The 88,128-nt window shown below is 66.6% G+C and carries 79 protein-coding genes and 1 tRNA gene; 65 read left to right on the top strand and 15 right to left on the bottom strand.

The annotated features are described in order from the left end of the window. The 15 genes from ACE3TQ_RS10785 to ACE3TQ_RS10855 form a co-directional block, all read left to right on the top strand. On the top strand, positions 1–953 hold a 953-nt coding region (locus ACE3TQ_RS10785), incomplete at its 5' end, for a sodium/proton-translocating pyrophosphatase (protein ID WP_374582148.1). Between the two features lie 56 nt (positions 954–1,009). After that, on the top strand, positions 1,010–1,510 hold the full coding sequence (locus ACE3TQ_RS10790; RefSeq protein ID WP_374582149.1) for a hypothetical protein: 501 nt from the start codon (positions 1,010–1,012) through the stop codon (positions 1,508–1,510). A 60-nt stretch (positions 1,511–1,570) separates the two neighbouring features. Further along, positions 1,571–2,332 (top strand): 3-hydroxyacyl-CoA dehydrogenase, encoded by a 762-nt coding sequence (locus tag ACE3TQ_RS10795; protein ID WP_374582150.1) that lies wholly within the window; start codon positions 1,571–1,573, stop codon positions 2,330–2,332. 82 nt (positions 2,333–2,414) lie between these two features. Continuing rightward, positions 2,415–4,157, top strand: a complete 1,743-nt coding sequence (ggt, locus tag ACE3TQ_RS10800) for a gamma-glutamyltransferase (protein ID WP_374582151.1) — start codon at positions 2,415–2,417, stop codon at positions 4,155–4,157. 89 nt (positions 4,158–4,246) lie between these two features. Further along, positions 4,247–5,416 (top strand): patatin-like phospholipase family protein, encoded by a 1,170-nt coding sequence (locus ACE3TQ_RS10805; protein ID WP_374582152.1) that lies wholly within the window; start codon positions 4,247–4,249, stop codon positions 5,414–5,416. A gap of 56 nt (positions 5,417–5,472) precedes the next feature. Next, complete coding sequence (locus tag ACE3TQ_RS10810) at positions 5,473–9,657, top strand: two-component regulator propeller domain-containing protein (protein ID WP_374582153.1); 4,185 nt, start codon at positions 5,473–5,475, stop codon at positions 9,655–9,657. A gap of 19 nt (positions 9,658–9,676) precedes the next feature. Next, positions 9,677–10,384 carry a response regulator gene (locus ACE3TQ_RS10815; protein ID WP_374582154.1) on the top strand — a complete coding sequence of 236 codons (708 nt, stop codon included), beginning with the start codon at positions 9,677–9,679 and terminating at the stop codon, positions 10,382–10,384. A 117-nt stretch (positions 10,385–10,501) separates the two neighbouring features. Then, complete coding sequence (locus tag ACE3TQ_RS10820) at positions 10,502–12,136, top strand: benzoate-CoA ligase family protein (RefSeq protein WP_374582155.1); 1,635 nt, start codon at positions 10,502–10,504, stop codon at positions 12,134–12,136. Between the two features lie 8 nt (positions 12,137–12,144). Further along, a complete protein-coding gene (locus ACE3TQ_RS10825) occupies positions 12,145–14,529 on the top strand; it encodes a bifunctional salicylyl-CoA 5-hydroxylase/oxidoreductase (protein ID WP_374582156.1) in 2,385 nt (794 codons plus the stop codon). A 2-nt stretch (positions 14,530–14,531) separates the two neighbouring features. Then, the gene (locus ACE3TQ_RS10830) at positions 14,532–15,299 is read left to right on the top strand and encodes an SDR family NAD(P)-dependent oxidoreductase (RefSeq protein ID WP_374582157.1); all 768 of its coding nucleotides are present in this window, start codon (positions 14,532–14,534) and stop codon (positions 15,297–15,299) included. A 12-nt stretch (positions 15,300–15,311) separates the two neighbouring features. Then, complete coding sequence (locus tag ACE3TQ_RS10835) at positions 15,312–15,797, top strand: MarR family winged helix-turn-helix transcriptional regulator (protein WP_374582158.1); 486 nt, start codon at positions 15,312–15,314, stop codon at positions 15,795–15,797. Continuing rightward, positions 15,794–16,648, top strand: a complete 855-nt coding sequence (locus tag ACE3TQ_RS10840; RefSeq protein ID WP_374582159.1) for an enoyl-CoA hydratase family protein — start codon at positions 15,794–15,796, stop codon at positions 16,646–16,648. The genes ACE3TQ_RS10835 and ACE3TQ_RS10840 overlap by 4 nt, the downstream gene beginning before the upstream one ends. Before the next feature lies 1 nt (position 16,649). Continuing rightward, positions 16,650–17,831 (top strand): acyl-CoA dehydrogenase family protein, encoded by a 1,182-nt coding sequence (locus ACE3TQ_RS10845; RefSeq protein ID WP_374582160.1) that lies wholly within the window; start codon positions 16,650–16,652, stop codon positions 17,829–17,831. A 2-nt stretch (positions 17,832–17,833) separates the two neighbouring features. After that, positions 17,834–18,226, top strand: coding sequence for a RidA family protein (locus tag ACE3TQ_RS10850; RefSeq protein ID WP_374582161.1), 393 nt, complete (start codon positions 17,834–17,836; stop codon positions 18,224–18,226). Positions 18,227–18,267: 41 nt separating this feature from the next. Continuing rightward, positions 18,268–19,008: a PEP_CTERM-anchored TLD domain-containing protein gene (locus tag ACE3TQ_RS10855; protein WP_374582162.1), complete on the top strand. Its 741-nt coding sequence runs from the start codon at positions 18,268–18,270 to the stop codon at positions 19,006–19,008. Here the strand turns inward: ACE3TQ_RS10855 and ACE3TQ_RS10860 are convergent. Further along, complete coding sequence (locus ACE3TQ_RS10860) at positions 18,947–19,843, bottom strand: LysR family transcriptional regulator (protein ID WP_374582163.1); 897 nt, start codon at positions 19,841–19,843, stop codon at positions 18,947–18,949. The two genes, ACE3TQ_RS10855 and ACE3TQ_RS10860, sit on opposite strands and share 62 nt — an antisense overlap. 105 nt (positions 19,844–19,948) lie before the next feature. On the opposite strand from ACE3TQ_RS10860, the gene ACE3TQ_RS10865 reads away from it, so the two are divergent. Together ACE3TQ_RS10865 and ACE3TQ_RS10870 are read left to right on the top strand one after the other, a co-directional pair. After that, positions 19,949–20,962: an aldo/keto reductase gene (locus ACE3TQ_RS10865; protein ID WP_374582165.1), complete on the top strand. Its 1,014-nt coding sequence runs from the start codon at positions 19,949–19,951 to the stop codon at positions 20,960–20,962. Between the two features lie 8 nt (positions 20,963–20,970). Beyond that, positions 20,971–21,402 carry an SRPBCC family protein gene (locus ACE3TQ_RS10870; RefSeq protein ID WP_374582166.1) on the top strand — a complete coding sequence of 144 codons (432 nt, stop codon included), beginning with the start codon at positions 20,971–20,973 and terminating at the stop codon, positions 21,400–21,402. On the opposite strand, the gene ACE3TQ_RS10875 is transcribed toward ACE3TQ_RS10870, so the two are convergent. Further along, on the bottom strand, positions 21,386–21,883 hold the full coding sequence (locus tag ACE3TQ_RS10875) for a histidine phosphatase family protein (RefSeq protein ID WP_374582168.1): 498 nt from the start codon (positions 21,881–21,883) through the stop codon (positions 21,386–21,388). The two genes, ACE3TQ_RS10870 and ACE3TQ_RS10875, sit on opposite strands and share 17 nt — an antisense overlap. A 158-nt stretch (positions 21,884–22,041) precedes the next feature. Between ACE3TQ_RS10875 and ACE3TQ_RS10880 the strand changes: the two genes are divergently transcribed. Then, on the top strand, positions 22,042–23,715 hold the full coding sequence (locus tag ACE3TQ_RS10880; RefSeq protein ID WP_374582169.1) for a sodium/solute symporter: 1,674 nt from the start codon (positions 22,042–22,044) through the stop codon (positions 23,713–23,715). On the opposite strand, the gene ACE3TQ_RS10885 is transcribed toward ACE3TQ_RS10880, so the two are convergent. The 4 genes from ACE3TQ_RS10885 to dgoD form a co-directional block, all read right to left on the bottom strand. Continuing rightward, entirely contained in the window at positions 23,691–24,302 is a 612-nt protein-coding gene (locus tag ACE3TQ_RS10885) for a 2-dehydro-3-deoxy-6-phosphogalactonate aldolase (RefSeq protein WP_374582170.1), read from the bottom strand. The genes ACE3TQ_RS10880 and ACE3TQ_RS10885 overlap by 25 nt on opposite strands. Before the next feature lie 9 nt (positions 24,303–24,311). Then, positions 24,312–25,187, bottom strand: a complete 876-nt coding sequence (locus ACE3TQ_RS10890; RefSeq protein WP_374582172.1) for a 2-dehydro-3-deoxygalactonokinase — start codon at positions 25,185–25,187, stop codon at positions 24,312–24,314. Between the two features lie 57 nt (positions 25,188–25,244). Further along, positions 25,245–26,189, bottom strand: coding sequence for a LysR substrate-binding domain-containing protein (locus ACE3TQ_RS10895; RefSeq protein ID WP_374582173.1), 945 nt, complete (start codon positions 26,187–26,189; stop codon positions 25,245–25,247). Between the two features lie 75 nt (positions 26,190–26,264). Next, positions 26,265–27,413 (bottom strand): galactonate dehydratase, encoded by a 1,149-nt coding sequence (gene dgoD / locus ACE3TQ_RS10900; RefSeq protein WP_374582174.1) that lies wholly within the window; start codon positions 27,411–27,413, stop codon positions 26,265–26,267. Positions 27,414–27,545: 132 nt separating this feature from the next. Between dgoD and ACE3TQ_RS10905 the strand changes: the two genes are divergently transcribed. Next, complete coding sequence (locus ACE3TQ_RS10905; protein WP_374582176.1) at positions 27,546–29,345, top strand: SMP-30/gluconolactonase/LRE family protein; 1,800 nt, start codon at positions 27,546–27,548, stop codon at positions 29,343–29,345. Here ACE3TQ_RS10905 and ACE3TQ_RS10910 read toward each other — a convergent pair whose 3' ends face one another. Further along, on the bottom strand, positions 29,346–29,606 hold the full coding sequence (locus ACE3TQ_RS10910) for a hypothetical protein (RefSeq protein WP_374582178.1): 261 nt from the start codon (positions 29,604–29,606) through the stop codon (positions 29,346–29,348). It lies immediately after the preceding gene. A 103-nt stretch (positions 29,607–29,709) separates the two neighbouring features. After that, a tRNA-Arg gene (locus ACE3TQ_RS10915) sits at positions 29,710–29,784 on the bottom strand. 79 nt (positions 29,785–29,863) lie between these two features. On the opposite strand from ACE3TQ_RS10915, the gene ACE3TQ_RS10920 reads away from it, so the two are divergent. The 29 genes from ACE3TQ_RS10920 to ACE3TQ_RS11060 all read left to right on the top strand — a co-directional run bounded on the left by ACE3TQ_RS10920 (position 29,864) and on the right by ACE3TQ_RS11060 (position 65,936). Beyond that, positions 29,864–31,777 (top strand): ATP-binding cassette domain-containing protein, encoded by a 1,914-nt coding sequence (locus ACE3TQ_RS10920; RefSeq protein ID WP_374582179.1) that lies wholly within the window; start codon positions 29,864–29,866, stop codon positions 31,775–31,777. A gap of 237 nt (positions 31,778–32,014) precedes the next feature. Further along, entirely contained in the window at positions 32,015–32,650 is a 636-nt protein-coding gene (locus ACE3TQ_RS10925; RefSeq protein ID WP_374582240.1) for a CAAX prenyl protease-related protein, read from the top strand. A 10-nt stretch (positions 32,651–32,660) separates the two neighbouring features. After that, positions 32,661–33,848, top strand: a complete 1,188-nt coding sequence (epsL, locus tag ACE3TQ_RS10930; RefSeq protein ID WP_374582180.1) for an XrtB/PEP-CTERM-associated polysaccharide biosynthesis outer membrane protein EpsL — start codon at positions 32,661–32,663, stop codon at positions 33,846–33,848. Between the two features lie 15 nt (positions 33,849–33,863). Then, on the top strand, positions 33,864–35,246 hold the full coding sequence (locus ACE3TQ_RS10935; protein ID WP_374582181.1) for an undecaprenyl-phosphate glucose phosphotransferase: 1,383 nt from the start codon (positions 33,864–33,866) through the stop codon (positions 35,244–35,246). 60 nt (positions 35,247–35,306) lie between these two features. Next, positions 35,307–36,188, top strand: coding sequence for an EpsD family peptidyl-prolyl cis-trans isomerase (locus tag ACE3TQ_RS10940; RefSeq protein ID WP_374582183.1), 882 nt, complete (start codon positions 35,307–35,309; stop codon positions 36,186–36,188). A gap of 18 nt (positions 36,189–36,206) precedes the next feature. Further along, on the top strand, positions 36,207–36,998 hold the full coding sequence (gene epsE, locus ACE3TQ_RS10945; RefSeq protein ID WP_374582184.1) for a polysaccharide export protein EpsE: 792 nt from the start codon (positions 36,207–36,209) through the stop codon (positions 36,996–36,998). A 9-nt stretch (positions 36,999–37,007) separates the two neighbouring features. Continuing rightward, positions 37,008–38,411 carry a chain length determinant protein EpsF gene (epsF, locus tag ACE3TQ_RS10950; protein WP_374582185.1) on the top strand — a complete coding sequence of 468 codons (1,404 nt, stop codon included), beginning with the start codon at positions 37,008–37,010 and terminating at the stop codon, positions 38,409–38,411. Between the two features lie 15 nt (positions 38,412–38,426). Then, positions 38,427–39,299: a chain length determinant protein tyrosine kinase EpsG gene (epsG, locus tag ACE3TQ_RS10955; protein WP_374582186.1), complete on the top strand. Its 873-nt coding sequence runs from the start codon at positions 38,427–38,429 to the stop codon at positions 39,297–39,299. 1 nt (position 39,300) lies between these two features. After that, positions 39,301–40,203, top strand: a complete 903-nt coding sequence (gene xrtB, locus ACE3TQ_RS10960; protein ID WP_374582187.1) for an exosortase B — start codon at positions 39,301–39,303, stop codon at positions 40,201–40,203. Next, the gene (epsI, locus tag ACE3TQ_RS10965) at positions 40,200–40,886 is read left to right on the top strand and encodes an exosortase-associated protein EpsI, B-type (protein WP_374582188.1); all 687 of its coding nucleotides are present in this window, start codon (positions 40,200–40,202) and stop codon (positions 40,884–40,886) included. The genes xrtB and epsI overlap by 4 nt, the downstream gene beginning before the upstream one ends. 11 nt (positions 40,887–40,897) lie before the next feature. Next, positions 40,898–42,451 carry a hypothetical protein gene (locus ACE3TQ_RS10970; RefSeq protein ID WP_374582189.1) on the top strand — a complete coding sequence of 518 codons (1,554 nt, stop codon included), beginning with the start codon at positions 40,898–40,900 and terminating at the stop codon, positions 42,449–42,451. Between the two features lie 149 nt (positions 42,452–42,600). Further along, the gene (locus tag ACE3TQ_RS10975) at positions 42,601–44,976 is read left to right on the top strand and encodes a heparinase II/III family protein (RefSeq protein WP_374582190.1); all 2,376 of its coding nucleotides are present in this window, start codon (positions 42,601–42,603) and stop codon (positions 44,974–44,976) included. A gap of 25 nt (positions 44,977–45,001) precedes the next feature. After that, entirely contained in the window at positions 45,002–46,513 is a 1,512-nt protein-coding gene (locus ACE3TQ_RS10980) for a hypothetical protein (protein WP_374582191.1), read from the top strand. After that, positions 46,510–47,484 (top strand): hypothetical protein, encoded by a 975-nt coding sequence (locus ACE3TQ_RS10985; protein ID WP_374582192.1) that lies wholly within the window; start codon positions 46,510–46,512, stop codon positions 47,482–47,484. The genes ACE3TQ_RS10980 and ACE3TQ_RS10985 overlap by 4 nt, the downstream gene beginning before the upstream one ends. Before the next feature lie 3 nt (positions 47,485–47,487). Continuing rightward, positions 47,488–48,696 carry a glycosyltransferase gene (locus tag ACE3TQ_RS10990; RefSeq protein WP_374582194.1) on the top strand — a complete coding sequence of 403 codons (1,209 nt, stop codon included), beginning with the start codon at positions 47,488–47,490 and terminating at the stop codon, positions 48,694–48,696. A 10-nt stretch (positions 48,697–48,706) separates the two neighbouring features. After that, the gene (locus tag ACE3TQ_RS10995; protein ID WP_374582196.1) at positions 48,707–50,053 is read left to right on the top strand and encodes a phenylacetate--CoA ligase family protein; all 1,347 of its coding nucleotides are present in this window, start codon (positions 48,707–48,709) and stop codon (positions 50,051–50,053) included. Next, positions 50,050–51,117 carry a glycosyltransferase family 4 protein gene (locus ACE3TQ_RS11000; protein ID WP_374582198.1) on the top strand — a complete coding sequence of 356 codons (1,068 nt, stop codon included), beginning with the start codon at positions 50,050–50,052 and terminating at the stop codon, positions 51,115–51,117. The genes ACE3TQ_RS10995 and ACE3TQ_RS11000 overlap by 4 nt, the downstream gene beginning before the upstream one ends. Then, positions 51,114–53,093, top strand: a complete 1,980-nt coding sequence (locus tag ACE3TQ_RS11005; RefSeq protein ID WP_374582199.1) for a heparinase II/III family protein — start codon at positions 51,114–51,116, stop codon at positions 53,091–53,093. The genes ACE3TQ_RS11000 and ACE3TQ_RS11005 overlap by 4 nt, the downstream gene beginning before the upstream one ends. Further along, complete coding sequence (locus ACE3TQ_RS11010) at positions 53,090–54,400, top strand: nucleotide sugar dehydrogenase (RefSeq protein WP_374582200.1); 1,311 nt, start codon at positions 53,090–53,092, stop codon at positions 54,398–54,400. The genes ACE3TQ_RS11005 and ACE3TQ_RS11010 overlap by 4 nt, the downstream gene beginning before the upstream one ends. Continuing rightward, complete coding sequence (locus ACE3TQ_RS11015) at positions 54,384–55,610, top strand: glycosyltransferase family 4 protein (RefSeq protein ID WP_374582202.1); 1,227 nt, start codon at positions 54,384–54,386, stop codon at positions 55,608–55,610. The genes ACE3TQ_RS11010 and ACE3TQ_RS11015 overlap by 17 nt, the downstream gene beginning before the upstream one ends. Next, on the top strand, positions 55,607–56,614 hold the full coding sequence (gene galE, locus ACE3TQ_RS11020; protein WP_374582203.1) for a UDP-glucose 4-epimerase GalE: 1,008 nt from the start codon (positions 55,607–55,609) through the stop codon (positions 56,612–56,614). The genes ACE3TQ_RS11015 and galE overlap by 4 nt, the downstream gene beginning before the upstream one ends. A 14-nt stretch (positions 56,615–56,628) precedes the next feature. Then, positions 56,629–57,768: a sugar phosphate nucleotidyltransferase gene (locus tag ACE3TQ_RS11025; protein WP_374582204.1), complete on the top strand. Its 1,140-nt coding sequence runs from the start codon at positions 56,629–56,631 to the stop codon at positions 57,766–57,768. 37 nt (positions 57,769–57,805) lie between these two features. Further along, positions 57,806–59,221, top strand: a complete 1,416-nt coding sequence (locus ACE3TQ_RS11030; protein ID WP_374582205.1) for a mannose-1-phosphate guanylyltransferase/mannose-6-phosphate isomerase — start codon at positions 57,806–57,808, stop codon at positions 59,219–59,221. A gap of 22 nt (positions 59,222–59,243) precedes the next feature. Beyond that, the gene (locus tag ACE3TQ_RS11035) at positions 59,244–60,230 is read left to right on the top strand and encodes a TIGR03790 family protein (protein ID WP_374582206.1); all 987 of its coding nucleotides are present in this window, start codon (positions 59,244–59,246) and stop codon (positions 60,228–60,230) included. A gap of 114 nt (positions 60,231–60,344) precedes the next feature. Further along, on the top strand, positions 60,345–63,323 hold the full coding sequence (locus ACE3TQ_RS11040) for an ExeM/NucH family extracellular endonuclease (RefSeq protein ID WP_374582207.1): 2,979 nt from the start codon (positions 60,345–60,347) through the stop codon (positions 63,321–63,323). Between the two features lie 18 nt (positions 63,324–63,341). Further along, on the top strand, positions 63,342–63,938 hold the full coding sequence (locus tag ACE3TQ_RS11045; protein ID WP_374582208.1) for an NF038129 family PEP-CTERM protein: 597 nt from the start codon (positions 63,342–63,344) through the stop codon (positions 63,936–63,938). 188 nt (positions 63,939–64,126) lie between these two features. Next, complete coding sequence (locus ACE3TQ_RS11050; protein ID WP_374582210.1) at positions 64,127–64,822, top strand: winged helix-turn-helix domain-containing protein; 696 nt, start codon at positions 64,127–64,129, stop codon at positions 64,820–64,822. After that, positions 64,816–65,499, top strand: coding sequence for a LuxR C-terminal-related transcriptional regulator (locus tag ACE3TQ_RS11055; protein WP_374582211.1), 684 nt, complete (start codon positions 64,816–64,818; stop codon positions 65,497–65,499). Before ACE3TQ_RS11050 ends, ACE3TQ_RS11055 begins: the two co-directional genes overlap by 7 nt. Positions 65,500–65,564: 65 nt before the next feature. Then, positions 65,565–65,936, top strand: a complete 372-nt coding sequence (locus tag ACE3TQ_RS11060; RefSeq protein ID WP_374582212.1) for a hypothetical protein — start codon at positions 65,565–65,567, stop codon at positions 65,934–65,936. A 48-nt stretch (positions 65,937–65,984) separates the two neighbouring features. Here ACE3TQ_RS11060 and ACE3TQ_RS11065 read toward each other — a convergent pair whose 3' ends face one another. Together ACE3TQ_RS11065 and ACE3TQ_RS11070 are read right to left on the bottom strand one after the other, a co-directional pair. Beyond that, a complete protein-coding gene (locus ACE3TQ_RS11065; RefSeq protein WP_374582214.1) occupies positions 65,985–69,170 on the bottom strand; it encodes a S8 family serine peptidase in 3,186 nt (1,061 codons plus the stop codon). A 21-nt stretch (positions 69,171–69,191) separates the two neighbouring features. Further along, on the bottom strand, positions 69,192–69,932 hold the full coding sequence (locus ACE3TQ_RS11070) for an NF038120 family PEP-CTERM protein (protein WP_374582215.1): 741 nt from the start codon (positions 69,930–69,932) through the stop codon (positions 69,192–69,194). A 334-nt stretch (positions 69,933–70,266) separates the two neighbouring features. On the opposite strand from ACE3TQ_RS11070, the gene gspG reads away from it, so the two are divergent. Genes gspG through ACE3TQ_RS11125 form a run of 11 tightly spaced genes read left to right on the top strand, consistent with a single transcriptional unit; the run spans position 70,267 to position 79,550 of the window. Then, positions 70,267–70,698, top strand: a complete 432-nt coding sequence (gene gspG, locus ACE3TQ_RS11075; RefSeq protein WP_374582216.1) for a type II secretion system major pseudopilin GspG — start codon at positions 70,267–70,269, stop codon at positions 70,696–70,698. A 15-nt stretch (positions 70,699–70,713) separates the two neighbouring features. Further along, the gene (locus ACE3TQ_RS11080) at positions 70,714–71,898 is read left to right on the top strand and encodes a type II secretion system F family protein (RefSeq protein ID WP_374582217.1); all 1,185 of its coding nucleotides are present in this window, start codon (positions 70,714–70,716) and stop codon (positions 71,896–71,898) included. Further along, positions 71,895–73,580: a GspE/PulE family protein gene (locus ACE3TQ_RS11085; RefSeq protein WP_374582218.1), complete on the top strand. Its 1,686-nt coding sequence runs from the start codon at positions 71,895–71,897 to the stop codon at positions 73,578–73,580. Before ACE3TQ_RS11080 ends, ACE3TQ_RS11085 begins: the two co-directional genes overlap by 4 nt. After that, positions 73,573–74,343, top strand: a complete 771-nt coding sequence (locus tag ACE3TQ_RS11090) for a hypothetical protein (RefSeq protein ID WP_374582220.1) — start codon at positions 73,573–73,575, stop codon at positions 74,341–74,343. Before ACE3TQ_RS11085 ends, ACE3TQ_RS11090 begins: the two co-directional genes overlap by 8 nt. Next, positions 74,340–74,885, top strand: coding sequence for a hypothetical protein (locus tag ACE3TQ_RS11095; RefSeq protein ID WP_374582222.1), 546 nt, complete (start codon positions 74,340–74,342; stop codon positions 74,883–74,885). Before ACE3TQ_RS11090 ends, ACE3TQ_RS11095 begins: the two co-directional genes overlap by 4 nt. Further along, positions 74,882–75,412 (top strand): hypothetical protein, encoded by a 531-nt coding sequence (locus ACE3TQ_RS11100; RefSeq protein ID WP_374582223.1) that lies wholly within the window; start codon positions 74,882–74,884, stop codon positions 75,410–75,412. The genes ACE3TQ_RS11095 and ACE3TQ_RS11100 overlap by 4 nt, the downstream gene beginning before the upstream one ends. Continuing rightward, complete coding sequence (locus tag ACE3TQ_RS11105; protein ID WP_374582224.1) at positions 75,409–75,954, top strand: hypothetical protein; 546 nt, start codon at positions 75,409–75,411, stop codon at positions 75,952–75,954. Before ACE3TQ_RS11100 ends, ACE3TQ_RS11105 begins: the two co-directional genes overlap by 4 nt. Then, positions 75,951–77,981, top strand: coding sequence for a secretin N-terminal domain-containing protein (locus ACE3TQ_RS11110; RefSeq protein WP_374582225.1), 2,031 nt, complete (start codon positions 75,951–75,953; stop codon positions 77,979–77,981). Before ACE3TQ_RS11105 ends, ACE3TQ_RS11110 begins: the two co-directional genes overlap by 4 nt. A gap of 3 nt (positions 77,982–77,984) precedes the next feature. Next, on the top strand, positions 77,985–78,455 hold the full coding sequence (locus tag ACE3TQ_RS11115; RefSeq protein WP_374582226.1) for a type II secretion system protein: 471 nt from the start codon (positions 77,985–77,987) through the stop codon (positions 78,453–78,455). After that, complete coding sequence (locus tag ACE3TQ_RS11120; protein WP_374582227.1) at positions 78,449–78,823, top strand: type II secretion system protein; 375 nt, start codon at positions 78,449–78,451, stop codon at positions 78,821–78,823. The genes ACE3TQ_RS11115 and ACE3TQ_RS11120 overlap by 7 nt, the downstream gene beginning before the upstream one ends. Next, positions 78,789–79,550 (top strand): type II secretion system protein, encoded by a 762-nt coding sequence (locus tag ACE3TQ_RS11125; protein ID WP_374582228.1) that lies wholly within the window; start codon positions 78,789–78,791, stop codon positions 79,548–79,550. The genes ACE3TQ_RS11120 and ACE3TQ_RS11125 overlap by 35 nt, the downstream gene beginning before the upstream one ends. Positions 79,551–79,556: 6 nt before the next feature. On the opposite strand, the gene murJ is transcribed toward ACE3TQ_RS11125, so the two are convergent. Beyond that, on the bottom strand, positions 79,557–81,107 hold the full coding sequence (gene murJ, locus ACE3TQ_RS11130) for a murein biosynthesis integral membrane protein MurJ (protein ID WP_374582230.1): 1,551 nt from the start codon (positions 81,105–81,107) through the stop codon (positions 79,557–79,559). A 172-nt stretch (positions 81,108–81,279) separates the two neighbouring features. On the opposite strand from murJ, the gene rpsT reads away from it, so the two are divergent. Then, the gene (gene rpsT / locus ACE3TQ_RS11135) at positions 81,280–81,546 is read left to right on the top strand and encodes a 30S ribosomal protein S20 (protein ID WP_374582231.1); all 267 of its coding nucleotides are present in this window, start codon (positions 81,280–81,282) and stop codon (positions 81,544–81,546) included. 148 nt (positions 81,547–81,694) lie between these two features. Here the strand turns inward: rpsT and ACE3TQ_RS11140 are convergent, their stop codons facing one another. Together ACE3TQ_RS11140 and ACE3TQ_RS11145 are read right to left on the bottom strand one after the other, a co-directional pair. Next, on the bottom strand, positions 81,695–81,952 hold the full coding sequence (locus ACE3TQ_RS11140; RefSeq protein ID WP_374582232.1) for a hypothetical protein: 258 nt from the start codon (positions 81,950–81,952) through the stop codon (positions 81,695–81,697). A gap of 77 nt (positions 81,953–82,029) precedes the next feature. Then, a complete protein-coding gene (locus tag ACE3TQ_RS11145; RefSeq protein ID WP_374582233.1) occupies positions 82,030–82,593 on the bottom strand; it encodes a pseudouridine synthase in 564 nt (187 codons plus the stop codon). Between the two features lie 103 nt (positions 82,594–82,696). On the opposite strand from ACE3TQ_RS11145, the gene icd reads away from it, so the two are divergent. The 3 genes from icd to ACE3TQ_RS11160 all read left to right on the top strand — a co-directional run bounded on the left by icd (position 82,697) and on the right by ACE3TQ_RS11160 (position 86,044). Continuing rightward, positions 82,697–83,950, top strand: coding sequence for an NADP-dependent isocitrate dehydrogenase (icd, locus tag ACE3TQ_RS11150; protein WP_374582235.1), 1,254 nt, complete (start codon positions 82,697–82,699; stop codon positions 83,948–83,950). Positions 83,951–84,276: 326 nt separating this feature from the next. Then, on the top strand, positions 84,277–85,557 hold the full coding sequence (locus tag ACE3TQ_RS11155) for an RNA-guided endonuclease InsQ/TnpB family protein (RefSeq protein ID WP_374582236.1): 1,281 nt from the start codon (positions 84,277–84,279) through the stop codon (positions 85,555–85,557). A 19-nt stretch (positions 85,558–85,576) separates the two neighbouring features. Continuing rightward, entirely contained in the window at positions 85,577–86,044 is a 468-nt protein-coding gene (locus tag ACE3TQ_RS11160) for a hypothetical protein (protein ID WP_374582237.1), read from the top strand. Here the strand turns inward: ACE3TQ_RS11160 and ACE3TQ_RS11165 are convergent. Both ACE3TQ_RS11165 and ACE3TQ_RS11170 read right to left on the bottom strand, forming a co-directional pair. Next, a complete protein-coding gene (locus ACE3TQ_RS11165) occupies positions 86,041–86,547 on the bottom strand; it encodes a GNAT family N-acetyltransferase (protein WP_374582238.1) in 507 nt (168 codons plus the stop codon). The genes ACE3TQ_RS11160 and ACE3TQ_RS11165 overlap by 4 nt on opposite strands. An 82-nt stretch (positions 86,548–86,629) precedes the next feature. Then, positions 86,630–86,833 (bottom strand): cold-shock protein, encoded by a 204-nt coding sequence (locus ACE3TQ_RS11170; RefSeq protein WP_130314874.1) that lies wholly within the window; start codon positions 86,831–86,833, stop codon positions 86,630–86,632. Between the two features lie 326 nt (positions 86,834–87,159). On the opposite strand from ACE3TQ_RS11170, the gene clpS reads away from it, so the two are divergent. Both clpS and ACE3TQ_RS11180 read left to right on the top strand, forming a co-directional pair. Further along, positions 87,160–87,462 (top strand): ATP-dependent Clp protease adapter ClpS, encoded by a 303-nt coding sequence (clpS, locus tag ACE3TQ_RS11175; RefSeq protein ID WP_055937573.1) that lies wholly within the window; start codon positions 87,160–87,162, stop codon positions 87,460–87,462. Beyond that, a partial coding sequence (locus ACE3TQ_RS11180) for a Clp protease N-terminal domain-containing protein (RefSeq protein WP_374582239.1) occupies positions 87,459–88,128 on the top strand: 670 nt, incomplete at its 3' end. The genes clpS and ACE3TQ_RS11180, both read left to right, overlap by 4 nt.

An 88,128-nucleotide genomic window follows, 5' to 3' on the forward strand; every position in this document is an offset into this window, starting at 1 on the left:
GCATCGTGGTGGCGCTGGACGCCTACGGCCCGATCACCGACAACGCCGGCGGCATCGCCGAAATGTCGGGCATGCCGGACTCCGTGCGCGCCATCACCGACCCGCTGGACGCTGTGGGCAACACCACCAAGGCCGTGACCAAGGGCTATGCGATCGGTTCCGCCGGCCTGGCGGCGCTGGTGCTGTTCGCCGACTACACCCACGCGCTGGAGTCGCGCAGCATGCAGATGGCCTTCGATCTGTCCGACCCGATGGTGATCGTCGGCCTGTTCATCGGCGGCCTGATTCCCTACCTGTTCGGCGCCATGGCGATGGAGGCGGTGGGCCGTGCAGCCGGCGCGGTGGTGGTGGAAGTGCGCCGCCAGTTCCGCGACATCAAGGGCATCATGGACGGCAGCGGCAAGCCGCAGTACGACAAGGCGGTCGATATGCTGACCGCGTCCGCCATCAAGGAGATGATTGCGCCGTCGCTGCTGCCGGTGCTGGTGCCGATCCTGGTCGGCATGCTGCTCGGCCCGCGCGCCCTGGGCGGCCTGCTGATGGGCACCATCATCACCGGCCTGTTCGTGGCGATCTCCATGACCACCGGCGGCGGCGCCTGGGACAACGCCAAGAAATACATCGAGGAAGGCCACCACGGCGGCAAGGGCAGCGATGCCCACAAAGCCGCGGTGACCGGTGACACCGTCGGCGACCCCTACAAGGACACCGCCGGCCCGGCCGTCAACCCGCTGATCAAGATCATCAACATCGTGGCGCTGCTGCTGGTGCCGCTGCTGCCGGCCACCGGCATCCTGTCGGTGACGCTGGCGCCAATGCAGGCGCAGCAGCAGGTGGTGGCGCCCGTCAACGCTACCGCGCCGCAGGTGGCGGCCCCGGCGACGCCTGCCGCTGCCCCGGCGCCGGTTGAGGTACCGGCGCAGGCGGCTTCCGGCGCGCCGGCCGCGAAGTAAGCCGCGCTGCCTTGACCCTCGGCGGCGTATGATGGCTGTACGCTGCGGAGGGCGCCATGAAACTACCCATCCTGCTGGCGCTGGCGGCCGGGCTGCATGGCCCGGCGGCCGGCGCCGAATCGCTTGAAGAGTACCGCCGCCTGCCCGAGTGCCGGCTGAGCCCGGACGGCAAGCGCCTGCTGGTCGAACCGTGCCGCACTGCGCCGGCGCGCAAGGACATGCCGCGCCGCCCGGTGCCGCAGGTCGTCACGCCGACGCCGCGCATCGCCCCCGCGCCCGACCCGGCGCTGACCTGGGCGCCGGTCCTGACGCGGCGCGAGCCGGGCGCCGCGCCGTCGGCCGTGGCGCAGCTGCCGCGCGCAGGCGGCCCGGCGCTGCGGCCCGGCACGCCGGCCGCCACGCCGCTGCCGGGGCCCAGCGCGCCGATTCCCGTTACCTGCGATGCGGGCGGCTGCCGCGACCCCAGCGGCATCTATTACCATGGCGCGCCGGGCCAGGTCACCAGCCCGACGGGCAGGGTGTGTTCGCACAACGGTGTATGGATGACTTGCTACTGATTCTTGTACAATACGCCTCGATTGACGTTTACGTAACGTAAAGTGAATAGGGGAGACACAATGCAAATCAAGGATCAGGTATTCATCATCACCGGCGGCGCTTCGGGCCTGGGCGCAGCCACCGCGCGCATGATCGTGGAGAACGGCGGCAAAGTCGTGCTGGCCGATGTGCAGGTGGAGGCCGGCGAGAAGCTGGCGGCCGAACTGGGCGCCGCCAAGTTCGTGAAGTGCGATGTCACTTCCGAAGCGGACGGCCTGGCCGTAGTGGCGGCTGCCACCGCCATGGGCACCCTGCGCGGCCTGGTGAACTGCGCCGGCGTGGCGCCGGCCATCAAGACCGTCGGCAAGGACGGCCCGCATCCGCTGGACGCGTTTGCGCGCACCATCAACATCAACCTGGTGGGCACCTTCAATATGTGCCGCCTGGCGGCCGATGCCATGGGCAAGACCGAGGCGGCCGAGTGGGGCGAGCGCGGGGTGATCATCAATACCGCATCGGTGGCGGCGTTTGACGGCCAGATCGGCCAGGCGGCTTATGGCGCGTCCAAGGCCGGCGTGGCGGGCATGACGCTGCCGATGGCGCGCGACCTGTCGCGCTCCGGCATCCGCGTGATGACCATTGCGCCGGGAATCTTTGAAACCCCGATGCTGCTGGGCATGCCGCAGGAGGTGCAGGATGCGCTGGGCAAGATGGTGCCGTTCCCGCCGCGCCTGGGCAAGCCGTTCGAGTATGCGGCGCTGGCCAAGTCGATTATCGAAAACACCATGCTGAATGGCGAGACCATTCGTTTGGATGGCGCGATCCGCATGCAGCCTAAATGAAACCCGGTAAAGCAGGGTCAGACCCAAGGGTCTGACCCTTGGGTCTGACCCAGCCTTTCCGGGTTTGGTGTAGCATGCAGTGATGAAAGCCATTGCACTCGCCCTTGCAGCGCTCTGCTGCACCAGCCTTTACGCCCAAGACAACCGCGCCCCCGAAATCGCCACCGGCTGGCAGGACAAGCCCGGTTGGTCGGCGCAAAAACACATGGTCGCCGCCGCCAATCCGCTCGCTACGGAGGCCGGCTACCAGATGCTGAAACAAGGCGGCTCCGCCGTCGACGCCGCCATTGCCACGCAGCTGGTCCTGACCCTGGTCGAACCGCAATCGTCCGGCATCGGCGGCGGCGCCTTCCTGATGCACTGGGACGGCAAGAAGGTGCGCGCCTTCGACGGCCGCGAAACCGCCCCCGCCAGCGCCACCGAAACCCTGTTCCAGGACGCCAATGGCAAGCCTTTGCCGCGCGCCGAAGGCGTGGTGGGCGGGCGCTCGGTCGGCGCCCCCGGCGTGCTGCGCATGCTGGAGCTGGCGCACAAGGAATACGGCAAGCTGGCCTGGCCCAAGCTGTTCGCCCCCGCCATCAAACTGGCGGAGGAGGGCTTTGCCGTCAGCCCGCGCCTGAACGCCTTGCTGTCGAACGAACGCCACCTGCAGCGCGATCCGGTGGCCGCCGCCTACTTCTATAACAAGGACAGGCAAGCCTGGCCGGTCGGCCATATCCTGAAGAACCCCGAGCTGGCGAAGACGCTGCGCGAAATCGCCGCCGGCGGCGCGGACGCCTTCTACAAGGGCCGCATCGCGCGCGACATCGCGGCCAAGGTGCAGGGTCATCCCACCAATCCGGGCGGGCTGACGGCGGCCGATATCGCCGGCTACCAGGCCCGGGAGCGCGCGCCGCTGTGCGCCGACTACCGCGCCTACAGCGTATGCGGCATGCCGCCGCCATCGTCCGGCGGCGTGGCGATCGCGCAGATCCTCGGCATCCTGGAAAACAGCAGGATCGGCGACTATGCGCCGGTCAACGGCGTGGTCGGCGCCGACGCCATCCACCTGATGTCGGAAGCCGAGCGCCTGGCCTACGCCGACCGCAACCGCTATGTGGCCGACACCGATTTCGTGCCGCTGCCGGGCAAGGGCGCCAGCGGCCTGCTCGACAAGTCCTACCTGCGCCAGCGCGCCAGCCTGATTGGCGAGAAATCGATGGGCCGCGCCCGCGCCGGCGTGCCGGCCGAGGTGAAAGTGGCGTGGGGCGACGATACCGCGCTGGACAAGCCATCCACCTCGCACCTGGTGGTGGTGGACGGTTACGGCAACGGCATTTCCATGACCACCTCGGTGGAAGACGCTTTCGGCTCGCGCCAGATGGTGGGCGGCTTCCTGCTGAACAACCAGCTGACCGACTTTTCCTGGGATTCGGCGGACGAGAACGGCCCGGTCGCCAACCGCGTGCAGCCGGGCAAGCGCCCGCGCAGTTCGATGGCGCCGACCCTGGTGTTCGACAGGCAGACCGGCAAGCTGCTGCTGGCGGCCGGTTCGCCGGGCGGTTCGACCATCATCAACTACGTGGCCAAGGTGCTGGTCGGTACCCTGGACTGGAAACTCAATGTGCAGCAAGCCATCAGCCTGCCCAATTTCGGCAGCCGCAATGGCCCGACCGAGGTGGAGGCGGGCAAGGTCAGTGCCGAGGTGGTGGCCCAGCTGAAGGCGCGCGGCCACGAGGTGCGCCAGGTGGAAATGAACTCCGGCCTGCAAGGCTTGCAGCGCACGCCGCAAGGCTGGTTCGGCGGTGCCGACCCGCGCCGCGAAGGCATCGTGCGCGGCGACTGAGCCAGGCGAGTGACCGCGGCGCGACAGGCTGCGGCGGGGCGGCCGCCCGGGCATTCCCCGCCTTGCAGCCTTCATGTTACCCTCGGTAAATGGGCATGAAAAAGAAAACGGGCTTGATCCTGACGGGCGGCGGCGCCCGCGCGGCGTACCAGATTGGTGTTTTGCAGGCGATCTCCGAAATCCTGTGGGAAGAAGGCTGGCCGCCTGCGCGCAATCCCTTCCAGATCATCTGCGGTACCTCGGCCGGCGCCATCAACGCCACGGCCCTGGCCTGCCGCGCCGACAACTTCGGCGAGGGCGTGCAAAAGCTGCTCGATGTGTGGAGCAATTTCGAAGTGGGGCAGGTCTACCGCGCCGACTCGCTGGGCGTGATCCGCTCCGGCGCGCGCTGGCTGTCGCTGCTGTCGTTCGGCTGGCTGCTGCGCAAATGGCGCGCCGCGCCGCCGCAGTCGCTGCTCGACAACACGCCGCTGGTCAACCTGCTGCACCGCATGCTGGACCTGCCGCGCCTGGACAACTGCCTGCAGGAAGGCCTGCTGCACGCGATCGCCGTCACCGCCTCGTCCTACACCGGCGGCCAGCACATCACCTTCTACCAGACCGCCGCCGAAATCGCGCCCTGGATCCGCATGCAGCGCGTCGCCATGCAGGACCAGATCGGGGTCGAGCACCTGCTGGCGTCGTCGGCCATCCCCTTCATCTTCCCGGCCACGCCGCTGTACATGGGCGGGCGCCTGGAATACTGCGGCGACGGTTCGATGCGCCAGCTGGCGCCGATTTCGCCGGCCATCCACCTCGGCGCGCAGAAGGTGCTGGTGGTGGGCGCCGGCCGCCTGACCGAGCCGCCGCGCCAGATGACGGAAACGCCGCGCTATCCGAGCCTGGCGCAGATCGCCGGCCATGCCATGTCGTCCATCTTCCTGGACGGGCTGGCGGTCGATATCGAACGCCTGAACCGGGTCAACCAGACCCTGTCGGTGCTGCCGGAGGAGTTGCTGGCCAAGACCCCGCTGCGGCCGGTGGAGCTGCTGGTGATCGCGCCGTCCGAGCGGCTGGACGACCTGGCGGCGCGCCATATCGGCAGCCTGCCGGCGCCGATCCGCACCATGCTGTCCGGTATCGGCGCCACCGAGGCGCGCGGCTCCGCGCTCGCCTCCTACCTGCTGTTCGAGGCCAGCTACACCCAGGAGCTGATCCGCCTCGGCCAGCGCGACACGCAGGCGCGGCGCGCCGACGTGCTGGCATTTTTCGGGTCCTGATGCTTACCAATAGTACAATGGCCGCTTTTGTTGCGCGCTTTCCCGCTTATTGACCCGTGGCTGGACCATCCCGTCGCCTGACCCATCGCCTGGCTGCACTGGCACTGGCTTGCACGCTCGCCCTCCCGGCGCTGGCGGCGCCGCCGCGCACCCTGCGTTTCGAGCAGCTGGACGTGCAGGACGGCCTGGCCCAGGAATCGGTGCTGTCGATCGTGCAGGACCGCCAGGGCTTCATGTGGTTCGGCAGCCAGGCGGGCCTGAGCCGCTTCGACGGCTACAAGGTCACCGTCTACCGCAACGTGGTGGGCGACCCGCGCAGCCTGGTGGAGAACTGGGTCGGCGCGCTGCACCTCGATCCGCGCGGCCGCATGTGGGTGGGCACCGACGGCGGCCTTGACCTGTTCGACCCGAAGACGCAAGCCTTCACCCACTTCCTGCCGCAGGAGCCGGAAAAGCGCGGCAGCGGCAACCGCCACATCCGCGCCATCATCGACGACGGCTACGACGGCCTTTGGATCGGCACCTCGGACGGCCTGCAGCATTTCGACCCGGCCAGCGGCAAATTCGTCATCTACCACCACGAGCGCGGCAACCCGGGCAGCCTGGGGCACGACCAGATCAACGCCCTGGCGCGCGACCAGCAGGGGCGCCTGTGGGTGGCGACGGCGGCCGGCGTCGACATGCTCGATCCCGGCTCGCGCAACTTCGTCCATTTCCCGATGCAGGGCAGCGGCGCGCGCGGCGCGCAGGCCTTGCTGCTGGACCGCGACCAGGTGCTGTGGGTCGGCACGCAGAACGGCATCGAGCGCTGGACGCTGGAAGGCCGCTACCCGAAACGGCGCGTGCTCGGCCCGGCGCAGGGGCTGCCGCCCGGCACCATCAAGCGCATCTACCAGGACCAGGACGGCACGGTGTGGGTGGGCGGCCAGACCGGCGGCCTGCTGCGCTGGCGCCCGGCCGACGACCGCTTCGTGCAGTACCGCCACCAGCAGGGCGACCAGCACAGCCTCGCCGACAACTACGTCTCGGCGCTGTACCGCGACAACGTCGGCACCTTGTGGGTCGGCACCTGGTACCGCGGCGTGAGCCGGGTCGACCTGGGCAGCGGCGGTTTCGCGCGCCTGGTGAAGGACCCGGGCCGCCCGGCCGGCCTGACCGACAACAAGGTGCGCGCCATTCTCGATGCGGGCGACGGCAAGATCTGGGTCGGCAACAACGACGGCCTGAATTACTACGACCCGCTGGCCGGCAAGACCCAGCTGTTCCGCCCCGGCGGCGTCAGCAGCGACAGCCTGGATGCGCAGGTCACGGCGCTGGTGCAGGACCCGCGCGACCGCAACTACCTGTGGGTGGGCGGGCGCAACGGCGTGCGCCGCTTCGACGTTAAGGCGCGCCGTTTCGGCCCGCTGATGCTGTCGCACGGCGATCCGGAGAACGACACCATCCGCTTCCTGTATGGCGACCGTGACGGCATGATCTGGGCCTCGGCGCGCAACGGCCTGCACCGCATCGACCCCGCCAGCGGCGGCGTGCTGACCTTCCGCCACGACCCGGCCGACATCCACAGCCTGGCCGACGACGTGGTGCGCCCGGTGCTGGAAGACCGGCGCGGCAACCTGTGGGTCGGCACCTTCAACGGCCTCGACCTGCTGGACCGCAAGACCGGCCGCTTCACCCACTACCGCAACAACCCGAACGACCAGGGCAGCTTGAGCCACAACGAGGTGCACTACCTGTTCGAGGACGAAGCCGGCAGCCTGTGGGTGGGCACGGCGGCGGGCCTGAACCGCATGGAGCGGCGCGCCGACGGCAGCATCCAGTTCCGCCGCTTCCTGCGCAAGGACGGCCTGGCCGACGACGCCATCGCCGGCATCCTGCCGGACCGCGGCAAATACCTCTGGCTCTCCACCAACACCGGCATTTCGCGCCTGGACATGAGCAACGGCCAGGTGCGCAACTACTCCGGCGTGGACGGCACCATCGAGGGTGCCTATTTCGACGGCTCGGCCCTGCGCGCGGGCGACGGCACGCTGTACTTCGGCGGCTTCAACGGCATCACTGCGTTCGAGCCGCATGAGGTGCGCGAGAACAGCCTGGCGCCGACCGCCGTCATCACCGACTTCCAGATCTTCAACAAGCCGGTGCGGCCGGGGCAGGGCGGCGCCAACAAGGGCGTGCTGAAACAGGCCATCGAGTACACCAATGCGATTTCGCTGCGCGAGGGCGACTCGGTGTTCTCGCTGGAGTTCGCGGCGCTGCACTTCGCCGCGCCGCAGCGCAACCGCTTCGCCTACCAGCTGGTGGGCTTCGACAAGGACTGGGTGGTGACGGACGCCGGCAAGCGCTTCGCCACCTATACCAACCTCGACCCCGGCACCTACCAGTTCCGCGTCAAGGCCGCCAACAAGGACGGCATCTGGAACGAACAGGCGGCCACGCTGACGATCAACATCGCGCCTCCGTACTGGAAAACCTGGTGGTTCCGCCTGTGCATGCTGGCCGGCGCGCTGGGCGCGGCCTGGGCCGCCTACCATACGCGCGTGCGGGTGCTGCGCAAGCAGCAGCTGCGCCTGGAGCAGCAGGTCAGCCTGCGCACCGCCGAGGTGGAGCTGAAAAACCAGATGCTGCAGCAGCAGAAGCGCGAGCTGGAGCAGCGCGACAAGCACCTGTCGCAGGCCAAGCAGCGCGCCGAGGAGGCGACGCGCCAGAAGTCCGAATTCCTGGCCAATATGAGCCACGAAATGCGCACGCCGCTGGCCGGCGTGATCGGCATGCTGGGCTTTGCGCTGCGCGACAGCTCGCTGGCCGAACGCACGCGCGAGCAGATCGAGCGCGGCCAGGGCAATGCGCAGTCGCTGCTGGCCATCATCAACGACCTGCTGGACTTCTCAAAGATCGAGGCCGGCAAGCTGCATATCGAGGCGATCGACTTCGCCCTGGCCAGCATGGTGGAGAATGTGGTCAGCCTGTTCGCGGAGCAGACCATGTCGAATATGGTCGGTTTCGAAGTCGATTTCGGCGAGGACCTGCCGGAGTTCGTGGTGGGCGACCCGACCCGCCTGCGCCAGGTGCTGGTGAACCTGGTCGGCAACGCCTTCAAGTTCACCGAGCGCGGCAAGGTGTCGCTGCGGGTCGAGCGCGAAAGCAGCGGGCCGGATGGCCACCGCATCCGTTTCACGGTGGAAGACACCGGCATCGGCATCCCGCCGGACGCCTTGCCGCGCCTGTTCCAGAAGTTCGAGCAGGGCGACACCACCACCACGCGCCGCTATGGCGGCACCGGCCTGGGCCTGGCGATCAGCAGCCAGCTGGTGGAACTGATGGGCGGCGCGATCGACGTGGTGAGCGCGCCCGGCGCCGGCTCCACCTTCGCCTTCACCGTGCCGCTGCGCGACGGCGTGGCGCCGCCGCTGGTGCCGCACGTGGCGCGCGAGCCGCACAGCCACCAGCTGCGCGTGCTGTGCGCGGAGGACTTCCCGACCAACCAGATCATCATCCGCATGATGCTGGAGGAGCTGGGCCACAAGGTCGACATCGTCGGCAACGGCGTGCTGGCGGTGGCCGCCTGTGCCCAGCAGCGCTACGACCTGGTGCTGATGGACGGCCGCATGCCGGAAATGGACGGCGCCACGGCCACCCGCCTGATCCGCTCCGGCGGCCCGCGCGAGGCGCCGGTGCAGGACCCGCACGTGATGATCGTGGCGCTGACCGCCAACGCCAGCGACGAGGACCGCAGCCGCTACCTGGCGGCGGGCATGGACAACTTCCTGACCAAGCCGATCGACGAGGGCGCGCTGCACATGCAGCTGGAGCGCGCCATCGAACGCCAGCTGGCGCGCGGCTTCACGCTGCCGCCGATGGGCGGCAAGGCGCCGGCGGCGCCGTCGCTGGCGGAGCTGGATGCCTTGTTCGGCGTCGGCGAGGCGCCGCCGCCGCCGCCGCCCACCCACGGCCTGGCCGGGCAGGCGCTCAAGCTGCGCCTGCGCGACGCCTTCATCGCCGACCTGCCGGCGCGCCTGCGCGAGATGGACCAGGCGCTGGCGGCGGCCGACGCCGATGCGGCGGGACGCCTGTTCCACGGCATGAAGGGCAGCGCCGCCTACCTGGACGAGGCGGAGCTGCACGCCTTGTGCGGCGAGCTGGAAAGGGCGGCCGACCGCGCCCTGTGGCCGGCCATCCGCGCCAAGCTGCCGCGCCTGCGGCTGCTGCTGGAACACGTTGTTTCACCATCGCGGCATTAAAAATAAGAATGAGGAACACATGAAAGTTTTGGTTGTAGACGACGACGTGGTGTCGCGCATGGTGCTGATGCACCTGATCGACGGTTGCGGCAAATTCGACATCGCCGAGGCGGAGGACGGCGCGGACGGCTGGCAGCAGCTGGAGGACGGACTGCGGCCCGGCATCATCTTCTGCGACCTGCGCATGCCGCGTCTGTCCGGCATCGAGCTGCTGCAGCGCGTGCGCACGCACGGCGAGCTGGCGCAGGTGCCGTTCGTGCTGGTCTCCTCGGCCACCGATAAGGACACCGTGCAGCAGGCCACGCTGGCCGGCGCCACCGGCTATATCGTCAAGCCGTTCCAGTCGGACCAGGTGCGCGCCCACCTGGGCGCCTTCCTCGACCAGGCCGCCAACGGCTATGAGCACAGCGCCGAGGCGCCGGCCGAAACGCTGGCCCGCCTTGGCATCGGCGCCGACCGCCTGCTGGTGTACCTGACCGGGTTCCAGAACCAGCTGACGGCGGCCGGCACGGAAATCGACGCGCTGCTGGCGCGTGGCGAGCAGGGCGAGGCGCGCCTGCGCCTGGAGCGCCTGCACACCGGCTGCACCACGCTCGGCCTGCACGGCGCCGCCGCCGCCCTCAAGCCGCTGCTCAGCGGCCAGCCCGGCAACGAAGCGGTGCAGGCGGCGCTGACCGACGTGGTGCGCGCGGTGCTGCAGCAATCCTCGCTGGTGCGCCAGGGCTAAGTCCACGCCGGGGCACAAGCGGCGCTGCCCCAGCCTTGCGGTAAATATATTTTAGGTTTAAAGTAGTCTGCACACGACAAGCAGGCTGCCTTCAACCGAACCTTACCCAGGGCGATCATGAACAGACCCACTGCAGCAGAACCGAGCGCGCATCTCGACCAGTTCGCGCGCCAGCAGCTCCCGCCGGCGGACCAATGGCCGGACCTGGTATTCGACCTTCCCGAACTGCAGTACCCGGCGCGCCTGAATTGCGTGGCCGAGCTTCTCGACCAGGCCGTGGCCGCCGGCCGCGGCGCGCGCCTCGCCCTGCGCGGCGACGGCATCAGCTGGACCTACGCCGAGCTGCAGCAGCAGGTGGACCGCATCGTCAACGTGCTGCGCGGCCCCATGGGGCTGGTGCCCGGCAACCGCGTGCTGCTGCGCGGCGCCAACCATCCGATGATGGCGGCCGCCGTGCTGGCGGTGCTGAAGGCGGGCCTGATCGCCGTGCCCACCATGCCGCTGCTGCGCGCGCGCGAACTGGGCGTCATCATGGACAAGGCGCAGGTGCAGGCCGTGCTGTGCGCCCACGCCCTGCGCGAGGAGATCGAGGCCGTTCCGCAGCGCCCCGAACGCACCCTGTGGTTCAACGTGCCGGCTGGCGCCTGTGCGCCCGAGCGCTCGCTGGATGCGCTGATGGCAGGGCAGCCGGACCACGCGCCGGCCTGCGACACGGCGGCCGACGACATCTGCCTGATCAGCTTTACCTCCGGCACCACCGGCGTACCGAAAGGCACCATGCACTTCCACCGCGACGTGCTGGCGATCTGCGACTGCTTCCCGCGCCACACCTTGCGCTCGGCGCAGGACGACCTGTTCATCGGCACGCCGCCACTGGCCTTCACCTTCGGCCTGGGCGGCCTGCTGCTGTTCCCCCTGCGCGTCGGCGCCGCCGCCGTGCTGCTGGAAAAACTGACGCCGGAAACGCTGCTGCAAGCCATCGAGAAATACCGCGCCACCATCTGCTTCACCGCGCCCACCTTCTACCGTCAGATGGCCGGCCTGGCAGGCAAGTACGACCTGGCCAGCCTGAAGAAATCCGTCTCCGCCGGCGAAGCCCTGCCGGTCGCCACGCGCGAAGCGTGGCAGCAAGCCACCGGCCTGCGCATGATCGACGGCATCGGCGCCACCGAGATGCTGCACATCTTCATCTCCGCAGCCGGCGACGAGATCCGCCCGGGCGCCACCGGCAAGCCGGTGCCCGGCTACCGCGCCTGCGTGCTGGATAGCCAGGGCCAGCCCGTCGGCCCCGGCGTGGTCGGCCGCCTGGCGGTGAAAGGCCCGACCGGCTGCCGCTACATGGCCGACCCGCGCCAGCGCGACTACGTGCTGAACGGCTGGAACCTGACCGGCGACGCCTACGAGATGGATGCCGACGGCTACTTCATCTACCGCTCGCGCACCGACGACATGATCATCTCCGCCGGCTACAACATCGCCGGGCCGGAGGTGGAGGACGTGCTGCTACGCCATCCCGCCGTGGCCGAATGCGGCGTGGTCGGCAAGCCGGACGAGGAGCGCGGCCAGGTGGTGGAAGCCCATGTCGTGCTGAAGCCTGGCTTCGAACCGTCGCCCGAGCTGACCAGCCAGCTGCAGGACTTCGTCAAGGAGCAGATCGCGCCCTACAAATACCCGCGCGCGATCCGCTTCCTGTCGTCCTTGCCGCGCACAGAAACCGGCAAGCTGCAACGCTTCAAACTCCGTAGCACCTGAGGAAACGCATGAATATCGTTTGTATTGGCGGCGGACCGGCCGGCCTGTATTTCGCGCTGCTGATGAAAAAGCAGGACCCGGCGCACCGCATCGTCGTGGTCGAGCGCAACCGGCCTTATGACACCTTCGGCTGGGGCGTGGTGTTCTCCGACCAGACGCTGGGCAACCTGGTGGCCGCCGACGAGAAGACGGCACGCGAGATCCTGCAGGCCTTCAACCACTGGGACGATATCGACGTCTTCTTCAAAGGCGGGAAAATCACCTCCGGCGGCCACGGCTTCTGCGGCATCGGCCGCAAGCGCCTGTTGAACATCCTGCAGCAGCGCTGCGAGGAGCTGGGCGTGGAGCTGGTGTTCGAGACCGACGTGCAGGACGACCAGGAGCTGGCAGCGCGCTACAACGCCGACCTGGTGATCGCCTCGGACGGACTCAATTCGCGCGTGCGCACGCGCTACGAGGCCACCTTCCAGCCGATGATCGAAGCGCGCCAGTGCCGCTTCGTGTGGCTGGGCACCAGGAAGAAGTTCGACGCATTCACCTTCGACTTCAAGCAAACGGAGCACGGCTGGTTCCAGGCCCACATTTACCAGTATGACGGCGACACCTCCACCTTCATCATCGAAACGCCGGAAACAGTGTGGCGCGCCGCCGGGCTGGAAGACATGTCGCAGGAGGAGGCGCTGGCCTGGTGCGAGCGCCTGTTCGCCGACCGGCTGGACGGCCACAAGCTGATGTCCAACGCCGCCCACCTGCGCGGCTCCAATGTGTGGATCAAATTCCCGCGCATCGTGTGCCAGAAGTGGGTGCACTGGAACGGCGCCACGCCGGTGGTGCTGATGGGCGACGCCGCGCATACGGCGCATTTCTCGATCGGCTCCGGCACCAAGCTGGCGCTGGAGGATGCGATCGAGCTGGCGCGCTGCTTCGCCGCGCACGGCGCCGACCCGCGCGCCGCACTGGCCGCCTATGAGGAAGTGCGCGCCGTGGAGGTGCTGAAAATCCAGAGCGCCGCGCGCAATTCGATGGAGTGGTTCGAGAACGTGCAGCGCTATACCGCCATGGAGGCGCCGCAGTTCGCCTATTCGATGCTGACCCGCAGCCAGCGCCTGTCGCACGAGAACCTGCGCCTGCGCGACAAGGACTACGTGGCCGGCTTCGAGCGCTGGCTGGCCGAACGCGCCTTCGCCCAGGCCGGCCTGCCGCTGCCCGCCGCCGCGCAGGGCCGCACCATCCCGCCCATGTTCACGCCCTACAAGGTGCGCGGCCTGGTCCTGAAGAACCGCATCGTGGTCTCGCCGATGGCGCAGTACAGCGCCGTCGACGGCTGCGTCGGCGACTGGCACCTGGCCCACCTGGGCGCGCGCGCCATGGGCGGTGCCGCGCTGGTGATGGCCGAGATGACCTGCGTCTCGGCCGACGCCCGCATCACGCCATACTGCCCCGGACTGTACGCCCCGGCCCACACCATGGCGTGGAAACGCATCGTCGACTTCATCCACGCCAGCACCGACGCCAGGATCGGCGTGCAGCTTGGCCATGCCGGCGCCAAGGGTTCCACCCGCGCCATGTGGGACGGCATCGACCAGCCGCTCGACAAAGGCAACTGGCCGCTGGTCTCGGCCTCGCAGCAGCAATACCTGGCCGGCGTCTCGCAGGTCGCGCGCACCGCTACCGCTGAAGACATGCGCCGCATCGAAGCGGACTTCGTGCGCGCCACGCTGGCGGCGGAGGAGGCGGGCTTCGACTGGCTGGAACTGCACTGCGCGCACGGCTACCTGCTGTCCTCCTTCATCTCGCCGCTGACCAACGAACGCGGCGATGAATACGGCGGCTCGCTGGAGAATCGCTGCCGTTTCCCGCTGCGCGTGTTCGCCGCAATGCGCGCCGTGTGGCCGGCGCACAAGCCGATGAGCGTGCGCATCTCGGCGCACGACTGGGTCGAGGGCGGCATCACGCCGGACGACGCGGTGCCGATCGCGCGCCTGTTCAAGCAGGCCGGCGCCGATATGATCGATTGCTCCTCGGGCCAGGTCAGCAAACTGGAAAAACCGGTCTTCGGCCGCATGTACCAGGCTCCGTTCGCCGACCGCGTGCGCAACGAAGCGGGCATCCCGGCCATCGCCGTCGGTTCGATCTTCGAAGCCGACCATGCCAACGGCATCATCGCCGCCGGCCGCGCCGACTTGTGCGCGGTGGGCCGGCCGCACCTGGCCAATCCGGCCTGGACGCTGGCCGAGGCGGCGAAGCTGGGCTATACGCCGGTGGCCTGGCCGAAGCAGTACCTGGCGGGCAAGCAGCAGCTCGAGCGCAACCTGGAGCGCGAGCGCCAGCTGGCTGCCGCCAGCGCCGGTTTGTCGCCGCAGCAGGTGGCGGCCAGGTTGTTGGAGGGTTGAGCATGCAGCACGCATTCATTACCGGCGGCGGGCGCGGCATCGGGCTGGCCTGCGCACAGGCGCTGATGGCGCAAGGGATCAACATCACCATCGCGGGGCGGGATCTGGCGACACTGGAACGGGCGGCGGAGGCGCTTGCCGCGCAAGCCGGGCGCGCGGGCGTAGCAATCTGCGTGCTTGACGTGACCGACGAGGCAGCGGTGCATGCGGCGATCGGCGCGGCCGCGCAGCAGTTTGGCCCCATCACTATCCTGCTGAACAACGCGGGCCAGGCGCATTCGGCACCGTTCGCAAAAACGACTGTGGCGCACTGGCGGCAGATGCTGGACGTGAACCTGAGCGGCGCCTTCCACTGCACGCAGGCGGTCCTGCCGCAGATGCTGGACGCGGGCTGGGGCCGCATCATCAACATCGCCTCCACCGCCGGCCTGAAAGGCTACAAGTACGTCAGCGCCTACGTCGCCGCCAAGCACGGCCTGGTCGGGTTGACCAAAGCCCTGGCGCTGGAGCTGGCGACGAAGAACATCACGGTCAATGCGGTCTGCCCCGGCTACACCGAAACCGACATCGTGCAGGACGCCATCGCCAACATCATGCAGAAAACTGGCCGTAGCGAAGAGCAGGCGCGCGCCGAGCTGGCCGCCGCCAACCCGCAGCAAAGGCTGGTGCAGGTGGAGGAGGTGGCCAACGCCGTCGCCTGGCTGTGCCAGCCCGCATCGGGCGCCATCACCGGCCAATCCATCGCCGTCGCCGGCGGTGAAGTCATGTAAGGAGCGGGAGCCATGCAACTCGACCTGGAAAGCCGCCTCACCAACGACCACCACCAGTCGCTGAAACTGTGGCTGCGCATGCTCTCCTGCACCACCAAGATCGAAACCGAAATCCGCAGCCGCCTGCGCACCGAATTCGGCATCACCCTGCCGCGCTTCGACCTGATGGCGCAGCTGGAACGCCACCCGGAAGGCCTGCGCATGGGGGAACTCTCCAAGCGCATGATGGTCACCGGCGGCAACGTCACCGGCATCACCGACCAGCTGGAGCAGGAGAAGCTGGTGGTGCGCGTGCCCGACCCGAAAGACGGCCGCGCCTTCAGCGTCAAGCTCACGCCCGCCGGCCGCAAGGCGTTCGGTGAAATGGCGGAGGTGCACGAACGCTGGGTCGCCGAGCTGCTGCAGGACATCACGCAAGAAGACAAAGGACAGCTGATCGAACTGCTGTCGCAAATGAAGGGCCACCTGTACGCCCGCGAAGAAAAGGAAAAACCATGAAATACCTGCAAGGGGAACCGCACAAGCTGCCGGGCAACCGCGCGCAACTGGCCGGCTACGAAGCCGAGCACTTCAAGTTCAGCGTTGCCAACGGCGTCGCCACGCTCACGCTGAACCGCCCCGAGCGCAAGAATCCGCTCACTTTCGACTCCTACGCCGAGCTGCGCGAACTGTTCCGCGCCATGGCGTATGCCGACGACATCAAGGCCATCGTCATCACCGGTGCCGGCGACAACTTCTGCTCCGGCGGCGACGTGCACGAAATCATTGGCCCGCTGACCAAGCTCGATATGCCCGGCCTGCTGGCCTTTACCCGCATGACGGGCGACGTGGTGAAGGCCATGCGCGCCTGCCCGCAGCCGGTGATCGCCGCCATCGACGGCGTGTGCGCCGGCGCCGGCTCCATGCTGGCGCTGGGCTCCGATATCCGCCTCGGCACGGAGCGCAGCAAGACCGCCTTCCTGTTCACCCGCGTCGGCCTGGCCGGCTGCGACATGGGCGCCTGCGCCTTGCTGCCGCGCGTGATCGGCCAGGGCAGGGCCGCCGAACTGCTGTACACCGGCCGCTCCATGTCCGGCGCCGAAGGCGAGCGCTGGGGCTTCTTCAACAGCCTGCACGCGCCGGAACAGCTGCTGGCCGCCGCGCAAGCCTTCGCGCAAGGCCTGGCCGACGGCCCGACTTTCGCCCACGGCATGACCAAGAAGATGCTGCAGCAGGAGTGGAATATGGGCGTGGACGAAGCCATCGAGGCGGAAGCGCAGGCGCAGGCCATCTGCATGGCGACCAACGACTTCCACCGCGCCTACCACGCCTTCGTGGCGAAACAGAAACCGGTGTTCGAGGGCGACTGATATGGCGGACAAATCCTACCTGGACTGGCCCTTTTTCGAGCAGCGCCACGCCGCGCTGGAGCGCGAGCTGGACGCCTGGGCCGCCGCCAACGTGCGCGACGACCACGGCGAAGGCCACGATACTGCCGCCGTGGACGCGCAATGCCGCAAACTGGTGCGCGCGCTGGGCGATGCCGGCTGGCTGCGCCACGCCATCGGCGGCACCGCTTACGGCGGCGCGCTGGACGTCATAGACACCCGCGCCATCTGCCTGGTGCGCGAAACGCTGGCGCGCCACAACGGCCTGGCGGATTTCGCCTTCGCCATGCAGGGCCTGGGCTCGGGCGCCATCAGCCTGTTCGGCAGCGCCGCCAACAAACAAGCCTACCTGCCGCGCGTCGCCAAAGGCGAAGCCATTGCCGCCTTCGCGCTGTCCGAGCCGCAGGCCGGTTCCGACGTCGCTGCCATGCAGTGCGCCGCCGTGCAGGATGGCGAGCATTACGTTCTCGATGGCGAGAAGACTTGGATCAGCAACGGCGGCATCGCCGACTTCTACGTGGTTTTTGCCCGCACCGGCGAGGCTCCGGGTGCGCGCGGCATCAGCGCCTTCATCGTCGACAGGGACACGCCAGGCTTTGAAATCGCCGAGCGTATCAACGTGATCGCCCCGCACCCGCTGGCGCGCCTGAAATTCAGCGGCTGCCGCATCCCGGCCAGCCAGCGCCTGGGCGAAGCCGGGCAGGGCTTCAAGGTCGCCATGGCCACGCTGGACGTCTTCCGCACTTCGGTGGCCGGCGCTTCGCTCGGCTTTGCAAGGCGCGCCCTGGATGAAGCGCTGGCGCACGCGCAAAGCCGCAAGATGTTCGGCCAGACCCTGGCCGACTTCCAGCTGACGCAGGCCAAGCTGGCGCAGATGGCGACCGGCGTTGATGCCAGCGCCTTGCTGACCTACCGCGCCGCCTGGCAGCGCGACCAGGGCCGCAAGGTGACCAGGGAAGCCGCCATGGCCAAGATGACCGCCACCGAAACCGCGCAGCAGGTGATCGACGCCGCGGTGCAGATGTTCGGCGGCATGGGCGTGGTGAGCGAACATCCGGTCGAACGCTTGTACCGCGAGATCCGCGCGCTGCGCATTTACGAAGGCGCGACCGAAGTCCAACAACTGATTATTGCGCGCGAACTGCTGCGCGAAGGTAAGGAGTGAATATGCAAGTTCTGCAACCGCCGGGCTGGGCCCGACCGCGCGGCTATTCCAATGGGATCGCCGCCAGCGGCCGCATGGTCTTTGTCAGCGGCATGATCGGCTGGGATGCCGATTGCCAGTTCCAGACCGATGATTTCGCCGGACAGGTGAAGCAGGCACTGGAAAATGTACTGGCGGTGCTGAAGGAAGCCGGCGGCGGCCCGGAACACATTTGCCGTATGACATGGTACGTGGTGGACAAGCACGAATATATGGGCGCCTACCCGCAGATCGGCGCGATCTACCGGGAGCTGATCGGCAAGCACTATCCAGCCATGACGGCAGTGGAAGTGGCGGGCCTGCTGGAGCCGCGCGCCCGGGTGGAAATCGAAGTGACGGCAGTCGTGCCTGCATAATTTTTACTAAGTGCTATAGTCGGCCGTGGAGGTGGAATGCCATGGCCAAGTTCATCACGCGCCTTTTCGGCGCAATCATCCTGCTAGCCTTGCCTGCGGCATACGGCGAAACGCCGCTGCTGACGGAGGCGGACAAATCCCAGCTGGCAAAATGGCTGGGCAATGGTCCTATCAGGCTGGAGCGCCTGTACAAGAAACGCGATGGCCAGACCGCGGCCGATTTCCATGCGGCGGTCGATGGCAAAGGGCGCACGTTCACCGTGCTGGAAGCCACCACGGAGCTGGGCCAGACCTTCAAGGTGGGTGGCTACAATCCGCAAAGCTGGCACTCGCGGGGCGGCTTCAATATCACCACGGAGAACGAGCTGCGCACCGCGTTCCTGTTCAACCTGACCGCGCGCCATATCAGCCGGCAGACGCCGCGCACCTATGCGCTGGATACGGTGGGCTCATTCCAGACCTGGAACGATGCCCGCGTCGGCCCGGTGTTCGGCGCCGGACATGACCTGTACGTGCCATGGGACCTGACCAATGGCGGGTACTCGAGCATGTATTCCTACATCGACCCGGCGCGCAGCAACTTCGATTCCAGCCTGCTCGATGGGCGCGACTACAAGTCGCCAAATATCACCTACGGCGATATGGAGGTATGGGCGATTTTCCCGGTGCCCGAGCCGGCCGCGTGGATGCTGCTGCTGGCGGGGCTGGGCGTGCTGACGTTCAGGCAGCGCTGGTCTCCAGCAGCGTTTTGCGGAAAATCTCAACCAGCGGACGCAGATTGACCCGATGCCAGGCCGCCCATAACGGCGTGCGGTAGGTGAACCAGGACAAGTCGCGCAGCACCACGCCTTGCGGGGCCTGGTAGCGCAGGCTGTGCTGGATCATGGTCAGACCGAGGCCGGCGGCCACCAGGCCCAGCGCGGCCAGCGGTTCCGTCGCTTCCATCTTGATCTGCGGCGTGAAACCGGCGCGGGCGCAGGCGGCCACAAAGTTGTCGTGCCCCAGCGTGCTTTCCTTATGCAGCACGCCGATCCATTTTTCCGCCCCCAGGTCGGCCGGCGTGATGTTCAGTGCGGTCGCCAGCGGGTGGCCTTCGGGCAGCGCCACCAGCATCGGGTCGTTCAGCACCTGGGCACTGGCCAGGTCCGGATCGTCCGCCGCCGGCGGTTCACATACCAGGGCGATGTCCAGGCTGCGCTGGCGCAGGCCTTCCAGCTGTTCCGCCGAATGGTAGTTGTACAGCGCCACGTGCACGGCGGGACGGCTGCGGCGCAATTCGCGCAGGGCATTCGGCAGCACGCCGGAATGCATGGCGTTTTCCAGGTAGCCGATGCACAGGCCGCCCTCGTCGCCCCGTCCCAGGCGCCTGGCCATTGATTCCAGGCGGTTGGCGTGGGTGAGGAAGGCTTTCGTCTCGGCCAGGAAGGTGTGCCCGTCGCGCGTCAGGCGGATGCGCTGCTGCGAGCGTTCGAACAGCATCAGGCCCAGTTTGTCTTCCAGCTGCGCGATCTGGCGGCTCAGCGGGGATTGTGAAATATGTAATTTTTCTGCGGCGCGGCCGACGTTTTCCTCTTCGGCGACGGCGACGAAATAGTGCAGCTGGCGTATATCGAGCATTTAAGACCTCCAGGGACTCAAGTGTCGCATATTCCGTCTTGGACAGTCTGGCCCATGCTGCCTAGACTGGGCTCTACCAAGTCACCACCCTAAGGAGAACTTAGCATGAGCATCAAAGATAAACTGATCGGCAGCAACCCACTCGGCTTTGGCACAGCGCCCCTGGGCAATATGTTCCGCGCCATCCCGGAGGCGGAGGCGGAAGCCACCGTCGATGCGGCCTGGGACAACGGCATCCGCCACTTCGATACCGCACCGTTCTATGGCGCCGGCCTGGCGGAACTGCGCCTGGGCCACGCGCTGGCCAAGCGCAAGCGCAGCGAGTTTGTGCTGTCCACCAAGGTGGGGCGGCTGGTGCTGGACGAGGTGGAGGATGCGGCAACGCGCGACCTGGGCGAGAAGGGCGGCCTGTTCGTGCATGGCCGCCCGAACAAGATCGTCAACGATTACACCGCGACCGCCACCCTGCGCTCGATCGAGGATAGCCTGAAGCGGCTCGGCACCGATTACCTGGATATCGTGTACGTGCATGATGTGGCGCAGGATTTCTATGGCGACGAATGGCTGGCCAAGTTCGAGGAAGCGCGCACCGGTGCCTTCCGCGTCCTGTCGCAATTGCGCGAGCAGGGCGTGATCAAGGCCTGGGGCCTTGGCGTCAACCGCGTTGAGCCGATCGAACTGCTGCTGGACCTGCAGGAGAGCCGGCCAGACGGCTTCCTGCTGGCGGGGCGCTACACCTTGCTCGATCATGAGCGCGCCATGCTGCGCCTGGTGCCCGCGCTGCAAAAGCACGGCGCCGACCTGGTGGTGGGCGGCCCTTACAGCTCCGGCGTGCTGGCCGGCGGCAGCACCTTTGAATACCAGAAGGCGCCGCCGGAAATCGTGGCCAAGGTGGAACGCATCAAGGCGCTGGCGGCGGCGCACGGCATCAGCGTGAAGGCGGCGGCCCTGCAGTTCGTGCTGGCCAATCCGGTGGTGGCTTCGGTGATCCCGGGCGCCAGCCGTCCCGAACGCATCCTGGAAGACAAGGCTGCGCTGGCCGAGAAAATCCCGGCCGCTTTCTGGCGCGACCTGCGCGAGCAGGGCCTGGTGGCGCACAACGCCATCCTTCCTCTGTGAGGCGAACCATGGCACAGGCATCTGCACACATTGCGCTTCCCGCCACGGCGGATTCGGTCTGGCGCCTGATCGGCGGCTTCGATTCGCTGCCGGACTGGCTGCCGTACATCCCGAAAAGTGAGCTGAGCGAAGGAGGGCGGGTCCGCACGCTGGCCAACTCGGCCGGCGAAGCGATCGTCGAGCGGCTGCTGGCGTTCGACGAGGAGGGCCGCAGCTACAGCTACGCCATCCTGTCCGCGCCGTTCCCGGTCAGCGGCTACCGCGCCACCTTGCGCGTGCTGGAGGCGGCCGGTGGAACGGCACGGGTCGAATGGTCGGGCGAGTTCACGCCGCAAGGCGTGAGCGATGAGGAAGCCTCGCGCCTGTTCCGGGGCATCTACGAAGACGGCCTGAAAGCGCTGGCCGCCGGCTTCAAGGCTGCGTTTAAGGCTGCGAGCTGAGTACCGTGGTGGCCACCTTGCCGTCGTCGGTGACGGTGAGGTGGTACAGGCGGCTGTACTCGTCGTCCGCAATATCGGCGCCGGGTTCGCCGCCGAGCTGGCGCACCAGGTCCGGCACCGTGTTCGAATGGCCCACCAGCAGTGCATTGCCGCCGCCGGCGCTGCGCAACTGGCGGGCGAACTCCGCCTGCTTGCCCGGGTCATAGCTTTGCACCGGCAAGCCGAACTGCTGCGCGGTTGGCGTGGCGGTCTGGCGCGTGCGCTGGTAGGCCGTGCTGTAGACCTGCCTGATGCCCGCGTCCTTCAACATGAGCGCGATGCGGCGCGCCCGCGCCTCGCCGGCCGCCGTCAACGGCGGGTCCTTGCTGTCAGATACCGCCTTCTCACCGTGGCGGGTCACATAGATATGGTAGGTCTCGGCGAATGCCTGCAAGGGCAGGGCAATGCTGGCGGCCAGCAGCAAGGAGTAGAGGGTCTTCATAGCAAGGATATTGCCACAGCTAATACAGCCCGGCAATCCGGCCCATCAGGCCGACAGCTTCCTTCGTTATCTCAGAAATTCATAGCAGCCGGTGCTTTCCGCATAACTGTCGGCAGGCGAATACGTTAATCTCCTGCTATTAAGGAGACAGAGCACCTATGAAAATAACTACGCTTGATACCGTTGTATTCCTTTTCTATTTCGTCGTGGTGGCGGCCTACGGTTTCTGGATTTACCGGCGCAAGAATGCCGGTTCCGGTTCCGCCTCGCGCGACTATTTCCTGGCCGAGGGCTCGCTGACCTGGTGGGCGATTGGCGCCTCCCTGATCGCGTCCAATATCTCTGCCGAGCAGTTCATCGGCATGAGCGGCTCCGGCTTCAAGATCGGCATGGCCATCGCCGTGTATGAGCTGATGGCCGCCGCCACGCTGATCGTGGTGGCCATCTTCTTCATGCCGGTCTACCTGAAAAACCACATCTACACCATGCCGCAGTTCCTGGAGCGGCGCTATGGCAAAGGCGTGGCGATGACCATGGCCCTGTTCTGGCTCGGCCTGTACATCGTGGTCAACCTGACCTCCATCCTGTATCTCGGCGCGCTGGCGATCAACAGCGTGTCCGGCGTCGGCGTGCTGCCCTGCATGCTGTTCATGGCCTTGTTCGCCACCGTGATCACCCTGGGCGGCATGAAGGTGATCGGCTACACCGACGTGATCCAGGTGGTGTGCCTGGTGGTCGGCGGCCTGGTCACCACCTGGCTGGCGCTCGACCTGGTGGCCGGCCTGGCCGGCAAGGAAGGCGCCATCGCCGGCGCCGGCGAGCTGCTGGCGCGCGCCAACGGCCACTTCGACATGGTGCTGTCGCGCGACCACCCAAGCTATATGGACCTGCCGGGCCTGAGCATCCTGATTGGCGGCGTCTGGATCGCCAACCTGAATTACTGGGGCTGCAACCAGTACATTACCCAGCGCGCCCTCGGCGCCGACCTGCCGACCGCCCGCAAAGGCCTGCTGTTCGCCGCCTTCCTCAAGCTGCTGATGCCGATCATCGTGGTGCTGCCGGGGATCGCCGCCTACGCGCTGGACCAGGCCGGCGCACTGGGCGGTGCGCTGCGCGAAGGCGGCGAGCTGAATCCCGACCGCGCCTACCCGACCCTGCTGGCGCTGCTGCCCTCCGGCCTGAAAGGCATCGCCTTCGCCGCGCTCACCGCCGCCGTGGTGGCCTCGCTGGCCGGCAAGGCAAACAGTATCGCCACCATCTTCACGCTCGACCTGTACCGCGGCCGCATCAACCCCAACGCCAGCGAAGAACGCATGGTCTGGATTGGCCGCGCTGCGGTGGTGGCCGCGATGGCGATTGCGGTGCTGATTGCACCCATGCTCGGCATCGACAAGAAGGGCGGCTTCCAGTACATCCAGGAGTACACCGGCTTCGTCTCGCCCGGCATCCTGGCCATGTTCCTGCTGGGGTTCTTCTGGAAGCAGGCGAGCAGCGCGGCGGCCATGTTCGCCACCGTCGGCGGCCTGGTGTTCTCCGTCATCCTCAAATTCCTGCCGCAGATGATGGACCTGTCGTTCCTGGCGCCCATCGGCTGGGCGGCCGACAACGGCAGCGGCGTCTATGAGATCCCCTTCATCGACCGCATGTTCCTGGTGTTCTTCGCCGTGGTGGCGGGCATGGTGGTGATCAGCCTGGCCGGCAAGCGCGACGGCGCCGCGAAAGCGCTGGTGGTGGAACGCCGCCTGTTTGCGGTGGACCGCGGCTTTGCCGTGGGCTCGGCCGCAGTCTGCTTGCTGCTTGCCGTGATCTACGCGCGCCAGGCAGCCGCGTAAGCGGCGGCGCGCTGCGCCAGGGCGTCGAGCGCGACGCCCGGCGCATACAGCTGGCTGCCGATGCCAGCGCCGGTGGCCCCGGCATCCTTCCAGGCCGGCAGCTGCTCCGGCGTCACGCCACCCACTGGCCACAGCGGCGTACCTGCCGGCAGCACGGTACGCAGCGCCTTCATTCCCGCAAATCCTATAGCTTCCGCCGGGAACAGCTTGAGCGCGTGCGCGCCCGCATCGAGCGCATCGAAAGCCTCGGTCGGCGTGGCCACGCCCGGCGCGCACAGCATGCCGCGCGCGGCGGCATGGGCGATCACCGCAGGACGGCAATTGGGCGACACGAACAGGCGGCCGCCGGCGTCCGCCACCGCATCCACATCGGCCTGGGTCAGCATGGTGCCGCCGCCCACGATGGCATCGGCCGGCGCCATGTCTACCAGCACGCGGATCGACTCCAGCGCACCCGGGCGGTTGAGCGGCACCTCCAGCAGCCGGAAGCCGGCCTCGAACAGGGCAGCGCCGACCGCCGGCGCATCGTTGGGCGATAAGCCGCGCAGGATGGCGACCAGGGGAAGTTCAAACTGGTTTGGGTTCATCTCGTGCTTTCAGTCGAAAAAACGCGCCAGGGCGGCGCAGTACACGCGGTCCGGATCGAGTCCCTGCAGTGCGATCCCGAACTGGGCGGCGGCCACGGCATAGTGCTGCTGCAGCGCCGGCGAGCAGATGGACGCCACGCTGGACGAAACGTCCTGCGCTGCCACGAATTCGGTGCCGATCAGCAGACCGCTCAGGAAGGAGCGCGCATCGGCGGCCGGCATGGCGCCCGATACGACGCGCGCGCGCACGCGGAACAGGGCATTGCTTAAGGGCGCGCGCAGGCGCGCGGCCTCGATGCCGGCGGCGAAAGCATCGGCATTCTCCGGCCCGCCCAGCAGCGGCGCCAGGGTGCCGTGCGCGCCCAGCGTGGCGAACAGCTCGCCCGTCATGAAGGTGCGGATCTGCTCGATCGCGCCATCGCGCAGCAGCACCCACTTGCTGTGGGTGCCGGGCAGCACCACCCAGCCGTCGCCCTGGCCCAGGGCCAGCGCGCCGAGCAGCTGCGTTTCCTCGCCGCGCATGACGTCCACTTCCGCGCCGCGCTGGCAGTAACCGGGAACGATAAAGCGGTTGGGGGCCGCGCGCAGCAGGCGGTTGGGCAGCTCGCGCAGCGGCACCGAGGTGTCCAGGTAGGGCACTTCATGCCAGCCCTGCGCGCTGCCCACCATGCCGGAGGCGATCACCGGGGTATCCAGCGGCAGATCCATCGCCGCCAGAAGGTCGTCGATCGATTGCGCGAAATGGGGGCGGGCGGCCAGCATGCCCTGGTCGTCCGCATGGCGCGCCGCGCAGGCGCCGTTGGAGTCAATAAGATAGGCCCGGCGGTTGCTGGTTCCCCAGTCGATGCCGAGTACGTGCGTAGGAGTCGAGGCGGATGTATTCATGGTCCCATGCTACGCCCGCGTCCCGGGGGCAGCTATGGGAGTTTTTGCGTGCTGCTATCAGTTTTTGGTATAGCGGGCCTGTTCGCGCAGCGTTTCCAGCATGGATTCGGCGCCCGGCGACAGCTTGTGGTTGCGGCGCGTGATGAAGCCGTAGACATCCATGCGCAGGTGCAGGTCGATCGGCAGGGGCGCCAGCAGGCCGCTATCGAGGAAGGGCTGCACCAGCTCCACCGCCATCGGCGCCACCATATCGCTGCCCATCAGGAGCTGGGTCACCACCGGCAGGGCCATGGTGGAAATGGTTTCCGCCGGCTGCTCCAGCGCCTGCGACATGAACAGGGCAGCCAGGCGCTCGCGCACAACGCTGCCTTCCGGCGGCAGGATCCAGGTCTGGCGCGCCAGCTGCGCCAGCGTCACTTCGCCGCCCTGCAAAAGTGGATGCCCGGTACGCGCCACCAGGCAGTGCGGTTCGTCGGTGATCGGCTCGAAATTGACCTCGCCGGCAATTGCGGCATCGGTCACGCGGCCGATGACGATATCAAGGTCGCCTGCGCGCAGGCGGTCGAGCAGCTGGCGGCTGCTGTCGACATCGATCGACACGTGCAGCTGCGCGTGGCGCGATTTGAGCAGGGTCACGGCCGGCGGCACCAGGGTGGCGGCCGGGGTCAGGATCGCGCCCACCGCTACCCGGCCGCGCAGGCCGGACTGCAGTTCGATCACTTCCTGGTGGGCGGCATCCATTTCCGCCAGCGCAGCGCCGGCGCGGCGGATCAGGGTCCTGCCATACGAGGTGGGTTCCACGCCGCGCGGCAGGCGCTCGAACAGCGGGACGCCGAGCGCATGTTCCAGCTCGCCCAGCAGCTTGGAGGCGGCGGGCTGGGTCAGGTTGGCCGCCTGCGCCGCATGCATGATCGAGCCATGGCGGCCAAGTTCCACCAGCAGCACCAGGTGCTTGGTTTTCAGGTAGGAGCGGACAAAGCGTTGTGAGCGGGGATCGGACATCTGCGTTCTGACGGCAAGAGCTTCCCCATCATAGTTGAGCAGTACCCGTCCGTCAAACGCCATGCCTCCACTCCTTTACCATTCGGCGATGCTGCCATCCTCGTGGCGCCAGACCGGGTTGCGCCAGTCCGGCGCGTGGCGGCTCGCTTCAACCACGCGTTCTTCGTCGATCTCTACGCCCAGGCCCGGCTTGGGCAGCGGCCGGATGTAGCCTTTATCCAGCTTGAAGTCGTCCTTGTTCTTCACGTAGTCCAGCACTTCGCCGCCCTGGTTGTAATGGATGCCCATGCTCTGCTCCTGCAGCACGGCGTTGTGCGAAACGAAGTCCACCTGCAGGCAGGAGGCCAGCGCCACAGGTCCGAGCGGGCAGTGCGGCGCCAGGGCGATATCATAGGCCTCCGCCATGGCGGCGATCTTCAGGCATTCGGTGATGCCGCCCGCATGCGACAGGTCCGGCTGCACGATGGACAGGCCGCCTTGCTGGAACACGTGCTTGAACTCGAAGCGCGAGTACATGCGTTCTCCCGCCGCCAGCGGTATCGACGTGTGGTCGGCCAGCGCGCGGTAGTACTCGTACTGCTCGGCCAGCACCGGCTCCTCCACGAACAGCGGACGGAAGGCTTCCAGCTCGCGCAGCAGGACCTTGGCCATCGGCGCGGCCACGCGGCCGTGGAAGTCCAGTCCGAATTCGACCTCGTCGCCAAAGGCGCTGCGGATCTCGGCCACCCGTTGCACCGCCTGGTCCACCTTGCGCGCGCTGTCGATGATGCCCAGTTCTTCGGTGCCGTTCATCTTGAAGGTGTCAAAGCCCGCTTCGCGCAGGCGGCCCATGCCTTCGATCACATCGGCCGGGCGGTCGCCGCCGACCCAGCTGTAAGTCTTCATTTTGTCGCGCACCAGGCCGCCCAGCAATTCATAGACCGGCACGCCCAGCACCTTGCCTTTGATGTCCCACAGCGCCTGGTCGATGCCGGCGATGGCGCTCATGAGGATGGCGCCGCCGCGATAGAAGCCGGCGCGGTACATCACCTGCCACAGGTCGTTGATGCGAGATGGGTCCTGGCCCACCAGGTATTGCGCGTATTCGTGGACTGCCGCTTCCACGGTCCGGGCCTTGCCCTCGATGACTGGTTCGCCCCAGCCGGTAACGCCTTCGTCGGTTTCGATCTTCAGGAGCATCCACCTGGGAGGGATGCGGTAGGTGGTAAGTTTGGTAATCTTCATGCGGCCAGTGTAATAGTGCGACCCATGCGCAAAGCATGAATAAACGCGCGCGAGGTATATCAAAGCGATATGCCGCCGGGCGGCTTTCGCGGGGCGCCGCTAGAATGGGCGTCACGTCAACAGGGAGGGAACATGCAATTATTGGTGGATGGGCAGGATACGCTGGGCGAATGCGTGCTGTGGTGCGACCGTACGCAGCGCGTGCTGTGGACGGATATCCAGCGCTCGGTCCTGTACGCCCACACGCCAGCCAGCGGTGAAACGCGCAGCTGGCCGATGCCTGAACGCCTGTGCTGCTTCGCCCTGACCGACGACGACCAGCGCCTGCTGCTTGGCCTGGCCTCGGGCCTGGCCTTGTTTGACTTCGCCAGCGGTGAGCTGACCCGCATTTGCGCAGTCGCGCCCGAGCAGCCAGGCACGCGCCTGAACGATGGCCGCTGCGACCGCCAGGGGCGCTTCGTGTTCGGCATGTTCAATGAGGCCGACAATCCGAAAGAAGCGATCGGCGCCTTCTATCGTTTGAATGCCGACCTGACGCTGGAACGCTTGCCGCTGCCGCCCGCCGCCATCGCCAACAGCATTTGCTTCAGCCCGGACGGCCGCACCATGTACTTCACCGATTCGCAGGACGGCGCCATCCGCTGCTGCGACTACGACCCGCTGACTGGCGCGCTCGGCCCGCACCGCGTCTTCGTGGCCGCCGGCGTGGTGGGCGGCGAGCCGGATGGTTCGACCATCGACGCGCAGGGCTGCCTGTGGAACGCGCGCTGGGGCGCCAGCCAGGTCGTGCGCTTCACGCCGGATGGGAAAGTGGAGCGCGTGCTCGCGCTGCCCGTGCCCCAGCCCAGCTGCGCCGCGATCGGCGGCCCTGGGCTCGACACCCTGTTCGTGACCAGCGCCCGCAAAGAGATGAGCGCTACCCGCCTGGACGCGGCGCCGCAGTCGGGCGGCCTGTTCGCGCAACAGCTGGACGTGCGCGGCTTGCCCGAATCCCGCTTCCGCCTGTCCACGCTGAAGATCGGCCTGGTCGGCCTGGGCAAGATCGCGCTGGACCAGCATATCCCCGCTATCCGCAACAATCGGCAGCTGGAGCTGGTTGCCGCCTGCTCGCCGCGCAGCACAGTCGATGGGCTGGCTGTCTACCGCAGCCTGGACGAGATGCTGCAGGCGCACCCGGAAATCGAAGCCGTCGCCATCTGCACCCCGCCGCAAGTGCGGCAAGCCATCGCCGAAGCGGCCATCGCCGCCGGCCGCCATGTCTTCCTCGAAAAGCCGCCGGCCGCTACCCTGGGCGAGGGCGATGCGCTGCAGGCCCTGGCCGCCGCGCGCGGCGTGACCGTGCTGGCCGGCTGGCACTCGCGCTTCGCACCCGGCGTCGAGCCCGCGCGTGACTGGATGGCGGCGCGCAGCATCGCCTCCATCCGCATCGAATGGCGCGAGAACGTGCGCCAGTGGCATCCCGGCCAGCGCTGGATCTTCGAACCGGGCGGCATGGGTGTGTTCGACCCCGGCATCAACTCGCTGTCCATCCTGACCCGTTTGCTGGGCGGCGGCGTGGTGGTGCAGGGCGCCGAGTTGCGCGTACCGGCTAACTGCAATGAACCGATCCAGGCCGAGTTGCGCATGCAGGGCGGCGCCGGCGTTGCGGTCGAAGCGCATTTCGATTTCCTGCAGGAGGGCGTGCAAACCTGGAGCATCCATGTCGCTGCCGCCAGCGGCGAAACGATGGCGCTGCACATGGGTGGCAAAGTGATGGAAGTCGATGGAAAAGTGGTGCTGGACGAACCGGAGCGCGAATACCCGCGCATGTATGAACACTTCGCCCGCCTTGTTGCAGCCCGCCAGTCCGATCTCGACATGGCGCCGCTGCGCGCGGTGGCTGACGCCCGCCTGGTCGGCAAGCACGTCACCGTCGCACCGTTCGTGGAGTAGTCAGTACAGCCCGCCAATCCTGCCCAGTATCCCGAGGATGGCGGTGAATCCTGTCAACATGATGCCAAGCATCCAGCGGAAGTTTGTATTCATCTCCCTGCGCAGCTCTGCAAACTGGCGCTCCGCCCAGGCGTGTTCTTCCGAAAACCTGCGGTCCATGATACTCCGCAGGTCTTCGAGGGCCCTTGAGTTTCTTTCGACCAGGTTCTGCAGGGCATCCACTTCCTTTTCGACCTTTACCAGACGAATCTCGGTATCCATTTTGCCTCCGCAGTGTAAGTTCTGCTACTTTGCCTTGCCAGGCGTGCGGGGATATTGAGGTAGGACAGGGGAGGGCGGGGAAAGTTCCCAGGGAAGGTGCTGTTGGTCCCTCCGCCTGGAATCGAACCAGGATCCCACGCTTAGGAGGCATGTGCACTATCCATTGTGCTACGGAGAGGACGCAAAGCGAGCGCAATTATAGCTGACAGGCTGGCAACAGGTAAAATGCGCGTTTTCCCGTCTAGATTTGCACTCCCATGGCTGTCATTTCCTTATCATCTGCACAACTTGCCTTCGGCCACCACGCCCTGCTGGACCACGCTGAGTTTTCCCTGGAGACGGGGGAGCGCGTCGGCCTGATCGGCCGCAATGGCACCGGCAAGTCTTCGCTGCTGAAAATCATCGCCGGCATGCAGAAGCTGGATGACGGCCTGCTGGTCATGCAGCAGGGCCTGAAGGTGGTCTACGTCGAGCAGGAACCGCAGTTCGAGGCGGGCCAGAGCGTGTATGACGCGGTGGCGTCCGGCCTGGGCGAGCTGCCGGCGCTGCTGAAGGAGTACGACGAACTGACCGGCCAGTTCGGCCAGGGCGATGATGACAAGCTGATGGAGCGTATGCACGACATCCAGCTCAAGCTCGATGCGGGCGATGCCTGGAACCTGAAGAACAAGGTGGAGACCGTGCTGGGCCGCCTGAACCTGAATCCGGACCTGGGCATCGAAACCCTGTCGGGCGGCACCAAGAAGCGCGTGGCGCTGGCGCGTGCGCTGGTCGGCGCGCCGGATGTGCTGCTGCTGGACGAGCCGACCAACCACCTGGACTTCAGCTCGATCCAGTGGCTGGAAGGCCTGCTGCGCGATTTCAAGGGCAGCATCCTGTTCATCACCCACGACCGCTCCTTCCTGGACAACGTGGCGACCCGCATCATCGAACTGGACCGCGGCATCCTGCTGTCCTACCCGGGCAACTTCAGCGCCTACCAGACCCGCAAGGCCGAGCAGCTGGCGATTGAGGAAGTGGAGAACGCCAAGTTCGACAAAGTGCTGGCGCAGGAAGAGGTGTGGATCCGCAAGGGCGTGGAAGCGCGCCGCACCCGCAACGAAGGCCGCGTGCGCCGCCTGGAGCGCCTGCGCGAACAGCGCGCCGCGCGCCGCGACCAGCAAGGCCAGGTGCGCCTGGAAGTGGCGACCGGCGAACGCTCCGGCAAGATCGTGGCGGAACTGGAGAACGTCTGCAAGTCGTACGGCGACAAGGTCATCGTGCGCGACTTCAGCACCATCCTGATGCGCGGCGACAAGGTCGGCCTGATCGGCCCGAACGGCGCCGGCAAGACCACCCTGCTCAAGCTGATCCTCGGCGAAGAGCAGCAGGATAGCGGCACCATCAAGCAGGGCGCGCGCCTGCAGGTGGCCTACTTCGACCAGATGCGCGCGCAGCTGAACGACAACGCCACGCTGGCCGACACCATTTCGCCCGGTTCGGACTGGGTCGAAATCAATGGCCAGCGCAAGCACGTCATGAGCTATCTGGGCGACTTCCTGTTCGACCCGGCGCGCGCGCGTTCGCTGGTAAGCTCCCTGTCCGGCGGCGAGCGCAACCGCCTGCTGCTGGCGCGCCTGTTCGCCAAGCCTGCCAACGTGCTGGTGCTGGACGAACCGACCAACGACCTTGATATCGATACGCTGGAGCTGCTGGAAGAACTGCTGGAGGATTACACCGGCACCGTCTTCCTGGTCAGCCACGACCGCGCCTTCCTCGACAACGTGGTCACGCAGGTGATCGTGGCCGAGGGCCAGGGCAAGTGGAAGGAGTATGTGGGCGGCTACAGCGATTGGGAGCGCGTGCGCGACACGGCCCCAGCGGCCGCCGCGCCGGCAGCGAAGAAGGCGGAAGCCAAGCCGGCCGCGCCCGCTGCGGCTGCGGCTGCGGCGCCGGCCAAGGCCAAAAAGCTCAGCTACAAAGAGCAGCGCGAGCTCGAAGAGTTGCCGCAACTCATTGCCAAACTGGAAGATGAGCAGACGGCCCTGAACCTCACCCTGTCCGATCCCGACTTCTACAAGAAGACGCCGGCGGAAGCGAAGCGCCTGAACGAACGCATTGCGCAGATCGAAGAAGAACTGATGACTGCGCTCGAGCGTTGGGAAGAAATCGAATCCCGCAACAACGTTTGATGTAGCTCAATCCACTCCTTGCTCTTTCTCACTTTCGTGCGCTTGCGCACGATTGCCCGCTGTAATATCTGACAACCTTAATGCCGAGACAGCGTTTGTCTCGGCATCACCAACGGGAAGGCAGATATTGTGACGAACCAGCAGCCACCAGAGCGCGTTCGGCAACAGCAGCATTCCGCTGCGGCAAGCGCGCCTGCTTTCGCAATTGCAACTCACAGCAACCCGGCTTTGCCGCGCGTGGCGCCGTTCGCGACGTATATCGCTTTCATCGCGCTGGCCGATGTGCTGGAGCGCGTTGGCGCCCATGCCAACAGCTTGCGCTGGCTGTATCCCGTCCAGGTTGGTTTGGTGCTGGCCATGCTGCTTGCCTGGCGCCAGCACTTTGTGGAACTGCGCACCGCACCGGCCGCGCGCCATGTCTGGCTGGCGCTGGCTGTCGGCGCCCTGGTGTTCGTGCTGTGGCTGCTGCTCGACCTCGAATGGATGCAGCTGGGAACGCCTCGCGCCTTTGTGCCGGCAGGCGCGGACGGGCGCATCGACTGGCCGCTGGTGGCCTTGCGCGCGGCCGGCGCCACCCTGGTGGTGCCCTTGATGGAAGAGCTGTTCTGGCGTTCTTTCCTGCTACGCTGGCTGGTGCAGCGTGACTTCCTGTCACTGCGGCCGGCACGCGCGGGACTGGGCGCCATCACGATCACGATTCTTTTGTTCGGTAGCGAACATAAGCTCTGGCTGGCCGGCATGGTTGCCGGCCTGGCTTACACCTTGCTGTATATGCGCAGCGAAACGCTGTGGACTCCCATCCTGGGACACGCCGTGACCAATGGCCTGCTGGCCGTATGGGTTGTGGCAACTGGTAGCTGGATCTATTGGTGAGAAGAAAAATATGCGCATCCTGCCAACCCCTTTGGCGCTGGCTGCCGCACTGGCGTGCTGTCCCGCCGCTGCCGACATCAGCGACACCATCAAGCCCTTCGTCACGGTGGGCTCGAGCTATGACAACAATCTGCTGCGCCTGCCTGACAACACGGCACCCGGCGTCCAGCGCTCCGACCGCGCCACGCAGGCGCAGGGCGGCATCCTGCTGGACCGGCCCATCGGCCGGCAAAGGCTGACCGGCCACGCCAAGCTGTCGCGCGTGACTTTTGACCATTACGACCAGCTCAATTACAACGGCAAGGATGCCGTGCTGGACTGGGCCTGGGTACTGGGCAACCAGTTCGACGGCAATATCGGCGGCGCATACCAGCAGGTGTTGACGCCGTTTAACGACTTCCACGTCGAGCAGCGCAACCTGCGCACGCAGCGGCGCGCTTATGCCAATGGCGGCTGGCGCTTCCACCCAAGCTGGCGCGTGCGCGCCGGGTTCTACCGCGACCGCTTCGATTACGAGCTGGAAGTGCAGAGCCTGAACAACCGCAAAGAGGACCGCACCGAACTCGGCATCGACTACCTGGCCGCCAGTGGCAGCAGGGTAGGGCTGGTGGCGCGCAAGATCAAGGGCAGTTTCCTTAATCCCTTGCGCATTGGCACGACTTTCCTCGACCAGAACTACGACCAGGACGAGTTAAAAGCCAATATCAACTGGCTGTACAGCGAAATCACCCAGGTGCAGGTGCTCGCCGGCTATGCCCGGCGCAAGCACGACACGTTCACCGAGCGTGATACCAGCGGCTTGAACGGCCGCGTCACCGTGAACTGGCGTCCGCGCCAGAAGCTGCGTTTCACGGCCGATGCCTGGCGCGAGTTCGCCGCGGTGGAAAGCACCATCGTCAACAACAGCATCAACAAGGGGGCCAGCGTGAACGCCAGCTGGGATATTTCGGCCAAGGTGCAGGCCAACGCGGGCTTCAAGCGCGAGAAGCGGAACTTTGAGCGCCTGCCTTATGTCTATTTCAACGGCGATCCAAGCGATACCACGCGCAGCACCAATGTCGGCCTGGTCTACCAGCCCATGCGCAAGGTGCAGCTCAGCGCCACGGCGTTCAAGGACCGCCGCACGGGAACGCCGCTGGCCGGTACCGGAAGCTACAAGGCCAAGGGCGTTTCCCTGATGGCGACAGTGCAATTCTGAACATGAGGAGCAACGATGACGGTAAACGATATTCCCCTGGTCTCCTTCTTCCAGCGTGTGCTCGATCCGCTGATCATCATGGGGACGCTGTACGCCACGTCGATGGTGTACGGGGAGCCGTTTACCGGCTATTCGCTGGTGCTGATGGTGCTGGCCTTCTTCATTTCCTCCGCCGTGTATGAGCATGTCGACCCCTACCGCACCTGGCGCAGCGGCCGCATTGGCGCCTATGCGCGCGACATCTTCATGGGCTGGATCGTCACCGCCCTGATCCTGGTCTTCCTCGGCCTGGTCAGCGGCCTGGCCTACCACTATGACGAAACAGTGGTGCTGAGCTGGTTCCTTGCCACGCCGTTTGCCTTACTCATGAGCCATACGGCGGCGCGCCATGTCGGCACCGATCCCGCCAAGGAGAGCGAGGTGCGCTCCATCGTCATCGTCGGCGCCAACGAGGTTGGCACCAAGTTCGCGCGTACCGTGGAGCGCATGCCCAATCTCTTCCTCAGCGTGCGCGGCTTCTTCGACGACCGCACGGCGGACCGCCGCAAGCCGGACCTGGCGCATCCCGTGCTGGGCGATATGGGCGCGGTGGCGGGCTTTGTGCGCGACCACCATATCAAGATGATCTTCATCAGCCAGCCGATCTCGGCCCAGCCGCGCATCCGCAAGCTGCTCGATGAACTGCAGGACACCACGGCCTCGGTCTACTTCCTGCCGGACATTTATGTTTTCGACCTGATGCAGGCGCGCTTTGACAGCGTGGGCGGCATGCCGGTGGTGGCAATCTGCGAAACGCCGTTTGTCGGCTTCGATGGCATCGTCAAGCGTGCCAGCGATGTGATCATCGGCAGTGCCATCCTGCTGCTGCTGGCGCCGCTGATGCTGGCGATCGCGCTGGCCGTGTGGGTCAGCTCGCCGGGACCGGTGATCTTCCGCCAGCGCCGCTACGGCTTGTATGGCGAGGAAATCATCGTCTACAAATTCCGCTCGATGCGGGTGACGGAAGACGGCCCTGCCGTGCGGCAGGCGACCGCCAACGATCCGCGCATCACCCGCATTGGCGCCTTCCTGCGCCGCTCCTCGCTCGATGAGCTGCCGCAATTCTTCAATGTCTTGCAAGGAACCATGAGCATTGTTGGGCCGCGCCCGCACGCGGTGGCCCATAACGAACAATACCGGAAGCTGATCAAAGGCTACATGTTGCGCCACAAAGTCAAGCCGGGCATTACCGGCTGGGCCCAGGTCAACGGCCTGCGCGGTGAAACGGAGACCCTGGAAAAGATGGAGGCGCGTATCCGCTACGACCTGGACTACCTGCGCCACTGGTCGCTTTGGCTGGACCTGTGGATCATCTTGCGCACAGTCAAGGTGGTGTTAAACCGGCAGAACGCGTACTGAGTCAATCGTGCGCGCGTGTCGCGCTATTAGAATGAGTTGCAACAGTCGAGGGAGGATATCTTGAAGAACATCAACCCGAACAAGGCTTGTGCAGGACTGATGGTGTTGCTGCTGGCCGCTTGCGGCAACAAGGCGGAGCAGAAGCCGGGCCAGGCGCTGGCCAGCGTCAACGGCGAAGAAATCACCGTCATGCAATTGAACGACGAGCTGGCGCGCGCCAACGCCCCGGCCGCCCGCCAGGACGCCGTGCGCAAGCAGGTACTGGAATCATTGATCGATCGCCAGCTGCTGATCGGCGAAGCGGCGAAAGAGAATATGGACCGCGACCCGCGCGTGCTGCAGGCCATTGAACGCTCGCGCGCGCTGATCCTGGCGCAAGCGTATATGCAGAAACGTATCGGCACGCCGGCCAAGCCGAGCGCGGAGGAGGTCGAGGCGTACTACAGCCAGAACCCGCAGTTCTTCGCGCAGCGCAAGCATTTCGACATGCGCGAAATCATCCTGCCGACGCGCGAGGTCACCGACGAGCTCAAAGCCGTGATGGACAAGACCCGTTCGCTGGACGATGTCGCCGCCTGGCTCGATGCGCGCAAAGTCAAGTACCAGAAGGCGCAGTTGAGCCGCAGCGGTTCCGAGCTGCCGCCCGAGCTGTCGGCCAAGCTGATGGCCCTGTCCAAGGACCAGTTGTTCATCGTGCGCGAAGGCGAACGCAGCATGCTGGTCACGATTACCGATATCCGTCCCTCGCCGGTGGAGCTGGATGCGGCGCGGCCGCAGATCGAGCAATACCTGGTGGCGAAAAAGGGGAAGGAAGCGGCGGAGCAGGAAGTCAAACGCCTGCGCGCCAGCGCCAAGATTGCCTATATCAACCAGCCGGCGCCGGTGGCGACCGCCGGTGCCAAGGCGAATGAGCTGGAGCGCGGTGTCGCCGGCCTGAAATAACACGATGGAGGAGCGATCATGAAACGAGTACTGATGTGGATGGCGGGCTTGCTGCTGGCGCTGGGCGCCGGCATGGTGCAGGCGGCGGATATCACGCTGGGGCCGGGCGATGTGATCAAAGCTTCGGTGTTCGGCAATCCGGATATGGGCGTGGAGACGCGCGTCAGCGAGTCCGGCAAGATCACCTTCCCCCTGCTGGGCGAGGTGAAAGTGGGCGGGCTGACCGTGCAGCAGGCGGAAAAGCTGGTCGGTGAACAGCTGGTGAAGAAGGGCTACCTGAAAACCGCCCAGGTCAACATCATCATCTCGCAGATCCAGAGCGCCCAGGTGTCGGTGCTGGGCATGGTGAACCGGCCCGGGCGCTACCCGCTCGACGGCGGCAAGCGCGGGGTGATGGACATGCTGGCCCAGGCCGGCGGCTTCAACGCCGACGGCGGCGACACGGTGAGCGTGGTGCGCACGCGCGACGGCAAAACCACGAAAACCGTGATCGACGTGGTGGACATGGTGCGCAACGGCGCGCTGGACAAGGAAATCGAGCTGGCGCCTAATGACGTGATCTACGCCGAACGTTCGCCGCGCTTCTACATCTACGGCGAAGTGCAGCGCCCCGGTTCGTTCCGCCTGGAACGCGCCATGACGGTGAGCCAGGCGCTGGCGGTGGGCGGCGGCCTGACGCCGCGCGGCACCGAGCGCGGCATCAAGATCAAGCGCCGCAATGGCGACGGCCAGCTGCATGTGGTCGCCGTGAAGAACGATGACCTGGTGCAGGTGGACGACGTCATCGTCATCAAAGAGAGCTGGTTCTAAGGAGTTGCCATGAATTTCGCCCAGTTTCTCCTGATCCTCCAGGCGCGCAAGAAGATTGTGCTGCTGACCTTGCTGATCACGGTGGCCGCCACCCTGGTCGTCAGCCTGCTGCTGCCCAAGACGTACGAGGCCAGCAGTTCGCTGGTGATGAATTACAAGGGCGTCGACCCGCTGACCGGCATGGCCTTGCCGGGCCAGCTGATGCCCGGCTATATGGCGACCCAGGTCGACATCATCGGCAGCAAGAATGTGGCGCTGCGCGTGGTGGACCAGCTGAAGCTGGCCGACAGCCCCGCTGTGATCCAGCAGTTCAACGAATCGACCGGCGGCAAGGGCTCGGTGCGCGACTGGCTGGCCGAGCTGCTGCAGAAAAAGCTCGACGTCGTGCCGGCGCGCGAAAGCTCGGTGCTGAACGTGACCTTCAAGGCGTCCGACCCGCAATTCGCGGCCGCCGTGGCGAATGCCTTCGCCGAGGAATACATGAAGATCACGGTGCAGCTGAAGGTGGAGCCGATGAAGAAGGCCACCAGCTACTTCAATTCCCAGCTCAAGCTGCTGCGCGACAACCTGGAGGCGGCCCAGGCCAAGCTCTCCAAGTACCAGCAGGAGCACGGCATCGTCAGCGTCGACAACCGGCTGGACGTGGAGTCGATGCGCCTGAACGACCTGTCGGCCCAGCTGGTGCAGGCGCAGGCGCAGTCGATGGAAGCCAATTCGCGCCAGTCGGTGGCGCGCGGCATGGGCAGCAGCTCGCCCGACGTGACCGCCAGCCCGGTGGTGCAGAACCTGCGCGTCAACCTGGCGCAGCAGGAATCCAAGCTGGCTGAGATGGGGCAGCGCCTGGGCCGCAACCACCCGCAGTACCAGAGCGCGGCGGCCGAGGTGGCGCGCCTGCGCGCCGGGCTGAATGAGCAGACCGCCCTGGTCACGTCCTCGGTCAGCAACAATGCCAACGTCTTCGCCCAGCGCGAGGCGGCGCTGCGCGCGGCCCTGGGCGAGCAGAAGGCCAAGGTGCTGCAGCTGAACCGCCAGCGCGACGAGATGAACGTGCTGAACAAGGATGTGGAAAGCGCCCAGCGTGCCTTCGACCAGGCCGCGCAGCGCGTGTCGCAGACCCGCATCGAAGGCGGTTCCGACCAGTCCGACGTGTCGGTGCTGAATCCGGCCGTGCCGCCGATCGAGCCGTCCGGCCCGCGCGTGCTGCTGAACACGGTGCTCTCGCTGCTGCTGGGCAGCATGCTGGGCATCGGCATTGCCATGCTGTCCGAAATGTTCGATCGCCGCGTGCGGTCGGAGTCCGACCTGGCCGACGTGGCGCACATTCCCGTGCTGGCCACCATCGACTGGAATCCGCCGCGCCAGCGCCGCTTCGGCCTGCCGCGCCTGCAGCCGCAGCAGCTGCGCTTGAGCTGAGCCATGGAGGAAGCGATGAACAGTCCCCTGCATTTCAATCCCGCCTCGCCGCTGGGCGCCGGCGATGCCAGCATCGGCGCCCTGCTGCAGGAAGCAGGCAAGCTGACGCCGGAAAACACCGATACCGTGCTGCGCATGCAAGAGGAAACCGGCATCCGTTTCGGCGAAGCGGCGCAGGCGCTGGGCATGGTGAGCGCGGCCGACGTCCAGCAGGCGCTGGCGCGCCAGTTCGACTATCCCTTCGTGCCGGCCGGCGACAAGCAGTTTTCGCCGCACCTGGTGGCGGCCTACGACCCGTTCAGCCGCCAGGTCGAGATGCTGCGCGCCGTGCGCGCCCAGCTGATGCTGCGCTGGTTTGGGCGCGGCCACAAGGCGCTGGCGATTGTCGGCGTTGAGCCGGGCTGCGGCGCCAGCCTGTTTGCCGCCAACCTGGCCGTGGTGTTTTCCCAGCTGGGGCAGAACACGCTGCTGGTGGACGCCAATTTGCGCCATCCGGCGCAGCGCGCCATCTTCAACCTGCCGGGCAAGAGCGGCCTGTCGGACATGCTGGCCGGACGCGCCACCATGGCGGCCGTGGCGCGCATCGATGCCTTCGAGTCGCTGGCGGTGCTGGGCGCCGGCACCTTGCCGCCCAATCCGGCGGAACTGCTGGCGCGCAAGGCGTTCACCGGCCTCAATGCGCAGCTGGAGGCGCTGCACGACATCGTGCTGTACGACACGTCGGACGTGCTGACGGCGCACGATGCGCTGCCGGTGATGGCGCGCGCGCGCGGCGTGCTGCTGGTGGTGCACAAGAACGCCAGTTCGCTGTACGACGTGGCCGCCCTGGGCGAGCAGGTGCGCCATGCCGGCGCCGAAGTACTTGGTTCGGTCCTGCTGGAGTTCTGACATGGAACCCGGGGCAGCCATCCGCCAGCCCGGCGAGACGCCTTTGCGCGCGTCATTGCGCGACCACCTGCGCGCCGCGCTGCCGGACTGGCTGCCGGTGGCGCTTGGCATGGCGGTGCTGTACGTGCCGACTTTCCATGGCCTGTTCACCGGCCTGTGGACCACCGAGGAGCAGGCCCATGGGCCCATCATCCTGCTGCTGGCGCTGTGGCTGATCTACCGCCAGTGGCCGGCCATGCTGGCGCGTGCCGACGGCAAGCCTGCCGCCGCCGGCTGGCCGCTGCTGGGCGTGGGGCTGCTGGCCTATGTGCTGGGGCGCTCGCAGGGCATCATCGCGTTTGAGATCGCCTCCTTCGTCCTGCTGCTGGCGGCGGTGCTGCTGCTGAAATGCGGGCGCGGCGCCCTGCGCGCGCAATGGTTCGCGTTCTTCTTCATGGCCTTCATGGTGCCCTTGCCGGGGCCCCTGGTCGGCATGCTGACCATGCCGATGAAGATGGCCGTGTCCTGGGCCACCGAGCACCTGCTGTTCATGGCCGGCTACCCGATCGCGCGCAGCGGCGTGATCCTGCAGGTCGGGCAGTACCAGCTGCTGGTGGCCGATGCCTGCGCCGGCCTGCAGACGCTGCTCACGCTGGAGGCGCTCGGGCTGTTCTACCTGAACGTGGTGCGCCATTCCTCGGCCTTCCGCAACGTGGCGCTGGCCATCCTGATCATCCCGATTTCCTTCACCGCCAACGTGATCCGCGTGATCACGCTGTCGCTGGTGACTTACTACCTGGGCGATGCGGCGGGGCAGGGCTTCCTGCACGGCTTTGCCGGGATTGTCCTGTTCATCACGGCGCTGCTGCTGATCATCGGCGTGGACGCCTTCCTGCAATGGTTCGTCAAATGGCGCAACGCATGAAAAAATCGACGTTGGTCAGCCTGGCGCTGGCCGTGCTGATGCTCTCTTCGGCGGCGCTGACGAAGGCGCTCACGCCGACCGCGCGCATGGCCGATGCGCAGGGCCGCTTCCAGCTGGAGCAGATGGTGCCGCGCAGCTTTGGCGAGTGGGAAGTCGACACGCGGGTGATGCCGCTGCAGGTCGATCCCGCCACGCAGGCCAAGCTGGACAAGATCTACAACCAGACCCTGGGCCGCACCTATGTCAACCGCAGCGGCGAGCGCATCATGCTGTCGATCGCGTATGGCGGCGACCAGGGCGACAATATGGGCGTGCACAAGCCGGAGGTGTGCTACACGGCGCAGGGCTTCACCGTGCGCGATGGCGCGGCGGGCCGCCTCGACACCGGTTTCGGCACGCTGCCGGTCAAGCGCCTGTTTGCCGAGGCGGGCGCGCGCCAGGAACCGATCACCTACTGGATTACCGTGGGGCGCAAGGCCACCATGCCGGGCCTGCAGCAGCGCCTGCAGGAGCTGCGCTACGGCCTGAGCGGCACGGTGCCGGACGGCATGCTGGTGCGCGTCTCGAATATCAGCGCCGATGCGGCGACAGCCTACGCCCTGCAGCAGGAGTTCGTGCGCGCCATGCTGCAGGCCATGGATGCGCCGGCGCGCACACGCCTGGTCGGCGTGTTCGAGGGCTGAGGGAGGCGACCATGCGACTACCGTTCCTGCGCCGCGCCGCTGTTGCCGGCTCCTCTGCCGCCGCCCCTTCCGCCGCCGTGGCCGCGCCCGGGCGGCTGGCCCGGCCGCAGGGCCTGCCGCTGCTGTTGCTGCTGCCCTTCATGCTGCTGGCGGTGTTTGTCGGCATGGTGGGCGGGCTCGATTCGCCGCCGCTGGTGGCCATTGTCGGCGCGGCGGTGCTGTCGCTGCTGCTGCTGTTCGTGCTGCCATTGCACGGCATGTTCTGGTGCCTGTTCGTGCTGACGTTCGTGCTGCAGGGCTCGGCGGTGTATTTCCTGCGCCTGCGGCCGGCCGCCTGGCTGGCGTTCGGCCTGGCCATCCTGTTCTTCTGCCGCGCGCTGCTGGACCTGGTGGTGCAGCGCCAGCGCAGCCTGCGGGCGCAGCCGGGCGACGCTTCCAGCGTGGTCTACGCGGCCGGGCTGTTTGTGGTGGTCTTCGCGCTCAGCCTGGTGTTCAACCGGGTGCCGAAGTCGCAGATATTCTCGGCCTTCAAAGCGGTCCTGCCCATGTTCTCGGTGCTGTTCGCGCTGTACTGGTTCCGCTGGAAAGAGGGACACCTGGAGGCCAGCTGGCGCATGATGTTCTGGGTCACCGCCCTGCAGCTGCCGGTGGTGCTGTACCAGCACTTCTTCGTCGCCAGCAGCACCACCTTCGATTCCATTGTCGGCACCTTCGGCGGGCAGCAGGGCGGCGGTGGCAACAGCGCCATGCTGGTGCTGTTTACCGTGGTCGCGGTCGGCTATGCCGGGGCGCGCTGGCAGGCCGGCCAGATGGCCGGGCGCACCTTCGGCGCCATGGTGCTGCTGGCCCTGGCCATCATCCTGCTGGGCGAGGTGAAGGCGGCCTTTGTCTGGCTGCCGCTGGTGCTGGCCTGGGTGCTGCGCCGCAAGGTGCTGCGCAGCGCGGCGGCCTTCCTCGGCTTTGCGGTGCTGGTGGCGGCATTTGTCGGCATCACCTACACCGTGTACGAACAGTTGTACTGGGGGAAACATCTGCAGTCGGCGCACAGCATGGCGGAAAAGCTGGACCGCAGCGGCGGCTACTTCTTCGATCCCAACCAGATCAACTACCGCACCGGCGAAATCAGCCGCGCCGCCTCGCTGGCACTGTGGGCGCGCGACCCGCAGGCGGGCACGCCGAGCCGCCTGGTCGGATACGGGCCGGGCGCCAGCAAACCGTCCGGCCTGCTGGGCGCCGGGCAGGTTGCCAAGCGCTACCAGCCGCTGCACCTCGATGCCACGGCGCTCGCGGTGCTGCTGTGGGACGTGGGGCTATTGGGCGCTCTCGTTTATGCGTCCATGCTACTGTTTGCCTTGCTTGCGGCGTGGCGTTACGTGCGCCGAGGCGAGGGGACACCGGCGCAGCGCGCGCTGGCCGATACCTGCGTGGCGGCCATGCTGCTGTTCCTGATCATGCTGGTCTATAACCGCTCCCTGATGGACGAGCCGACTGCCCAATTATTGTTGATGATGTGCATGGGGACGGTGGTCCAGCTATGCCGCTTTGGCCGCGCCGCAAGTGGCTGATATGTGTCATCGATCTGCCACATTGTTACAAAATTTGTTCCGCATGGAAACGAATTTGTTAAATTCGTGATGTAGACTTTCTTCGTTGTACCCAATTGATTGACGCATAAGTTATTGATTGGCAAACGAAATTGTCTGGAGAGTATCACATGGAATTCGTTAAATCTGGCCTCCTGCGGGCCGCCGTCCTGGGCGCCCTCGCCACCTTCGCCACGGCCAGTCATGCCGACTGGGCCGTATCCACCAATATTGAAGCGATCCGTCCGGCGCCGGATTACATGCAGCTGCAGCCGCAGAATCCGCCCGGCTTTTCCTGGTCGCGCTACCCGATCGCCACAGCCTCGACCTGGTACCTGGTCATCGTGCAACCGCCGGCGGGGGCGGCGCCGATCAAGACTGTGGTGCCGCGCAACTGGCTGCTGCCGTCGCGCGCCTTCACCGGCGCCGGCATCTATACCTGGAAAGTGGCCCCGTTCACCCGCACCCAGGCGATGAACGATGCCGATGCGGCGGCGCGCGCCAAGGCCAAGGCCGCCGGCGCCACGCTGGCACAAATTGAAGAGGCAGCCAACGCCGCCGTGGTGCCGCTGGCCGAACCGGTGGCCAAGGACTGGTCCAGCGTGCGCAGCTTCACCCTGGACAGCACGGCGATCAAGTTCGAAGTGCCGGACAATGCCACCTTGCGCGACAATGTGATGCGCCACGGTCGGACGCGCATGCTGGCGCCGGGTTTCCTGCCTTACCTGAAGTGGACGACGGCGATGGTGACCGAGCGCGGCAACCAGGTGCGGCGCCTGGCCGAGATCGTCGACGGCAGGTTGGCCATGGCGCCGGTCAAGGACACGGACTGGCCATTGCTCAGCAGTGGCACCATGACGACCGCGCTCAGCAACCAGAACGCCGATATCCGCACCCGCATCAACCGCACCACGCATCAGCTGGAAGCGGCGTCGCTGCTGTACCGCCTGCGCGTGGGCGACCCCAAGGCGCCGACTTACCTGGCGGAAGCGATCAAGCGCGGCGATGAACTGGCGGCGCTCAACCCGGCCGGGCCGACCAGCTATGCCAACCAGGACCAGGCGACGCGCGCCATTGCGCTGTCGCTGTCGAAGGCAACCGACATGCTGTGGGCAGACCTGGACGCCACGCGGCGCAGCAGGTGGCAGTCGGTGATCGCCACCCGCGCCGGGGCGATCTACGCGGACCTGTCGAGCGGGATTGTGCGCACCGACCAGTACCCGTACGACTCGCACGCCGGCACGGCGCTCGGCTTCCTGGCCCTGATCGCCACCCTCAACCTGGGCGACGTACCGCAGGCGCAGACCTGGTTCGACTTCTCCGTGCGCAATTATGTGCACCAGGTGTACACCTGGAGCGGTCCGGAAGGCGGCTACGCCAACGGCACCGCCTATGCCCAGGCGGCGGCCGACTACTCGGTGCAGATCTGGGACCCGCTGAGCCAGGCGCTCAATGTCTCGGTCTACCGCAAGCCCTGGTCGGACGGCTTCCTGCGCTTCCTGGCGCACTTCGTCCCGCCTGGCACGCCGAGCCATGTGTTTGGCGACGGCCATGAGGACGTGCCCAATACCTATTTGCTGAAAGCCTTCGCGTCGCGCTTCAACTCGCCGGCTGCGAAGTGGTATTTCAACGCCATGGCGGGGATCGAGGACCCGCTGACCATGCTGCAGGCGCCGTCCCCGCTGCCGGCCAATGCCGTCAGCACGGCGGTGCCGCCGCCCAACGCGGCGATGTACCCGAGCGTGGGCTGGGCCGCCATGCACAGCTCGCTGGCCGACATGAAGCGCACCTCGCTGTACTTCAAGTCGAGCCCGTACGGCGCGTACAACCACAGCCACGGCGACCAGAACAGTCTCGTGCTGAACAGCGGCGGCAAGCGCCTGCTGATCGAGGCCGGCTATTACGACTGGTATGGCTCGCCGCTCTGGGGCAGCTGGTACCGCCCGACCAAGTCGCACAATGCCATCACGTATGACAACGGGGTGGGGCAGCGGGTGGACGGCAATACCATCAACCTGGCGCGCAACGGCAAGCTGACCGGTTTCTCGACCTCGGCCACGCTCGATTACGTGGAGGGCGATGCGACGGCGGCCTACGCGGGCGCGCTGACGCAGGCGCGGCGCAAGCTGTGGTACCTGCGCAGCCAGGATGTGGCGGTGGTGATGGATTCGCTGGCGTCGCCGGTGGCGCGTTCCTTTGAATGGAACTTCCACGCGGCCGTCGCGATCGCGCCGCAGCCGGACGGCAGCGCCCTGATCGTCAACGGCGACCGTTCGCTGTGCCTGCGCTCGATCACGCCGGGCACCACCCTGGTCAAGCGCGATGGGCCGGCGCCGCGCAGCGGCATCGAGGACCATGCCGCCTTCACGCGGCCGGCCGCGGCCAAGGCGGAGTTCCTGGTCCTGCTCGATGTCGGCTGCAAGAAGCCGAATGTGTCGCTGACCACGGGCACCACCAGCCGTACCCTGACCGTTGGGAGCCAGACCCTGACGCTGCCGTTGCCATAAACCTGCCGGGGACCCGCGCGATGCCATGACAGCACCTTACTCGGGACCCCAAACGCGGCGCAACATCGTCGCTTTCCTCGCAGGCAAAGTGCCTGCCGCCGTGCTGACTGCCTGCGTGCTGGGCCTGTCGGCACGGGTCTTGCCGGCCGGCGAGTTCGGCTATTACGTGACGGCGATGGCGGCGCTGGAACTGCTGCTGGGCCTGTCCGGCTTCGGCCTGGACTGGGTGCTGCTGCGCTTCCTGCCGGTGTACCGCCTGCATGGCACGCGGCGTGACGCCGGGCGCCTGCTGGCGGGCGTGCTGGGCGTGCGCCTGGCGCTGCTGGCGCTGGTGGGCGGCGCCATGCTGCTGGCCGCGCGCTGGCTGGCGCCTGCCGTGCCGCCGGGCGTGGCGCGCCTGCTCGACCTCCTGGTGCTGCTGCTGGTACTGGAGGGGGCGTTGCGCCTGTTGCGCGACAACACGCTGGAAGCCCTGGCTTTACAGGGCCGCATCCAGTTCATGAACATACTGCGCAGCGCACTGCTGCTGGCCGCCTTGTTCCTGCTGCCGGAAGGGACGGCACGCTGGCTGCTGGCGGCCGAAGCGCTGGCCAGCGCCGTGCTGCTGCCGCTGGCATGCGCCATGGTGCTGCAGGCCCTGCGCGCCTTGCCCGCCAGCGCCGGCGAAGGCTGGCAGCCGCCGGGCGTGCGGCAGCTGGGCGCGGTGGCCGTCAACAACTACGCCAGCGGCGTGGTGGAATACCTGTACTCCCCCTCGAGCCTGGTACTGCTGATGGCGCGCAGCCAGCCGGCGGACGCCATGGCGGGGCTGGGATTCGTGCTTCGTTTGACGGATATCATCCGTAACTACCTGCCGGGCATGGTAATTTTCTCGGTAGTGCGGGCGCGCATGATCGGCGCCTACGCCGGCAACCGCGACTACCCGGAACTGCAGCGCTGGGCGCATTTCGTCTTCAAGTTCAGCGCGCTGAGCCTGCTGCCCATGCTGGCGGTGGCCGTGGTGTACGGCGGCCTGGTGCTGCAGCTGGCCAGCGGCGGCCGCTTCGCCGAGTACCACTGGCTGTTTGCGGTGCTGTGCGGCTGGCTGGCCTTGCGCCTGCATCGCCTGATCCTGAACGTGGTGTGCAATGCGGTCGGCCTGGCCGGCCTGTGGGCGCAGGCGGCGCTCGCTTCGGCCTTGCTGCTGCCCTTGCTGTACTGGCTGGCCGGTGCGCGCCTTGGCCTGTGGCTGGTGCCGCTGGCCTTGCTCGGCAATGAGCTGGTGATCAACGGCATGGTGGTGGCCGGGCTGCAGCGGCGCGGGCTGCCGTGGCCACTGGGCGGGCACTGGTGGCGGCGCGCCCTGCTGGCGGCCGCGCTGGCGATGGGCGCGGCCTGGCTGGTGCCGGGCCAGGGCACGGCCGCGGCACTGCTGGGAAGCTTGCTGCTGTGCGCCGTTTTTACGCTAGCGCTGCTATTGTTGGGTGCGATCGATGGCATGGACCGCAAACTGATCAACCGCGTCATTGGACGCCCACTGCTGCGTGAGCCGACATGAACCATGTGCTGTTATCCCAGGCAGGAAGCTACCGCGACATCACCGAGTACCTGCAGGCGCGCGGTGCGCGCGTCACCGTGGTCGGGCCGGAGGGCGCCGGCATGCGCAGCAAGGCGGCCATCGTGCGCGCCATGTTCTCGCCGCGCCTGTGGCGCTGCTTCGGGCTGTGGACGCGCCAGGACCGGGTGCTGGTGATCGGCTGGCAAGCCTTGCCCTTGCTGGCCCTGTTGAAAGCGCGCCTGCTGCCGCGTCCGCAGCGCCTGCTGGTGATGGCCTGCTTCATCCACGGCCAGCGCGCGCGCCGCATTGCCGACCGCCTGCTGCGCCTGCTGCGCGTGCCGGGCCTGGGCTTCATCGCCTTCTCGCCCGGCGAAGCGCGCCACCTGGTGCAGGCAGTGGGCATGGCGCCGCAGGACGTGTTCTGCCACCTGTGGCGGCAGGAACTCGATGGGCGGGCCGCGCCGCAGGAAGGCGAGGGCGGCATCTTCGCCGGCGGTTTCTCCAACCGCGATTACGACCTGTTGCTGGAGGCGGCCGAGCCGCTGGACGAACCGCTGGTGATCGTGGCGTCGCAGCATAACCGCATCCGTCCACCGGCGCGCGCCAGCACGCGCATCCTGCGCGACTTGCCCGAGACGGAATTTGAAACGCTGCTGGCGCGCAGCACGGTGGTGGCCATGCCGCTGCGCGGCGCCGGCGAAGCCTGCGGCCAGAGCGTGCTGCTGCGTGTTCTGCGCCATGGCAAGCCGCTGGTGGCGACGCGGCATGAGGCGATCGAGGCTTACCTGGGCGCCGACTACCCCGGCTTCGTGCCGCATGACGATGTGCAGGCCATGCGCAGCGCGCTGGCCGGCGTGCTGGCGCAGCCGGCGTGGCGCGAAGAACTGGCGCAGCGCGTGCGGCAGGCGGCGCTGCTGCTGGCCGGGCGCGGCGAGCCGGGCGCGGAGATCGAACGTTTCCTGCACGGGTGAGCCATGGACCGCCCGCTCCAGATCCTGCAGCTGGTGCCGGAAACCCTGCCCACTTTCCGCGCCGACGTGGCGACCCTGTTCGGCAAGTATCTGCCGCGCCACGGCGTGCAGTGCCATGTGGTCGGCAAGGGCAGCACGGCGCCGGAAGCGGCGCAAGGCTTCGCCTCGGTGCGCCGCGCCGGCGTCGGCGCGCGCTGGCGCAGCGAGCTGTCATTTGCCTGGCTGTGCCTGCGTGCCTTGCTCGGCGCGCGGCGCGGCGCCTGCGATGCGGTGCAGGTGCGCGACATGGTGTCGATCGGCCTGCTGGCGCTGCTGATCGCGCGCCTGAAGGGCATCCCGCTGCTGTACTGGGTCTCTTACCTGATGAGCGAGGGCCGCGTGGAACGGGCGCGCGCCGACCTGGCGCGCCGGCCCACGCTGCGCGCGCGCCTGGTGCTGCTGAAGGGAACGGTGGAGGGCTGGCTGCTGTACCGCGTGCTGCTGCCGCGCGCCGACCATGTGTTCGTGCAGAGCGAGGCGATGGCGGCGCTGATGCGCGCGCGCGGGCTGGCGCCGGAGCAGGTCAGCGCGGTGCCGATGGGGGTCGATATGGAGGTGCTGGGGCAGGGCGTCGCCGCGCGCGCCTGGCCGGGCTGGGAAGGGCGGCCGGTGATCGCCTACCTCGGCACGCTGGACCGCGCGCGCGGGCTGGAGCGCCTGTTCGAGGCGCTGGCCATGGTGCGGCGCGCGCAGCCCGACGCCTGCCTGCTGCTGATCGGCGGCGCGCCGCAGGCGCAGGACGAAGCGGCGCTGCTGGCGGCGGCGCGCGAGCGCGGGCTGGCGCAGGCGGTGCACGTGACGGGCTGGCTGCCCGCGGCGCAGGCCTGGGAGTATTTGCTGGGCGCGCAGGCGGCCGTCTCGTATGTGCCGCGCGGCGCGCTGTACGACGTGAGCTCGCCCACCAAGCTGCTGGAGTACCTGGCGCTCGGCATGCCGTGCGTCGGCAACGACATACCGGACCAGGCGGCGGTGCTGTCCGCCAGCGACGCCGGCTGGCTGGCGGCCAGCACGCCGCAGGCGATGGCCGAGGCCTTGCTGGCCATCCTGCGCGACCTGCAGGCGGCGCGCGCGCGCGCGGCGGCCGGTCCGCGCTTCATCGAAACGCAACGCAGCTACCGCGTGCTGGGCGCGGCGGTGGCGCAACGCTACCGGGCGGTGCTGGGCAACCACTAAGGAGGCGGATATGCTGGCCGAACTACGCAAGGAGTTCCTGTACGGCGGCCGGGCGCTGGTGCGCGACAATGCGCTGAGCCAGCGCCTGGTGCGCAAGCTGCGGCGGCACGAAACGATGGAGGCGGAGGCGCTGCAGGCGCTGGGCGACCGGCTGCTGCACCGCAGCCTGCAGGCGGCCATCGACAAACTGCCGTATTACGCCAATATCACGCGCGACTTCACGCCGCGCGAGGCGCGGCAAGCGCTGCGCGAACTGTTCCCGGTGGTCGACAAGGCCACCCTGCTGGACCACCCGCAGGCGCTGTATCCGAACGGCGGCGCCAAGCGGCCGTGGCAGGCGCTGGGCAAGACCAGCGGCACCACCGGCACGCCGCTGGTGGTCATCCGCAGCCTGGCGTCGGTGCAGATGGAGCAGGCCTTCATCAAGCGCCACTGGACCTGGGGCGGCTTCGTCGATGGTATGCCGCGCGCCGCGCTGCGCGGCGACATGGTGGCGGATCTGGAGCGCACCGAGCCGCCGTTCTGGTTCGAGAACCGCTATAACCGGCAACTGCTGCTGTCGTCGCGCCACCTGACCGACGGCTGCGTCGGCGCCATCATCGACAAACTGCGCGATTTCGCGCCGGCCATGCTGCAGGCTTATCCCTCCACTGCATACACGCTGGCGCAGCACCTGCGGCGGCGCGGGCAGGTGCTCGATATCCCGGTGATCTTCACCGCCTCGGAACCGCTGTACCCGCACCAGCAGGAACTGATCTGCGCGTACCTGGGCGGCAAGATCATGGACATGTACGGCATGGCGGAGCGGGTGGCCTTTGCCACGCAGTGCGAGTACGGCTCGCTGCATGTCAATCCCGACTACTCGCATGTGGAAATCCTGGACCAGCATGGCGAGCCGACCGACGGCGTGGGCCAGGTGGTCGGCACCACGCTGCACAACCTGGCCATGCCGCTGGTGCGCTACCGCCTGAGCGACCGCACGCGCTGGAAGCCGGGGCGCTGCGCCTGCGGCCGGCCGTTCCCGATGATCGAGCCGGTGACGGGCAAGCTGGAGGACCGCATCACCGGCGGCGACGGTTCGGAGGTCAGCGCATCGGTGCTGACGTTCGCCTTCAAGGGCGTGGAACATGTGCGCAAGTCGCAGGTGGCGCAGGTCGGGCCCGGGCATTGGGAACTGCGGCTGGTGCCGGACCATGGCTTCTCGCAGGCCGACGAGGAAAAGCTGCTGCACAACATCCACCACCTGGTCGACCCCACGGTGCGCGTCAGCATCGTGCGGCGCGACGCGCTGCCCGACACGGCGGCCGGCAAGTTCCGCTGGGTGGTCAACGAATGGCAGGATGGGCGCCGCTCATGAAGCAGATCGTCATGCTGGGAACGGGACTGGACACCATGGGCGGCATCGCCTCCGTGGTGCGCGTGTACGAGGAGGCCGGCCTGCTTCGGCGCTTCGGCGTGCGCTACCTGGCGACGCATTGCGATGGCGGCGCGGCGCGCAAGCTGAGCGCCATGCTGGCGGCGCTGGCGGCCTTCGCCTGGCTGCTGCTGCGCGGGCGGGTCGGGCTGGTGCATGTGCATATGGCCTCGCGCGCCAGCTGCTGGCGCAAGTCGCTGTTCCTGCTGCTGGCCTTTGCCGCGCGGGTGCCGGCCATCCTGCACCTGCACGGCGGCGGCTTCGCGCAGTTCTACGGCGCCGAGTGCGGGCCGCTGCGCCAGCGCTTCGTGCGCCATGTATTCCGCCGCTGCGCGCGGGTGGTGGTGCTGTCGGCGGGCTGGAAGCAGTGGGTGGAGGGGATGTGCGGGCATCCGCATGTGGTGTGCGTGCATAACCCGGTGCTGCTGCCGCCGGCCAGCGCCTGGGAAGGGCGCGCGCGCGGCGCGGTGCTGTCGCTGGCGCGCCTCGGGCCACAGAAGGGCAGTTTCGACCTGCTGCAGGCGGCGGCCGAGGTGGCGCCGCAAGTGGCGGCATTGGAGCTGCGGCTGGGCGGCGACGGCGAGCAGGAGGCGGTGCGCGCGCGGGCCGGGCAGCTGGGCATTGCGGCGCACCTGAACCTGCTGGGCTGGGTGGCCGGGGAGGGTAAGCAGCGCGAGCTGGCGCTGGCGCGCCTGTTCGCCTTGCCGTCCTACCACGAAGGCATGCCGATGAGCGTGCTGGAGGCGATGGCGGCCGGCGTGCCGGTGCTGGCGACCACGGTGGGCGGCATCCCGGAGGCGGTGGCCGACGGGGTCGAGGGTTTCCTGGTGGCGCCGGGCGATGTGGCGGCGCTGGCGGCGCGGCTGCGCCAGCTGCTGCAGGACGAGGCGCTGGCGCGGCAAATGGGCGCGGCCGGCCGGCACAAGGTCGAAACGACGTTCAGCACGCAGGCGGTGTTGCCGCAGCTGGAGCGGGTGTACCGCGAACTGGGATTTGCGCCGCTATGACGGCGCTGGCCTGGAAGTGGAATCGCCTGCGCCTGATGGGGGCGGCGGAGGTGGCGTGGCGCGTGGGCCAGCTGGCGCGGCGCAAGGCCGGGGCGCTTGGCCTCGGCCTGGTGCGACAACCGCCGCCGCCGCTGCTGGAACGCTTCGGTGCGCCATTCCTGGGCGGCGCCGCGCAGTGGGCGCCGTCCGGTGCCGCGCGCGCCGGCGTGGCGGCCTTGCGCGCGGCGGCGGACGAATTGCTGGCGGGGCGCTGGGATGTGTTTGCGCTGCGCGGCGTGCAGCTGGGTTTTCCGCCGCAATGGAACCGCGACCCGAAGTCCGGCACGCAGGCGCCGATGCGGCCCGGGCCATCGATCGACTACCGCAATGCCGCGCTGGTGGGCGATATCAAGTACCTGTGGGAACCGAGCCGCCACCTGGAGCTGGTGACCCTGGCGCAGGCCTGGCATGCCACGCGCGAGCGGCGCTATGCCGACGGCGCGCGCACCCTGCTGCTTTCCTGGCTGGAGCAGTGCCCCTATCCGCACGGCGTGCACTGGACCAGTGCGCTGGAGCTTGGGGTGCGCCTGCTGAACTGGGCCGCCGCCTGGCAACTGCTGGGCGATGCGATCGACGGGACGTGGCGCGAGCGCTGGCTGCGCGCCGTCTACCAGCACTGCCACTTCATCCGCCACCACCTGTCGCGCCATTCGTCGGCCAACAACCATTTGCTGGGCGAGTATATGGGCCTGTTCATCGCCAGCCTGCAGTGGCCATGCTGGCCGGAGAGCCGCAACTGGCAGGCCCTGGCGCAGCGCGGGCTGGAGGCGGAGGGGCTGGCGCAGAACCATGAGGACGGCGTCAACAAGGAACAAGCCATCTACTACCACCACGAGGTGATGGACATGATGCTGCTGTGCCACCTGGCGGCGCGCGCCAATGGCCTGCAGTTCTCCGACGCCTGGCTGCAGCGCCTGGAACGCATGGCGGAATTTGTGGCGGCGCTGATGGACGCCGCCGGCAATGTGCCGATGTTCGGCGACGCCGATGATGCGCGCATGCTGCGCCTGGATGGCGCGGATGCCGAGGGCGGCACGCCATACCGCTCGCTGCTGGCCAGTTGTGCCTTGTTGTTTGGGCGCGCCGATCTCAAGGCCAAAGCCGGCGCGCTGGATGAGCGCAACCGCTGGCTGTTCGCCGGCGCCGAGGTGCGCTGGCAGGCGATTGCCGCCGCGCCGGCCGCGCCGCGCCGCGCCTTTCCGCAAGGCGGCTACTACCTGCTGGGGCGCGACTTCGATACGCCGCAGGAAGTGCGCATCGTGGTCGATTGCGCGCCGCTAGGCTACCTGTCGATTGCCGCGCACGGCCATGCCGACGCGCTGTCGTTCACGCTGTCGGCCGGCGGCGAGGAACTGCTGGTCGATCCTGGTACCTATGCCTACCACACGCAGCGCGCCTGGCGCGATTATTTCCGCAGCACGGCGGCGCATAACACGGTGCAAGTTGACGGGAAGGACCAGTCTGAGATTGGTGGCAATTTCATGTGGCTGCACAAGGCGCACAGCAGCGTGCTGGCACACGAAGCAACACAACTGTTTGAGGGAAAACAAGACGGCTATATGCGGTTGCGCGATCCTGTCATGCATCGCCGCGTGATCCGTTTCGATTCCAAACGGAACGCGGTGAAAGTGGAAGATATCCTAGAATGCCTTGGCGAGCACGAGGTAGCCCTGCACTGGCATTTCGCGGAAGGCTGCCGCGCCGAAACCGATGGTCCAACGCTGCACGTTGCCGCGCGCCGGCAGCGCCTGCGCATGCACTGCGGCTTCGGCCCCGGCCCGCAACTCTTCCGCGCCAGTACGGCGCCAATCGCAGGCTGGATCTCGCGCCAGTTTGACAGCAAGACCGGCTGCGTCACCGCACGCTGGCACGGCACGATCCGCGGCACGACCACGATCGTCACCGAAATCGCCATATGGGAAGGAGCGTCATTGTGAAGATCAGCATCTTTGGCATGGGCTATGTGGGCGCGGTATCGGCAGGCTGCCTGGCCGCGGACGGGCATACGGTGATCGGCGTTGATCCCAACCGCACCAAGGTCGGTTTGATCAACGAGGGCCGCACGCCCATCATCGAGAAGGACATCGGCGAGATGATCGCCGACGCGGTGCGGGCCGGAAAGCTGCGCGCCACCGACAATGTGCGCGACGCGGTCCTGAACAGCGAGATGTCGCTGGTGTGCGTGGGCACGCCATCCCAGCTCAATGGCAACCTGGACCTGAGCGCAGTGCGCAAGGTGTGCGAGCAGATCGGCGCCGCCCTGCGCGAGAAGCAGGGCTTCCACGTCGTGGTGGCGCGCAGCACCATGCTGCCCGGCTCCATGCGCGCGCTGGTGATCCCGACCCTGGAGCAGGCGTCGGGCAAGCGCGCCGGCGTCGACTTCGGCGTGTGCAGCAACCCGGAGTTCCTGCGCGAAGGGACGGCGGTGCATGATTACCGCCATCCGCCCAAGACCGTGATCGGCGAAACCGACCAGCGCTCGGGCGACCTGCTGCTGCAGCTGTACGCGCAGATGGAGGCGCCGGTGGTGCGCACCGACGTCGAAACGGCGGAGATGGTGAAGTACACCGACAACACCTGGCATGCGCTGAAAGTCGATTTCGCCAACGAGATCGGGAATATCTGCAAGGCGGTCGGCATCGACGGCCACGAGGTGATGGAGATCTTCTGCAAGGACACCAAGCTCAATCTCTCGCCTTACTATATGAAGCCGGGCTTCGCCTTCGGCGGCTCGTGCCTGCCGAAAGACGTGCGCGCGCTGATCTACAAGGCGCGCCAGCTGGACCTGGAGCTGCCGCTGCTGAACGCCATCCTGCCTTCCAACCACAAGCAGGTGGAGAAGGGCCTGAAGATGGTGATGGAAAAGCCGGGCAAGAAAGTCGGCATCCTCGGCTTCTCGTTCAAGGCCGGCACCGACGATCTGCGCGAGTCGCCGCTGGTGGACGTGATCGAGCACCTGATCGGCAAGGGCTACGAGCTGCGCCTGTACGACAAGAACGTGAAGCTGGCGGCGCTGACCGGCGCCAACCAGGACTACATCATGAACATCATCCCGCACATTTCGCGCCTGATGGTGGATTCGATGGAGGCGGTGCTGGCGTTTGCCGACACGGTGGTGATCGGCAATGGCGCACCGGAGTTCCGCGCCGTGCCCGGCCTGCTGCGCCCAGGGCAGCACCTGGTGGACCTGGTGCGTGTCGCCGACAAGCAGAGCGAGGGGGCGTACGATGGCATCTGCTGGTAAGCGGCGGGTCCTGATCATCGTCGAGAACCTGCCCTCGCCGTTCGACCGGCGCGTGTGGCAGGAGGCGACGACCTTGCAGTCCAACGGCTACCAGGTGGCGATCATCTGCCCGACCGGCAAGGGCTGCGAGGCGCGCTACGAGGAACTGGAGGGCATCCATATCTACCGCTACAAGCTGCCGATGGAGGCGGAGGGCGCGCTGGGCTATGCGCTGGAGTACTCGGCGGCGCTGTTCCACAGTTCGCGCCTGGCGTGGAAGGTGCTGTTCCGCCACGGCTTCGACGTGGTGCACGCCTGTAATCCGCCCGACCTGCTGTTCCTGGTGGGCGGCTTCTTCAAGTACGCGTTGGGCAAGCGCTTCCTGTTCGACCACCACGACATCAATCCCGAGCTATACGAGGCCAAGTTCGGCCGGCGCGACTTCTTCTACAAGCTGATGGTGTGGCTGGAGCGCCTGACTTTCCGCACCGCTGATGTGTCGATCGCCACCAATGAATCGTACAAGCGCATCGCGGTCGGGCGCGGCGGCATGGACCCGGACCGCGTGTACGTGGTGCGCAGCGGCCCCAAGCTGGACCGGCTGCGCGTGCTGCCGCCGGTGCCGGCGCTGAAGCAGGGCCGGCGCTACCTGGTGGGCTACGTCGGCGTGATGGGCGCGCAGGAGGGCATTGACCTGCTGCTGCAAAGCGTGCGCCACATCGTCCACGTGCTGGGGCGCAGCGACGTGCATTTCGGCCTGGTCGGCGGCGGCACATCGCTGGCGCAGATGCAGGACCTGGCGCGCGGGCTGGGCGTGGCGGACTACGTGACCTTTACCGGGCGCGTGCCCGACCAGCAGCTGCTGGAGATGCTGAATACGGCCGATGTCTGCGTCAATCCGGACGTGGCCAACGAAATGAACGATAAATCGACCATGAACAAGATCATGGAGTATATGGCGCTGGGCAAACCTATAGTACAGTTCGACCTGACCGAGGGCCGGGTGTCGGCGCAGGAGGCGTCGCTGTACGCGGCAAAGAACGATCCCGTCGACATGGCCCTTAAAATCGTCGAATTGCTGGACGATCCGGAGCGGCGCGCGCGCATGGGCGCCTATGGCCGCAACCGGGTCGTCAATGAACTTGAGTGGGAATACGAGGCACCCAAGCTGCTGGCGGCTTACGAGTGCCTGTTTTCCGCTCCCGCGCTGATCGCAAAGGAAGCTGAATGAAAATTCTGGTAACAGGGGGCTTGGGCTATATCGGCTCGCATACCGTGGTCGAACTGATGGCGGCCGGGCATGAAGTCGTGGTGGTGGATAACCTGAGCAATGCCGATATCTCGGTGCGGCGCCGGGTGCAGCAGATCACGGGACGCGATTTCACGTTCCAGCAGGCCGATATCCGCAACCGCGCCGCCATGCAGGCGCTGTTTGAAACCCACAAAGTGGAGGCGGTGATCCACTTTGCCGGCCTGAAGGCGGTGGGCGAATCGGTGGAGCAGCCGCTGCGCTACTACGACAATAATGTGGGCGGCAGCGTGGTGCTGTTCGAATGCATGGCGGAAGCGGGCGTCAAGACCCTGGTGTTCAGTTCTTCCGCCACCGTGTATGGCGACCCGGCCAGGGTGCCGATCACCGAGGATTTTCCGCTGTCGGCCACCAACCCATACGGCCACAGCAAGCTGATGATCGAAGACATTCTGCGCGATACGGCCAAGGCCGACCCGGCCTGGCGCATTGCGCTGCTGCGCTATTTCAATCCGGTCGGCGCGCACGAAAGCGGCTTGATCGGCGAGGAGCCGAACGGCATCCCGAACAACCTGCTGCCGTATGTGGCGCAGGTGGCGGTGGGGCGGCGCGAGTTCCTGAATGTGTTCGGCGGCGACTACCCGACGCCGGACGGCACCGGTGTGCGCGACTATATCCATGTGGTGGACCTGGCCCAGGGCCATGTGAAGACGCTGGACAAGCTGGCGACGGCAAGCGGCCTGTTTACCTACAATCTGGGTACGGGGCGCGGCAACAGCGTGCTGGAAATGGTGCGCGCCTTCGAGGCCGCCAGCGGCAAGCCGGTGCCTTACAAGATTGTGGCAAGGCGGGCTGGCGACATCGCCGCCTGCTATGCCGACCCCAGCCTGGCCGAGCGCGAGCTGGGCTGGAAGGCGCGCTATGATGTCGCCAGGATGTGCGCGGATGCGTGGCGCTGGCAAAGCTCAGGCCACGGCGCAGCTTAAGAAAGGAAGACCCAATGAAAGCAATGATTTTGGCGGCCGGTAAAGGCACGCGGGTGCGTCCTTTAACCTACGAATTGCCCAAGCCGATGATTCCCATCCTCGGCAAGCCGGTGATGGCTTACCTGGTCGAGCATTTGCAGCGCCACGGCGTGAGCGAGATCATGGTCAACGTCAGCTACCTGCACGAAAAGATCGAGGAGTACTTCGGCGAAGGCCACCAGTACGGCGTGCAGATCGGCTATTCGTTCGAAGGCTACACCAACAACCAGGGCGAGGTGGTGCCGGAGCCGCTCGGTTCGGCCGGCGGCATCAAGAAGATCCAGGAGTTTGGCGGCTTCTTCGATGAAACGGTGGTGGTCCTGTGCGGCGATGCGCTGATCGACCTGGACCTGAAATCGGCCCTGTACGAACATCGCCGCAAGGGCGCCATGGCGACCGTCATCACGCGCGAGGTGCCGTGGGAGAAGACCAGCAGCTACGGCGTGGTGGTCAGCGATGCCGATGGCCGGGTGCGCGAGTTCCAGGAAAAGCCGGCCCGCGCCGACGCCAAGTCGAACTGCGCCAGCACAGGCATCTACCTGTTCGAGCCGGAGGTGATCGACCTGATTCCTTCCGGCGAAGTGTTCGATATCGGTTCCCAGCTGTTCCCGCTGCTGGCCCAGCGCGGCTTGCCGTTCTATTGCCAGACGCGCAAGTTCAACTGGATCGACATCGGCAGCGTCAAGGATTACTGGGAGGTGCTGCAGGGGGTGCTGACCGGCGGCATCGGCAATATGACCGTGCCCGGGGTGCAGGTGGAGGAGGGCGTGTGGGTCGGCCTGAATACCCGGATCGACTGGAACGGCACGCGCATCGTGGGACCGGTCTATATCGGTTCCGGCTGCCAGATCGAGGCCGGCGCAACCATTATCGGCCCGACCTGGATCGGGCACGGCAGCCACGTGTGCAGCGGGGCGCGGGTAGTACGCAGCGTTTTGTTCGAATATACTCGAGTGTTACCAGACGTTACGCTCGACGAATTGATCGTCTTTAAGGATTATAGTGTCGACCGCGCAGGCGAAATGCGGCATGTGTCGCAGGCCGAGTGCGGTGGCTGGTCGAATGCGCGCGATCGCCGGGGCGTGCGGCGCCCGGCAGAAGATGTTGTAAAATAGATAATCTCGAATACCTCAGAATACATATAAAAAAGATATGAAAATTTATCCCGTCATCCTGTCCGGCGGTGCCGGCACCCGCCTGTGGCCCCTGTCGCGCGCGGCCTTGCCGAAACAATTGCTGCCCCTGGTCACGGACAAGACGATGCTGCAGGACACGGCGCTGCGCCTGGCCGGGCGCGACGGCATGATGGCGCCGCTGGTGGTGTGCGGCAACGAACACCGCTTCCTGGTGGCCGAGCAGATGCGCGAAATCGGCATCAACCCGCTCGGCATCGTGCTGGAGCCGGTGGGCCGCAATACCGCGCCGGCGGTGGCTGCCGCCGCCCATTTCCTGAAAGCGATCGACCCGCAGGCCGTGATGCTGGTGCTGCCGGCCGACCATGTGATCCAGGATGTGGACGCGTTTTACGCGGCCATCCAGCGCGCGGCGACGCAGGTTGAAAGCGGCGCCCTGGCGACCTTCGGCATCGTGCCGACGGCGCCGGAAACCGGCTATGGCTATATCCAGAGCGGCGAGAAGCTGGCCGTCGACGGCTGCTTCAAGGTGGCGCGTTTCGTCGAGAAGCCGAACCGCGAGACGGCACAGGGCTTTGTCGATGCCGGCAATTTCTTCTGGAACAGCGGCATGTTCCTGTTCCGCGCCGAGTCCTACCTGCAGGAGCTGGCGCAGTTCCAGCCGGAGATGGCCAAGGCCAGCGAGGAAGCGGTCAGCAAAGGCTACCGCGACCTGGACTTCTGCCGCCTGGACGAAGCAGCGTTTACCGCCTGCCCATCCGATTCCATCGACTATGCGGTGATGGAGCACACCAGGCATGCGGTGGTGGTGCCGGCATCCATCGGCTGGAACGACGTCGGTTCCTGGTCGGCGCTGGCGGAAGTGCAGCAGGCCGACGCCAACGGCAACGTGACGCGCGGCGACGTGTATACCGATAACGCCAGCAACTGCCTGGTGCGCGCCGAGGGCCGCATCGTGGCGGCGGTCGGCGTGCAGGACCTGGTGATCGTGGAAACGGCCGATGCGGTGCTGGTGGCGCACAAGGACCAGGTGCAGCGCGTGAAGCAGGTGGTGGACCACCTGAAGGCCAACGGCCGCACCGAGCACGTGCACCACACCAAGGTGTACCGTCCGTGGGGCTGCTACGAGGGCATCGATATGGGCGACCGCTTCCAGGTCAAGCGCATCACGGTCAACCCGGGCGGCAAGCTGTCGCTGCAGATGCACCACCACCGCGCCGAGCATTGGGTGGTGGTGAGCGGCACCGCGCGCGTGACCTGCGGCGACAAGGTGACCCTGCTGACCGAGAACGAATCGACCTACATCCCGATCGGCATGAGCCATCGCCTGGAAAATCCGGGCAAGCTGCCGCTGCACCTGATCGAAGTGCAGTCGGGCAGCTACCTCGGCGAGGACGATATCGTCCGCTTCGAGGATGTCTACCAGCGCGCCTAAGCGCTGCCTGCTTGGCGCGCTCATGCTGCTTGCAGCCGGGGCGCGCGCCCAGTCTCCTCCTCCCTCTGCTCCCATCGGCCCCGGCCAGCTCGCGCTGGTGGTCAACGACGCCGACCCCGCCAGCGTGGCGCTGGGCGCCTACTACGCGCAGCTGCGCAACATCGCGCCGGCGCATATCGCCCATGTCCGTATCGATGGCCGCCCGCAGCGGCTCGACGCCGCGGCCTTTGCGCGCCTGAAGGGCGACATCGAGCGCCAGCTGGGCGGCCCGGCCGGGGCGGACGTGCGCGCCGTGCTGTTCGCCTGGACCGCGCCCTACGCGGTCGAGTGCAACAGCCTGACCGCCGCATATACCCTGGGCTTCGACGCCGGCCAGTGCCAGCGCAGCTGCGCGCCGGGGCGCAGGAACCCGTACTTCAACGCCAGCGTGCTGCCGCCCGGCATGCGGCTGTCGATGCTGCTGCCGGCCGAACCGGCCGATGTGGCGCGCGCGGTGGCCGAACGCGGCAAGGCGGCCGGTTTCCGCGTGCCGCGCGCCGGCGCCTACTTCCTGCACACCAGCGAAAGCACGCGCAACAGCCGGGCGCGTTTTTTCCCGCCCAGCGGCGCGCTGCCGGCGTACAAGCTCACCATCCACACCTTGCGCCAGGATGTGCTGGAAGGGGCGCAGGACGTCATGCTGTACCAGACCGGCATGGCGCGCGTGGCCCGGCTGGAAAGCCTGCATTTCCTGCCCGGCGCGCTGGCCGACCATTTGACCTCGTACGGCGGCGATCTGCTGGGCAATGCGCAGATGAGCAGCCTGCGCTGGCTGGAGGCGGGCGCCACCGCCAGTTACGGCACGGTCAGCGAACCGTGCAACCACTGGCAGAAGTTCCCCCATCCGCAAATCCTGTTGCAGCATTACCTCAACGGCGCCAGCGCGATCGAAGCGTATTGGCGCAGCGTGGCGTGGCCGGCGCAGGGCTTGTTCATAGGAGATCCGCTGGCGCGGCCATATGCGCGCTGAATTGCATTAGTCCGTTCGGACTAATGGCCTGTCACCAAGTAGTCATATCAACCCGTTAATATGCAAACAACAACAAAAAGTTCCTTTTTGTAAATATTTTCTGGGGTATTCCATATGAAAAAGCAATTCGGGCTGCGCCTGGTCGCGGCAGCGGCCATGCTGGCATGCCTGCCGGCCACCGCCGGCAACGTCGTCATCAGCCAAATCTACGCCGGCGGCGGCAACAGCCAGGCGACTTATGCCAACGACTATGTCGAGCTGTTCAACCGCAGCGCCCAGGATGTGAACCTGGGCGGCTGGAGCGTCCAGTACGCCAGCGCGGCCGGCACCGGCTGGACCGTGCACACGCTGCCGGCGGTGACGCTGAAAGCGGGCCAGTACATCCTGCTGAAAGAGCAGGGCGGTAACAACGGCGGCTTGCCGGTGGAGGGCAACGACCCGGCGCGCAACCCGCTGAACATGGCGATCGCGGCCGGCAAGCTGGCCCTGGTGCGCGCCACGGCTGCCCTGAGCGGCAGCACGCCGGCCATGACCGATGTGGAAGACTTCCTGGGCTGGGGCAGCACCGCCAGCGCGTTCGAGAGTGCGCGCGCGGTGGCCATGGCCAACAACCAGTCGGCCCTGCTGCGCGCGAACGCCGGCTGCACCGACAGCGACAACAATGGCGCCGACTTCGCCTCGGCCGCGCCGCTGCCGCGCAACCTGGCCTCGCCGCTGAATTCCTGCGGCGGCGTGCCGGTGCAGCCGATCGTGCCGGTCTGCCCGGCCAGCGCCACCCTGACCTATGGCAGCGGCGGCAGCATCGCGCTGTCCGCTTCCGATGCTGACGGCATCGTCAACGGCGCCAGCGTGACGTCGGCGGCGGTGCCGGGCCTGAGCCTGGGCCAGCTGACCCCGGCCGCCGGTGTTGGCGGCAGCGCCAGCGTGGCGCTCGTGGCCGCGCCGAATGTGGCGGCGGGCACTTATCCGGTGACCGTGAAGTTCAGCAACGACCAGGGCCAGGATGCCAGCTGCACCGTAAACCTGACCGTGGAACTGGCGGCCGGCACCGTGGTGCCGGTGTACCAGGTGCAGGGTGCGGGCGCGACCAGCCCGCTCACCGGCGCCAAGATCACCACCGAAGGCGTGGTGACGGCCAAGGTGGGCAGCGGCTTCTTCATCCAGGACCTGAATGGCGACGGCGACCCGACCACCTCGGACGGCATGTTCGTGTACATGGGCGCCTCGCCGGTAACGGTGTCGGTCGGCGACCTGGTGCGCGTGGCCGGCACCGTGGTCGAATACAAGCCGGGTGGTGCGACCCGTTCCTATACCGAATTGAGCAATGTGACCTCGGTGGTGGGGCAGGGCAGCGGCTACAGCATCACGCCGACCCCGGTCAGCCTGCTGGGTACCCGCCTGGCCGATGTGGAAGGCATGCTGGTGCGCTTCAGCGGCGAACTGACCGTCAACGCCAATGAATCGCTGGCCAGCCGTGGCGAGCTGACCCTGGCCGTCGGCCGCCGCGAAATCCCGACCAACCGCTACGCGCCGCGCAGCGCCGAGGCGATTGCCCTGGCGGCGGAAAACGCGGCCAATATGATCACCCTGGATGACGGCATCTTCGTCACCCCGGCCACCGTGCCCTATGTGTTCGACGGCGGCACCGTGCGTACCGGCGATACCGTGAGCGGCCTGACCGGCGTGGTGGACTTTGGCGCGCTGGGCAGCGGCGGCGCCGGCTTCAAGCTGCAGCCGACCGAGACGCCAGTCTTCCACCGCAGCAATCCGCGCACCGAAGCGCCGGAAATCGCGGTGGGCAATGTGCGCGTGGCCAGCGCCAATGTGCTGAACTATTTCACCACCTTCGTCGATGGCAAGGATGTGACCGGCGCGTCCGGCCAGGGCTGCATGCTGGGCGGTAAGGTCGCGGCCGGCAACTGCCGCGGCGCCAACAATATGCAGGAATTCCAGCGCCAGCACGAGAAGATTGTCGCCCAGCTGAAAGCGATCGATGCCGACGTGGTGGGCCTGATGGAAATCCAGAACAACGGCGACTATGCCGCCGGCTACCTGGTGAACGCACTGAACGCGGCCTACGGCAAGACCGAATACGCGGTGGTGCCGAAGCCGGCCGCCACCGGCACCGATGCGATCCGCGTCGCCATGATCTACAAACCGGGCAAGCTGTCCCTGGTCGGCAATGCGCTGGCCGATGCCGATGCGGTCAACGACCGTCCGCCGATGGCGCAAGCGTTCAAGGCCGGCAACGGCGCGAAGTTCAGCGTGGTGGTCAACCACCTGAAATCGAAGCGCTGCTCCGGCGCCAGCGGCGCCAACGCCGACAAGGGCGACGGCCAGAGCTGCTATAACGGCGACCGCATGCTGCAGGCGCAGCAGCTGGTCAATGTATTCGTGCCGCAGGTGAAGGCGGCGGCCGGCGACGAGGACGTGCTGCTGATCGGCGACATGAACTCCTACGGCATGGAAGACCCGATCCAGATCATGACCAATGCCGGCTTTGAGAACCAGCTGGAGCGCTTCGTGCGTCCGCACACCATGCCGCACTCGTATGTGTTCGGCGGCGAGAGCGGCTACCTGGACCACGCGCTGGCCAGCGCCTCGCTGAGCCGCCAGGTGGCGGGCGCCACCGAGTGGAACGTGAATGCGGACGAGCCTGAGGTGCTGGACTATAACTTCGAGGACAAGAACGCCTCCGCGCTGGCGCTGTACAGCGCGCTGCCGTACCGCGCCTCGGACCACGATCCGGTGGTGGTCGCGCTGAACCTGGACGCGACCTACCAGGACGTGACGGCCAGCACCCTGGTGCAGCGCGCCGGCCTGGTGCAAAGCCGCGGCAGCAGCACCGCCACCGGCAATGTCTGGCTCACGAATAACGGCGCGGCACTGGCCGGTCCCGTGCACTACCTGGTGCCGGGCCTGCCGGCCGGCGTGACCCTGGCCAATGCGACCGGGACGCTGAACGGCGTGCCGTACATCACCGTGGCGCCGTCGCTGGCTGGCGGCGCGCAAGTAAGCTTCCAGGTGAAGTTCAACAATCCGGCCAAGGCCGCCATCAACTATGTGCCGCAAGTGCTGAGCGGTTCGTTCTAACGATCAAAAGGACAAGCAATGACACTCTTTAAACACATCCTGCGCACCCTGGCATTGGTGCTGGCCCTGGGCGCCGCTGGCCAGGCGGCCGCCGGCACCATGTACCTGGTGTCGGTCGATACCAAGCAGTATGGCGTGGGCAGCAACGGTTTCCTGGACTTCGTGTTCAGCGGTTCCGGCAATGCCGGCCCGGTCACCGCCACCATGAGCAATCTGCAGGGCTTCGACCTGGACCCGGCCAACTTCGACACCATGAACGATGCCAGCGCCGTGGCGGGCGGCTTCCAGCTGCTGAACAGCGCCGGCTTCAATGACGTGTACTACAAGGCCACTTTCGGCGGCGTGTTCAGCTTCCTGCTGACGTTTGAAGGCGATGCCTCGGCGCTCGATTTCTCGACCTTCAGCATCTTTGCGCTGGATGACCAGGAAGAGCAGATCGGCGGCTCGCTGCTGGAACTGAGCTACCAGCTGCTGTCGAACGGCGAAGCAGGCGCGCTGGCTGATGTGCAGGCTGCCAACGTCGGCGTGGCCCAGGTACCGGAACCGGGCGCCCTGGCGCTGGCCGGCCTCGGCCTGCTGATGCTGGGCTTCGCGCGCCGCCAGCGCCGCGCCTGAAACGCGGTTGCATAAATGCTACAGGCACTGCGGGAGTTGCGGCTCCCGCGGTGCCTTTTCATTTGCATGCAGCAGAGCGAAACCGGGCATTTATTCCGATTAAATATGAATGGCGAAATAAAATTGTATTAGTGTCCAGGACTTGGCATGATCCATAGTTTTCCTCATATCGATCTGCGTTTTTCGCCATGTCCTTCAACATCTTTGTCATCGACAGCGACCCCGCCGTGCAGCAATTACTGGCCCAGAACCTGGGCCAGGCCGGCTATACGGTGCAGTGCTTTGGCGATGCCTTGAGCGCCCTGGATGCACTGCAGCGCGGCTTGCCGGAAGCGGTGTTGCTGGAGTGGGATTTGCCGGGCCTGTCCGGCCTGGGGCTGGTGCGGCGCTGGCGCGCGGCGGCGGCCACCAGCGAGTTGCCGATCCTGATGCTGAGCTCGCGCTGCGCGGAGCAGGACAAGGTGCTGGCGCTGGAGAGCGGCGCCGACGATTTCATCTGCAAGCCGCTGGGGCCGCGCGAAACCATCGCGCGCCTGCATGCGGTGCTGCGCCGGCGCCGCCCGTCCGGCATGCCGGGTGCGCTGCAGGTGGCCGGCCTGCGCCTGGACCCGCATACCCTGAGCGTGACGGCGGGCGACCGCCAGCTGAACCTGGGGCGGGTCGAGTTCCGCCTGCTGAATTACCTGATGCACCATCCGGGCCGCGTGCACAGCCGCGCGCAATTGCTGGACCAGGTGTGGGGCAGCCATGTCTTCCTCGACGAGCGCACGGTCGATGCCCATGTCGGCCGCCTGCGCAGCGCCCTGCAGCCGAGCGGGCTGCAGGATGCGATCCAGACCGTGCGCGGCAGCGGCTACCGTTTCCAGTCCGGCAGCGCATGCTGAACCCGAACGCGCGCGAACAGGAGTACCTGCTGCACGCCATCGATGGCGCGCACGGCATCGCCAGCCAGCGCGAACTGTTCCTGTGGAGCCAGGGGGCGCTGCAAACCTTGCTGCCGCACGGGGTGCTGCTGTGCATCCAGCTGGACCAGCAGGGGCGGGCGCGCCAGGTCGAGTGCCTGCACGGCACGGTGCTGGCGCCGAGTGAACGCGCCTTGCTGTGCGACCCGGTGCAAGGACCGGTGCCGGCCTGGCTGCGCCAATGGCAGCAGGGCGGCGCCCAGCCGCTGGCCTTGCAGGCCGGCGCCATGGGGCACGGCCTGGTGCATGGCAGCGGCGCGCTGGCCGCTGGCGGCAGCGCCTTCGTGCTGCTCGGCATGCCGGCGCCGGCCGGCTTCCGCGAAAGCTGGCTGCTGCAATTGCTGCTGCCTTACCTGCACCTGGTGATGCAGCGCATGGCGGGCGCGCTGGCCGTGCCGGCGCCGCTGCCGGCCGTGTCGCCACGCCAGGCGGAAATCCTGCAATGGCTGCGCGAAGGCAAGAGCAACGAGGAAATCGGGCTGCTGCTGGGCATCAGCGCGCTGACCGTCAAGAACCACCTGCAGCGCCTGTACCGCCAGCTCGGCGTCAGCAACCGCGCCCATGCGGTGGCGCGCAGCAGCGCGCCGGCCCCTGGCTGACGGCGCGATTGACCGCGCGCGCCGCCGGGGCGATGATGGCGGCATTCGCATCGGGAGTCCCCACCATGAAATGTCTTGCCTTCCTGCTGGCTTGCCTGGCCGCCAGCGCCTGCAGCCATGCCGCCCCGCCGGCCTCCGAACCCCTGGCGCAATTGCGCGCCCTGGAGCGCGACGCCGCCTGCAGCAGCGACCAGCAGTGCCGCTCGGTGGCGCTGGGCGCCAAGTCGTGCGGCGGGCCGGAGGCGTATATGGCGTATTCCACGGCCAAGGCCAGCGCCGACAAGGTGCAGGCGCTGGCTGAGCGTTACCGCAAGGAGCGCGAGGCGGCCAACAAGGCCAGCGGCCTGGTCAGCGATTGCCGCTACCTGATGGATCCGGGCGCCCTGTGCCGCGCCGGCCGCTGCCAGCTGGGCAACGGCGCGGCGGCGCTGGAGTAAAAAAAAACGCCGCGCACCAGGCGCGGCGTTGGCAGGACAGGATACCGCTTAGTCGCGGCGGTTCACGACCGTGCGTTCCACGCTCGGCTCCGGCACCGGCACGGTGGTATCGACTTCCAGCAGGGTGGTGGCGACAGCGCCGCCCGGTGCGGTGATCTGCACCGCGCCCAGGTGCTTGGCGCTGCCCAGGCCGGACCAGGACGCGGCCACGGTGGCGGTGGCACCGGTGAACACCATCGGCGGCAGGCTGGCCTTGAAGTTGCCTGCGGTCTCATCCTTGGCCACGGTCCAGGAGGACAGGGTGTAGTCCGAGCTGCCGCCGTACGGCTTGTAGCCCACCACGCACACCTTGTAGTTGCCGGCCGCCGGCTGGCTCAGCGTCACCACTTCGCTCGAGGTGGCGCCGCCGCTGCTGCCGACCAGGCTGCCGGCGCCGTTCAGCACCACCAGGTCCAGGTCGTCATGCTCGCCGGCCTTGTAGCCCGAGGTGTCGACGTCGAACAGCGAGAAGCGGGCCACCAGCGCATTGGCCGGCACGGCCACCTGGTGCACCTTGACGCCGGCATTGCCGCCCGCCTGGCAGGCCGCCAGGCCGCCATCGCCGGAGGTATCCTGGCCCACGGTGGCGTCGCTGCGCACGGCCGCTTTCAGGCCGCCTTTGGCTGCCACCAGGGTGCCGGTGAAGCCGCTGCCGAAGGTGAAGGAGGTGCTGCCGGTGGCCGCTTCATTGAACACCACGCTTGGCGTGCTGATCATGGTCGGGCGCGCGGTCAGCGGGCTGCGCACCACGTGGCCGGCGTCGTCGGACCAGGTCAGGCTGCCGTAGGACCAGGTATTGGCCGGCGTGCTGGTATTGGTCAGGCTGACCGTGAAGGTGGCCTTGGCGCCAGGCGCCAGGGTCAGCGTGGCCGGACTGACCACCACGTTAAAGCCGGGCAGGCTGGCCGTGGCGTTGTAGGTGGAGGTCTGGCTGCCGACGTTGGTCACGGTGCGGGTCAGGGTCAGCTTGCCCAGCACGGCGGCCGCGGTCAGCGACGGCAGGTTCAGGTTGTACGGCGCGATCGAACCGAACGGTGCGCAGGTGCTGGCCGGCAGGGTGCCCGGGATGCCGCACATGAAGCGGACCCAGTCGACCGGGCCGTGGTCATACACCAGGCCCGGGTCGAGCGCCTTGTTGGGACGCACATGGCCGGCGCCCTGGCCCCACGGCAGGGTGCCGTTGGCCATGCCGGGCTGGCCGTCGTTGAAGGTCGGGGTGGCGGTGGTCATCAGGGCCGACTTGATGGCGGCCGGCGACCAGGTCGGGTGCGCCTGGCGCAGCAGGGCGGCCAGGCCGGCCACGTGCGGGCTCGACATGGAGGTGCCGTTGTAGCTGGCCCATTTCGCTTCCGGCACCAGGGTGCCGTTGGCGATCGCATCGCGCTCGGCCTGGGTCAGGTAGTCGGCCGTGACGCCGGCCAGGATGTCCACGCCTGGCGCGGTCAGGTCCGGCTTCAGGATGTTGGCGTTGTGCTTGTTCGGGCCGCGCGAGGAGAAGCTGCCCATCTGCGGCGCCGGCGTGCTGCTGCTGACCATTTCGGCCTTGGCGATGCTGCTGGTGCCGTTCGGGTTGGCGTTGATCCAGGCGCGGGCCGCGCTGCCGTTGGCAAAGTTCAGGTGCACGGCCGGCACGCTGTGCAGGTCGGCCACCGGCGCCTGGGCGGCCGAGGTATCCATCAGGATCATGCCGACGCCGCCGGCTTCCTTGACGGCGCGCGACTTGTCGACGCGGGCGCTGTTGCCGCGCTCGCACAGCAGGACCTTGCCGCTGGCCTTGGCCGGGTCGAGCGCGCCGTCCGGGCCGCCGCCATAGGTGGTGCGGTCGGCCGCGGTGTAGCACAGGCGGGCGGCAGCCTGGTCGGCGGCGCTCAGCTCGGCGTACGGCTTCATGGCGGCATTGCGCGCCAGGATGGTCGGCGTGGCCGGCAGCGGCGACTGGTTGAACGAGGCGCCGCTGTAGGAGGCGCCGTTGCCCAGGGTGACGCTGCTGGAGCCGCTGCGGTTATGGGTCGAGGCGGCCACCGTGGTCAGCCACGGCGACAGGTGCGCCACGGCGTTGGACGGGCCGTTGTTGCCGCCGGAGGCGGCGACGAACACGCCGGCCGCGGCGGCGTTGAAGAAGGCCTGTTCGACCGGGTCCATCACGCTGGTCTGCGAACCGCTGATGGAGAAGTTCAGCACATGCACGCCGTCGGCCACGGCGCGGTCGATGGCGGCCACGCTGTCGGACTGGTAGCAGGTGTTGCGGCTGCCGGTGCCGTCCGGGTTGGTCGGGTCGGGGAAGGTCCAGCACACCTTGTACGATGCCAGGCGGGCGCGCGGCGCCATGCCCGACATGGTGCCCAGGCTGATGCCGCCCTGGTTGCCGATCACGCCGAAGTTGCCGCCGGCGGTGGTCGAGGTGTGGGTGCCGTGGCCGCCCTGGCCCTCGGCGCCGGCCAGCGAATCGCGCGGCGAGACGAAGTCGGTCCAGTGCAGCTGGCGGCCGCTGGCGATGAAGCCGGCGTTGAAGTAGCGCGCGCCGATCAGCTTGTTGTTGCAGTGGGCGCTGGTGAAGCCCTGGCCGGTTTCGCAGGCGCCGTTCCAGTTGGCGGGCGCGTCGTAGACCAGGGTGCCGCCAACGTCGAAGGTGGGTTTGCCCTGGCCGTCGATGCGGTCGGCGTAGGAGGTGTGCTCGGGCCAGATGCCGCCGTCGATAATGCCGATGACGATGTTCTCGCCGGCCTTGTCGTTACCGCCCAGCTTGGTCCACAGGCCGTCGCCGGCATTGTCCAGGCCGAGGAACTTGGCGGTGAAGTTGGTGTCCAGGCTGCGCCCTTCGTCGGCGGTGATGTTGGCCACGGCGCCCGACTTCTTCAGCGCGCGCACTTCGGCATCGGTCAGGCGGGCGGAGAAGCCGTTCAGCACCAGCTTGTACTTGTGGACGATCTGGGCGTCCGGCACCAGGGCGGCGGCGTTGTTCTGTTTCTGGTCCAGGTAGGCAATGTAGTTCTGCACATCCTGGGCGGTGATGTCGAGGCGGCTGCCGGAGGCCGGCTTGGTGGCGGGCAGGCCGCTCACGCCGCCGGCGTAGTTGGCCACCGGCGCGTCGGCCAGCTGCACGATGTAGGAGTGGCGCGCTTCGTCGGCGCCGGCGTGGGCCGCCAGGCCCGACAGGACAGCCAGGACGGCCAGGCTTAATGGTCGCAGTTTCATTCGTTTATCCTCTTTCGGCGATTAGTGGGCGCGGCGGCGCAGGACGGCGAGGCCGGCAAGGCCCAGCAGCAGCAGCGGCGCCGAACCCGGCAGCGGGATGTCGACCTGCAGGTCGTCAATGGCGAACTGGGCGGCAAACGGCGCCCACTCGGCCATGTTGTAGCAACCGCCATTGCCATCGAACAGGCAGGCGCTGATGTTCAGGTTGCTCAGTTTGAGGGCGGCGAAGTCGTCGTCCAGGGTCCAGGTCGAGAACATGAAGTGGCCATCGTTGTCCTGGCCGGCGAAGTCGGCGCTGCGGGTCACGGTCAGGCCGTCGGTGGTGGTGCCGGTCAGCACCAGCTGGCCGTAGCTGCCGTCGTCGATGCCGCCGATCGGGGTGAAGAAGGAGAAGCGCAGGGAACGCAGGGCATAGAAGCCGCCGGCACGCTCGACGTTGACCGAGCCGTCATTCACGCCCGCGTAGAAATTGCCGGTGGTGCCGCTCGGGCAGTCGTTGACGGCGCCGCAGCTGTTCGGGTTGCCGCTGTCGAGCACGACGCCGCCCAGGCCTTCGCTGAAGCCGGCTTCCTGCAGGTAGGTCGCAAGCTGGGCGGTGAAGGTGAGGGCGCCGTCCTGGAATGTCTGGCCGTGGTCGTAGACCTTGGGCGGCGAGGTTTCGAAGGAGGCCAGGCTGGCGTGGGCCGGAGCGGCGAGGAGGGCGGCGGCGCCCAGCAGTGTGCCGCAGGCCAGGGTTTTGATACGGGTGAGGTGGCGTTGCATGATGCGTTCCCTTGCTTTTATGTGATCGAAAACGACTTCCCTGTGTTGTACAGGTTGCAAGAAATATAGCAATGCTCGCGCTATCAGATGCAAATAATTCAATGATATTTATTTAATTTTATTGAGGGAAAATCAAATAAAGTTCGGTAGCGCCTATGACAACAGTGCCGGATCGACATGTATCGACTTGTGAAAAATTCGCGACACTTTTGACAACAATCAAACGGGAACGGGCGGCTGCGGCGGGTGCGCTGCGCGCACTGCAGAAAAAATTGTCGAAACCTAAAGCTGCGTGGTAGCCTTTGCCGTTCTATAAAAGGCGGAGGTAGTACGGATGTTTGCAGCGAGGATTCACGACAAAGCCAGCAAAGGCTTCACCTTGCTTGAGCTGCTGGTGGTGATCGTCATCATCGGCTTGCTGGCGGCCTATGTCGGCCCGAAATATTTCTCCCAGCTCGGCAAATCGGAAGTCACGGTCGCCAAGGCGCAGATCGAGGCATTCGAGAAGGCGCTCGACACCTACCGCCTGGATGTCGGCCGCTATCCGAGCACGGAAGAGGGGCTGGGCGCGCTGCTGGCGGCGCCGCCCACCGCCGGCGCCAAATGGAACGGCCCCTACCTGAAGAAGGGTGTGCCGCCCGACCCGTGGGGCCGCCCTTACCAGTACAAGGCCCCGGGCGCCAAGGCGGAATTCGAGATCACTTCGCTCGGCAAGGATGGCCAGGCCGGCGGCGAGGCTGACAACGCCGATATCAGCTCGCAGTAAGGCTGCACGGCCCCGATGCAATTCGAAGTCCGCACCCTGTCGCCGGAAATGGTGATCGGCCAGCTGGTGGTCGATGGCCGCGACGAGGCTGACGCGCGCCGCCAGGTGGAGGCGCGCGGCCTGTTCGTCAGCGCCATCACGCCGCGCCGCGCCGGCCTGCGCGCGGGCAAGGCCAAGGCGCTCTCGCTGGTGCTGTTCAGCCAGGAGCTGCTGGCGCTGCTGAACGCCGGCCTGGGCGTGGTGGAAGCGCTGGAAGCGCTGCTGGAAAAAGAGGCGGCGCCGGCCACGCGCAGCGTGCTGGAACGCTTGCTGGCCGGGCTGCGCGAAGGCCAGCGCTTTTCCACCGTGCTGGGCGAGCAGCCGCAGTTGTTCCCGCCGCTGTACGTGGGCATCGTCAAGGCGGCCGAAGGCACCAGCGACCTGCCGCGTTCGCTCGAACGCTTCATCGATTACCAGCAGCGCGTCGACCTGGTGCGCACCAAACTGGTCAGCGCGGCCATCTATCCCTGCATCCTGCTGCTCGTGGGCGGCGGCGTGTCGCTGTTCCTGATCGGCTATGTGGTGCCGCGCTTTGCCGAGGTGTACCAGGGCGCCGGGCGCAACCTGCCATGGATGTCGCAGGTGATGCTGGCCTGGGGCCAGTTTGCGGCCGCGCACACGGCGCCGCTGCTGGCCGGCATCGGCGCGGCGCTCGGCGGCGCGGTGCTGGGCGTGCGGCGCCTGGTGCGCAGCGGCGCCATGGCGCGCCTGCTGGGGCGCCTGCCGGGCGTGGGCGAGCGGGTGCGCATCTACGAGCTGTCGCGCCTGTACCTGACCCTGGGCATGCTGAGCGAGGGCGGCATCACCATCCTGCATGCGATCGATACCGTGCAGGGCATGGTGTCGGTCAATGTGCAGCAGGGACTGCGCGGCGCGCGCGCCATGATCGAGGCCGGCCTGCCGCTGTCGGCCGCGTTCGAGGCCAACGGCCTGACCACGCCGATTTCGCTGCGCATGCTGCGCGTGGGCGAGCGCACCGGCGAGATGGGCGCCATGCTGACCCAGTCGGCCGCCTTTTACGACGGCGAAATCAGCCGCTGGATCGACCGCTTCACGCGTACTTTCGAACCGCTGCTGATGGCGGGTATCGGCCTGGTGGTGGGCGCCATCGTGGTGCTGCTGTATATGCCGATTTTTGATCTTGCCGGAGAGATGTCATGAATGTTCCGGTACTCGACGCCGCCATGCTGGCCAAGGCGCGCGCGCAATGCCTGCAATCGAAGCGCAGCCTGGTGGAGGAGCTGGAGCAGCTGTCCGGCATCGAGCCGCGCGTGGCGGTGCGCGCGCTGGCCTTGCCGTTCGGGCTGGCGGTGCTGGAAACGGTGGACATGCTGGCCTTCGAGCCGGCCTTCGACCTGCTGCCGCTGTCGCAGGCCATGGCGCGCCATTGCGTGCTGCTGCGCGCCCACGACGGGGCGGCGGTGGGCGTGATCGCCGACCCGTTCGACCTCGATTTGCAGACCTGGCTGGCGACGCAGGCGCGCTGCACGGCGGCGGCGCCGCTGCAATTGCGGCTGGCGCTGCAGGCCGATATCCAGGCCTACCTGTCGAAGCAGGAGGAGTCGGCGCGCGCCGTCGACAGCCTGGTGGCGGGCGGCGAGGGCGCGCGGCGCGACGGCAAGACGGCGGCGGTGCTGTCGTTCGCCTCCGTGTCGGAGGGCGCCTCGCCGGCGGTGCGGCTGGTCAATTCCACGCTGTACGATGCGCTCAAGGCGGGTGCCTCGGACATCCACCTGGAGTCGACCGCCGGCGGCCTGGCCGTGAAGTACCGCGTGGACGGGGTGCTGGACCATGCGACGGCGGTCAACGGCGTCGACGTGGCGGAGCAGATCATCTCGCGCCTGAAAGTGCTGGCCGAACTCGATATCGCCGAACGGCGCGTGCCGCAGGACGGCTCCTTCCGCGTCGAGTCGATGGGGCGCGAGATCGACCTGCGGGTCTCGATCATGCCCTCGATCCATGGCGAGGACGCGGTGATCCGTATCCTGGACAAGCGCGCGATGATCGAGTCCTACGGTTCGCTGACGCTGGAGGCGCTGGGCTTTGACGCGCCTTCGCTGTCGACCCTGCGCGCGCTGGCGCAGGAAGCCTACGGCATGCTGCTGGTGACCGGGCCGACCGGCTCCGGCAAGACCACCACGCTGTACGCGGCGCTGACGGAAATCCACAACGGGCGCGAGAAGATCATCACCATCGAGGACCCGGTGGAGTATCAGCTGCCGGGCATCCTGCAGATCCCGGTCAACGAGAAGAAGGGGCTGACCTTCGCCAAGGGCTTGCGCTCGATCCTGCGCCACGACCCCGACAAGATCATGGTGGGCGAGATCCGCGACCGCGAGACGGCGGAAATCGCGGTGCAGTCGGCGCTGACCGGCCACCTGGTGCTGACCACGGTGCACGCCAACAATGTGTTCGACGTGTTCGGGCGCTTTACCCATATGGGGATCGATCCCTACGCCTTCGTGTCGGCGCTGAACGGCATCTGGGCGCAGCGCCTGGTGCGCATCAACTGCCCGCATTGCGCGGTGGAGGTGACGCCGTCGGACGAGGAGCTGGCCAGCGTCGGCCTGGCGCGCGCCGACGCGTACGAGTTCCGCTTCAAGGAAGGCAAGGGCTGCGGCGACTGCCGCGGCACCGGCTTCAAGGGGCGCCGCTCGATCGCGGAAATCCTGACCCTGAACGACGAGATCCGCGAACTGATCGTGGAAAAGAAGCCGATCCGCCAGATCAAGGCGGCGGCGTACGCCAACGGCACGCGCAGCCTGCGCCATGCGGCGCTGGAACTGGTGCGGCGCGGCGACACGACGCTGGCGGAAATCAAGCGGGTGACCTTGCATGCTTAAGAATTTCACACAGTCGCTGCGTATCGAGATGATGCCGCAGTCGCTGCGCCTGCTGCGCGCGCGGCGCTGGGGCAGGGCCGCGCCGCAGCTGCTGGCCGAGCAGCCGCTGGCCGTGACGCCGGATGCGCTGGCCGCGGCTTTGCCGGGCGCGCTGGATGGCCTGCTGTCCGGCCAGGATGCGCGCGGCATGGCGGCCAGCTTCGTGCTGGCGGACGACCTGGTGCGCATGTGGCAGGTGGTGCCGCCGCTGCAGGCGGCGCGCCTGGCCGACCTGGAGGGGGCCGCCGCGCTGCGCTTCCATACCCTGTTCGGCGAGTCGCCGGCCGCCTGGCAGCTCAGCGCCGACTGGAATGCCGGCGCGCCGTTCATGGCGGCCGCCGTGCCGCGCGCGCTGCTGGCCGCCATCGAGGCTGCGGCGGCGCGCCACGCGCTGGCCGTGATTGCCGTGGTGCCGCACTTTATCGCGGCCTGGAACCGCCATGCGCGCGCCTTGAAACGCGACGCCTGGTTCGGCGTGGCGCAGGGCAGCGTGCTGGCGCTGGCGGCCTGCGAAGGCGGCCAGCTGCGCGCCGTGCGCCATATCGCCATGCCGCACGGCGCCGACCATTACTGGCTGACGCAAACGGCCCAGCGCGAAGCCCTGCTGCTCGGGCTGCAGGCGCCAGGCCTGATCCAGCTGAGCGGAGAAGTGCCGCTGGCGCTGGCCAAGCCGGCCGGCACCGACAAGCACATTGCCACCGCCGCCCTGGGAGCCACAGCATGAAGCCGATGCAGCTTGATTTTGCCCGTCCGGGCTGGCGCCGCGCGCTGTACCGCATGCATCCCGCCGCCCTGGCGGCGGCCCTGGCGGGTGGCGCCATGCTGCTGGCCGGCGCCAGTTTGGGCTGGCAGGCGGCGCAGCAGCAAGCCGCGCGCGAGGAGGCGCTGCGCGCCCAGCAGCGCAAAGTGGCCGCCGCCGTGCGCGCGCCGCAGCGCCCGCCGGAAAGCGTGATCCCGGAAGCGCAGGCGCTGGCCGTCAATGCCGCCGTGCTGCAGCTGAACCTGCCGTGGCGCCAGCTGCAGGACGCCGTGGCGGCCGCCAATACGCCGGCCGTGGCGCTGCTGGCGCTCGATCCCGATCCGCACAAGCAGGCGCTGAAGATTACCGCCGAGGCGAAGAATGCCGACGATATGGTCGGCTATATCGAACAGCTGAAACAGCAGGAGTTCTTCAGCGGCGCGGCCTTGCTGCGCCACGAAACCAATGAGCAGGACCCGAATCGTCCGCTGCGGTTCCAGGTCGAAGTGCAGTGGAGGGCGCGATGAACGTAGCCGCCTTGCTGCTGCGGCTGCGCCTGGGCGCCATGCGCCTTGGGCCGGCCGCCTGCATCGCCCTGGCATTGCTGCTGGCGGGCGCGCTGCTGCTGGCCTGGTCGCTCAAGGCGGGCCGACAGGCCAGTGCACCGCTGCCGCCGGCGCCGCCGCAGCTGGCGCAGGCTGCGCCGCCGCCCACCGCCAATGAGAACCTGGCGCTGTTCTATGCGACGCTGGGCGAGAAGCGCCACGCGGAACAGCAGGTCAAGCAGCTGTTCGACATCGCCGCCAAGACCGGACTGGCGCTGGACCAGGGCGAGTACAAGTTCAGCACGGACAAGGCGGGCCGCCTCGCCACCTACCAGGTGACCTTGCCGGTGAAAGGCGCCTACCACAATATCTGGCAATTCAGCCTGCAGGCGCTGTCGGCCATCCCGTTCGCGGCGCTGGACGATATCGCCTTCCGCCGCGAGACGGTGAGCGAGCCGGTGGTGGAGGCGCGCGTGCGCTTTACGCTGTATTTGAAGGAGCAGCCATGAAGCCGCGCCATTTGCTGATGGGCGCCGCCCTGGTGGGCGCGGCGGCGCTGGTGCTGTTCGGCGACCGCACGCCCAGCGCAACGGTGGCCGAGGCGGTCGAGCGCAAGCCGGCGCGCAGTGCGCCGGACGCGCGCGCCGTCGCCGCCACGCAGGCCGCGCCGGCGGGCCCGGGCGCCATCCTGCGCCTGGTGCCGCGCGATGAACTGATCGGCGCGGTGGGCGAGGGTTCGTTCAAGAGCAAGGATGGGGTGTTCGGCGGCCAGAGCTGGAACCCGCCGCCACCGCCGCCGCCGCCCGAGAGCCGCAACCAGGCGCCGCCGCCGCCGACCGCGCCACCGCTGCCGTTCCAGTTCCTCGGCAAGGCCGCCGCCGACGGCCAGTGGGAGGTGTACCTGGGGCGCGGCGAGCAGACTTTTGTGGTGCGCAAGGGCACGCAGATCGACGGCGTCTACCGCGTCGACAATATCGCCCCGCCCACCCTGACGATGACCTACCTGCCCATGAACCAGGTGCAGCAGCTACATATTGGAGTGATTGAGTGAAGCCAACCCTGAGAACGCTGACCCTGTCCGTGCTGGTGCTGGCGCTGTCCGGCTGCGCCGCTGAAATGGCCTACCGCGACGGCCGCAGCCTGGCCGAGAAGGACCAGGTCGAAGCGAGCCTGCTGAAATTCCAGGAGGCGATCAACCGCGAGCCGGGCAATGCCACCTACCGCGCCGCCTTTTACGAAGCGCGCGACCGCAACAGCATCCGCCTGCTGGAGCAGGCCGACCGCCTGCTGAATGACGGCAAGTACGAGCTGGCGGCGCAGAACTTCCAGCGTGTGCTGGCGCTGAACCCGCAGAATGAACGGGCGCGCGCCGGCCTGCGCGCATTGGAAATGGCGGACCGCCACGACAAGCTGCTGGCCCAGGCCAGCCTGCACCTGGAACAGAAGGAGCTGGAGGCGGCCAAAAGCCGGGTGAACACCGTGCTGTCGGAGAAGCCGGACCACGTGCGCGGCCGCGCGCTGCTGCGCGCGATCAACGAACAAACGCCGCAGGCGCCGGCGGAAAGCGGCCTGTCCAAGGCGTACAAGACGCCGATCACCATCGAGTTCCGCGAGGCGCCGCTGAAGCAGGTATTCGACATCATCTCGCGCCGCTCGGGACTGAACTTCATCTTCGACAAGGATGTGAAGAGCGATACCCGCACCACCATCATGCTGAAGAACAGCACGGTGGAATCGGCCGTCTATTTCCTGCTGATGACCAACCAGCTGGAGCAGCAGGTCATGGATGGCAATACCATCCTGATCTACCCGAACACGGCGGCCAAGCTGAAGGAATACCAGGAAACCGTGGTGCGCACCTTCTACCTGTCCAACGCGGAAGCCAAGAGCGTGGCCAACACGCTCAAGACCATCCTCAAGTCGCGCGATGTGGTGGCCGATGAAAAGCTCAACCTGGTGATCCTGCGCGACAGCGCCGACGCCGTGAAGCTGGCGGAAAAGATCGTCGCCATGCAGGACCAGCCGGAGCCGGAAGTCATGCTGGACGTGGAGATCCTGGAGATCAAGCGCAGCCGCCTGCTGGAGCTGGGCGTCGAGTGGCCGAACCAGGTTGGCCTGTCGGTGCTGAACGCCGACAAGAAGGGCACGCCGCTGACCCTGCGCGACCTGGACTTCATCAACCGCAACTACATCGGCGTGTCGGCGCTGGGCGCCAACATCAACCTGAAGAAGACCGACGGCGACACCAACCTGCTGGCCAGCCCGCGCATCCGCGTGCGCAACAAGGAAAAAGCGAAGGTCGTGATCGGCGAGAAGGTGCCGGTGATTACCACCACCGTGTCGCCGGGCACGCAGGGCTTTGCCTACGAGTCGGTGAGCTATGTCGATGTCGGCCTGACGCTGAACGCGGAGCCGACCATCTACCTGAATAATGAAGTCGGCATCCGCATCGCGCTCGAGGTGTCGAACCTGATCCAGCAGATCCAGACCAAGACCGGCACCACGGCTTACCAGATCGGCACGCGCCAGGCTTCCACCTTCCTGCAGCTGAAGGACGGCGAGAACCAGGTGCTGGCGGGCCTGATCAACAACGAGGAGCGCAGCACGGCCGACAAGGTGCCGGGCCTGGGCGACATCCCGCTGCTGGGCCGCCTGTTCGGTTCGCAGACCGACGACAAGCAGAAGACCGAGATCGTGCTGTCGATTACGCCGCACCTGGTGCGCAACCTGCAGCGTCCGGAAGCGTCGGCGGCCGAATTCTCGGCCGGCACCGAGGCCAACTTCCGCCGCCGTCCCGACGTGACGCCGCGCCAGCCTGTCGTGCTGCCGGGTGCCCGCCCGGCCGCCGGCGCCAGCGCGCCGCAGCCAGCCCAGTTGCCGGCGCCGGCCGCCACGGGCGCCACGCCGATGGCGGTTCCGACGCCGCCCGCCAACCTGGCCGCGCCGCAGAACGTGCCCTTGTCCGATACCCAGCCCGGCCCGGCCAGCAGCGTGACCGCGCCGCAGCCGGCCCCGTCGCCGGCGCCGTCGCCGGCCAATACCGTGCAGCCGCCCGCCAGCACGGAGCGCAAGGACTGAGCGATGCGCGCGCGCGGTTTCACCCTGATCGAGCTGCTGGTGACGCTGGCCATCCTGGGCCTGCTCGCCATGCTGGCGATCCCGGTCGGCCAGACCGTGGTCCAGCGCCGCAACGAGCAGGAGCTGCGCCGTTCGCTGCACGAGATCCGCAAGGCGCTGGACGACTACAAGGCGGCCTACGATGACGGCCGCATCGCCAAGTCGATCACCGGCAACGGCTACCCGCGCAAGCTGGAAGTGCTGGTCGAGGGCGTGGTCGACCTGCGCAGCCCGAAGCGCTCCAAGATCTTCTTCCTGCGCCGCATTCCGCGCGACCCGTTCAACACCGACAGCAATGCCACCGGCGCCGAGACCTGGGGCAAGCGCAGCTACGCCAGCGAGGCGGACGACCCGCGCGAGGGCGAGGATGTGTATGACGTATATTCGACTTCGGAGCAGGTAGGCCTGAATGGCGTGCCTTACAAGAAATGGTGAACAAAAAGGGCTTTACGCTGATCGAGCTGCTGGTGGTGCTGGGCATCATCGCCCTGCTGCTGACGCTCGCCATCCCGCGCTACTTCCCCAGCGTGGACAAGACCAAGGAAACCATTCTGGCCGACAACCTGCGCAGCACGCGCGCCATCATCGACCAGTTCTACGGCGACACCGGGCGCTATCCGGACAGCCTGGAGCAGCTGGTGGAGAAGAAATACCTGCGCGCCTTGCCGGTCGACCCGATCACGGAAAAGAGCGACAGCTGGACTATCGTCGCGCCGGACGACCTGGCCAAAGGCAATGTGGCCGATATCAAGAGTGGAGCACCGGGCAATGACCGCAGCGGCAAGCCCTATTCGGAGTGGTAGGCAGGACGGCTTCACCTACGCCAGCGTGGTGATCCTGGTGATGATCATCGGCCTGGTGGGGGCGGCCGCGCTGCGCCTGGGCACCACGCTGCAGCGCGCGGCGGCGGAACAGGCTCTGCTCGATATCGGCATGGAGTACAGCAATGCGCTGGCCAGTTATGCCGCCGCCACGCCGGATGGGCAGCCCAATTACCCGAACTCGTTCCAGGAACTGCTGAAGGACCCGCGCTCGCCGCAGCTGCGGCGCCATTTGCGGCGCATCTACGTCGACCCGATGACGGGCAAGGCGGAGTGGGGCATCGTGAAGGCGAACGAGAACGGCGGCATCCTGGCCATTTACAGCCTGTCCAAAGCGGCGCCGATCAAGATCGCCAACTTCCCGCCGCGTTTCGTTGCCTTCGAAGGGAAGTCGAGCCTGGCCGAGTGGAAGTTCAGCGGCGAGGGCGTGCAGGTGGCCGGCGCCAAAGGCGGCGAGATGATGCCGGGGCAGCCGGCCAAGCCCGGCACCGGCATGCCGACGCAGCCGGAAACGCAGACGGGCATGCAGCCCGGCACCCCGCAACAGCCGCCCAAGCCGGCCGAACCGGAGCCGGAACCGCCGCAAGAGCCGCAGGAACCACAGGAGCCGCAGGAGCCGCAGGAGCCGCCAGCCGAGCCGCAGCAGCAGGAAACGCCGCCCGACCCGGCGCGCGAGCAGCCGCCGGCGACGCCGCCTTCGCGGCGGTGAGCGGCCTTATTTGGCGCGGCGCTTGAAATCGCGCAGGCGGAAGCCGAGCGCGAACAGGGTGCCGAAGTACACCACGATACAGCCGCCGATTACCAGGAACAGCGCGCCGGCGCGCAGCAAGGCCTGGCCCTGCATGCCGATCCAGTCGAACTGGCGTGCGCCGAACCAGCCCGCCACGCCCATCAGCGCCACGGCGACCAGCAGGCGCACGAAGAATTTGCCCCATCCCGGCTGCGGCGCGAAGATGTCCTTCTGGCGCAGGCCGCGGTAGAGCAGGGCGGCGTTCAGCAAGGCCGCCACGCTGATCGACAGCGCCAGGCCGGCCACCTGGAACTGCCAGACGAAGGCGATATTCATCAGCTGCGTCGCCACCAGGGTGATGATGCCGATGCGGACCGGCGTGCGCACATCCTGGCGCGCATAGAAGGCCGGCGTCAGCGATTTCACCAGGATGATGCCGAGCAGGCCGACCGCATAGGCCAGCAGGGGCTGGGCCGACATGACGGCCGCATAGCTGGTGAATTTACCGTTATGGAACAGGGTGGCGATCAACGGCAGGGCCAGCACGGCGATGCCGACCGCGGCCGGCAAGGCCAGCAGGAAAGTCAGGCGCAGGCCCCAGTCCAGCAAAGCCGAGTACTCGGCATGGTCCTGCTCCTGGCTGGCCTTGGCCAGGCTTGGCAGCAGGATGGTGCCAAGCGCCACGCCCAGCAGCGCGTTGGGGAATTCCATCAGGCGGTCCGCCGCCGTCAGCCAGGAGACACTGCCTTCCTGCATCCAGGAGGCATAGGTGGTGTTGATCATCAGGCTGATCTGCGCCACCGAGACGGCAAACAGCGCCGGCAGCATGTTTTTCAGGATGCGGCGCACGCCCGGATCGGACAGGCCGTGGCGCGGGTTCCACGACAGGCGCGGCAGCATGCCGATCTTGACCAGCGACGGCACCTGGATCGCCACCTGCAGGATGCCGCCCACCATGACCGCGATCGCCATCGCGTACACCGGCTGCGCCAGGTGCGGCGCCAGGAACAGGGCCGCCGCAATGAAGGAGAGGTTCAGCAGGACCGGGGTGAACGCCGGGATCTTGAACTGGCGCCAGGTGTTCAGCACCCCGCTCGACAGCGCAACGAAGGACATGCAGGCGATATACGGGAACATCAGGCGCGTCATCCAGACGGCGGCATCGAACGATTCCGGATCCTTGCTCAGGCCCGAGCCCACCAGGTAGACGAACAGGGGGGCGCCTATAATACCGACTGCGCTGGTCAGCAAGGTAGCCCAGACCAGCACCGTTGCCACATGGTCAACCAGGGTGCGCGTGGCTTCTTCGCCCTGCTGGGTTTTGTATTCTGCCAACATTGGCACGAAAGCCTGGGAGAAGGCCCCTTCGGCGAACAGCCGGCGCAGCAGGTTGGGGATGCGGAAGGCAATGTAGAATGCGTCGGTCAAGCCGCCCGCGCCAAATGCGCGGAAGAACAGGATTTCGCGCAGGAGTCCCGTGATCCGGGACAGCATTGTCATACTGGAAATGGCAGCGAGGGTCTTGAGCAGGTTCATGGGGGCAGATTATATTTTGAATTGCCCTGGCGGCAAAACCCCGTTATAATTTAAGGCTGTACAGAATTCAGTAAGGCAGGCAACGACGTTCAGCCGGCTCTGAAAACACCTCACCGGTTTGGCAAACGCTATTGTTTGCAAACGAACTTTGACAACGAATTAGGATTCTCAAATGGCAAATACCGCACAAGCGCGCAAACGCGCTCGCCAAGCAGTTAAGCAAAACGCTCACAACTCCGCTCAGCGTTCGACCCTGCGTACCGCTATCAAAGCTGTTCGCAAGGCTATCCAGGCTGGCGACAAAGCTGCTGCTACCTCCATCTTCCAGGCTTCCGTGTCGACCATCGACTCGATCGCTGACAAGAAAATCATCCACAAGAACAAGGCTGCTCGTCACAAGAGCCGTCTGGCAGCTGCCCTGAAGGCACTGTCCGCCTAAGTTCGTGTGCTGGCGGCATTAGCCGCCAAACAGGTGTCGAATAACCCGCATGGCATTGCGCCATAGCGGGTTTTTCGCTTTGTACCGGGTGGTGCGCCGCAAAAGAAAAGCAGCCGCACGGGCTGCCTTTCAGCGGGGCGGACGTCCCTTACTTCATGGGGGCGGCGGAGGCTGCCGATGCGGCGGATGCGGCCGAAGCTGCAGCGGAGGCGGCGGCTTTCTTGGCCTTCTTCGGCATGGACGCGGCCGAGGCTGCGGATGCGGCGGAAGCTGCCGAGGCGGCCGATGCCGCGGAAGCGGCCGAAGCGGCGGCGGAGGCCGAAGCCGAGCCCTTCATATGGTGGTCGGCGGCGAAGGCGGAGAGGGAAAGCAGGGAGGCAAGCAGTGCGACAGTAGTCTTGGACATGACGGACTCCTTTTATAGTGAAGGCAGGTTCTGGATGAACCTGCTTCATAAACGCTGCCGCGCCCGCTTGGGTTGACTTAGCGCGGGCGCAGGTCGTCCGGCGACACTTCCATCCATTCGCCCGGCATCAGGGGATGGCTGGCGAGCGAGATGCCGCCAATGGCTGAGCGTACCAGGCGCAGGGTGGGGTGGCCGACGGCGGCGGTCATGCGCCGTACCTGGCGGTTCTTGCCCTCCTGCAGGGTGATGGCGAGCCAGGACGTGGGCTGGCCGGCGCGCTGGCGGATCGGCGGGTTGCGCGGCCAGATCCACTCGGGATCGGCGATGCGCACCGCCTTGCAGGGCAGGGTGGTGAAATCGCCCAGGTCGAGCGGCGCCTGCAGGCGCGCCAGGGCGGCGCCGTCCGGCACGCCTTCCACCTGCACCAGGTAGGTCTTGGCTTCCTTGCGGTCGGGGTGGGCGATCTTGTGCTGCAGCTTGCCGTCGTCGGTCATCAGCATCAAGCCCTCGCTGTCGTAGTCGAGGCGGCCGGCCGGATAGATGTTCGGCACCTTCACATAGTTGGCCAGCGTTTCCTTATCTCCCGAAGGGGAAAACTGGCACAATACCTGGAAAGGTTTATTAAAAAGTATCAGTGGCATAGGCTGGATTGTATAGCGCCCAGTAAAATACTGGTGCATAATGTGGAACGCTTGTGTCTTATGTCTTATAGAAGACTGCCTAATCCCTTCTTCGGAGAACACGATGTACCAACATATCAAAGTACCTGCCGACGGCCAGAAAATCACCGTCAATGCCGACTTTTCGCTGAACGTACCTGACACCCCGATCATTCCCTACCTGGAAGGCGACGGTACCGGCGTTGACATCACCCCGGTGATGATCAAGGTTGTGGATGCGGCGGTGGCCAAGGCTTACGGCGGCAAGCGCAAGATCAGCTGGATGGAAATCTTCGCCGGCGAGAAATCGACCAAGGTGTACGGCCCGGACGTGTGGCTGCCGGAAGAAACCCTGCAGGTGCTGAAGGAATATGTGGTTTCGATCAAAGGCCCGCTGACCACCCCGGTCGGAGGCGGCATCCGTTCGCTGAACGTGGCCCTGCGCCAGGAGCTGGACCTGTACGTCTGCCTGCGCCCGGTGCGCTACTTCAAGGGCGTGCCTTCGCCGGTGCGTGAGCCGGAGAAGACCGACATGGTCATCTTCCGCGAAAACTCGGAAGACATCTACGCCGGTATCGAATACCAACAGGGCACCGAAGGCGTGAAGAAGCTGATCGACTTCCTGACCAAGGAAATGGGCGTGAAGAAGATCCGCTTCCCTGAGACTTCGGGCATCGGCATCAAGCCAGTGTCGATCGAAGGCACCGAGCGCCTGGTGCGCAAGGCGATCCAGTACGCGATCGACAACGACAAGCCTTCCGTCACCATCGTCCACAAGGGCAATATCATGAAGTACACCGAAGGTGGCTTCCGTGACTGGGCCTACGCGCTGGCGCAGAAAGAGTTCGGCGCGGAGCTGATCGACGGCGGCCCATGGTGCAAATTCAAGAATCCGAAGACCGGCCGCGAAATCACCGTCAAGGATTCCATCGCCGACGCCTTCCTGCAGCAGATCCTGCTGCGCCCGGCGGAGTACTCCGTGATCGCCACCCTGAACCTGAACGGCGACTACATCTCCGACGCGCTGGCGGCGCAAGTGGGCGGCATCGGCATTGCGCCGGGCGCCAACCTGTCCGACTCCGTGGCCATGTTCGAAGCGACCCACGGCACCGCGCCGAAGTATGCGGGCAAGGACTATGTGAACCCGGGTTCGCTGATCCTGTCGGCGGAAATGATGCTGCGCCACATGGGCTGGACCGAGGCCGCTGACCTGATCATCTCCGCCATGGAGAAGGCCATCACCTCGAAGCGCGTGACCTACGACTTCGCCCGCCTGATGGAAGGCGCGACCCAGGTATCGTGCTCCGGCTTCGGCGAAGTGATGATCGAGCAGATGTAATTCGCGCGCGCCCGCCGCGCAGGCAAGCCCCGCCATCCGAAAGGAGGCGGGGTTTTTTTATGCGTTGGCGCGCATGGCGCGGTGCCGGTGGCGATTGCCGAACGCCTGTACGTATCGGCGTGGCGGAGCGCTGATCCAGGTCAATTGGAGTGGGCGCGCGCGGGCGGAGAATAAGGCTTCCGTGCCGACCTGGAGGCTGCCATGTCGCAGAGCTTGCTTGACCTAATGCGCGGCAAGCCTCGGCCTTCAGACCGAGGTCAAGAGCGCGGATGCCGCAGGCATCCTTCCGTGCGACTGCGATACGGAATACTGTATAAAATTACAGTATGGAGCGCCTTCAATCATATCGATTTGAGTTGATGCCAAACGGCCGGCAGCGGCGGGCAATGCAAAGCTTTGCCGGCGCATGCCGCTATGTTTTCAACAAGGCGCTGGATATCCAGAAAGCGCGCTACGAGGGTGGTGACAAGAGGCTGGGGTATGCAGCGTTGTGCAAGCTGCTGACTGGTTGGCGGCATGCCAAGGACACACCATGGTTGCGGCAGGCGCCCACCCATCCGCTGCAACAATCACTCAAGAATCTGGAGCAGGCCTACGCCAATTTCTTTGCGGGGCGCGCGGATTTCCCACGCTTTAAAAAGAAAGGGCGCCAGGACAGCTTCCGCTATCCGGACCCACAACAAATCAGGATCGAGCAAGGCAATGACCGCATTTTCTTGCCCAAGCTGGGCTGGCTGCGTTATCGCAATAGTCGGCAAGTACTGGGCGCGGTGCGCAATGTGACGGTCAGCCTGCATGCCGGGCGCTGGTTTATGGCAATTCAGACCGCGCGCGAAGTCGCCCCCGTGGTCGCCAGCGGCGAGGCCGTCGGCGTGGACATGGGCATCGTTCGCTTTGCCACCCTGTCGGATGGCGATTACGAGGAACCGATCAACAGCTTCAAGCGGCATGAGGCCAGGCTGCGTAAGGCGCAGCAGGCATTGAACCGGAAGGTCAAACACAGTCGGAACTGGACGAAGGCTAAGAAGCGCGTGCAGCGCGTTCACGCGCGCATAGGTAATGCGCGCAAAGACTTTTTGCACAAGGTGACGAGGGCGATCTGCAACAACCACGCGATCGTCTATATCGAAGACCTGCGTGTGAAGCAGTTGTCGAAATCGGCTGCCGGCAGCCAGAGCGAGCCTGGGCGCGGCGTGCGCGCCAAATCCGGCCTGAACAAGGCAATCCTCGATCAAGGCTGGTATGAGTTTCGTCGCCAGCTTGCTTACAAACTGGCCTGGAAAGGCGGCTCGCTGGTGGCGGTTCCTGCGCCTCATACGAGCCAGACTTGCCCGGGGTGTGGTCATGTCTCGCCCGATAACCGGCGCACACAAGCCAAATTCGCGTGTGTGGCGTGCGGCTATGAAAATAATGCCGATGTGGTGGGCGCGATCAATGTGTTGCGACGCGGTGAAGCAATGATTCGAAGCGAAGGGCGGGACGACGCCCGGTTAGCCTGTGTAGTGAATGGTGTAGTAATGCCGTCAACAGCAGGAACCCTCCGAAGCGGACTATGCCAGCCCACTGCTGGTAGTGGCGCAGCAGGAATCCCCCTCCTTCCCGCGTAAGCGGCGGCCGGAGGCCGAGGTGGGGGAGGATGTCAAGATCAATCGTGCCCGTCCCGAAGATGATGAAGGAGCGCCGCTTCAGCACGTGGAGAAGAAGGTGGATGCTTTGATGCATGAACTGTCATTGTTGCGCCAGCATATGGACAGCGGCTTTGCCCTTGTCCGCGCGGACATGGCGACACGATTTGCGGAGCAAGATCTGGCCATCGCCGAGCGCTTTGCGGAAGCGGAGCGAAAGAACCTGGAGCGCTTTGCCGAAGCCGAGCGGCGCCAGCAGGACGGCATGAAAGCGCTGGCGAGCCAGCTCCTGGCGCAAATGGCTGAAATGGACAAGCGCCAGGAAGCGCGCCTGATGGACATGGATAAACGGCAGGAAGCCCGTCTGGTCGAAATCTCGCGGCGGCAGGATGCATTCAGCCGCTGGATGGTGGGGCTGACGATGGCGGTCGTGGTGCTGGTGGCCCATATGGCCAGCCGGCTTTTCTAGCCTTGGTGCCGGTAATGCAGGCAATCGAGCACCTGGCCGGCGACGCGGGCCTGGACGGGCGAGGGGCCGGCGAAGCTGAAGCCGGCGCGTTCGAGGACGCGCGCTGAGGCGGCGTTGGCGATGGTCACGTGGGCATCCAGGCCGGCTAGCTGCCACTGGCCATAAGCAAGTTCCATCAGGTGGCGCACAGCTGCACCCGCCAGGCCGCGGCCGCAGGCGAAGGCGGCGATGCGGTAGCCGACTTCAGCGCGGCGGGTGGCCGGGTCGATATCCTTCAGGTTGCAGCGCCCGACGATGCTACCGTCGTCTTCCACCAACAAACACGGATGCATGCTGCCAGCCACATGCCGGGCGAGCACGTCCTCGATGTGGGCGGCGACCCCGGCCAGGCTGTAAAAATCGGGCGGGCGGGCGTCGATGTGCGACTCGAACCAGGCCCGGTTGGCGAGCTCGAACGCCAGTAAGGCCGGTGCATCGTGTAAGCGGATAGTACGGATTTGCATGACGAAATCGGCATAATCGCGGCGCGCGGTGGACGAAAAAAAACCCCGCGGGGCGGGGCTTTTCGTTGTCCGAGGCCAGGGATTAGTTGGTCTGGATGTTGGAAGCTTGCTTACCTTTAGGGCCTTGAGTAACTTCGAACTGAACTTTTTGACCTTCTTTCAGGGTCTTGAAGCCGTTCATGTTGATCGCGGAGAAGTGTGCGAACAAATCCTCACCGCCGTCATCAGGAGTGATGAAGCCAAAACCTTTGGAGTCATTGAACCACTTAACGGTACCAGTTGCCATTTTAAAAAAACTTTCAATAAAAACGAATCACACGAGCCATAAAAGCAAGAAGCTTCCTGCCCCCTCCTCGACAACTCACTTCTTACCAACATGTACAGATCTGCACAAAGTCGATATGGCATTGTTGGCGGAACAATTTTTAATGTCAAGCGCTTTCACTAGCACACGGTGAGATTTTTGCAACAGCAAATTTCATCCGGCCTTGATTTTGCCCAACCCAGCCGCCATCTGCGGCAATCGGCGAAAACGCGTAAGATAAGTACTGATGGAAATGCCCCTCTTAAATGGGCGTTGCATCCAGTCTGAAAGCATTAGAATATAAGCGTATGGCAACCAAGCATGACACCGAAACCGTCCTGGAACGGCAGGCGATCAAGCCGCCACCTATGTACCAGGTGGCGCTACTCAATGACGACTACACTCCGATGGAGTTTGTGGTCGCCATTATCCAGGAGTATTTCAATAAGGACCGGGAAACGGCCACACAAATTATGCTGAGTGTCCATCGCTATGGCAAAGGCGTGTGCGGCGTTTTCTCTAAAGATATAGCTTCAACCAAAGTGGAGTTTGTTTTAACGCATGCACGCAAGGCGGGGCATCCCCTGCAATGTGTGATGGAGGAAGTATGATTGCGCAGGAATTAGAAGTAAGTTTGCATATGGCGTTTGTCGAGGCGCGGCAAGCACGGCATGAGTTCATCACCGTGGAGCACCTGCTGCTGGCCCTGCTGGACAACCCCTCGGCAGCCGAGGTCCTGCGCGCGTGCGCAGTGAATATTGAGGACCTGCGCAAGACGCTGACCAACTTCATCGGCGACAACACACCGACCGTGCCGGGCACCGGCGAGGTGGATACCCAGCCGACGCTGGGCTTCCAGCGTGTGATCCAGCGCGCCATCATGCACGTACAGTCGGCGTCCAACGGCAAGAAGGAAGTGACCGGCGCCAATGTGCTGGTGGCGATCTTCGGCGAGAAGGATTCGCACGCTGTTTACTACCTGCACCAGCAGGGCGTGACCCGCCTGGACGTGGTCAATTTCATTTCCCACGGCGTGCGCAAGGACCAGCAGATGGATTCCGGCAAAGCCTCCGAGGGCGTGGAAGAGGGCGCCGCACCGGAAGGCCAGACCAAGGAATCGCCGCTGGACCAGTTCACCCAGAACCTGAACAAGTCCGCCGCCGAAGGCAAGATCGACCCGCTGATCGGGCGCGAGGACGAAGTGGACCGCGTGATCCAGGTGCTGTGCCGCCGCCGCAAGAACAACCCGCTGCTGGTGGGCGAGGCTGGCGTGGGCA

Origin of the sequence: Pseudoduganella sp. (assembly GCF_041914865.1) — a bacterium.
Taxonomy (GTDB): Bacteria; Pseudomonadota; Gammaproteobacteria; order Burkholderiales; family Burkholderiaceae_D; genus Rugamonas.

What these genes read in the sequence shown, in the direction of transcription:
- ggt (WP_374582151.1), top strand. Translation starts at nt 2,415, where the DNA reads ATGAAAGCCATTGCACTCGCCCTTGCAGCGCTCTGCTGCACCAGCCTT.
- icd (WP_374582235.1), top strand. Translation starts at nt 82,697, where the DNA reads ATGTACCAACATATCAAAGTACCTGCCGACGGCCAGAAAATCACCGTC.
- ACE3TQ_RS10920 (WP_374582179.1), top strand. Translation starts at nt 29,864, where the DNA reads ATGGCTGTCATTTCCTTATCATCTGCACAACTTGCCTTCGGCCACCAC.
- ACE3TQ_RS11155 (WP_374582236.1), top strand. Translation starts at nt 84,277, where the DNA reads ATGGAGCGCCTTCAATCATATCGATTTGAGTTGATGCCAAACGGCCGG.
- ACE3TQ_RS11100 (WP_374582223.1), top strand. Translation starts at nt 74,882, where the DNA reads ATGAACGTAGCCGCCTTGCTGCTGCGGCTGCGCCTGGGCGCCATGCGC.
- ACE3TQ_RS10905 (WP_374582176.1), top strand. Translation starts at nt 27,546, where the DNA reads ATGCAATTATTGGTGGATGGGCAGGATACGCTGGGCGAATGCGTGCTG.
- ACE3TQ_RS10820 (WP_374582155.1), top strand. Translation starts at nt 10,502, where the DNA reads ATGAACAGACCCACTGCAGCAGAACCGAGCGCGCATCTCGACCAGTTC.
- ACE3TQ_RS10985 (WP_374582192.1), top strand. Translation starts at nt 46,510, where the DNA reads ATGAACCATGTGCTGTTATCCCAGGCAGGAAGCTACCGCGACATCACC.
- ACE3TQ_RS10845 (WP_374582160.1), top strand. Translation starts at nt 16,650, where the DNA reads ATGGCGGACAAATCCTACCTGGACTGGCCCTTTTTCGAGCAGCGCCAC.
- epsF (WP_374582185.1), top strand. Translation starts at nt 37,008, where the DNA reads ATGAATTTCGCCCAGTTTCTCCTGATCCTCCAGGCGCGCAAGAAGATT.
- ACE3TQ_RS10895 (WP_374582173.1), bottom strand. Translation starts at nt 26,189, where the DNA reads ATGTCCGATCCCCGCTCACAACGCTTTGTCCGCTCCTACCTGAAAACC.
- ACE3TQ_RS11030 (WP_374582205.1), top strand. Translation starts at nt 57,806, where the DNA reads ATGAAAATTTATCCCGTCATCCTGTCCGGCGGTGCCGGCACCCGCCTG.
- ACE3TQ_RS11055 (WP_374582211.1), top strand. Translation starts at nt 64,816, where the DNA reads ATGCTGAACCCGAACGCGCGCGAACAGGAGTACCTGCTGCACGCCATC.
- ACE3TQ_RS11060 (WP_374582212.1), top strand. Translation starts at nt 65,565, where the DNA reads ATGAAATGTCTTGCCTTCCTGCTGGCTTGCCTGGCCGCCAGCGCCTGC.
- ACE3TQ_RS10865 (WP_374582165.1), top strand. Translation starts at nt 19,949, where the DNA reads ATGAGCATCAAAGATAAACTGATCGGCAGCAACCCACTCGGCTTTGGC.
- ACE3TQ_RS11050 (WP_374582210.1), top strand. Translation starts at nt 64,127, where the DNA reads ATGTCCTTCAACATCTTTGTCATCGACAGCGACCCCGCCGTGCAGCAA.
- ACE3TQ_RS10795 (WP_374582150.1), top strand. Translation starts at nt 1,571, where the DNA reads ATGCAAATCAAGGATCAGGTATTCATCATCACCGGCGGCGCTTCGGGC.
- ACE3TQ_RS11000 (WP_374582198.1), top strand. Translation starts at nt 50,050, where the DNA reads ATGAAGCAGATCGTCATGCTGGGAACGGGACTGGACACCATGGGCGGC.
- epsL (WP_374582180.1), top strand. Translation starts at nt 32,661, where the DNA reads ATGCGCATCCTGCCAACCCCTTTGGCGCTGGCTGCCGCACTGGCGTGC.
- ACE3TQ_RS10890 (WP_374582172.1), bottom strand. Translation starts at nt 25,187, where the DNA reads ATGAATACATCCGCCTCGACTCCTACGCACGTACTCGGCATCGACTGG.
- ACE3TQ_RS10970 (WP_374582189.1), top strand. Translation starts at nt 40,898, where the DNA reads ATGCGACTACCGTTCCTGCGCCGCGCCGCTGTTGCCGGCTCCTCTGCC.
- ACE3TQ_RS10855 (WP_374582162.1), top strand. Translation starts at nt 18,268, where the DNA reads ATGGCCAAGTTCATCACGCGCCTTTTCGGCGCAATCATCCTGCTAGCC.
- gspG (WP_374582216.1), top strand. Translation starts at nt 70,267, where the DNA reads ATGTTTGCAGCGAGGATTCACGACAAAGCCAGCAAAGGCTTCACCTTG.
- ACE3TQ_RS10850 (WP_374582161.1), top strand. Translation starts at nt 17,834, where the DNA reads ATGCAAGTTCTGCAACCGCCGGGCTGGGCCCGACCGCGCGGCTATTCC.
- ACE3TQ_RS10805 (WP_374582152.1), top strand. Translation starts at nt 4,247, where the DNA reads ATGGGCATGAAAAAGAAAACGGGCTTGATCCTGACGGGCGGCGGCGCC.
- ACE3TQ_RS11070 (WP_374582215.1), bottom strand. Translation starts at nt 69,932, where the DNA reads ATGCAACGCCACCTCACCCGTATCAAAACCCTGGCCTGCGGCACACTG.
- dgoD (WP_374582174.1), bottom strand. Translation starts at nt 27,413, where the DNA reads ATGAAGATTACCAAACTTACCACCTACCGCATCCCTCCCAGGTGGATG.
- ACE3TQ_RS11120 (WP_374582227.1), top strand. Translation starts at nt 78,449, where the DNA reads ATGGTGAACAAAAAGGGCTTTACGCTGATCGAGCTGCTGGTGGTGCTG.
- ACE3TQ_RS10870 (WP_374582166.1), top strand. Translation starts at nt 20,971, where the DNA reads ATGGCACAGGCATCTGCACACATTGCGCTTCCCGCCACGGCGGATTCG.
- ACE3TQ_RS10825 (WP_374582156.1), top strand. Translation starts at nt 12,145, where the DNA reads ATGAATATCGTTTGTATTGGCGGCGGACCGGCCGGCCTGTATTTCGCG.
- epsI (WP_374582188.1), top strand. Translation starts at nt 40,200, where the DNA reads ATGAAAAAATCGACGTTGGTCAGCCTGGCGCTGGCCGTGCTGATGCTC.
- ACE3TQ_RS11090 (WP_374582220.1), top strand. Translation starts at nt 73,573, where the DNA reads ATGCTTAAGAATTTCACACAGTCGCTGCGTATCGAGATGATGCCGCAG.
- ACE3TQ_RS10980 (WP_374582191.1), top strand. Translation starts at nt 45,002, where the DNA reads ATGACAGCACCTTACTCGGGACCCCAAACGCGGCGCAACATCGTCGCT.
- ACE3TQ_RS11145 (WP_374582233.1), bottom strand. Translation starts at nt 82,593, where the DNA reads ATGCCACTGATACTTTTTAATAAACCTTTCCAGGTATTGTGCCAGTTT.
- ACE3TQ_RS10875 (WP_374582168.1), bottom strand. Translation starts at nt 21,883, where the DNA reads ATGAAGACCCTCTACTCCTTGCTGCTGGCCGCCAGCATTGCCCTGCCC.
- ACE3TQ_RS10815 (WP_374582154.1), top strand. Translation starts at nt 9,677, where the DNA reads ATGAAAGTTTTGGTTGTAGACGACGACGTGGTGTCGCGCATGGTGCTG.
- ACE3TQ_RS11170 (WP_130314874.1), bottom strand. Translation starts at nt 86,833, where the DNA reads ATGGCAACTGGTACCGTTAAGTGGTTCAATGACTCCAAAGGTTTTGGC.
- ACE3TQ_RS11045 (WP_374582208.1), top strand. Translation starts at nt 63,342, where the DNA reads ATGACACTCTTTAAACACATCCTGCGCACCCTGGCATTGGTGCTGGCC.
- murJ (WP_374582230.1), bottom strand. Translation starts at nt 81,107, where the DNA reads ATGAACCTGCTCAAGACCCTCGCTGCCATTTCCAGTATGACAATGCTG.
- epsE (WP_374582184.1), top strand. Translation starts at nt 36,207, where the DNA reads ATGAAACGAGTACTGATGTGGATGGCGGGCTTGCTGCTGGCGCTGGGC.
- ACE3TQ_RS10935 (WP_374582181.1), top strand. Translation starts at nt 33,864, where the DNA reads ATGACGGTAAACGATATTCCCCTGGTCTCCTTCTTCCAGCGTGTGCTC.
- ACE3TQ_RS10840 (WP_374582159.1), top strand. Translation starts at nt 15,794, where the DNA reads ATGAAATACCTGCAAGGGGAACCGCACAAGCTGCCGGGCAACCGCGCG.
- ACE3TQ_RS10830 (WP_374582157.1), top strand. Translation starts at nt 14,532, where the DNA reads ATGCAGCACGCATTCATTACCGGCGGCGGGCGCGGCATCGGGCTGGCC.
- ACE3TQ_RS10790 (WP_374582149.1), top strand. Translation starts at nt 1,010, where the DNA reads ATGAAACTACCCATCCTGCTGGCGCTGGCGGCCGGGCTGCATGGCCCG.
- ACE3TQ_RS11040 (WP_374582207.1), top strand. Translation starts at nt 60,345, where the DNA reads ATGAAAAAGCAATTCGGGCTGCGCCTGGTCGCGGCAGCGGCCATGCTG.
- ACE3TQ_RS11125 (WP_374582228.1), top strand. Translation starts at nt 78,789, where the DNA reads ATGACCGCAGCGGCAAGCCCTATTCGGAGTGGTAGGCAGGACGGCTTC.
- ACE3TQ_RS10995 (WP_374582196.1), top strand. Translation starts at nt 48,707, where the DNA reads ATGCTGGCCGAACTACGCAAGGAGTTCCTGTACGGCGGCCGGGCGCTG.
- ACE3TQ_RS10990 (WP_374582194.1), top strand. Translation starts at nt 47,488, where the DNA reads ATGGACCGCCCGCTCCAGATCCTGCAGCTGGTGCCGGAAACCCTGCCC.
- ACE3TQ_RS11015 (WP_374582202.1), top strand. Translation starts at nt 54,384, where the DNA reads ATGGCATCTGCTGGTAAGCGGCGGGTCCTGATCATCGTCGAGAACCTG.
- ACE3TQ_RS11105 (WP_374582224.1), top strand. Translation starts at nt 75,409, where the DNA reads ATGAAGCCGCGCCATTTGCTGATGGGCGCCGCCCTGGTGGGCGCGGCG.
- galE (WP_374582203.1), top strand. Translation starts at nt 55,607, where the DNA reads ATGAAAATTCTGGTAACAGGGGGCTTGGGCTATATCGGCTCGCATACC.
- ACE3TQ_RS11035 (WP_374582206.1), top strand. Translation starts at nt 59,244, where the DNA reads ATGCTGCTTGCAGCCGGGGCGCGCGCCCAGTCTCCTCCTCCCTCTGCT.
- ACE3TQ_RS11080 (WP_374582217.1), top strand. Translation starts at nt 70,714, where the DNA reads ATGCAATTCGAAGTCCGCACCCTGTCGCCGGAAATGGTGATCGGCCAG.
- ACE3TQ_RS10880 (WP_374582169.1), top strand. Translation starts at nt 22,042, where the DNA reads ATGAAAATAACTACGCTTGATACCGTTGTATTCCTTTTCTATTTCGTC.
- ACE3TQ_RS11005 (WP_374582199.1), top strand. Translation starts at nt 51,114, where the DNA reads ATGACGGCGCTGGCCTGGAAGTGGAATCGCCTGCGCCTGATGGGGGCG.
- ACE3TQ_RS11115 (WP_374582226.1), top strand. Translation starts at nt 77,985, where the DNA reads ATGCGCGCGCGCGGTTTCACCCTGATCGAGCTGCTGGTGACGCTGGCC.
- ACE3TQ_RS10885 (WP_374582170.1), bottom strand. Translation starts at nt 24,302, where the DNA reads ATGAACCCAAACCAGTTTGAACTTCCCCTGGTCGCCATCCTGCGCGGC.
- ACE3TQ_RS11165 (WP_374582238.1), bottom strand. Translation starts at nt 86,547, where the DNA reads ATGCAAATCCGTACTATCCGCTTACACGATGCACCGGCCTTACTGGCG.
- ACE3TQ_RS11085 (WP_374582218.1), top strand. Translation starts at nt 71,895, where the DNA reads ATGAATGTTCCGGTACTCGACGCCGCCATGCTGGCCAAGGCGCGCGCG.
- ACE3TQ_RS10975 (WP_374582190.1), top strand. Translation starts at nt 42,601, where the DNA reads ATGGAATTCGTTAAATCTGGCCTCCTGCGGGCCGCCGTCCTGGGCGCC.
- ACE3TQ_RS10860 (WP_374582163.1), bottom strand. Translation starts at nt 19,843, where the DNA reads ATGCTCGATATACGCCAGCTGCACTATTTCGTCGCCGTCGCCGAAGAG.
- ACE3TQ_RS11025 (WP_374582204.1), top strand. Translation starts at nt 56,629, where the DNA reads ATGAAAGCAATGATTTTGGCGGCCGGTAAAGGCACGCGGGTGCGTCCT.
- ACE3TQ_RS11065 (WP_374582214.1), bottom strand. Translation starts at nt 69,170, where the DNA reads ATGAAACTGCGACCATTAAGCCTGGCCGTCCTGGCTGTCCTGTCGGGC.
- ACE3TQ_RS10835 (WP_374582158.1), top strand. Translation starts at nt 15,312, where the DNA reads ATGCAACTCGACCTGGAAAGCCGCCTCACCAACGACCACCACCAGTCG.
- ACE3TQ_RS10910 (WP_374582178.1), bottom strand. Translation starts at nt 29,606, where the DNA reads ATGGATACCGAGATTCGTCTGGTAAAGGTCGAAAAGGAAGTGGATGCC.
- ACE3TQ_RS11140 (WP_374582232.1), bottom strand. Translation starts at nt 81,952, where the DNA reads ATGTCCAAGACTACTGTCGCACTGCTTGCCTCCCTGCTTTCCCTCTCC.
- xrtB (WP_374582187.1), top strand. Translation starts at nt 39,301, where the DNA reads ATGGAACCCGGGGCAGCCATCCGCCAGCCCGGCGAGACGCCTTTGCGC.
- epsG (WP_374582186.1), top strand. Translation starts at nt 38,427, where the DNA reads ATGAACAGTCCCCTGCATTTCAATCCCGCCTCGCCGCTGGGCGCCGGC.
- rpsT (WP_374582231.1), top strand. Translation starts at nt 81,280, where the DNA reads ATGGCAAATACCGCACAAGCGCGCAAACGCGCTCGCCAAGCAGTTAAG.
- ACE3TQ_RS11095 (WP_374582222.1), top strand. Translation starts at nt 74,340, where the DNA reads ATGAAGCCGATGCAGCTTGATTTTGCCCGTCCGGGCTGGCGCCGCGCG.
- clpS (WP_055937573.1), top strand. Translation starts at nt 87,160, where the DNA reads ATGGCAACCAAGCATGACACCGAAACCGTCCTGGAACGGCAGGCGATC.